This is a genomic window from Gordonia sp. NPDC003950 (assembly GCF_053605205.1).
Map to the genome: position 1 here is coordinate 1 of NZ_JBSGIT010000017.1, position 115,343 is coordinate 115,343.

The 115,343-nt window shown below is 67.6% G+C and carries 88 protein-coding genes and 1 riboswitch (1 of these 89 running past the window's edge); of the genes, 42 read left to right on the forward strand and 46 right to left on the reverse strand.

The window, feature by feature from the left end; all coding sequences use genetic code 11:
- Nucleotides 1-128 precede the first annotated feature (128 nt).
- Entirely contained in the window at nt 129-680 is a 552-nt protein-coding gene (locus tag ACWETB_RS15660) for a YceI family protein (RefSeq protein WP_452212123.1), read from the reverse strand.
- Nucleotides 681-921: 241 nt separating this feature from the next.
- Between ACWETB_RS15660 and ACWETB_RS15665 the strand changes: the two genes are divergently transcribed.
- Nucleotides 922-1,995 (forward strand): DUF6745 domain-containing protein, encoded by a 1,074-nt coding sequence (locus tag ACWETB_RS15665; protein WP_452212125.1) that lies wholly within the window; start codon nt 922-924, stop codon nt 1,993-1,995.
- A 53-nt stretch (nt 1,996-2,048) separates the two neighbouring features.
- Nucleotides 2,049-2,498 (forward strand): hypothetical protein, encoded by a 450-nt coding sequence (locus ACWETB_RS15670; protein ID WP_452212127.1) that lies wholly within the window; start codon nt 2,049-2,051, stop codon nt 2,496-2,498.
- A 23-nt stretch (nt 2,499-2,521) separates the two neighbouring features.
- On the opposite strand, the gene ACWETB_RS15675 is transcribed toward ACWETB_RS15670, so the two are convergent.
- Together ACWETB_RS15675 and ACWETB_RS15680 are read right to left on the reverse strand one after the other, a co-directional pair.
- Entirely contained in the window at nt 2,522-3,475 is a 954-nt protein-coding gene (locus tag ACWETB_RS15675) for an arsenic resistance protein (protein ID WP_452212129.1), read from the reverse strand.
- Between the two features lie 62 nt (nt 3,476-3,537).
- The gene (locus ACWETB_RS15680; RefSeq protein WP_452212131.1) at nt 3,538-3,969 is read right to left on the reverse strand and encodes a PPOX class F420-dependent oxidoreductase; all 432 of its coding nucleotides are present in this window, start codon (nt 3,967-3,969) and stop codon (nt 3,538-3,540) included.
- A 121-nt stretch (nt 3,970-4,090) separates the two neighbouring features.
- Here ACWETB_RS15680 and ACWETB_RS15685 point away from each other — a divergent pair, with 121 nt between their 5' ends.
- Nucleotides 4,091-5,395, forward strand: a complete 1,305-nt coding sequence (locus ACWETB_RS15685; RefSeq protein WP_452212133.1) for a VWA domain-containing protein — start codon at nt 4,091-4,093, stop codon at nt 5,393-5,395.
- Between the two features lie 3 nt (nt 5,396-5,398).
- The gene (locus ACWETB_RS15690; protein WP_452212135.1) at nt 5,399-6,331 is read left to right on the forward strand and encodes an alpha/beta hydrolase; all 933 of its coding nucleotides are present in this window, start codon (nt 5,399-5,401) and stop codon (nt 6,329-6,331) included.
- A gap of 476 nt (nt 6,332-6,807) precedes the next feature.
- Here ACWETB_RS15690 and ACWETB_RS15695 read toward each other — a convergent pair whose 3' ends face one another.
- Nucleotides 6,808-7,713 (reverse strand): hypothetical protein, encoded by a 906-nt coding sequence (locus ACWETB_RS15695; protein ID WP_449744411.1) that lies wholly within the window; start codon nt 7,711-7,713, stop codon nt 6,808-6,810.
- 62 nt (nt 7,714-7,775) lie between these two features.
- Here ACWETB_RS15695 and ACWETB_RS15700 point away from each other — a divergent pair, with 62 nt between their 5' ends.
- Nucleotides 7,776-8,396, forward strand: coding sequence for a LysE family transporter (locus tag ACWETB_RS15700; protein ID WP_452212137.1), 621 nt, complete (start codon nt 7,776-7,778; stop codon nt 8,394-8,396).
- 12 nt (nt 8,397-8,408) lie between these two features.
- Here ACWETB_RS15700 and ACWETB_RS15705 read toward each other — a convergent pair whose 3' ends face one another.
- Nucleotides 8,409-9,173 carry a GNAT family N-acetyltransferase gene (locus ACWETB_RS15705; RefSeq protein ID WP_449744409.1) on the reverse strand — a complete coding sequence of 255 codons (765 nt, stop codon included), beginning with the start codon at nt 9,171-9,173 and terminating at the stop codon, nt 8,409-8,411.
- Between the two features lie 151 nt (nt 9,174-9,324).
- Here ACWETB_RS15705 and ACWETB_RS15710 point away from each other — a divergent pair, with 151 nt between their 5' ends.
- Together ACWETB_RS15710 and katG are read left to right on the forward strand one after the other, a co-directional pair.
- Nucleotides 9,325-9,741, forward strand: a complete 417-nt coding sequence (locus tag ACWETB_RS15710) for a Fur family transcriptional regulator (protein WP_449744442.1) — start codon at nt 9,325-9,327, stop codon at nt 9,739-9,741.
- A gap of 36 nt (nt 9,742-9,777) precedes the next feature.
- The gene (gene katG / locus ACWETB_RS15715) at nt 9,778-12,006 is read left to right on the forward strand and encodes a catalase/peroxidase HPI (protein ID WP_452212139.1); all 2,229 of its coding nucleotides are present in this window, start codon (nt 9,778-9,780) and stop codon (nt 12,004-12,006) included.
- Between the two features lie 101 nt (nt 12,007-12,107).
- Here the strand turns inward: katG and ACWETB_RS15720 are convergent, their stop codons facing one another.
- Nucleotides 12,108-12,599: an FBP domain-containing protein gene (locus ACWETB_RS15720; protein ID WP_452212141.1), complete on the reverse strand. Its 492-nt coding sequence runs from the start codon at nt 12,597-12,599 to the stop codon at nt 12,108-12,110.
- A 251-nt stretch (nt 12,600-12,850) separates the two neighbouring features.
- Here ACWETB_RS15720 and ACWETB_RS15725 point away from each other — a divergent pair, with 251 nt between their 5' ends.
- The 4 genes from ACWETB_RS15725 (at nt 12,851) to upp (ending at nt 16,790) form a co-directional block, all read left to right on the forward strand.
- The gene (locus ACWETB_RS15725) at nt 12,851-13,444 is read left to right on the forward strand and encodes a class I SAM-dependent DNA methyltransferase (RefSeq protein ID WP_452212143.1); all 594 of its coding nucleotides are present in this window, start codon (nt 12,851-12,853) and stop codon (nt 13,442-13,444) included.
- Nucleotides 13,445-13,619: 175 nt separating this feature from the next.
- Entirely contained in the window at nt 13,620-14,879 is a 1,260-nt protein-coding gene (locus ACWETB_RS15730; protein ID WP_452212145.1) for a GTP cyclohydrolase II, read from the forward strand.
- Nucleotides 14,876-16,120, forward strand: coding sequence for a URC4/urg3 family protein (locus tag ACWETB_RS15735; protein WP_452212147.1), 1,245 nt, complete (start codon nt 14,876-14,878; stop codon nt 16,118-16,120). The genes ACWETB_RS15730 and ACWETB_RS15735 overlap by 4 nt, the downstream gene beginning before the upstream one ends.
- A 40-nt stretch (nt 16,121-16,160) precedes the next feature.
- Nucleotides 16,161-16,790, forward strand: a complete 630-nt coding sequence (upp, locus tag ACWETB_RS15740) for a uracil phosphoribosyltransferase (protein WP_449744403.1) — start codon at nt 16,161-16,163, stop codon at nt 16,788-16,790.
- Between the two features lie 31 nt (nt 16,791-16,821).
- On the opposite strand, the gene ACWETB_RS15745 is transcribed toward upp, so the two are convergent.
- On the reverse strand, nt 16,822-17,556 hold the full coding sequence (locus ACWETB_RS15745; RefSeq protein WP_449744402.1) for a glucose 1-dehydrogenase: 735 nt from the start codon (nt 17,554-17,556) through the stop codon (nt 16,822-16,824).
- A 164-nt stretch (nt 17,557-17,720) separates the two neighbouring features.
- On the opposite strand from ACWETB_RS15745, the gene ACWETB_RS15750 reads away from it, so the two are divergent.
- On the forward strand, nt 17,721-18,809 hold the full coding sequence (locus tag ACWETB_RS15750) for an NAD(P)H-dependent amine dehydrogenase family protein (RefSeq protein ID WP_452212150.1): 1,089 nt from the start codon (nt 17,721-17,723) through the stop codon (nt 18,807-18,809).
- Here ACWETB_RS15750 and ACWETB_RS15755 read toward each other — a convergent pair.
- The 3 genes from ACWETB_RS15755 to ACWETB_RS15765 all read right to left on the reverse strand — a co-directional run bounded on the left by ACWETB_RS15755 (nt 18,796) and on the right by ACWETB_RS15765 (nt 20,695).
- Nucleotides 18,796-19,401, reverse strand: coding sequence for a dihydrofolate reductase family protein (locus tag ACWETB_RS15755; protein ID WP_449744400.1), 606 nt, complete (start codon nt 19,399-19,401; stop codon nt 18,796-18,798). The genes ACWETB_RS15750 and ACWETB_RS15755 overlap by 14 nt on opposite strands.
- On the reverse strand, nt 19,398-20,351 hold the full coding sequence (locus ACWETB_RS15760) for a helix-turn-helix domain-containing protein (RefSeq protein WP_452212152.1): 954 nt from the start codon (nt 20,349-20,351) through the stop codon (nt 19,398-19,400). The genes ACWETB_RS15755 and ACWETB_RS15760 overlap by 4 nt, the downstream gene beginning before the upstream one ends.
- A gap of 155 nt (nt 20,352-20,506) precedes the next feature.
- Complete coding sequence (locus ACWETB_RS15765; protein ID WP_449744398.1) at nt 20,507-20,695, reverse strand: hypothetical protein; 189 nt, start codon at nt 20,693-20,695, stop codon at nt 20,507-20,509.
- Between the two features lie 25 nt (nt 20,696-20,720).
- Between ACWETB_RS15765 and ACWETB_RS15770 the strand changes: the two genes are divergently transcribed.
- Nucleotides 20,721-21,548, forward strand: coding sequence for a crotonase/enoyl-CoA hydratase family protein (locus ACWETB_RS15770; protein WP_449744397.1), 828 nt, complete (start codon nt 20,721-20,723; stop codon nt 21,546-21,548).
- A 27-nt stretch (nt 21,549-21,575) separates the two neighbouring features.
- On the opposite strand, the gene ACWETB_RS15775 is transcribed toward ACWETB_RS15770, so the two are convergent.
- Nucleotides 21,576-22,055 (reverse strand): nitroreductase family deazaflavin-dependent oxidoreductase, encoded by a 480-nt coding sequence (locus tag ACWETB_RS15775; protein WP_449744396.1) that lies wholly within the window; start codon nt 22,053-22,055, stop codon nt 21,576-21,578.
- Nucleotides 22,056-22,177: 122 nt separating this feature from the next.
- Here ACWETB_RS15775 and ACWETB_RS15780 point away from each other — a divergent pair, with 122 nt between their 5' ends.
- Nucleotides 22,178-22,699, forward strand: a complete 522-nt coding sequence (locus ACWETB_RS15780; RefSeq protein ID WP_449744395.1) for a hypothetical protein — start codon at nt 22,178-22,180, stop codon at nt 22,697-22,699.
- Between the two features lie 22 nt (nt 22,700-22,721).
- Here ACWETB_RS15780 and ACWETB_RS15785 read toward each other — a convergent pair whose 3' ends face one another.
- Entirely contained in the window at nt 22,722-23,768 is a 1,047-nt protein-coding gene (locus ACWETB_RS15785; protein WP_452212155.1) for a hypothetical protein, read from the reverse strand.
- Entirely contained in the window at nt 23,765-25,756 is a 1,992-nt protein-coding gene (htpG, locus tag ACWETB_RS15790) for a molecular chaperone HtpG (protein ID WP_449744393.1), read from the reverse strand. The genes ACWETB_RS15785 and htpG overlap by 4 nt, the downstream gene beginning before the upstream one ends.
- 154 nt (nt 25,757-25,910) lie before the next feature.
- Here htpG and ACWETB_RS15795 point away from each other — a divergent pair, with 154 nt between their 5' ends.
- Nucleotides 25,911-26,663: a PIG-L family deacetylase gene (locus ACWETB_RS15795; protein ID WP_449744392.1), complete on the forward strand. Its 753-nt coding sequence runs from the start codon at nt 25,911-25,913 to the stop codon at nt 26,661-26,663.
- 93 nt (nt 26,664-26,756) lie between these two features.
- On the opposite strand, the gene recD is transcribed toward ACWETB_RS15795, so the two are convergent.
- The 4 genes from recD to ACWETB_RS15815 are packed head-to-tail and all read right to left on the reverse strand — an operon-like array spanning nt 26,757 to nt 36,031.
- Nucleotides 26,757-28,634, reverse strand: a complete 1,878-nt coding sequence (gene recD, locus ACWETB_RS15800; protein WP_449744391.1) for an exodeoxyribonuclease V subunit alpha — start codon at nt 28,632-28,634, stop codon at nt 26,757-26,759.
- On the reverse strand, nt 28,631-32,098 hold the full coding sequence (locus tag ACWETB_RS15805) for a UvrD-helicase domain-containing protein (RefSeq protein ID WP_452212158.1): 3,468 nt from the start codon (nt 32,096-32,098) through the stop codon (nt 28,631-28,633). Before ACWETB_RS15805 ends, recD begins: the two co-directional genes overlap by 4 nt.
- Nucleotides 32,095-35,520 (reverse strand): exodeoxyribonuclease V subunit gamma, encoded by a 3,426-nt coding sequence (recC, locus tag ACWETB_RS15810; protein ID WP_452212160.1) that lies wholly within the window; start codon nt 35,518-35,520, stop codon nt 32,095-32,097. Before recC ends, ACWETB_RS15805 begins: the two co-directional genes overlap by 4 nt.
- A 13-nt stretch (nt 35,521-35,533) precedes the next feature.
- Nucleotides 35,534-36,031: an acyl-CoA thioesterase gene (locus ACWETB_RS15815; RefSeq protein ID WP_449744388.1), complete on the reverse strand. Its 498-nt coding sequence runs from the start codon at nt 36,029-36,031 to the stop codon at nt 35,534-35,536.
- A 229-nt stretch (nt 36,032-36,260) separates the two neighbouring features.
- Between ACWETB_RS15815 and ACWETB_RS15820 the strand changes: the two genes are divergently transcribed.
- Nucleotides 36,261-36,866, forward strand: a complete 606-nt coding sequence (locus ACWETB_RS15820) for a GNAT family N-acetyltransferase (RefSeq protein ID WP_452212221.1) — start codon at nt 36,261-36,263, stop codon at nt 36,864-36,866.
- Nucleotides 36,867-36,978: 112 nt separating this feature from the next.
- Nucleotides 36,979-38,415: an NAD(P)/FAD-dependent oxidoreductase gene (locus ACWETB_RS15825; RefSeq protein WP_452212162.1), complete on the forward strand. Its 1,437-nt coding sequence runs from the start codon at nt 36,979-36,981 to the stop codon at nt 38,413-38,415.
- A gap of 12 nt (nt 38,416-38,427) precedes the next feature.
- Here ACWETB_RS15825 and ACWETB_RS15830 read toward each other — a convergent pair whose 3' ends face one another.
- The 8 genes from ACWETB_RS15830 to ACWETB_RS15865 all read right to left on the reverse strand — a co-directional run bounded on the left by ACWETB_RS15830 (nt 38,428) and on the right by ACWETB_RS15865 (nt 44,784).
- Nucleotides 38,428-39,141: an urease accessory protein UreD gene (locus tag ACWETB_RS15830; RefSeq protein WP_449744386.1), complete on the reverse strand. Its 714-nt coding sequence runs from the start codon at nt 39,139-39,141 to the stop codon at nt 38,428-38,430.
- Nucleotides 39,141-39,824: an urease accessory protein UreG gene (gene ureG, locus ACWETB_RS15835; RefSeq protein ID WP_449744385.1), complete on the reverse strand. Its 684-nt coding sequence runs from the start codon at nt 39,822-39,824 to the stop codon at nt 39,141-39,143. The genes ACWETB_RS15830 and ureG overlap by 1 nt, the downstream gene beginning before the upstream one ends.
- A gap of 64 nt (nt 39,825-39,888) precedes the next feature.
- A complete protein-coding gene (locus tag ACWETB_RS15840; protein ID WP_449744384.1) occupies nt 39,889-40,557 on the reverse strand; it encodes an urease accessory protein UreF in 669 nt (222 codons plus the stop codon).
- Between the two features lie 9 nt (nt 40,558-40,566).
- Entirely contained in the window at nt 40,567-42,285 is a 1,719-nt protein-coding gene (locus ACWETB_RS15845; protein ID WP_452212165.1) for an urease subunit alpha, read from the reverse strand.
- A gap of 1 nt (nt 42,286) precedes the next feature.
- Nucleotides 42,287-42,616 (reverse strand): urease subunit beta, encoded by a 330-nt coding sequence (locus ACWETB_RS15850; RefSeq protein ID WP_452212167.1) that lies wholly within the window; start codon nt 42,614-42,616, stop codon nt 42,287-42,289.
- Nucleotides 42,617-42,681: 65 nt separating this feature from the next.
- Nucleotides 42,682-42,984, reverse strand: coding sequence for an urease subunit gamma (locus ACWETB_RS15855; protein ID WP_348805879.1), 303 nt, complete (start codon nt 42,982-42,984; stop codon nt 42,682-42,684).
- Nucleotides 42,985-43,105: 121 nt separating this feature from the next.
- The gene (locus ACWETB_RS15860; RefSeq protein WP_452212170.1) at nt 43,106-44,350 is read right to left on the reverse strand and encodes a DUF6986 family protein; all 1,245 of its coding nucleotides are present in this window, start codon (nt 44,348-44,350) and stop codon (nt 43,106-43,108) included.
- On the reverse strand, nt 44,347-44,784 hold the full coding sequence (locus tag ACWETB_RS15865; RefSeq protein WP_449744380.1) for a PaaI family thioesterase: 438 nt from the start codon (nt 44,782-44,784) through the stop codon (nt 44,347-44,349). Before ACWETB_RS15865 ends, ACWETB_RS15860 begins: the two co-directional genes overlap by 4 nt.
- A 324-nt stretch (nt 44,785-45,108) precedes the next feature.
- Here ACWETB_RS15865 and ACWETB_RS15870 point away from each other — a divergent pair, with 324 nt between their 5' ends.
- From ACWETB_RS15870 to ACWETB_RS15910, 9 genes are all read left to right on the forward strand, one after another.
- The gene (locus ACWETB_RS15870) at nt 45,109-45,507 is read left to right on the forward strand and encodes a BlaI/MecI/CopY family transcriptional regulator (protein ID WP_452212172.1); all 399 of its coding nucleotides are present in this window, start codon (nt 45,109-45,111) and stop codon (nt 45,505-45,507) included.
- Nucleotides 45,508-45,574: 67 nt separating this feature from the next.
- On the forward strand, nt 45,575-46,528 hold the full coding sequence (locus ACWETB_RS15875) for a M48 family metalloprotease (RefSeq protein ID WP_452212174.1): 954 nt from the start codon (nt 45,575-45,577) through the stop codon (nt 46,526-46,528).
- Nucleotides 46,529-46,610: 82 nt separating this feature from the next.
- Nucleotides 46,611-48,068 carry an NADP-dependent phosphogluconate dehydrogenase gene (gene gndA, locus ACWETB_RS15880; RefSeq protein ID WP_452212176.1) on the forward strand — a complete coding sequence of 486 codons (1,458 nt, stop codon included), beginning with the start codon at nt 46,611-46,613 and terminating at the stop codon, nt 48,066-48,068.
- Between the two features lie 20 nt (nt 48,069-48,088).
- Nucleotides 48,089-49,522 (forward strand): GMP reductase, encoded by a 1,434-nt coding sequence (gene guaB1 / locus ACWETB_RS15885; RefSeq protein ID WP_449744377.1) that lies wholly within the window; start codon nt 48,089-48,091, stop codon nt 49,520-49,522.
- 7 nt (nt 49,523-49,529) lie between these two features.
- On the forward strand, nt 49,530-50,936 hold the full coding sequence (locus tag ACWETB_RS15890) for a hemolysin family protein (RefSeq protein ID WP_449744376.1): 1,407 nt from the start codon (nt 49,530-49,532) through the stop codon (nt 50,934-50,936).
- Entirely contained in the window at nt 50,933-52,009 is a 1,077-nt protein-coding gene (locus tag ACWETB_RS15895) for a hemolysin family protein (RefSeq protein WP_449744375.1), read from the forward strand. Before ACWETB_RS15890 ends, ACWETB_RS15895 begins: the two co-directional genes overlap by 4 nt.
- 23 nt (nt 52,010-52,032) lie before the next feature.
- Nucleotides 52,033-52,971: a 3-methyladenine DNA glycosylase gene (locus ACWETB_RS15900; protein WP_449744374.1), complete on the forward strand. Its 939-nt coding sequence runs from the start codon at nt 52,033-52,035 to the stop codon at nt 52,969-52,971.
- A gap of 42 nt (nt 52,972-53,013) precedes the next feature.
- Nucleotides 53,014-55,206, forward strand: coding sequence for a malate synthase G (locus tag ACWETB_RS15905; RefSeq protein ID WP_452212179.1), 2,193 nt, complete (start codon nt 53,014-53,016; stop codon nt 55,204-55,206).
- Between the two features lie 70 nt (nt 55,207-55,276).
- On the forward strand, nt 55,277-56,461 hold the full coding sequence (locus tag ACWETB_RS15910; RefSeq protein ID WP_449744372.1) for a hypothetical protein: 1,185 nt from the start codon (nt 55,277-55,279) through the stop codon (nt 56,459-56,461).
- Between the two features lie 2 nt (nt 56,462-56,463).
- On the opposite strand, the gene gcvP is transcribed toward ACWETB_RS15910, so the two are convergent.
- The 8 genes from gcvP to secA2 form a co-directional block, all read right to left on the reverse strand.
- Nucleotides 56,464-59,403 (reverse strand): aminomethyl-transferring glycine dehydrogenase, encoded by a 2,940-nt coding sequence (gene gcvP, locus ACWETB_RS15915; RefSeq protein WP_449744371.1) that lies wholly within the window; start codon nt 59,401-59,403, stop codon nt 56,464-56,466.
- A gap of 183 nt (nt 59,404-59,586) precedes the next feature.
- Nucleotides 59,587-59,690, reverse strand: a riboswitch (glycine riboswitch).
- 98 nt (nt 59,691-59,788) lie between these two features.
- Nucleotides 59,789-60,415, reverse strand: a complete 627-nt coding sequence (locus tag ACWETB_RS15920) for a MerR family transcriptional regulator (protein ID WP_348805893.1) — start codon at nt 60,413-60,415, stop codon at nt 59,789-59,791.
- A gap of 282 nt (nt 60,416-60,697) precedes the next feature.
- A complete protein-coding gene (locus ACWETB_RS15925) occupies nt 60,698-61,198 on the reverse strand; it encodes a bifunctional nuclease family protein (RefSeq protein WP_452212182.1) in 501 nt (166 codons plus the stop codon).
- 84 nt (nt 61,199-61,282) lie between these two features.
- Nucleotides 61,283-61,963, reverse strand: a complete 681-nt coding sequence (ftsR, locus tag ACWETB_RS15930) for a transcriptional regulator FtsR (RefSeq protein ID WP_449744369.1) — start codon at nt 61,961-61,963, stop codon at nt 61,283-61,285.
- Between the two features lie 43 nt (nt 61,964-62,006).
- Nucleotides 62,007-62,456 (reverse strand): glycogen accumulation regulator GarA, encoded by a 450-nt coding sequence (gene garA / locus ACWETB_RS15935; protein WP_348805952.1) that lies wholly within the window; start codon nt 62,454-62,456, stop codon nt 62,007-62,009.
- Between the two features lie 318 nt (nt 62,457-62,774).
- A complete protein-coding gene (gcvH, locus tag ACWETB_RS15940; protein WP_348805896.1) occupies nt 62,775-63,179 on the reverse strand; it encodes a glycine cleavage system protein GcvH in 405 nt (134 codons plus the stop codon).
- Nucleotides 63,180-63,261: 82 nt separating this feature from the next.
- Nucleotides 63,262-63,879, reverse strand: coding sequence for a CDP-alcohol phosphatidyltransferase family protein (locus tag ACWETB_RS15945; RefSeq protein WP_449744440.1), 618 nt, complete (start codon nt 63,877-63,879; stop codon nt 63,262-63,264).
- Between the two features lie 11 nt (nt 63,880-63,890).
- Nucleotides 63,891-66,386, reverse strand: a complete 2,496-nt coding sequence (secA2, locus tag ACWETB_RS15950; RefSeq protein WP_452212185.1) for an accessory Sec system translocase SecA2 — start codon at nt 66,384-66,386, stop codon at nt 63,891-63,893.
- Nucleotides 66,387-66,538: 152 nt separating this feature from the next.
- Between secA2 and ACWETB_RS15955 the strand changes: the two genes are divergently transcribed.
- Nucleotides 66,539-68,038 (forward strand): hypothetical protein, encoded by a 1,500-nt coding sequence (locus ACWETB_RS15955; RefSeq protein WP_449744367.1) that lies wholly within the window; start codon nt 66,539-66,541, stop codon nt 68,036-68,038.
- Nucleotides 68,039-68,047: 9 nt separating this feature from the next.
- Here the strand turns inward: ACWETB_RS15955 and ACWETB_RS15960 are convergent, their stop codons facing one another.
- Nucleotides 68,048-69,205: a hypothetical protein gene (locus ACWETB_RS15960; RefSeq protein WP_449744366.1), complete on the reverse strand. Its 1,158-nt coding sequence runs from the start codon at nt 69,203-69,205 to the stop codon at nt 68,048-68,050.
- Between the two features lie 53 nt (nt 69,206-69,258).
- On the opposite strand from ACWETB_RS15960, the gene ACWETB_RS15965 reads away from it, so the two are divergent.
- From ACWETB_RS15965 to ACWETB_RS15980, 4 genes are all read left to right on the forward strand, one after another.
- Nucleotides 69,259-69,798, forward strand: a complete 540-nt coding sequence (locus ACWETB_RS15965; protein WP_452212187.1) for an META domain-containing protein — start codon at nt 69,259-69,261, stop codon at nt 69,796-69,798.
- 75 nt (nt 69,799-69,873) lie between these two features.
- The gene (locus ACWETB_RS15970) at nt 69,874-70,863 is read left to right on the forward strand and encodes a malate dehydrogenase (protein WP_449744364.1); all 990 of its coding nucleotides are present in this window, start codon (nt 69,874-69,876) and stop codon (nt 70,861-70,863) included.
- 63 nt (nt 70,864-70,926) lie between these two features.
- Nucleotides 70,927-71,754, forward strand: a complete 828-nt coding sequence (gene ppk2 / locus ACWETB_RS15975) for a polyphosphate kinase 2 (protein WP_449744363.1) — start codon at nt 70,927-70,929, stop codon at nt 71,752-71,754.
- 7 nt (nt 71,755-71,761) lie between these two features.
- Nucleotides 71,762-72,061 (forward strand): DUF503 domain-containing protein, encoded by a 300-nt coding sequence (locus ACWETB_RS15980; RefSeq protein ID WP_452212224.1) that lies wholly within the window; start codon nt 71,762-71,764, stop codon nt 72,059-72,061.
- Nucleotides 72,062-72,086: 25 nt separating this feature from the next.
- Here ACWETB_RS15980 and mug read toward each other — a convergent pair whose 3' ends face one another.
- Nucleotides 72,087-72,665, reverse strand: a complete 579-nt coding sequence (gene mug, locus ACWETB_RS15985; protein ID WP_449744362.1) for a G/U mismatch-specific DNA glycosylase — start codon at nt 72,663-72,665, stop codon at nt 72,087-72,089.
- 33 nt (nt 72,666-72,698) lie between these two features.
- Here mug and ACWETB_RS15990 point away from each other — a divergent pair, with 33 nt between their 5' ends.
- The 3 genes from ACWETB_RS15990 (at nt 72,699) to poxB (ending at nt 76,038) form a co-directional block, all read left to right on the forward strand.
- Nucleotides 72,699-73,088, forward strand: a complete 390-nt coding sequence (locus tag ACWETB_RS15990) for a hypothetical protein (RefSeq protein WP_452212190.1) — start codon at nt 72,699-72,701, stop codon at nt 73,086-73,088.
- An 81-nt stretch (nt 73,089-73,169) separates the two neighbouring features.
- Complete coding sequence (locus ACWETB_RS15995; RefSeq protein WP_452212192.1) at nt 73,170-74,294, forward strand: baeRF11 domain-containing protein; 1,125 nt, start codon at nt 73,170-73,172, stop codon at nt 74,292-74,294.
- A gap of 10 nt (nt 74,295-74,304) precedes the next feature.
- Nucleotides 74,305-76,038, forward strand: coding sequence for a ubiquinone-dependent pyruvate dehydrogenase (poxB, locus tag ACWETB_RS16000; RefSeq protein ID WP_452212194.1), 1,734 nt, complete (start codon nt 74,305-74,307; stop codon nt 76,036-76,038).
- 6 nt (nt 76,039-76,044) lie between these two features.
- Here the strand turns inward: poxB and ACWETB_RS16005 are convergent, their stop codons facing one another.
- The 5 genes from ACWETB_RS16005 to ACWETB_RS16025 form a co-directional block, all read right to left on the reverse strand.
- Nucleotides 76,045-77,376, reverse strand: coding sequence for a DUF4185 domain-containing protein (locus tag ACWETB_RS16005; protein WP_452212196.1), 1,332 nt, complete (start codon nt 77,374-77,376; stop codon nt 76,045-76,047).
- A gap of 151 nt (nt 77,377-77,527) precedes the next feature.
- Nucleotides 77,528-78,340 carry a shikimate 5-dehydrogenase gene (locus ACWETB_RS16010; protein ID WP_452212198.1) on the reverse strand — a complete coding sequence of 271 codons (813 nt, stop codon included), beginning with the start codon at nt 78,338-78,340 and terminating at the stop codon, nt 77,528-77,530.
- Nucleotides 78,341-78,643: 303 nt separating this feature from the next.
- A complete protein-coding gene (locus ACWETB_RS16015) occupies nt 78,644-79,063 on the reverse strand; it encodes an NUDIX hydrolase (RefSeq protein WP_449744356.1) in 420 nt (139 codons plus the stop codon).
- 4 nt (nt 79,064-79,067) lie between these two features.
- Complete coding sequence (locus ACWETB_RS16020; protein ID WP_452212226.1) at nt 79,068-81,494, reverse strand: Tex-like N-terminal domain-containing protein; 2,427 nt, start codon at nt 81,492-81,494, stop codon at nt 79,068-79,070.
- Nucleotides 81,495-81,593: 99 nt separating this feature from the next.
- Nucleotides 81,594-82,595 (reverse strand): hypothetical protein, encoded by a 1,002-nt coding sequence (locus tag ACWETB_RS16025; RefSeq protein WP_452212200.1) that lies wholly within the window; start codon nt 82,593-82,595, stop codon nt 81,594-81,596.
- A 110-nt stretch (nt 82,596-82,705) separates the two neighbouring features.
- On the opposite strand from ACWETB_RS16025, the gene ACWETB_RS16030 reads away from it, so the two are divergent.
- The gene (locus tag ACWETB_RS16030) at nt 82,706-84,559 is read left to right on the forward strand and encodes an acyl-CoA thioester hydrolase/BAAT C-terminal domain-containing protein (RefSeq protein ID WP_452212202.1); all 1,854 of its coding nucleotides are present in this window, start codon (nt 82,706-82,708) and stop codon (nt 84,557-84,559) included.
- A gap of 128 nt (nt 84,560-84,687) precedes the next feature.
- Nucleotides 84,688-85,050, forward strand: coding sequence for a hypothetical protein (locus ACWETB_RS16035; protein WP_449744353.1), 363 nt, complete (start codon nt 84,688-84,690; stop codon nt 85,048-85,050).
- A gap of 31 nt (nt 85,051-85,081) precedes the next feature.
- Here the strand turns inward: ACWETB_RS16035 and ACWETB_RS16040 are convergent, their stop codons facing one another.
- The gene (locus tag ACWETB_RS16040) at nt 85,082-86,104 is read right to left on the reverse strand and encodes an LLM class flavin-dependent oxidoreductase (RefSeq protein ID WP_449744352.1); all 1,023 of its coding nucleotides are present in this window, start codon (nt 86,102-86,104) and stop codon (nt 85,082-85,084) included.
- Nucleotides 86,105-86,213: 109 nt separating this feature from the next.
- On the opposite strand from ACWETB_RS16040, the gene ACWETB_RS16045 reads away from it, so the two are divergent.
- Nucleotides 86,214-87,305 (forward strand): threonine aldolase family protein, encoded by a 1,092-nt coding sequence (locus ACWETB_RS16045; RefSeq protein ID WP_452212205.1) that lies wholly within the window; start codon nt 86,214-86,216, stop codon nt 87,303-87,305.
- Here the strand turns inward: ACWETB_RS16045 and ACWETB_RS16050 are convergent.
- On the reverse strand, nt 87,259-87,846 hold the full coding sequence (locus ACWETB_RS16050) for a hypothetical protein (RefSeq protein ID WP_449744350.1): 588 nt from the start codon (nt 87,844-87,846) through the stop codon (nt 87,259-87,261). The genes ACWETB_RS16045 and ACWETB_RS16050 overlap by 47 nt on opposite strands.
- Nucleotides 87,847-88,178: 332 nt before the next feature.
- Between ACWETB_RS16050 and ACWETB_RS16055 the strand changes: the two genes are divergently transcribed.
- Nucleotides 88,179-89,483, forward strand: coding sequence for an MFS transporter (locus ACWETB_RS16055; RefSeq protein WP_452212207.1), 1,305 nt, complete (start codon nt 88,179-88,181; stop codon nt 89,481-89,483).
- On the opposite strand, the gene ACWETB_RS16060 is transcribed toward ACWETB_RS16055, so the two are convergent.
- Together ACWETB_RS16060 and ACWETB_RS16065 are read right to left on the reverse strand one after the other, a co-directional pair.
- Nucleotides 89,480-89,845 (reverse strand): VOC family protein, encoded by a 366-nt coding sequence (locus ACWETB_RS16060; RefSeq protein WP_449744348.1) that lies wholly within the window; start codon nt 89,843-89,845, stop codon nt 89,480-89,482. The two genes, ACWETB_RS16055 and ACWETB_RS16060, sit on opposite strands and share 4 nt — an antisense overlap.
- 93 nt (nt 89,846-89,938) lie before the next feature.
- Nucleotides 89,939-90,361 carry a nitroreductase family deazaflavin-dependent oxidoreductase gene (locus ACWETB_RS16065; protein ID WP_348805918.1) on the reverse strand — a complete coding sequence of 141 codons (423 nt, stop codon included), beginning with the start codon at nt 90,359-90,361 and terminating at the stop codon, nt 89,939-89,941.
- A 147-nt stretch (nt 90,362-90,508) separates the two neighbouring features.
- On the opposite strand from ACWETB_RS16065, the gene ACWETB_RS16070 reads away from it, so the two are divergent.
- Nucleotides 90,509-90,865, forward strand: a complete 357-nt coding sequence (locus ACWETB_RS16070) for a hypothetical protein (protein WP_449744346.1) — start codon at nt 90,509-90,511, stop codon at nt 90,863-90,865.
- Nucleotides 90,866-90,966: 101 nt separating this feature from the next.
- On the opposite strand, the gene ACWETB_RS16075 is transcribed toward ACWETB_RS16070, so the two are convergent.
- Both ACWETB_RS16075 and ACWETB_RS16080 read right to left on the reverse strand, forming a co-directional pair.
- A complete protein-coding gene (locus ACWETB_RS16075; protein WP_452212210.1) occupies nt 90,967-91,887 on the reverse strand; it encodes a hypothetical protein in 921 nt (306 codons plus the stop codon).
- A gap of 82 nt (nt 91,888-91,969) precedes the next feature.
- Nucleotides 91,970-110,308 (reverse strand): amino acid adenylation domain-containing protein, encoded by an 18,339-nt coding sequence (locus ACWETB_RS16080; protein WP_452212212.1) that lies wholly within the window; start codon nt 110,306-110,308, stop codon nt 91,970-91,972.
- A gap of 1,220 nt (nt 110,309-111,528) precedes the next feature.
- Here ACWETB_RS16080 and ACWETB_RS16085 point away from each other — a divergent pair.
- The 3 genes from ACWETB_RS16085 to ppsA form a co-directional block, all read left to right on the forward strand.
- A complete protein-coding gene (locus ACWETB_RS16085) occupies nt 111,529-112,902 on the forward strand; it encodes an NADP-dependent succinic semialdehyde dehydrogenase (RefSeq protein ID WP_452212214.1) in 1,374 nt (457 codons plus the stop codon).
- A gap of 140 nt (nt 112,903-113,042) precedes the next feature.
- On the forward strand, nt 113,043-113,891 hold the full coding sequence (locus ACWETB_RS16090; RefSeq protein ID WP_449744343.1) for a pyruvate, water dikinase regulatory protein: 849 nt from the start codon (nt 113,043-113,045) through the stop codon (nt 113,889-113,891).
- Nucleotides 113,892-113,917: 26 nt separating this feature from the next.
- Nucleotides 113,918-115,343: the 5' portion of a phosphoenolpyruvate synthase gene (gene ppsA / locus ACWETB_RS16095; protein WP_449744342.1), read on the forward strand. Its footprint extends 956 nt past the window's final position; 1,426 of the gene's 2,382 nt are visible here — the first part of the coding sequence; it begins with the start codon at nt 113,918-113,920; its stop codon lies off the right edge, out of view.

Genomic DNA, 115,343 nt, shown 5'->3' on the forward strand with positions numbered 1-115,343 from the left:
CAACGCGCGCGCCTTGACCTCCGGATCGATCTTCTTGGGCATGTGCTCATCCTTCCTGACTCAAAAGGAAGCGGCACGAAACCTAGGGGGATTCAGAAGACTACCGACAACCGACCCGCGGCCTACGCTCAAAGCCCGGTCGCGTGCCGAGCGACGACGACCACCCGGACGTCGTCGGCGACCTTGAGCGCACCCATCATCAGTGCGTACGGCTTCACTCCGAAGTCGGTTTGAGTGATCGTCGTGTCGATACCGAACTCCCAGCCCTCGGCGGACTCGGTCACCGTCACCTCCAGGGGATGTGACCTGTCCCGGCCGAGGATGGTGAGTGCTCCGTCGATGCGATACCCGTTGTCGGTCTTCGCAATCGAGGTGGATCGATAGGAGATCGCCGGATTCTTGTTGGCCTTCAACGACTTCAGCGCATTGGCGCGGGCAACCAGCTTCTCCGGACCGCTCAGCGGGGTCACGCCGCCTTCACCCGAACGCACCTGAAGTGAGTCCACCTCGATATGTGCCGCCAGACTCACCGGTTCGTCGTCGTCCAGGATCGCCGTCGCCGACCACTTCTCCCACTCGATCGTCAGGCGATGTCCGGTCCGCGCCGCGGGACCGGTGACACCGGTGTGCGCGGTCACCGAACCATCGTCGGCGGTGAAATCCCAGGTGCGCTCGCTCATGCCTGCGACTCTAGATCGCGCGGTCGGCAATGTCACTGGTGCCGAATGCCCCTTGCGGCCGTGAAGGATTCCTGCCATCCTTGGTCACCATGACTCACGGAAAGGCGTACTCCGCCTCCATCGCATGAGGCGCGGTACCACTCGGGGAACCACGATTTCCCGAGGTTCGCTCGCCGATTCCCTTCTGACCGATCAATCACACGCGGTCGTGTGCGCCCGCAACCGGTGGCTCCGTATCGGGATGTCCACCGAGCCCTCGGATCGGTCGGCCGCCGAAGACACAGTCGCCGAGCTGTATCACCTCTGCAACCGCCCCCGACCGCACTTCACCTGGACCGACTCCCCGGCATCTGGGGCCGGGATCGTCAGTGGTGCAACAGATCACGCATCGCGGGACATCGCCTCGCTGATCACCGAGACGCGATCACGGATCGACCAGCGCATCCGCCTGCGGATGAATACCGAACCGTACCCCTATCGCCGGGCGCCACAGGCCAGGTTCCTGTCGATCGATATGGCCATCCGGGAAGGTATCGGTGTCGACGACGTGATCCGCGCCGCCCTGCACGACGCACTGCGCACGACGATCTTCGATTCGATCGCACCGGCGATCCGCACCCTCGTGCCCGCACAACCCAACGTCGTCACGTGGTACGGACAGCACGAGGCGCATCGTCTGGCGTGTCATGACGTCTATCGTGCGCTCGGACTGATCGGATTCACCCGCCGTGAACTTCACGTGCTGGACCTGCAGATTCGGATCGCCGAGTCCACAGGCTGGTGGTGGCCGCTCGACGGCGTGTGCGTGATGTCCGAGCGGCCGACCGGGCTGCGTACCGAACCGACCCCGGGCGCCGTTCACGACGAACGCCGTCTCCATGCCGATTCTTCACCGGCTGTCGAATTCGCCGACGGGCAACGTGTTTTCGCGATCCACGGGACGACCGTGCCGCGCTGGGTCCTCGACGATCCATCGCCCGAACGCATCGCGCCCGAACGCAACATTGAGATCCGACGGTGCGCCATCGAACGCATCGGCTGGGACGCCTACCTGGCGTCGGCCCGACTGTCACTGGTCGACGAGACCGATGACCCGGGCAATGCCGGCCACCCACTCCGCCTGTACGCACCACCGCCGGAATGGCGCCGTCGGGATCGAATACTGCTGGCGACCAACGGTTCTGTGGAACGCGACGGCACTCGTCGCTGCTACGGACTCACCGTGCCGCAATGGTTGCCGACAGCCCTCGCCGCCGCCGGATGGACCTATGGCCTCAGCGCCGAGACCTATTCACAGCTCACCCGACGCACCTGACCGACCCTTGATCCGTCACTCCCCCAACCACTCCCGACCACACAGGTGACCTCATGACCGCACCCACACTGACCCAACTCACCGCGCGATCGGGACTCGATGTCCTCGATCATCTCGACCGCGACGTCGCCATCCCGGTGACCGCCGGGATGCAGGCCCAGGGCGACCTGATCGTCATCCCGTTCGACGTCGTCGCCGACGTTGTCGCCGTGCACCGCAAGGCACGGTGGACGACGATCCCGCAGGCCGGGATCGAAGTTCTGCGCAGCGGTTCCGGCGGGAATCCGCACACCCTGGTCGCCGACGATGACCGATGCGAATGGACCACCGGTCACCATGATTCCGATTTCCTCACGCTCGGCGTCCTCGACACTCGCACAACGGCCTATCTGATCCACCCCGAACACGGGGCGAGCGGTATCGCACCGGGCCGATATGTCATCCGGCGGCAACGGGAAGGGGGCGTCGGCACTCGCCCCGGCGGACGATTCGTCGTCGACTGAGCCCGCGGCGATCGGTTCCGCGGTCAGGCGGAAGGCTGCGGTGCCGGCACCAGTCGGGGAACCAACCGCACGAGCACCACCATCCCGATCACCTCGACCAGCGTCTGGGCGACCACAACGACAGCCGCGGTCTGCAGCCCGGTCGGCAGCGCGAGCGCCAACGGAAGCACCACAAGCGAATTGCGGGTCACGCCGGTGAACACCACGGCGCGCCGTGCCGGCACGCCGAACCCGAACCATCGGCCGACACCGACGCCGACGACTGTCATCACGACGATGAAGGCGACGTAGAACGGAATGACCTCGGCCACCGCACCGAGACCGTCGCTCACCGCCGGAATCTGTGAGGCGACCACGACCGCGAGGACCACCATCATCAGCGGCACCATCAATGCCGATGCCCCCGCGGAGAATCGCCGACCCGACCGATGCGCCGACGCCCACCACTGAGTGAGCCACGCCGCGGCGAGCGGGATCACGATGAGAGTGAGAAAGGCCATCAGAAACGGTTGCGCGTCAACCACATCGGCAAGGTCGGCACCCATGAACGCCCACAGGAACACCGGCAACATCACCATCTGCAGCAGGAGCAGCAGCGGCGTGGCCGACAGCAACCGGCGACTGTCACCGCCGGCCAGTCCACTGAACACGATGACGTAGTCGACACACGGACACAGCAGGACCAGCAGGACGCCGACCCGGATGGCCTGATCGGCAGGCAGGAAGTGGTACATCGCCGCGACCACCACCGGGACCACCACGAAGTTGATCACCACCACGGCGAGCAGAAATCGGCCGTCGCGCAGCGCGGTGAGCAGTGCCCGCGCCGGCACCTGGAGGAAGGTGACGTAGAGCAGCGCGGCGAGTGCGGGGCTGATCGCGTGTTCGAGGGTGGGCCCGGCGTCGGGAACGCCGAGTCCGACGATCATCCCCACCGCGATCGCCACCAGATACAACGGCACCTGATGGCGTTCCATCCGGTCCACCACGCCGACTCACCGCTCCCCTCGCATGCCTGGCACGCGCCTCCGACGCCCGATCAGCGCAGCTTGGCGCCGTAGACCCGCGTGATGTGCAAGGTCATCAACACGCGGCGGTCCGACACCATCACGCTGCGATATTCCGCCCAGTCGGGGTGCTCGCCCGCGCCGAGCCGATAGTAGTCGACGAGTGCGTCGACCTCCGGTCCGTCGGGGTCGGCGCCCGGTCCGGTCAAGGTGACCGTTCCCTCGGCGGTCGCCCAGGTGTACCCGTCGAGGCCGGTGAATTCGATCGCCGCCCGGGGATCGCGACGGAGATTCGCGGTCTTGGCGCGTCCCTCGGTCATCGACACCTGGATGATGTCGGCGTCGGCGTCGAAGACGGCCGTCACCGGGGACAATTGCGGCATTCCGTTGGATTTGATGGTGGCGAGAATCGCGAGCCGGGTTTCGGCGATGAGCGTTCGGGGGTCGAAATCGGAGTCAGCCATGTTCATGGCCAACTCTGTCGTCCGTTCGTGCATTCCGAGACGCTGAGCCCAAAACTGTCGGCGGCACCACGTAGGGTTTCTCGAGGGACATCGAAACGGACAATTCGGAGGATGCCGCACCATGGATGCTCGCTCACTCGGGCGCGGAGAGAACACCACAGTGACATCGACATCACTGACCGTCGCGGTCAGCGGGGCGCCGGTCGACATCGTCGCATTTCTGCTCGCAGCCGACCGACGCGTGCGCACCGACGCCGATTTCGTGTTCTTCAACAATCCGCGGAGTCCAGAAGGCGGGGTGGCCCTCACCGGACCGTCGACCCTCGCTATCGACCTGGCGGCGTTGCCTGCCGAGGTGGATCGCATCGCCATCGGTCTGTCGATCGACGCTCCGGCGACGCTGGGTGCCTCGTCGATCACCACCACGATCACCGACGGCGCCGACACCATCAGCGCCCCGGCGCAGGGACTGACCGTCGAGCGGGCCGCCGTCCTCGTCGAGGTGTACCGACGTGGCGCCGGCTGGAAGGTCCGCAGCGAATCGGCCGGCTGGGAGGGCGGATTCGCCGCGCTCGTCCGCGAGCACGGCGTTGACGTCGACGACGAGCCGACCGCGACACCACCGACGGCCCCCGCAAACCCGGGCGTTCCGGCCGCACCGGCCATTCGCATGGTCAAGGGCGAAGAGAAGCTGTCCCTGGAGAAACGTCAGACACTGAACCTGCGAAAAGAGCAGGTACACAAGGTCCTTCTCACCAAGGGTGCCGCCGGCGCCACTGCTCGGGTGATCCTGGTGATCGACAAGACGATGTCGATGCGCAAACTCTACAAGCAGCGCACCGTCCACCGGGTGGTGGAGCGCATGATCCCGGTGGCCACCCAACTCGACAGCGACGGCAATCTGGAGGCCTACCTCTACGGCAGCGGGTACGCACAACTCCCCGACGTCACCGTCGCCGACGCCGACCGCTGGATGGACACCTACGTACACCTGACCGGCCGACACGGACCCCCGCTGGGCCCGGAGATCGACTACGACCGCCAGATCGGTGGCGTCAACGAAGAGCTGCCGATCATGAATGCGGTCCTCGGCGACGTCACCGATCGTCAGCCCGTGTTGGTGCTGTTCTTCACCGATGGCGGATTCCATTCGAAGGTGCCCAGGATCCGGTCGCTCATTCACGACGCCGCCCGCCTGCCGGTGTTCTGGCAGTTCATCGGTCTCGGCCGCAACCGTTTCGGCATCCTCACCGAACTCGACACTCTCACCGGCCGAGTCGTGGACAACGCCGGATTCTTCGCCATCGACGACGTCGACAAGATGAGTGACGCCGAACTGTACGAGCAACTCCTCTCCGAATTCCCGGACTGGTTGCGTGAGGTCGTCCGGCTCGGCATCGTCGACGCTCGATACGGTGCGCGGTAGCCGATGCCCGACGACGCTCCGGGATCACCCACCGACGATCCCGTCCATCCCGACCTGAGACTCGCTGCCCGACTGCTTCCTCGAACGATCGTCACGAACGCCACGATCCGTCCCCTGCAGGCGTTGAGTCGCCGACTCGCCGCGCGAACGCCCGAGGGCGTGGAGATCCATCATCTCGGCGACGGCGTCGCCGTCCGTGTTCATCGTCCCGCCGCCGACGACGTCACCGCAGCGCCATCCGCTGGTGCAATGCTGTGGATGCACGGTGGTGGGTATGTCATCGGTTCGGCGGCCGGGGACGACCAGCGGTGCAGCGACTTCGCTCGGCGCCTCGGCATCGTCGTGGCCGCCGTCGAGTACCGTTTGGCGCCCGGTCATCCATATCCGGTACCTCTGCAGGATTGCCACCTCGCGCTGGAATGGCTTGCGCGACAACCCGACGTCGACCCCGACCGCATCATCCTCGGCGGTGCGAGCGCGGGCGGCGGACTGGCCGCGGCACTGGCCCTGCGATACCGCGACATCGGCGACTTCTCGCCACGCTTCCAGCTGTTGGTCTATCCGATGATCGATGACCGCACCACCGAGGACCCGGCCGGCGACCCATCGCGGCTTCGGGCGTGGAGTCCGAAATCCAATCGGGTGGCGTGGGCGGCCTACCTCGGCGGTGCCGACCCGGTTCTCGTCGCCCCGGCCCGTCGCGACGACCTGCGCGGTCTGCCACCGGCGTGGATCGGCGTCGGCACCCGTGACCTGTTCCACGACGAGGATCTCGCCTACGCGCGCCGCCTGTCCGACGCCGGCGTTCCCGTCACGTTCGACACCGTGCCCGGCGCATTTCACGGATTCGACATCGTCGCACCGAAACTCGGGGTGTCCCGCGAGTTCTTCGGTCGACAGTGCGAGATCCTGGCCGACGTCATCGACTCCTGGTGATGCGCCGGGGAGAATGTGAGTGCCGGGAGTGAGACGTGCTCCCGGCTCTCGGTGGGCTCTGGCGAATTGCACTCCCCCTGTGGGAGGGGTTTTTCGCGTGTCCACCGCCTCTCGACGGTACCCACCGTGTCCAGTGCCGTTCGTGGCACTAGGCGTATCGGAGACCGCTTCTCCACCGCTTTGGGTGTCACGACGGACTGGCCGGTCCCTCGCTACCACGACTCACGCATGAACACCGTCCGGCCTTGCGGGCCGTGCGATGCCCCGATTCCCGTTGCCGGGTCAGGGTTTAGGACACTGTCACATGTCGCCGGGGAAAGACTTTCGCTTGGTATCGCATATCTGAGCTACTGCATGTATCGACGGAGGATGCGCTTTCCCTGCGGCTCCGCCCCTTTGGAGGACGGAATACCGCACAGCGTGATGGCGCAACGGAATTAAGGGCAATGGGAGACATACCCTACGCCGGGGCCCGGTCAGTCTCCGGGCAGGCGGTCGAGCACGTCCCGTGCGGCGGCGACGGCCCGCTCGGCGGAACGGAGTTCGCCGGCCGCCGCCGTGGCGGCGTCGCCGGCGGTGGAGTGCCGTCGCCTGGCGAAGCCCAATTCCTGCTCGGCGCGTGCGAGTTCGGCTCGCAGCCGGTCGGTTTCGTCGGTCAGCGTACCCACCTCGGCGGCGGCGACCGAGACCGCTTCCGCCGCAGCGCTCACCGCCCGCCGGGCGTCGTCGCGAAGGGACTCGGCTTGTCGCAGGTCGGCTTCGGCGTGGCGACGTCGCCTCTCGAGTTCGGCCCTGTCGGAGGATTCGGTGCCGTCGTCGGTGGACTCATCCGCATCAACCCCGGACCGATCTGCCGAATCCTCGGTGGGCGCATCGGGCACGGCGACGATGCCGGCGGGACCGAACCCGCTGTATTCGGCGGCCACCACCAGCCGACCCCGGCCGAGCAGGTGCGCGGTGGCCACGTCGGCGATCGCTGCCCGCAGGGTCTGGGTGATCTCCCGTTCGGTCGCCGGCGACATCCGGGCACCGAGGTCCGCTGCCACCTCGCCGATGCCGGCGGCCGCATCGACGATGACGTGCCGTCGGTGGCCGGCGAGGTCGCGGAGCCGCCCGACCGCACCGCGGCGCTGCGCCTCACGCAGTTCGGTGCCGAGTTCGACGATCGCGTCGATGCCGTCTGGGTGGCGTCGAATCCACTGGTTGAGAATCCAGGCGGACCGGGTGGGACGCCGCAGCGCGGTGATGGTGGCCGCGAGGTCCCGATCGCCGCGCTGCCGAGCCCCTTTCGCATACGCGTTACGCCGCGCGGTGAAGTCCGCCGGTGTGAGCCCGTACAGTTCGTCGGCGATCTCATCGAGATCGGCGGAGGCGTCGGTCATGACTCGATCACACCATGCCCGGCTCACACCGTGCCCGGATCGGACGGCTACTCTGACGCGACGTGTCGTGGTCCACCTGGGTGACGTTGCTGCTCGCCTGCCTTCTCATCAGCTTCACCCCCGGAGCGGGCGCGGTGAACACGATGTCGAACGCCATCGCGGTCGGTCACCGGCGTGCGATCTGGGGAGTCCTCGGCCAACAGGCGGCCCTGATCGTCCAACTCGCCATCGTGGCCGCCGGCCTCGGTCTGATCATCGCCCGCTCCCCGACCGCGTTCGAGGTGATCCGCTACACCGGCGCCGCATATCTGGTGTATCTCGGTGTGCGACAGATCCTTCGGCGACCGTTGGCCACCGCCGATCCCACCGCCGGCGCCCGCACCCAGACGGCTTCGTCGATGTTCGTCCAGGGGCTGTGGGTCAATCTGCTCAACCCGAAGGCCATCGTGTTCTTCCTGGCGTTCATCCCTGGATTCGTCCGACCGGAGACTGGATTCCTGCTGCAGTACCTGATCATCGGCATCACGATCGTCGTCGTCGACATTGGCGTGATGTGGCTGTTCTTCGCCCTCGTCGGACGTGGTTTCGCCCGGGCCACCCGCAGCGAACGTGGTCAGCGCCGCCTCAACATCTTCTTCGGCACCCTGTTCATCGGGGTGGGCATCCTGCTTGCGGTGGCCTGAGCATCATGGGCATCACGCGAGCGGAAGCCACGTCAGCCGCCGCTCGCCGTATTTGACGAAACCCAGGCTCTGCAGGATCGGCGAGGACGTCTGCTCGGCATGGACCAGCGCGAGTCGGGCGCCCAGATCGAGGGCATCGCGGAGCCGCGCGGAGATCAGCGCCCGGTATGCGCCGCGGCCTCGATGCTCGGGCAGGATCGCCGCACCCCAGAACCGGGCGACGTCGCCGCACAAGTGGTAGCCGCCGGTCCCGACGGCAGTCCCGCCCTCCGAGGCGGTGAAGAGCCGGATGCATGGGTCGTCGACGCGGAAGTCCGGCTCGGCCAGAATATGCGGTGGAAAACCCCAGGCGCGTCCGGACACGTCGGCGAACTCGGGGACGTCGTCCGGCGTGGTCACGCGGTGCACGGTGATGTGTTCCGGCACCACCATCGCGGCATCGACGCCATCACCCAGTGTGATCGCGACGATGTCGACCACGGCCACGGTGCGTGCGCCGCGGCGCCGCAGGATGTCCTCGTCGAGGCCGGCGAAGGTCCCCACTCCCACCGTGATGCGTGCCGACGACGCGCCGCGACGGGCCATCACCGTCGCCGCGGAGTCGAGGACGCGCACGGGATTGGTCTCGCGGCCGTGATAGTGCAGCAGCGTCGCCTCACCGTCGAGGACGTAGAACTCGAATGCGCCGTCGCGATGGTACTGCGACCCCTGCGGATGCCATGACGATCGCCATGCCACCGATTCCTCGATCACCTTGTCCGACGTCGCACGCACCATGTCAGCTTGGCACGCGGTGTCAGCTCGGCACGCAGCGCGTCGGCGCATCGCGGCGCGGCCGGAACGTCCGTCTCAGTTTGCGAAAGTCCTGAATCATTCCAGAAAGGGGCGCATACTGATCGCCGTGACCTCACCGTCGGATTTCGCGGGCATGTTACGTTCCGCCGAACTCCGCGTCACCCGCCCCCGGGTGGCGGTACTCGAGGCTGTCCATGCACGACCACATGCCGACACCGAGTCGATCTTCCAGGCCGCACGTGCGGACCTGCCGGACGTCTCACGGCAAGCGGTGTACGACATCCTCGCCGCACTCACCGACGTCGGGCTCGTCCGCCGTATCCAGCCATCGGGTCATGTGGCTCGATACGAGGCGCGCGTCGGTGACAATCACCATCACACGGTGTGCCGCTCCTGCGGCACCATCGGCGATGTGGATTGTGCGGTCGGCGAACGTCCGTGTCTGACGGCGTCCGACGACAATGGTTTCGTTCTCGACGAGGCCGAGGTCATCTACTGGGGGTTGTGCCCCAAATGCGCAGCCTCTTCCAGCCCCGGGTCACGACCGTGATCACAGCCCGGATCACCCCACACCGAAAGGAATGTCGTGTCTGACGAGAACATCGCCTCCCCCCCGATCGGAGAGGCGAACACCGATGCCGGAGAGCCGGCAGGCTGTCCGATGCACATCCGGCCGCCCGTGGAGGGTGGTGGCAACGACCAGTGGTGGCCGGAGAAGCTGAATCTCCGTGTCCTGGCCCATAATCCGGATGTCATCCGGCCCCGCGAACCTGATTTCGACTACGACGCGGCGCTCGCCGGCCTCGATGTCGACGGCCTCGTCGCCGACGTCAAGGCCGTGATGACGGACTCGAAGTCGTGGTGGCCAGCCGACTTCGGGCACTACGGACCGTTCTTCGTCCGAATGTCGTGGCATGCCGCGGGCACCTACCGCGTCGAGGACGGCCGCGGCGGTGCCGGCACCGGTATGCAGCGTTTCGCGCCGCTCAACAGCTGGCCGGACAACGTCAGCCTGGACAAGGCCCGCCGCCTGTTGTGGCCGGTGAAGAAGAAGTACGGCAAGGCTCTGTCGTGGTCGGATCTGCTCGTCCTCGCCGGCAATGTCGCGTTGGAGGACATGGGCTTTCACACCAAGGGCTTCGCCTTCGGGCGGCCCGACGAGTGGGAGGCCGAGGAGGTGTACTGGGGTGCCGAGTCGGTATGGCTGGGTACCAACCTGCGTTACCAGGACGGCAAGCGGGAGCTCGAGAACCCGTTGGGCGCCACCACCATGGGCTTGATCTACGTCAATCCCGAAGGCCCTGAGGGGAACCCGGATTATCTCGCGGCCGCAGCCGATATCCGGGAGACCTTCGGCCGGATGGCCATGAACGATGTGGAGACCGCCGCCCTGATCGTCGGCGGGCACACCTTCGGCAAGACCCACGGCAACGGTGACGCCGACCTGCTGGGCCCCGAGCCCGAGGCCTCGCCGCTCGAGCAGATGGGCCTGGGCTGGAAGAATCCGCAGGGCACCGGGCACGGCAACGACACCATCACCAGTGGTATCGAGGTCACCTGGACCCACACACCGACCAAGTGGGACAACAGCTTCCTGGAGATTCTCTACGGCAACGAATGGGAACTCACCAAGAGCCCGGCCGGCGCCAACCAGTGGAAGCCCAAGGACAACGGGTGGGCCAACACCACCCCGATGGCCCAGGGCGAGGGCAAGACCCACCCGGCGATGCTGACCACCGACCTGACGATGCGCTTCGACCCGGCCTACGGTGAGATCACTCGGCGTTGGCTCGATCATCCGGAGGAGCTGGCCGAGGAGTTCGCCAAGGCGTGGTTCAAGCTCCTGCACCGTGACATGGGTCCGGCCATCCGGTACCGCGGTCCGCTCGCGCCGTCGGAGACCTACCTGTGGCAAGACAACGTTCCCGCTCAGCAGGGCCCGACGATCTCCGATTCCGACGCCGACAGCCTCAAGGCATCAATCCTCGAGTCGGGCTTGAGTGTCGCACAGCTGGTGTCGACGGCGTGGAAGGCGGCCGCGACGTTCCGTGGCAGTGACTACCGTGGCGGCGCCAATGGTGGCCGCATCCGCCTGCAGCCGCAGCTCGGGTGGGAATCCGCCGAACCCGACGAGCTGGCGCAGGTGATCGCCAAGCTCGAGAGTGTGCAGCAAGCCTTCAACGCCGAGAGCGGACCCAAGGTGTCCTTCGCCGATCTGGTGGTACTCGGTGGCGTCGCCGCCATCGAAAAGGCCGCCAAGGATGCGGGATTCGACGTGTCGGTGCCGTTCACGGCCGGGCGGACCGACGCCACCCAGGATCAGACCGACACCGAGTCGTTCGCGTACCTGGAGCCGAAGTACGACGGTTTCCGCAACTACGAGGGCAAGGGCAACGAATTGCCTGCCGAGTTCAATCTGGTCGACAAGGCGAATCTGTTGACCCTGTCGCCGCCGGAGATGACGGTCCTCGTCGGTGGTCTGCGGGTGCTGGGTGCGAACTACCAGGGTTCTGCCCATGGTGTGCTCACCGAGACGCCCGGCACCTTGACGAATGACTTCTTCGTCAACATCTGTGACATGGATGTCGAGTGGAGCAAGGCACCGGCCGACGACGGCACCTACGTCGCCACCGACCGGGAGACGGGTGCACAGAAGTGGACCGGGACCCGCGTCGATCTGGCGTTCGGCGCCAACTCCGATCTCCGTGCCCTCGCCGAGGTGTACGCCGAGGACGACTCCAAGGAGAAGTTCGTCGTCGACTTCATCAAGGCCTGGACCAAGGTGATGGAGCTCGACCGGTTCGATCTGGACTGATCACACCTGCCGTGTGAGGCGGCAGTACGACGGTGGCGCCCCCGGATTCCCGGGGGCGCCCCTGTCGCGTCATGACCCCTGTCGTGGCGCGTGGAGGGCCGTCAGTCAGCCGAGGCCACGCGCGCCACGAAGCGCTGCACGCGCTCACGAAGCCCGTCGATGCGGGCCAGACGCACGCGTTCGGGGTCGTCGCCGGCCATCGCCGAGGACGGCAACCGCCGCACATTGCGTGAACATTCGAAGTTCGCACAGATCAGGGTGCCGACGGTGTCTCCCTTGCGGCCCGCCGGACCCGCGCGGCGGGCACTGAACAACACCACCTCGTTGGGCAGCGAGATGTCCTCGCACAGTGCGCACTGCGGCCTGGTGCGTGGGGGTATCGCTCCGGCGCGCAGCATGAGACCGACGGGAGGTTCGTCACGGTGGATGACGAGATAGCCGACGGTCGGCGACTTGGGATCCCGCCACCCGAGGTAGTCGAGTTCTGCCCAACCGATCTCGTCGAAGTCGGGCGGAAGATGCAGGGACTTGCGTTCCCGGACCGAGGCGTTGACAAGTGCGGTACGAATGTCGGATTCGGACAATGAGTGCATGAGTAAAGCAGCTCCTGGTGATCGTCGGGAGTGAGGTGGGGACGCCCGATGGGCGTGACTCAGGCCGCGGACGTCGTCTGGTGACGTCCGCGTTCCGAAGACGAGAGCTATCTGCGGCCGGCGCGCACGCCGGCAACCCCCTCACGGCGCAGTGCGCCGGCACCCGATGAAGCGATCACCCAACCAGTCTGGACTCGGTGCGCGCAACGGTCAACGTGGTTTCCGCCGGCGCCCGGGAGCACACTGGAGCGATGACACGTTGGGATGCGACGTCGGCACCGCGCGGCCGGGACTACGACCAGCGGTGGGAGCAACTGGCGGCATCCGGGGACAACATCCACGGGGAGGCCGATCTCGTCGAATCACTACTCAAGGATGTCGGCGGCACCCGGGTCCTCGACGCGGGCTGCGGGACCGGGCGGGTGGGCATCGAACTGCATCGACGTGGATACGTCGTCGTCGGTGTCGACGCCGACGACGGCATGCTCGCCACGGCCCGGGATACGTGTGCCGACATCGACTGGATGACAGCCGATCTCGCCGAACTCGCCGATCACGTGACCGCCCGGTTCGACGTCGTCGTCCTCGCCGGGAACGTGATGATCTTTCTCACCCCCGGTTCCGAAGCGCGGGTACTCGCGCAATGTGCGGCGCGACTGCGGCCCGGCGGCCTGCTGGTGGCCGGATTCTCGGTGAGGCCGGAACGACTGTCGTTGTCCGACTACGACAGTCACGCCGAGACAGCGGGCCTCACGGCAGTCGACCGATATGCCACCTGGGATGGGGATCGGTTCACCGGAGGCGATTACGCGGTGTCGGTGCATCGACGAGGCAGCCAACAATGAGCGCCACCGCGAGCACACCGCACGTGCTTCGCCGGGCAGGCGCCCGGATCCGTGACTATGCTGGCGGTTTCCTCGACACCGGTGAGACCGGTATCGACGGATCCACCACAGCGGGATCCACCAGAACGTCGATCGTCTCCGGTGAAGGACCGGGACGACGCGGAGAGGACGGGCAATGGCGACCACAGCGAGCGGGCGGCCCCCCGGCCATATCCGCCTGACCTCCCACAGCGGCGGAGCGGCCGCACCATCGATCACCTGGGGTGCACCGACCGCCGGGGCACGTGGGCCGGTCATCGCGACCACCACCGATCGCGCCCACCGCAACGTCGTGGGAACCCACAGCGGCTCCTACAGCGTGTACCGCGCGCTGGCCGTCGCCGCCGGTGCGTTGTCGCGCGAGCACCGCGCCGATCTCACCAATACCTCACCGACCGACATCGTCGGACCGCATCCGCAGTGGTCGGATCCGAAAACGATCGTCAGCATCGACCCGTGGGGCGCGACGATCGCCGAGTCATTCCCGGAGTTGTTGGCCCGCGGATACGATATCCGCCCGACCATCGCCATCACCAAGGCGCACGTCATCCTCCCGGAGATCGCCGAGGCCATCGCGTCGGGGCGGTTGCATCCCGACGGCGAGGTCCTCTTGCCGACCGGTGCCGCCCTGGTGACCAAGGCTGCCGTCGAACCGGTGTGGTGGCTGCCGGGCGTGGCCGAGCGGTTCGGCTGCACCGAGACCGAGTTGCGGCGGGTGCTGTTCGAGGAGACCGGCGGCATGTATCCGGAATTGGTGACACGTTCGGATCTCGAGGTGTTCCTGCCCCCGATCGGCGGCCAGACGGTCTACATCTTCGGTGACCCGACGAAGCTGTCGGATCCCGGTACCGAGCTCACCGCCCGGGTCCACGACGAATGCAACGGCTCCGACGTGTTCGGGTCCGACATCTGCACCTGCCGCCCCTACCTCACCCACGCGATCGAGGAATGCATCCAGGGGGTGCAACGCGGCGGAGTGGGCCTGGTCGCCTATTCGCCCAAGGAGGGCCGCGCGCTCGGCGAGGTCACCAAATTCCTCGTCTACAACGCCCGCAAACGTCAGGAGGGTGGCGACACCGCCGACCAGTACTTCGCACGTACCGAGTGCGTCGCCGGCGTGCAGGACATGCGATTCCAGGAACTCATGCCCGACGTGCTGCATTGGCTGGGTATCACCAAGATCGACCGCCTGGTGTCGATGAGCAACATGAAGTACGACGCGATCACCGGTTCCGGGATCAGTGTCGGTGAGCGCGTCGACATCCCGATGGAACTCATCCCGGCCGACGCCCGAGTGGAGATCGACGCCAAGATGGCGGCCGGCTACTTCACCAGGGGTGCGGTGCCGTCCACCGACGATCTACGTCAGGTCAAGGGCCGGGGGCTCTCCGGATGACCGCCGGCACCCGGGTCGCCGGTTCGCCCGACACCGCGAACGCCGTCGCGACGCTGCGGTCGACTGCGGAGATCCGCAGTCGCGCAACGGCATTGCTGGATCGGTCGCGCTCCGGCGCCTCGTCGTGGTTCCGCGTCGACGACGACCGCATCGGCGACGCGGTGGCACTGGTCGCCGAGGTCACCCGCGCCCGCTATCCCGACCTCGCGATCCCGTATCACAGCCGATGGCGGCATTTCGAGGTCGGCGGCGTGGATCGGGTCGCCGACCTCGACGTCCGACTCGGTGAGGTCGGCGCCGCCGAACGGGCCCGCACCCAGATCGACCTCGCCGTCGTCAGCGTTCTGCTCGACGCCGGCGCGGGCGCAGAGTGGTACTTCGACGAACCCGGCACCGGGCAGCGGGTGCGTCGATCCGAGGGCCTCGCGGTGGCCAGTGTGCACGCCTTCGCCGGCGGCCTGTTCTCCTCGGATCCCGATGTCCCGCTTCGGGTCGACGCCGCGGGTCTGCGGTCCATCGACGAGGCCGCACTCGCCGCCGCGTTCGGCGTCGGTCCCACCACACCGCTCGTCGGCCTGTCCGGCCGCCTGGCGGTTCTGCATCGGCTCGCCGACGCCCTCGACGCCCGGCCCGACGTCTTCTCCTCCCGGCGGCCGGGTGACCTCTACGATCGCCTGACCGCCGCGGGGGGTGCGGTCGACGCGCACGACATCTTGTCGCTGCTGCTCGACACGCTGTCGCCGATCTGGCCGTCGGACAACCGGATCGGCGAGGTCGCGCTGGGCGATTGTTGGCACCACACCGCGGTTGGTGGTGCGGGCGGCACCGCCGGGTGGATGCCGTTTCACAAACTGTCGCAATGGCTGACCTATTCACTGCTCGAACCCTTCGAGTGGGCCGGCATCGACGTCGGGGATCTGGGCGCGCTGACCGCACTGCCCGAGTACCGCAACGGTGGTCTGCTCCTCGACACCGCGGTGCTCGTTCCCGTGCCCGACGACGCACTGACGGCCCGGTGGCATGTCGACGACGAGTTCATCGTCGAGTGGCGGGCCCTGACCGTCGCACTACTCGACGAGATCGCCATCCTGGTCGCGGATCGACTCGGCATGACAGCGGCCGAGTTGCCGCTGGCCTGCGTTCTGGAGGGCGGGACCTGGGCGGCCGGACGCGAAACCGCTCGCACGCTCCGAGACGGATTGCCGCCGTTGGACATCGCCAGCGACGGCACGGTCTTCTGACCGACGGCTTCACATCAACTGATCGCGTGAGGAGACCTCCATGAACGACGTGCACGTCATCGATCATCCACTGGTGCAACACAAACTCACCCTGATGCGCCAGAAACAGACCTCCACCAATGACTTTCGGCGTCTCCTGGACGAGATCTCGACGCTGATGACCTACGACGTCCTCGCCGACATCCCGATGCAGGAGGTCAAGGTCGAGACGCCGATGGAGATCACCACCGGCATGGTGATCGACGGCAAGAAGCTGGTGTTCGCCGCGATTCTGCGCGGCGGCACGTCGATGGCCGACGGCATGCTGACCGTGGTCCCGGGCGCGCGCATCGGACACATCGGTCTCTACCGCGATCCCAAGACCCACATCCCGGTCGAGTACTACTTCAAGATGCCCAAGGAACTCGACGAACGCGACGTCGTGGTGGTCGATCCGCTTCTGGCGACCGGGCATTCGGCCGTGGCCGCCGTCGACCGGCTCAAGGAGTACCGTCCCCGATCGATCCGGTTCGTGTGCGTGCTGACCTGCCCGGAGGGCATCGCGACGCTACAGGGCGCACACCCCGAGGTGCCGATATTCACCGCGGGCATCGACCGGGAACTCGACGACCGCGGGTACATCCTGCCGGGTATCGGCGATGCCGGCGACCGGATCTACGGCACCGAGTGACGGTTGCGGCGCCGCGGCAACGGCGCCGGATCTACTTGTGCGGCACGTCCGCTGACAGCCCGCCGTCCATGACGAATTCGGCGCCGGTGGCGTAGGACGATTCGTCGCTGGCCAGGAACACCACGAAGGTCGAGACCTCCGACGAGTCGGCCGCCCGTCCCATCGGTACCTTCACCATGTCCTCGGGCAGGCCCTCGGTCATCGGTGTGCGAATCAGACCGGGATGGATGGAGTTGACGCGCACGTTGTGCGGCGCCAGTTCCAAGGCGGCCGACTTCGCGAGTCCGCGTACACCCCACTTGGACGCGACATAGCCGTGCGCCCAAGGACTTCCGCGTAACCCCTCCACCGACGACACGTTGATGATCGACCCGCCGCCGGCGGCGATCATCGGATCGGCGACCGACTGGATACCCAGGAACGTTCCGGTGAGATTGACGTCGATGATCTGTTTCCACTTGTCGAGGCGGAACTTCTGGATCGTCGAGCCATTGACGATGCCGGCGTTGTTGACGAGCACGTCGACCTTGCCGAAGTCGTCGGTCGCGGCGGCCACCGCCGCCTGCCAGTCCTCCGGCGAGGTCACGTCGAGGTGTACGTAGCGCGCGGCGTCACCGATGTCCTCGGCGAGCACCTTGCCCTCGTCGTCGAGAATGTCGCCGATGACGACCTTGCCACCCTCGGCGACCAGCGCCCGTGCATGCGCGGCGCCCATACCTCGGGCACCGCCTGTGATGATTGCGACCTTGCCGTCCACACGTCCCATGGCGAGCAACCATACAGGCGAAACGCGAAAATGAGAACACGTTCTACCGAGCATGGTCTACTGATATGGACAGGAGTCCGGACAGATGTTCACCCCGGACAATGTTCACCACGGACAGATGTTCACCACAGATAGATGTTCACCACGAGGGAAGCGATGGCAGAGTGACCGAACAAGCAGCAGCGATCCGTGTGGGCCTGGTCGGGACCGGAAACGCCGGCCGTCTGGCCCTCGCCCAGCTGATCGACGACCCGCGATTCGAGCTGGTCGGGGTCTGCGTGCACAACCCCGACAAGATCGGGCGCGATGCCGGCGCCCTCGCCGGGACGAGCGCCGTCACCGGTGTCAGCGCCGTCGGCGATCTCGACACGCTGATCGCCGCGAAGCCCGACTGCATCGTTTACACCGCCATGGGTGACACCCGGCCGATCGAGGCGTTCAACGACGTGCTGCGCATCCTCGCCGCGGGCATCGACGTCGTCGGCACCGCGCCGGTGACCCTGCAGTATCCGTGGGGCGCCATGCCGGACAAGACCATCGACAAGATCGTGGCGGTCGCCACCGAACACGACGCGAGCGTGTTCATCTCCGGCGTCGATCCCGGATTCGCCAGCGACCTCATCCCCCTCGCGTTCGCCGGAACGTGTCAGCGGATCGAGCAGATCCGGTGCATGGAGATCGCCGACTACGCCACCTATGACGGCGCCGAGGTCATGTTCGACGTGATGGGATTCGCCAAACCCCTCGACGAGACCCCGATGCTGTTCCTGCCCGGTGTACTCGCTCTGGCCTGGGGGACCACCATTCACGAGCTCGCCGCCGCGTCCGGGATCGTGATCGACGAGATCATCGAGCGGTACGAGAGTGAGCCCGCACCAGAGGAATTCGAGATCGCCGCGGGAACGGTGCCCAAGGGGACCCGCGCGGCGGTGCGCTTTGAGATCATCGGCATGGTCGACGGACGTCCGGTGATCGTCGTCGAACATGTGACCAGACTTCGCGGAGATCTGCGACCGGATTGGGCGCAGCCCGCCCAGGACGGGGGCTGCTACCGCGTCGAGATCACCGGCGAACCGTCCTATCGCGTCGACATCTGCCCGACCAGCCGCAAGGGCGATCACAATCACGCCGCGATCGTCGCCGGCGTCGGCCGGGTGGTGAACGCGATCCCGGCGCTTGTCGCCGGGCCGGCCGGACTACGGACCACACTCGACCTGCCGCTGATCGCCGGTCCGGCACTCACTCCGGGCTGACATCCCCCGGAGCCGTCATCCCCGAGCCGTCGTCCCCCGAGCCCACGCCGGAACGCCGCGGACCCACGACATCGTAACGGGCGCAGACGAATGCGGAGTTGCGCTCGACCGATTTCAGGGTGAGATCGTAGGGCGCTGTGAACAGCGGTCGGCCGCCGCCCAACGTGACCGGCGCGATCGACACCAGGATCTCGTCGAGCATGCCCGCGTCGGCGAACTGTGCGGCGAGATCTCCCCCACCGACCACCCACACGTCCCGATCGCCTGCGGCGGAGACGATCTCGGTGCGCAACTCCCTCGGGTCGCCGGCGACCACCCGGATCGTGTCCGACACGGCAACGACGTCGCCGTGGGTGAACAGGAAGGTCGGCACCGAGTACGGCCACGGCCTGCCGTCGGTCACCTCGTGATCGAGGAGCCACCGATACGTGGTGGCGCCCATGACCAGTGCACCGACGCCGGTGATGAAGTCGGTGTGATTCATCGGTCCGGACTCGTCGATGGGTTGGTTCAGCAGCCAGTCGAGATTGTCGTCGTCATCGGCCAGGAAGCCGTCGAGGGTGATGGCCGTGTAGTAGCGGAAAGCGGTCATCGGAATCCTCCGGATTGGTTGCGGTGCCACATGATCGGGTCTGGGTCGAGCGAGGGTACGGTGACGTCGACACCGACCTCACGCAGCAGCATGCGGGCGAGAATGCGCCGGTGGGCGGCGAACGTGAGGACATGGGCGACGATCTGGGACAGTTCGAAGGATTCCGGTGGCTCACACAGGGCGTCGATGACGCTGTCCGACCACGCGGCCCGCTGGTCGATGTCCCGCGTCAGCGCGATCCAGTGCGCGGATACCTCGTGATGCAGTGCGGTGAGTTCGGCGAGATCATCGGAGACCGCCTCGGGTGCCCGACCACCCTCGATGCACGCCAGCCATGGACGTTTGTCGGTCACCAGATGGGAGAGCACATGGGCGATCGAGTCGTCGTCGCCCTGCCATTGCAGAATTCGGTTGCCGGGCAGAATGATTCGACGATAGGTCGCGTCGTCGAGTGCTGCTGCCGCCGCCAGGAGCGTCGTGGTGTCGTCGATGTCGTGACGGATCATCATCGCCAGGATGTCGCCCGCCCCGGTCTCGTCGTTATGGCCGGTCCCGCGCCCGGCGGCGACGTAAAGCACCGTCGGCGAGTGGAAGTGGATGCCGTTGGGTGCGGGTAGCCAGTGCCCCCGATCCCGCCGCGCCGGAGCGCTACTCGGTGGATGACCGAAGGCACGGGCGAACGCGCGGCTGAATCCCTCCACCGATTCGTACCCGGAATCGAAGGCCACGTCGGTGACCCGCCGACCGTGGTGCAGATACCACGCGGCGCGTTCGAGCATCACCCGCCGCCGCATGGCCAGGGGCGCCTCACCGGAATACCTGCTCACCTGCCGGCCGAAGTGAAACGCCGACGAATGTGCATGCTCGGCCATCGTTGCCAGGGTGTCGTTGTCGTCGTCGAGTACTGCATCCAGCAACTCGCGGATGCGGTCGTGGCCCGGGCCCGTCATCGTCGACTGCGCATCGTCGTCATGAGAGCAAGTATCCGCGGCGTCGGCACGGATGTGCTTGACCGTTCTTGCCTCCTCGACCCGGGTACGGGACCGACGGCGTCAGCCGTCACCGAGTGCCTTGCGCAGTCGTTCGGCCGCGCCGGCCGCCCGCGTCAGCGCGGCAGGACGAGAATGCCCTCGGCCTCGGCGGTGAGGCCGCCGGCGGTCTCGATGTGGCCCGTCACGATCGATGTGACGCCCGCGACGCGATCGAGTCGCGCTTGCGCACGCACCGCACCCAGCGGCGTCCCCCGGCGGTACTGGATGGTCAGCCACTCACCGTCTGGTTCAGGAGGCCCCAAGTGACCACCGAGTAACCTCCTAGCCATGAGTGAGGACATCTGGAAGGCCTTCGAGGTCTCCGTCAACGACCACGTCGCCGAAGTCACCCTGATCGGTCCGGGCAAGGGCAATGCGATGGGACCTGATTTCTGGCAGGAATTGCCCGAGTTGTTCGCCGGCCTCGACGCCGACGACGCCGTGCGCGCGGTGATCCTGCGCGGGGCGGGCAAGCATTTCTCCTACGGCCTGGACCTCGCGGCCATGGCCGGCGACCTCGGACCGGCTCTCGCCGACGGCGCGAAGGCCAAGGCCCGCACCGAGTTTCACGGAGTCATCACGCGGATGCAGGCGGCGATCACCGCCGTTGCGGACTGCCGTAAGCCGGTCATCTGCGCCATCTCCGGATGGTGTATCGGCGGCGGAGTCGACCTCATCTCGGCCGCCGACATCCGGTATGCGAGCGCGGAGGCGAAATTCAGCGTGCGCGAGGTCCGGGTGGCGATGGTGGCCGACGTCGGCAGCCTGGCCCGCCTCCCCGGGATCATCGGCGACGGGCACCTGCGTGAGTTGGCGTTGACCGGCAAGGACATCGACGCCGCCCGCGCCGAGAAGATCGGGCTCGTCAACGACGTGTACCCGACTCCCGAGGAGGCCCTCGACGCCGCCCGCGCGACGGCCCGCGAGATCGCCGACAACCCGCCGCTGGTGGTCTCGGGCATCAAGGAGGTCCTCGATCACGGTCGCACCGCCGATCAGGCCGACAGCCTGCGATTCGTCGCCGCGTGGAACGCCGCATTCCTGCCGAGCAACGACCTCACCGAGGCCATCACCGCCGTCTTCGAGAAGCGCAAACCGAACTTCAGCGGGTCCTGAGCCGACGCTCGGACGGCACGCCGTCGGTCACCCGGGTTCGATCGGGGTCAGCTCGAACACCGGGATCAGCCGGTCGGTGCGTACCTCGTACAGGTCGAAGTTGGGCCAGACCCCACGCAGATCCTGCCAAGCATCCGCGCGGGCCTGCTCGTGCAGTTCGCGCACCCGTACCGGCACCGTCGCTCCGTGGTCGAGGATCGCGGCGGTGTCGGTCGCACGCAGGTTGTACACCCACTGCGGCGTCGTCGCACCGCCGAAGTAGGAGCCCGCGATCAGCCATGAGCCGTCGGCGCGAGGCACCGCCAGCAGCCGGGTCCGGCGCACGACGCCGCTGCGGCGACCCGCGACCACGAGCGTGGTGTTGGGCAGTCCGGCGATGTCGAGCAGACCGTAGCGTTCGCCGGTGACCTTTCGAAGAGCGTTGTCGCACTTGACGATCTGCGGGAGGTACCGCGGCATCCACGGGACCGACCCGATCCGTACCGCCGCGGGGGTGAGTATGCCCATCACCCGAGTCTGTCATGGCGACCGGCCATCATCACCGAACGGCGCCGCCGGTGTCAACGTCGCCGTCCACAGGTGTGGATCGGGCCGGCCACTCGACCCGAGATCGGGCGCACGATCAGACCATGACACACAACGCCTCTCACATCCCCGATCCGACGACCGATGCATTGCCGGACGCGCTACCCGACGCCGACCCGATCCCACCGATCGACACCGCCGACCTTCCCTTTCATGACGCCGACGAACTGCGTCAACGCTGGCGCGCGCTCATGGGACCGCTGGGATTCGGTGAGCCGATGTTGTGGCTCCTGTTCGTCGAACGTGACAGCCACCTGATCAAGGCCATCAACAAGCTTCCACTGCCGACCACGCCGGACCCTGAGTTGATCGATCTGCTCATGCACCGGTTCGGCGAAACGCTGGAGAACACCATCGGAATGTCGGTGGCGTGCCTGCTGAGTCGCCCGGGCGCGGACGGCATCACGCCCCGCGATCGGGGTTGGGCGATCCTGCTTACCGAATGCGCTGCACGCCACGGTGTTCGGTTGCAGCCTCTGTTCCGCGCCAACGACATCAACGTGGTCGGACTCGAGGTGCACCATCGCTCGACCGCAGACCACCGACCACTCAACGAGGCGTCCTGATCGAGATCACGGCTCCGACTTGTCACCCGTCCGACGGCGTGTAGGTGGGCGCCGGCGTGTCACTCATGTCCACCGTGCCCTCCATCGGCTGTTCCACCGTCGCCCGGACCGGGCGGTCACCGTAGGTCGGCGTGAAGGTGACCTGCCACGTGACGCTGCCGAAGACCGACACCCGGGTCGGGTCGGCCTGGCCCACGTCGACAACGAGATCGTCGAGGTCGTCTTGTGCCGTCCACTGCACGGAACCGGGCCGGGCATCCCGGTAGAGCCGCTGAACGCAGCCGGGCCGGTCCGTCGACGCGTCGGCCTGGGTCGATGCAGCGCACCCGTCGAGGTGGCCGCGCACCGCGGCATCGACGGCTCGCCGTCCCGACTCGCTCAGCGCGGCGACGAGATCCGGGGTCGGCGTGGCCGCAGAGCCGCCGGGCACGTCGGCGGCGTCGGTGGCGGTACCGTCGGGGGCCGCCACCGCCAGATACGGATTGGTGCTACCCCACAGGAGGCGTCCCGGGAACACGTACGCGCTGGCGCGACCGGCCACCGTGATGCCGAACAGGGTGAGCCCGGGGATAGGGCTCGCGGCGACCGAGACGGACCGAACCCCGTCGGTGACCAACCACCGTCGGTGATCCCGGGTGAGCGTGTAGGTGGTGCTCACCGCATGATCACCGATGCGGAACGCCGCACCGACGACCGCCCGGTCGCCGGTCGGTGCGGACGTTTCGGCGGTGCTGTCGGTGGCCTCAGTGATGCCGGTGGTGCCGGTGTCGGTGATCCGCACGTCACCGATCGGGGCCGCCTCGTGCTGACGGGCCAGCGCGTCGTCGGTGAGGAACGCCATCGACGGCACAGCCACGATGAGTCGTCGGGCCGTAGAGCCGTCGGCGCGGGCGAGGGCGTCGAGGAAGGCCCGCACCGTGTCTTCCGCCGTCGTCGGTTGCTCCGGGGCCGTCGTCGGCACCCGCACGATGAGCACCGCCACGAGCGCGACGGCCGCCGCCACCACCGCGGCGCCCCCGGCGATCCATCGCCACCGGGGTGCGCGCCGGGTGGTCGGCGGCAGACTCACCCCTGCGGTGTCGCCAGTGCGTCGGTCAGCTGGGTGGCCAGCAGCCGCGCGAACGCCGCCGGGTCGTCGAGTTCGCCGCCCTCGGCGATCAGTGCCATGCCGTAGACCAGGCGTGCGGTCGGGATGAGCGCCGAATGATCCTCCGACGCCCCGAATGCGGTGTTCAAACCGGTCACCAGCGGGTGATCGGCATTGAGTTCCAGAGCGCGCTTGGTCTTGGGGACCTCCTGGCCGGAGGCGCGGTAGAGCTTCTCCAGCTGCGGCGACATCGAGAAGTCGTCACCCACCAGGCAGGCGGCGGATTCGGTGAGGCGCTTGGACAGCCGAGCCTCGGTGATGTCGTCGGACAGGGCCTCACCCAGCCACGTCAGCAGCGGTGCGAACTCCGCGGACTTCGTCTCGTCGGCGGCGTCGTCGGATTCCGTCTCGCCGTCGATGGCGTCGAGATCCACCGCGCCCTTGGCCACCGATTGGAAACTCTTGCCCTCGAATTCCAGGCCCGATCCGACCCACATCTCGTCGACCGGATCGTCGAGGACGAGAACCTCGATCCCCTTGGCGCGGAACGCCTCCAGGTGTGGTGAGCTCTCGATCTGCTGGCGCGATTCGCCGGTCATGTAATAGATCGACTTCTGGTTCTCCGGCATCCGTCCGACGTAGTCGGCCAGCGAGGTCAGGTCGTCGTCGCTGTGGGTGGAGGCGAAGACCGAGGCCTTGAGGATGGCGTCGCGATTGTCGAAATCGTTGACGAGACCTTCCTTGAACACACGCCCGAAGGTGGTCCAGAAGGTCTGGTAGTCCTCGGCGCGCGCGGCCCGCATCTCGCTGACGGTCGAGATGATCTTCTTGGTGAGGCGACGGCGGATGGCGCGGATCTGTCGGTCCTGCTGCAGGATCTCGCGAGAGACGTTGAGCGACAGGTCCGCCGCGTCGACGACACCCTTGACGAACCGCAGGTATTCCGGCATCAGTTCGTCGCAGTCGTCCATGATGAACACCCGCTTGACGTAGAGCTGGATGCCCACGTTGCGTTCCCGCATGAACAGATCGAACGGAGCCTGAGTCGGAATGAACAGCAGCGCTTGGTATTCGAAGGTGCCCTCGGCCTTGAGGGTGATGATCTCCAACGGCTTGTCCCAGCCGTGGGAGACGTGCCGGTAGAACTCCTCGTACTCCTCGTCGGACACCTCGTCACGCGAGCGTGCCCACAGGGCCTTCATCGAGTTGATGGTCTCGGCCTCGACGGTGGTGACCGTTGTCGGTTCGCCACCCTCCTCGGCGGCCGGTGTCGTGGTGGTCTTCTCCACGTCCATCCGAATCGGCCAGCCGATGAAGTCCGAGTATTTCTTCACCAGCGAACGCAAGGTCGCCGCGTCGGTGTAGTCGTGCAGGTGATTCTCGGTGTCGACGGGCTTGAGCGTCAGGGTGACCGAACTGCCCTGCGGCGCGTCGTCGACGTCACCGATGGTGTAGGTGCCGTCGCCGGTGGATTCCCAGCGCGTTCCGGTCTCTTCGCCCGCCTTACGGGTGACCAGGACGACGGAGTCGGCCACCATGAACGTCGAGTAGAAGCCGATACCGAACTGACCGATGAGTTCCTCGGTGGTGGCCGCGTCGCCGGCCTTGCCCGCCTCGGCGAGCTTCTTGCGCAGTTCGGCGGTGCCCGACTTGGCGACGGTGCCGATGAGTTCGATGACCTCCTCGCGCGACATGCCGATGCCGTTGTCGCGCACGGTCAGCGTGCGAGGGGTTCCGTCGGCGTCATCGCCGCCGCCCTGCGCGTCCAGGGTGATGTGCAGATCCGATGTGTCGACATCGAGATCCTTGTTCAGCAAGGACTCCAGGCGCAGCTTGTCCAACGCATCGGACGCGTTGGAGATCAGCTCGCGCAGGAAGCTGTCCTTGTTCGAATAGATCGAATGGACCATCAGGTCCAGCAGTTGCCGGGTCTCGGCCTGGAATTCCCGGACTTCGGATTCAGTACTCAACGACGACCTCCACGTGACAGCTGATCGAACAACGAAGAATCTTAGCGAGCACCGGAACAAGTACCCTGAACAGGGTGTGACGATTCCGGCACGGATCGCCCACACCGCCCGACCCCGACACCCGAGACGGAACCCATGGGAGGCCGCGCCGCCGATGAAGCTCCCCCGCGTGATGTGCGTTCACGCCCACCCCGACGACGAGTCCCTGTGGACCGGTGGCACGATCGCCCGGCACGTCGACCTCGGTGGCGAGATATCGGTGGTGACCACCACCTGGGCACGCGGGACCTCACGGCACGCCGAGCTGTGTCTGGCGCTGCAGGAACTGGGTGTGACCTCCGAGCCGATCATGATGGGTTACGCCGACGACGGGGTGCCCGAGTCCGCACCGGGGCGTGAGCGATTCTGCGACGGCAGGTTCGACCGCCAGGTCAAGGAACTCGTCCGGCACATCCGGCGCATCAAGCCGGACATCGTCATCACCTACGACGCAGCGGGGATCTACGGGCACCGCGATCACGTGCATGCCAACCGGCTCGCCTGCGCCGCGGCCGACGCCGCCGCGGTACCCATGCTGCACCGCAGCACCGGACCGCCATGGCGGGTCAAATCGCTGTATCTGGCGACCGTCCCCATCTGGATGGTCGAGGCCGTCGCCGACGACCTGTTCCCGACCATGTCGAAGTACGCGCTGCCCGGTACCCAGCCCGGGATGATCGACCTCGAACTCGACGTGTCGAAGTGGGTGGATCGTAAGGCGGCGGCCATTCGTGCACACCGCTCCGAGGTCGAGCGCAGCTACATGATCTCCCATCTCATGAATCTGCCCCCGGAGAAGCGGGACCCGTTGCTCGGTACCGAGAACTACATCCGGCGCGATCTCGTGCGTGGCGGTGTCGACCTGTAGGACCCCCTGGAGGACCACTGACGGCGCCCGGCGCTGTCAACGAGGCGCGAACTCACGTCTCCGGCTCGGTGGTCGGCGTCGGTTCGGGGCCGCTCACGGTTCGGGGTCGATCATGGGACGAATGGCCGAACGCAAGCCACTGGCGCGGTGCACCCGCCGGTCGACGGCCGCCCGCAGCATCTCGGGCGTTCCCACGATCCGCACCGTCGACTGTGCTCGAGTGATGGCTGTGTACAACAACTCTCGGGTGAGCAGCGGGGAGTCGGCGGGTGGCAACACCACGGTCACGGCGCCGAACTGGCTGCCCTGACTGCGGTGAATCGTCATCGCGTACGCCCACATCGTCTCGGCGAGCCGATGCGGCGCGACCATCACCGGCTCGCTGAACTCGCTGCGCCGGAAGGCGACGGCGTCGCCCTCCGCGCGGTGGATCATCACCCCGCAGTCACCGTTGAACACCTTGTTCTGCCGGTCGTTGGCGGTGACCAGAATCGGCACGCCGGGAATCGGGCGGGTGCGGTCGGCCACGAGATGGGCGTGTCCGGCGGCTTCCGCGAGCCACTCGACGATCCGTCGGGTCCATCCCTCCACTCCCCACTGACCATCCCGGTGCGCGCACAGCACGCGGTGGGTGTCGAGGGCGTCGAGTGCGGCGGACGCGTCACCGCTCGTCGCGGCCGACCGCAGCGCCCGCCCCCAGGCGACGACCGCGGCGCGGATTCCCGGATCCTCGGGTTCGACGAGGACGACGTCGTCGATGGCATCGTCGGCGACCAGTTCGAGGACGTGGTCGGCGTCGCCGACATTGACCGCCGCAGCCACGTCGGCGATGCCGCCGCGATTGCGGAAATTGTCGGTGAGGGCGACGATTCCGTCGGCCAGTCTGGGAAGTTCGGCATCGGCCAGGCCTGCGGTGGCCACCAGATCCGCGAGCGCGGCGTCGATGGGCACCCCTGCTGGTTCGCGTTCCACGAGGTCGGCGAGGACGGCTCCGGCCTCCACCGACGCGAGCTGGTGCGGGTCGCCGACGAGAATCAGACGGGCGGTCGGCCGTACCGCCTCCAACAGGTGACTCATCGCGGTGACCGACAGCATCGAGGTCTCGTCGACGACGACCACGTCGTGCGGCAGCCGGTTGGTACGTCCGTACCTCGGAACCGAACCCGGTCGCCACCCCAACAGTCCGTGGACGGTGACCGCATGGACCGCCGGCTCCGCGGTGGTGTCATTCCCCCGCATGCCGTCCAACGACGCCTGCAATTGGGCGACCGCCCGGCCGGTGGGAGCGCATACCGCAATCTGCAGGCGTGACCCGCCGAGCCGATCGAGTACGGCGAGGATCCGCGCGACCGTATAGGTCTTGCCCGTGCCGGGACCGCCGGTCAGGACCGAGGTCCATCGTGATGCCGCGATCGCCGCAGCGAGTCGTTGCCGGGGTGAGGCGGTGGGGCTCGTGGTGAACGCGTCGTCGACGGCGGCCACGATGTCCGAGATTCCCACCTCGGGAGCGTCATCGGCACGCTCGGCGAGCGTGGTACGAATGATCTCCTCCTGCTCGAAGTAGCGACCGAGATACAGCAATGGGCCGTCATCGGAGTCGACCAGCACCAGCGGACGCAGGGGTCCCGACTCCGATCCCACGATCAGCGGGCAGGTACGCAGTGCGTCCACCATCTCGTCGACCGTGGGCAGTGTCATCCGGTCGGCCGTGGAATCCTCGCCGTCGGAGTCGACGGGGGTGGCGCCGACCGGGTCGAGGTCGACCAGCGCCAGACATGTCGAACCCTGCCGGACCGCGCGGACCGCGAAGGCGGCCGCGAGTTGCGCCACCTCGGAGACGGATTCGCCACACAGGTCGACGAGGCGGGAGACGACGTGCACGTCGGCGGCGTCGAGAAATCCGGCGACGTTGGCACGTCCGAGGATTCCCTGGGCGGCCAGAACCCGTTGTGGCCCCGTGGATATCGTCACGACTCCACTCCTCTCGCCCGGTCCCCGGCGCTCCGTGCGCCTCGCGTGTCGCACCCCGACCCCGACAACAGATCCGACAGCGAAATGATCAGTTCGGTGGGGACGTTCCACTCGAAGACCCCGCACCCCAACGGGGTGTCGGGTCCGATCATGCCGCGCACGAAGTGATACTGGACCGGACCCAGATGCTCGGCCGGATGGTATCCCGGCAGTCGCCATCGCAGATACCGGTGCAGCGCAACCGAATACAGCAAGGCCTGCAGCGGGTAGTGGGAACGGATCATCTCACCGGCCATCGCCGGAGTCGAGAAATCGGTTGCGTGCAGGTCGCCGGGACGCAGCCGGTTGGTCTTGTAGTCGACGATCACGAAGCGCCCCTGCGGTGTTCGGAGCACCGAATCGATGCTTCCGGTGAGGAAGCCGCGGAGCGTTCTGGCGGGCAGTGCGCCGAGAATGTCGGCGTAGTCGCGCAGTTGGTCGTCGTCGGGCAACATCCGTGCCATCAGCCCGGCGATCTCGGAGAGTGCCGCCGCCCCGTCGGCGTCGCCCAGTGGAAGCTCGAAGTCGAGTTCGGCCAGCCGATCACGCGGTGGGATGCTCCACAGGTCGCCGAAACCCAACGGTGTCGTCAGCACCGCGTCGAGGGCGGTGGTCAGTGATTCGGCGTCCACCGACAGCGCGTACCGCGCCGCCGACCGGGAACAGAGGTCGCGCACATGGGTGTGGCGATCCGGCGCCGCGGTGTCGACGTATTCGAGGACTTCGTGTACGAACGTCCCGAACGCCGCACCGAAGGGCATGCCGTTCATCAGGGACATGCCGGCTTCGTCTGCCGCCCCGCCGGTCTCGGTATCGACCACCTCGGCGACATCACCGGGAACCGCAGGCTCGTCGACGGTCACCTCGGCCTCGGGTTCGCTTCCGGCATCGGGGGTTTCGGCGGCCGGTCCGTGCGCGGCGCCGGCGATGATGGCCGAATACGAGGTGCGCTGCCAGGAGGTGTCGATCTTCCCGCCGAAGATCGCCGCCGACAATTCCGCCGGTTCGGCACCGTCGGTTCCCGACTCCCAGCGACCCGGGTCCGCGCCGACCGCGCGTTCGACGCTGATCGACGAGGTGCCGGCACCCAGCTGGGTCAGCCGGGCCGCGCATTCCGCCGGATCGGGGACCGGCACCGTCTCCGGGATGTCGGTGCCCACAGCGAGATATCCCGGCGTACGGCCGAATACGAGGCGATGCAGTGCCGAATGCGATGTCCCCTGCGACGGTGCCCACCACATCACGACCTGCGACGCGGCCCGGGTGAGCGCGACATACAGTTTCCGCAGGTCCTCCCCCGATTCCTCGGACATGCTGCGGCGCAATCGTTCCGATCGTCCGGTGGTGTCGGGTCCACCGACGTCGAGAAACCGCGTCTGGTTCTCATCGTGGAAACGGAACGTCTTCGGAGACGGTACCCGTGCGCCATCCCAGCCGAACGGAACGTACACGATGGGGAACGCGAGTCCCTTGCTGGCATGCACCGTCATGATCTGCACGACGTGGGTGTCGCGGTCCAGGCGCCGCGTCTGCTCGTCCGATCGCCGCCACCGCGACACGTCCTTGATGCGGTCGGCCAGCCATTCCTGCACCGACGACAGACCACAATCGTTCTCCACCACATGCCTGTTGCACACCGTGGCCACCTGCATCAGGTCGGTCAACGCACGCTCACCGTCGGCGGTGGCGAGCACCCTGGCCGCCACTCGCCGGTCACCGAGCACCCGCTGCACCAGTGCGGCGAAACCACCGATGTCGAATACCTTTGCCAGATCCGATAATTGGGCCGCCAACTCGGTCCGTGCGTCGTCGCTCGCATCGGCGAGGTCATCGGGTGTCCAGCCGATCAGCGGGGTCATCGCGGCCAGCGCCACCCGGTCGGTCCGCGACGGCGACTCGATCGCCCGGATCAGCCACAACCAGTGCCGCGCACTCATCGTGGAGAAGACGCTGGTCCCGGTGCCGACCACCGATCCGACGCCGTGACCGGCCAAGGCGCGCTGCAGTGGCTCGATCGTCTTGTTGGCCACCACCAGGATCGCGATGTCGCCCGGGTGCACCGGCCGGGTGTGCCCGTCGACGGTGAGTTCGGTGCCCGACGAGAGCAGTCGGGTGATATCGGCCGCGACATCGCCGATCACGGCATCACGAATCGCGCTCACCGGCGCGAATCCGCTGCGGCCGCGCACCGGGAAGTCGTCGACGTCGAACCAGCGCACCCGCAGCGGGGTCGCCCCCGGCCCGCGCAGGCGACTGCCGGGATGTGCCGATTCCACCGGATACACGGTGATCTGCGAACTGCCCAGGTTGGCACCGCCGTACACCCGATACAGCGCGGTGACGAGGTCACCGTCGGTACGCCAGTTGTTCTCGAGGGCGCGACGCTCGTCGGCCACCGCGACCGCATCGAGGTAGCTGAGCACCTCGGCGCCGCGAAAGGCGTAGATCGACTGTTTGGGGTCCCCGACCAGCACCAACGGCTTCTGCCTGTGGAAGCAGCGCCGGAGGATCTCCCATTGGAAGGGGTCGGTGTCCTGGAACTCGTCGACGAGGACCAGACCGAATGCATCGCGGATGCGGGCGCATGCGTCGTCGCCCACATGGGTGTCGGTGACGATGGAATACAGGATCATCTGGAGGTCGTCGTAGGTGCGCACCCGCGCGAGGAGTTTACGCTCGTTGACGATCTCGCGGACCCGGCTGCAGAAGCGGACGCGGCGGGCCGCGATGCGGTCATCGGCGTCGGCGTTCTCCCCCGCCGGATCCGACGGTGCCAGTGCCACACCGGGATTGCGGACGGCGTCCTTCGCGATGACGATGGCGTCGTCGAGGCCGAAGACCGGTTCTTCCGCGTCGCGGACGAACCCCTGGAAGTACAGATCGCGGGCGGCGTCCTCGACGAGATCGTCGACGTCCTCGACGATCTCGTAGATCAGTTCCCGCTCACCGAGGAATCCGAGGGCCTCGAGCATGCGATTGCAGAAGGTGTGCGTCGTGGCGATGGTGGAGGCGTCGAAATCCGACAGTGCCCGGGTGAGTCGGTCACGGCGGGACGCGACGTCGGCCGGATCGCCGGTCAGCAGCATCCGCAGCAGAGGGTCGGTGCCGGGGTCGGCCTCGGTGTCGGTGGTGGCCGCCGGACTCAGCGCCTCGGCGAGACGCCACAATCGGCTGCGCATCCGCTCCCGCAATTCCGCTGTCGCCGAACGACTGAACGTGACGAGGAGCAGTTCGTCGATGGCCACCCCCTCGGCGATGTGACGGGCGGCGATGTCGACGATCGCGTAGGTCTTGCCGGTGCCGGCGCTGGCCTCCACGACCGTGGTGCCGTCGCCGACGCCCTCGACGATGTCGAAGGCGAGCGGGGCCCGCGTCCCTGCCTCGGCCGCTGCCGTGTCCATGAACTCTTCGGCGTGCGATGTCATCGGATCACCTCGTGGGCCAGCAGCGGTTCCCAGATCCGGGTGGCCAGCGCGCCGAACATCGGCTCGCCGGGCACCAGACCGATCGCCGACCACCGCGGATCGTCGGGAATGGGCACCTCGGTGAGCGCGTCGAATCCCACCGCGGTGGTGACGTCGTCACCGTAGGCGAATCGGATGTACGGATCGGCCTGCGCGCCAAAGCGATAGTCGAACTTCGCTGCCGCCGCGCGGCGCGCGATCTCCGCCGAGCTGCCCCGCACACACTTCTCGGCGTATGCCAGACCGGGATCGAGTGGGACGGGCAACGGTACGCACAATCCGAGGCGATAGATCGCGATCAGGTCGGCGAGTACCGCGGTCGGATCGTCGGGGACCCGCAGGCTCACCGCCGTCACGTGGGATGACCTGCGGTCGGCCCGTCCGATGACGACCGCCGTGTGGATTCTCTCCCCACTCGGCGCGGACTGCTGCTGCGCTTCCGCCGTCGCGAGCAGCCGTACCCACGCGGCGAGGCGTTGCTTCGCCCGGATCTTCGAGTAGGTCGCCTCGATGATGGTCTCGCCGTAGACATCCGGCACACTGCCGTGCAGCCGGCCGCCGTCGGGCAGATCGAGCACCACGTCGCGGGAGCCGCCCGACCCGGTGCGGAGCCCGGCCGCCACCCGATGCACGTTACCCACCTGCCGTGAGATGCGGATCAGTTCGCGGCGCCCGAACTCGATGGGCGGCAGACTCCCCCGGCGCATCTCGGCCATCTGGGCGGTGCGCAGGTCCACGCCCGCGAGTGTCTGACGCAGCAGTCGGTCGCCGATGGCCCATTCATCGAGGCCGGCGACGGCCACGTCGAGCCGGTCGGAGTCCTCGGCGTCGTCGTCCGGAAGCCGGGCACCGAGACGCTGCCGGATGAACCCCTCGATCGGATTGCCGAAAAAGGCGGTGAGCGAACCGAGTTCGATGTCGGCGGACACCGATTCCGAGTCGGCGGGCATGGTGATGTCGGCGACCCGTGCGGGGGCGTGATGGTCACCGCCGACCGCCCGCGCCCCGGCGAGCAGGGCGGTGTCATAGCCGAATGGTCCCTCGACGCCTTCGAACGCACCGGGCGTGAAGTTGCGGGCGTCGAAACCGTGCAGCGGATGTCGGCAGATCACCGCGTCGGGTTCGGTGCCGGTCAATGCCGCGACGACCTCGGTGAGTTCGCTGACCACCACCGCCGGCGGTACCCGGGTACCGCGCACCGGGTCGGCTCCGGTGTAGAAGACGAGAAGGTGTTCGTGCGCGGCGTTGACGGCGTCGAGAAACAGTTGCCGATCCTCGTCGCGGGGTTGCCGTTCACCGAGCATCGGCACCCGGCCGAGGACGTCGTCGCCGTCGATCCGCAACGCGCGCGGAAACGCATCGGTGTCGATGCCGAGCAGCACGACGACCCGATGAGGCACCGTCCGCATCGGTACCAGGGTGCACACCGTCAACTCACCGGTACGGAAGTTCGCGCGCGTCGGCCGTCCCGCGATCATCGTCGCCACGAGATCCCGCACATCCGACAGCCGCAGCACCCGCGAGGAGGTGTCGGATTCCGGATCGGCACCGTCACCCAGGGATTCGGTGAGCGCCCGGGTTGCCGCCGCGGTCTGCCACTCGTCGCCGGGAACGGTTGCCGTGAGGGTGGCGACGATGTCGAGGAGCGCCGCCGCCCACGTGGCGGCCGGCGCGCTTTCGGCCATGCGGGCGAGTAGGTCCCCGAGCCGGTCGACGAACTCCGCGAGCCGTCCCACGAGATCGATCTGGGTACTCTCCAGCCCCTCCATCGGGAGGGCGGTGCCCAGCCACAGTCCCTCGCCCGCGCCGGCGACCACACCCAGGGCGATGCGGTCCAGGCCCACGTCGAAGGTGCCCTGCGCCAATCCGGCCAACCCGAATCGGGCGCGCTGGGTGTTGTCGATCCCCCATCGGATACCTGTGCGGGACAACCATTCCCGTACCCATTCCAGGTCGTCGTCGGTCATCTCGAAACGTTGGGACACCGGCTCGAGGGCGAGTAGGTCGGCGACGTCGCCGGCGCTCACCCGGCCGGCGGCGAGTTCGACGACACGGGCGACGACGTCGAGGATCGGATTGACGTGGCGCAGTCCGCGGTCGGCCAGCCGGACGCGTAGGGCGGATGCGGGGTGGTCGAGCCCGGGCTGGCCGAAGACGCCGCGAATCAGCGGCGCGAAGGTCTCGACGTCGGGACACATGATGATGACGTCGCGCGGCTGCAGGGAGGCGTCGGCATCGAACAGGTGCAGGAGCCGGTCACGCAGCGCCTCCACCTGGCGTTCGGGCCCGTGGCAGGCATGCACTTCGACGGAGCTGTCCGGGGTCAGGATGCCCGGCCGGTCACGCGGATCGGTGTCGTCGCGAATGCCCTCCTGTACCGCAGCCAGCACCGAGGTGGGCGAGGCCGTCGGCTCGGCAGGCGCGTGGTGGATGTCGGCGTCGAGATCGTCCATGATGCGCAGCTGCAGTTCCTGCACGTCGCGGGACAGTCCGGACAGCAGGGGGTTTCGCAGTGCGGGCGGCGTCCATGAGGCGCGGCGCCGGTCGGTCGGTGCCGGTTGCGACGCGATCGCCGCCCAGAGCGCGGGTCCGGGATGCGGGATGAACAGATGCACGTCGCGGTGGGCCGCGAGGGACGCGGCGACCCGCCGGAAGGATTCGGTCACCCGCGTCGGTCCGAACACCGACAGCCGCTCGGGCAGGTCGGTCGTGGTCGCGTCGGCGGCCAGGCGCTCGCACACCGCGTCGAGCGCTTCGACCGGATGGGCGGCACCGATCCGCGACCGCACCTCACGCCAGAACCGGGGTTGCCAGGTCATGTCGTCGGGCAACCGCTGTCCCGAGCCGTCGGTGTCGTCACCCGACGCCCAGCCGGTGAGCATTGCCGGACGGTGACGCGCGTACCGCTCGAAGAGGTCGGCGATGTGACGGGCCGTCGCATACCGGCGGCCCACCCGCGGGTCGTCGGCCCGGGCGTCGGGCCCCAGGCCGACGTGGCGTGCGAGGACACGAAGATCCGGATCGGTGATCAGATCGTCGAGGACGTCGAGAACCGGCCACACCAGCGAGCCCGGCTGCCAGAGGTCGGTGGCGGCGGATTTCGCTGCCGACGTCGTCACCTGCTCGATGACGACGTCGGTGAGGGCAGCCGGTGAGGAGAAGTCGATGTTGGCAGCGATGCCGTCGGCAGTGCTTCGGCCGGCGCCGTCGGCGCCGGAGACGCCCAGTCGCGTGGCCAGTCGTTGCGACAGCCACCGCTCCACGCCACGCGCCGGGACCGCCACCACCTCGGTGCGCATGGGGTCGGCCAGTGGGGTGGTCAGCACCTGCCCCAGCGCATCGGCGAGGACGTCGGTGCGTTCGGCGCGGTGCAGGGTCAGCATCGAGGGACCCGGATCAGGCCTGGGGCCGCAGCGCCGGCAGGTCCCCGCGGTGAGCCTCGAGAACGGCCCGCGCCGCGGGCAGGATGGGGGTGGGTGCTCCGGTCTCCCGATCGATCGCGACCATCGTCGTCCGGGCCAACGCGACCAGCGTCCCGTCGGCCGCGGCCATCGTCGCACCGATCGTGTACGACGACGTCCCCAGTCGCGTGATGGCCAGGCGCACGCGCACCGGATCGACGCTGTAGAGCAGCGGCGCGCGGAACTCGATGTCCTGGCGTGCCACCAGTAGCGGCACCCGGTCGACACCGGCCGGGAACCACCGGGAGAAGGTCCGCACACGAGCCTCCTCGAGCAGGCGGGCGAATTGAACGTTGTTGACATGAGCGTTGATATCCATGTCGCCCCAACGCAATTGGAGGTCGATATCCACCGGGCCGACATCAGACTGGTCGGTCTCGGGGGCACGGCTTTCGCCGGAGACGGCGGCGGTGACGGACTGTTCTGGAGCCACGAACGGCAAGCCTATCGGTTCGGTCCGACAGCACTGCGGCCCACACACCAGCCCACATACCGGCCCACACACCGCACACCGATCCGACGGCCCCGACACGCGGGCGACAATCCGCGACGGACACCAGGGTCAGTCCGTACACTCGAGATCCACCAGAGCACCCGCCGCTCCGCATCACAGCCGGGGTTCTGACAGGTGAGTGCAGTTGGGTCGAGGCATTGGGGGCCGGGTGATCGTCGAGACATCGCGGATGCTGTTGCGTCCGGTCGATCGTCGCGACGTCGATCACCTCGTCCGGCTCGACAGCGACCCCGAGGTGATGCGTTTCGTGACCGGCGGAACCGCCACGCCCCGATCGACCATCGAAGGCTTCGTGGTTCCGCGCGCCGAAGCCGAGTTGCAGACCGGGCGCGGCGGAATCTGGACGGCGACCGATCGACGGTACGGGGTGTTCCTCGGCTGGGTGTCGCTGCGCGCTCCGCGGCATTCGGTGCAGCCCGAACTCGAACTCAGCTACCGTCTGCGACGCGAGTATTGGGGTCGCGGCCTGGCCACCGAGGCCGCCCGCGTCGTCACCGATGTCGCCTTCGCCGAGTTCGACGCGCAACGCCTGTTCGCGAGCACCACCGCGACACACGCCTCGTCGCGGCGTGTGATGGAGAAACTCGGCATGCGGATGTGCGCGCGCGACATCTGCGCCGATCCCGCAGCCTCCGATCCCGCAGCCTCTGATCCCACCGGCGCCGGCGAACCGGAGGTCGAATACGAAATGCTGCGGCGGCACTGGGAGATCACCGGCGCGCGGTACGGCGCCGCGACCGACCTCACCGCGTGAGCGGACACGGCTCAACGCCTTCGCAGCCTCACCGAGACCGATCGTCGCGCGGGGACTACCGTAGAGATGCGTTGCACACGCACGCCCACAATCGAGAAGGAGACGTTCTCGGATGAGCAGCCCCACCCCTTCGGCGCGTCCACAAGTCGTCATCATCGGCTCCGGTTTCGGCGGTCTTTTCGCCGCTCAGCGACTGAACAAGGTCGATGTCGACGTCACGCTCATCGCCAAGACGACGCACCACCTGTTCCAGCCGATGCTGTACCAGGTCGCGACCGGTATCGTCGCCGAAGGCGAGATCGCACCGGCCACCCGGGTGGTACTGCGTAAGCAGAAGAACACCAAGGTGCTCATGGGTGATGTCTTCGAGATCAACCTCGAGGCGCAGACCGTGACGTCACGTCTGCTCGAGCGCGTCACGGTGACCCCGTACGACAAGCTCATCATCGCCGCCGGCGCCGACCAGTCGTATTTCGGCAACGATCACTTCGCCGAATACGCGCCCGGCATGAAGACCATCGACCACGCCCTCGAATTGCGCGGCCGCATCCTCGGGGCCTTCGAGCAGGCCGAACTGTCCGACGACCCGGCCGAGCGGGCCAAGCTGCTGACCTTCGTGGTGGTCGGCGCGGGCCCTACCGGTGTCGAACTCGCCGGGCAGATCGCGGAGATGAGTGACAAGACCCTCAAGGGGGCCTTCCGCAACATCGATCCGACCGAGGCCCGCGTCATCCTGCTCGACGCCGCCCCCGCGGTGCTCCCGCCGTTCGGTCCGAAACTCGGCGGCAAGGCGGCGGCCCGGCTGGAGAAGATGGGCGTCGAGATCCAGCTGAACGCGATGGTCGTCGACCTCGATTACGACGGTCTGACCGTCAAGGAGAAGGACGGCACCACCCGCCGCATCGAATCCCAGTGCAAGGTGTGGTCGGCGGGTGTACAGGCCAGCCCGCTGGGCAAGCAACTGGCCGAGCAGTCCGGTGTGGAACTCGACCGCGCCGGCCGGGTCAAGGTGGGCCCCGACCTGTCCATCCCCGGCAACCCCGATGTGTTCGTCGTCGGCGACATGATGGCCGTCGACGGCGTGCCCGGTGTCGCCCAGGGTGCCATCCAGGGCGGGCGGTATGCCGCCGACGCGATCAAGGCGGAGCTCAAGGGACAGACGCCGGATCAGCGCAAGCCGTTCAGCTATTTCGACAAGGGATCGATGGCGACGATCTCCCGTTTCAGCGCGGTCATGCAGGTGCCGATCCCGGGCACCAAGAAGAAGTTCGAGACCGAGGGTTACTTCGCGTGGCTCGGCTGGCTGGCGCTGCACCTGGTGTACCTGGTCGGTTTCCGCAACCGGCTCAACACGATCGTCAACTGGTTCTTCGCGTTCTCCACCCGCGGTCGTACCCAGCTCGCCGTCACCGAGCAGCAGGTCTACGCGCGGACCGCGATCGGGCAGTTGTCGGAACTGGAGAAGAAATCGATCCCCGAGGTGGAGGCCGAATCGGTGGGCGCCGACGACCCCGCCCCGGGCGGCGACAAGACCGCCGACGCCAGCTGACCCCGGTCGGCCTCAGCTGATCGCGAGCGCTGCGACGTCAAGGATGTCGCAGCGCTCGCGCGCTAGTGCGAGGGTGCTTGCCAGGGACGTGGTGAGGGTCCCGGCGTCATCGGCCAACGCCAGTCGCGCCGCGAAGTGCGCGGCATCGACCGCATCCGGAGAAGTGTCCGGTCGCCGGAACACGCTGGTCAGTGCGTGGCATCCGGCTGCGGCTGCGGTGGAGCCGGCGCCCAGCGCCACCCCGTGTCGAAGGACCGGCCTGCCGTCGACGTCGACGTTCAGCGTGCCGCGCCACCTGCCGCGCTCGTCATCGGGATGCCGATGGGCAGAGCGACCGATCTGGATGTGCTCGTGCACGTCGACGATCGCGTCGCCGGCGGCGATGATGTCGATACGCGAACGATGATCGGCACCACCGGCGATCACCGTCGGTTGCGGATCGAGGCGCAGCCGCGCTCCCGCGCCCACCTCGATGTGCCAATGCGACGTCGAATCGGCCCGATCGGCGGCCGGCAACGCGATGGTCGCCGCCACCGAACCCAGATCCAGCGACGCACCGTCGGCCACCCGCACGACGATCTCGATGTGATCACCACCCAGCGGGGTCGCGGCCGCCCCTACCAGGTGTGCGGCATGGCGGCCGGTTTGCCGCACCGCGAATGCGCCGGAGCAGCGTGTCCGCAACGACCGCGCCGGGTCGGCGATGATCTCGACGTCGGTGCGCACTATCCGGTGACCGGGACCGCGAGTTGGGCACGCACCCAGGCCAACACGTCGGTGGCCGCGGGGTCGTCGGTGAGCGAGATCATCGCGGTGGGGCGGCCTTCGCGGACCTCGTCGGCGTCTCGTCGCATCACCCCGAGGTCGGCGCCCACCCGCGAGGCGAGGTCGGTCTTGTTGATCACCAACAGGTCCGAATAGGTCACGCCGGGCCCACCCTTGCGGGGGACCTTGTCGCCGCCTGCGACGTCGATGACGAAGATCTGCACGTCGATCAAGCCGGTGGAGAAAGTGGCGGTGAGATTGTCGCCGCCGGACTCGACGAGGATCAGATCCAGCGGCGGGTTGGCCGCCACCAGATCGTCGATGGCGTCGAGGTTGGCGGTGATGTCGTCACGGATCGCGGTGTGCGGGCAGCCGCCGGTCTGCACGGCGGTGATGCGTTCGTCGGGCAGCACGGCGTTGCGCCGCAGGAAGTCGGCGTCCTCGGTGGTGTAGATGTCGTTGGTGAGGACGGCCAGCGACAGTTCGTCGCGCAGTTGCCGGCACAACGCGGCCACCAGGGCGGTCTTCCCGGAGCCGACCGGGCCACCGATCCCGATGCGCAGCGCCTCGCCGGGTTCGCGGTGGCGCCGCGGCCGGTCGTGGGTGTGGTCGTGCGGTTCACCGTCGATCAGATGCGGGGGCATGGGAGGTTCCTCTCCGGACGTGATGTGGGACAACGTTTTTCAGGACGAAAATCCTGAATGGGGGTCATGACATGAACAGCGGCATGCCGCGACGCTCATGGCGTTCGGCGAAAACGTCGAGGATCGGATCCGACAGGTCGGCCAGTCCGATCGCGGCCTGCGCGGCGATGTTCTCGCAGTCGGCACCGAGGTCGGCAATCATCAGTGCGACATCGGCGGGGTCGAGGGCCAACAACCGTTGCCCGGCGGTCGCCGCGCCACTGACGGTGGTGTAGACGAGTACCAGCGCGGTGTGGAACCCGGAGAGACCCGATGCGGCTCCCACCGAACCGCTGATGACCGGTAGATGTGTCGTCGGGGTGTGCTCGCCCCAGTCGAGGTTCGGCCACATCCGCCGGGCCAACCGCGCCATCCCCCGGCCCTGCGCGAGCGACGCCTTGCGGGCGGCCGCCGACGGTGTGCGGGCGTCGGTCTCACCCTGTGCGGCACGCACATCCAACGCACCGTCGGCGACGGCGGCCGCGATCGACGCCGACACCAGACCGGTGGTGACCAGCCGACGATGCAGGAATGCGGCGAGATCGTCGACGCCCCGGATGAAGCCGTCGGCGATGGCCTGTTCCACCCCGCCCGAGTGCACATGTCCGCCCACCGGCAGCCGGGAATCGGCCAGTGTGAGCATCATCGCCAGCGGCGACGACGCGCCGCGCGCGGGGGGATCGATCTGCGTCATCGGTGTCCCTCAGAACAGGAAATATCGTTGGGCCATCGGCAGTTCGGCGACCGGTTGCGCCTCCCACACCTCACCGTCGACGCGGACGGTGAAGGTGTCGGGGTCGACCTCGATGGTGGGCATCGCCGAGTTACCCGGCATGTCGGCCTTACCGATCGACCGGGTGTTCTTCACCGGCGCCAGGCGACGGCGGATCCCGACACGGTCGGCGAGATCGTCGTCCACGCCGGGGGCGACGAAGCTGATCGACGTGTCGGCGGCCACCGGAGGCGCCGCACCTAACATGGGGCGTGGCAACACCGGCTGCGGTGTCGGGATGGAGGCGTTGGCGTCACCCATCTGCGCCCAGGCGATGGCGCCGCCCTTGATCACCAGATCGGGTTTGATGCCGAAGAAGGCCGGGTCCCACAGCACCAGATCGGCGAGTTTGCCGATCTCGACCGAGCCGATCTCGTCGTCGAATCCGTGTGCCACCGCGGGGCAGATCGTGTACTTGGCGACGTAGCGCTGCGCGCGGTGGTTGTCGGCGCGCCCGTCGCCGTCGAGGGATCCGCGTTTGCGTTTCATCACGTGGGCGGTCTGCCAGGTGCGCAGCACCACCTCGCCGATGCGGCCCATCGCCTGGGCATCGGAGCCGATCATCGAGATCGCCCCGAGGTCGTGCAGCAGGTCCTCGGCGGCGATCGTCGACGGCCGGATCCTGCTCTCGGCGAACGCAAGGTCTTCGGGCACGGTCGGGTTCAGGTGATGGCACACCATCAGCATGTCGAGGTGCTCGTCGAGGGTGTTGACGGTGTGCGGGCGGGTCGGGTTGGTGGAGCTCGGCAGCACGTTCGGTGCCGACGCCACGGTGATGATGTCGGGCGCATGCCCGCCACCGGCACCTTCGGTGTGATACGCGTGAATGCTGCGCCCGGCGATGGCACCCAGGGTGGATTCGACGAATCCCGCCTCGTTGAGGGTGTCGGAGTGCAGCGCCACCTGGACGCCGGTCTCGTCGGCCACCCGCAGACAGGCGTCAATCGCCGCCGGGGTGCTCCCCCAGTCCTCGTGCAGCTTGAATCCCGATGCGCCGGCCCGGATCTGCTCGCGCATCGCCTCGGCACTGACGGTGTTGCCCTTGCCGAGCAGGGCGATGTTGAGCGGCCAGTGGTCGGTGGCCGCGAGAATCGAGGCCAGGTGCCAGGCGCCGGGGGTGACCGTGGTGGCCTTGGAACCCTCCGCCGGTCCGGTGCCGCCACCGATCAGGGTGGTGATGCCGTTGCCGAGGGCCTCGTCCATGATCTGCGGGCAGATGAAGTGGACGTGGCAGTCGATGCCGCCGGCGGTGACGATCTTGCCGTTGCCCGCGATGATCTCGGTCGAGGCGCCGATCACCAGGTCGGGATGCACCCCGTCCATCGTGTCGGGGTTACCGGCCTTACCCATCGCGACGATGCGGCCATCGCGAATTCCCAGGTCCGCCTTGATGATTCCCCAATGATCGAGGATCACCACACCGGTGATGACGGTGTCTGGCGCGCCCTGCGCGCGGGTCGCGCGGCTCTGTCCCATCGATTCCCGGATGACCTTGCCGCCACCGAAGACGGCTTCGTCGCCGGCGAGTCCGGGGCCACCGCTACGGTCCTCGGTGACCTCGATCAACAGATCGGTGTCGGCCAGCCGGATCAGGTCGCCGGTGGTCGGGCCAAACAGTTGCGCGTACCGGTCGCGTCCCAGAATCGCCATGTCAGTCGACCTTTCCGGGTGCGTCGAGGGAAATCCCGTACACCTCACGGGTCCCGCCGAGCGGCACCAGCGTCACCGTCATCTCGATGCCCGGCTCGAATCGGACCGCGGTGCCCGCCGGGATGTCGAGTCGCCGACCGCGCGCCCGCTCCCGATCGAAGGCCAGCGCGGCATTGGCCTGCGGGAAATGCACGTGGCTGCCCACCTGGACCGGACGGTCACCCTCGTTGATGACCGACAGCACCACCGCGTCGGCGCCCTCGTTGAGTTCGATGGTTCCCTCGGCGGCGGTCACCTCGCCGGGTATGACCGCAGATCTGTTCTCCGACATCGCTTTCCTGTCCTGGGCTTTCTGTCCTGGGAGGGATGGTTCGGCAAAGAGCGAGGAGCCGCGGCTCAGCCGATGGGATGGTGCACGGTGACGAGTTTGGTGCCATCCGGGAAGGTCGCCTCGACCTGGACGTCGTGCAGCATCTCCGGGATGCCGTCCATGACGTCGTCGCGGCCGAGGACCTCGCGTCCGCTCGACATGAGCTCGGCGACCGATCGGCCGTCGCGGGCACCCTCGAGAACGTGATCGGTGATGATCGCCACCGCTTCGGGATGATTGAGCTTGAGCCCGCGACCCTGCCGGCGGCGGGCGAGTTCGGCGGCGTAGGAGATGAGCAGACGTTCCTGCTCATGTGGCGACAGTCGCACCGGTCCCTCTCTATCGTCTCGTCCTCTGGCGTCTCCCCGCGGTGACCCGACATCATCGGGGATCGCCGGTCTCGCCATCCTGCCACGGCCGAAGGCCGATGGCGCGGCAAGTGAACGCCGCTCAGTCGGACCGGAGTGCTCCCCCACCGGCGGCCAGGTCGTCGAGTCGGTCTTTCGTACACAGCGGGGCGATCGCCGCGACCTCGTCGACCGCGAACGCGCGCGCCGCCAGTCCCCGTCGGATGACCAGGGCCAACGACATCGCGGTGGCGGGTTCGTCGACGACATCACCCGATCGCCGCTCGAAGTACGCCTGCAGGCGGGTCGCCGCCGCGGGCATCGCCGAGCGGAAGAACCCGGTCACCGCCAGCCACCGCGTCACCAGATGCCCCGGATGCATATCCCAGCCCTGGTAGAAGCCCCGCTCGAGGGATCGGGTGACCAACCGGTGATGGCGACGCAACGCGGCATCGATCTGCTCGGGCGAGCCGGTCGGCATCACCTGCGTCGAGCCGTCGCTGACCCACACCCCGGTCTGCGCGGCGGCCACCTGCATGACCGCCTTCGCGTGATCGGCCACCGGATGTTCCAGCGACTGCTGAGCCGAGACGATTCCACATGCCGCGCTGTAATCGTAAGTGCCGTAATGTAATCCGACGACACGCGGCGCACCTCGATGGATCGCCTCGGCGACGGTGGCACGTCCGTCCGGACCGAGGATCGCCTGCGGGATCTCGACCTGCAACTCCACCTTCAGCGCCCCCTGCGCCAGGCCGTGGGCGCGTTCGAAGCCGGCGCACATCACCGACACCGCGTCGACCTGCCGGACGTCGCGCAGCTTCGGGATGGTGATGACGAAACCCGGGGGCACACCGCCGGCACCGTCGAGCACCCGTTCCAGGCTTCGGATTCCGCGTCCGCGTTCGGCGGCGCCGAGCCCCTTGGCACGCACGCCCGCGATACGCGGCGCGTACGGCCGCCGGTGCACCCAATCGGCCAGGATCGTTCCGGCCCGGGTGGCGTCGGCGTCCTCGGCGGCGTCGCTGCGCCACCCGTATCCGTCCTCGAGATCGATGCGCAGGTCCTCGATCGGGTTCTCGATCAGACGCGCATGGGCGATGGCGCGGACATCCTCGGTGGCCAGGTCGGCCACGGCGGGCGAGGACTCGAGACGCCCGGCGGCCGCAGCCCACCTCTCCGGCGTGTCGACGTCGACGTCGGCGGCGCTGACATAGACGGTGTGGGCGGGCTGGATCTCGTCACGGTCACCGGGGAACAGGCGCGCCAGGTCGGCGTCGACCGGCGTCAGGATCTCCTCGATGGCGGCGCGGGCCGAGGCGTCGAGGCCGTTCGATGTGTCGCTCACCCGGCGGCCGCACCGTCGGGGATCTCGATGTTCTGCAGCCGGACCTGACTGCGGGCCAGCAGTCGATCGGCGTCGTCGAACATCTCGACCGCCCACAGTTGCTGGCGTCGGCCGCGATGGATGGGTGCCGACCGCGCCGTCACCGTGCCTTCGCTGATCGACCGCAGGAAATCGGTGTTGTTGTTGACGCCGACCGCGGTACCGCCGATGCCCGACTCCTGCAGCCACACGTATGCACTCATGCTCGCGACGCTTTCGGCGACCGCACAGTAGACACCGCCGTGCACGATGCCGAAGGGCTGATGATGTCGCGGATCGAGCGAGAGGGTGGCCACCAGGCCGTCGGGTCCGACGCTCTCGATCACGGTTCCCAGCACCCCGTCGAGGCCGCGGGATCCGGCCGCCTTCACGTAATCCTCGTTGTTCACGGTCATCGGACAAGAGTGTCATGAGCCGCGTGGGGGCGCCTCCCGCCGGGTGAGTGACACGGGCCCAGGGAACCGATAGGCCCCACATCTCGTTCGAGATGTGGGGCCTACCGTGGCGTGGACCGGGGGTCTCTGCAGCCCCCAGGACTCTCGCGCGGTCCAACGTGTACTTAATGTAGGCTAGCCTTACCAACGGTGTCAAGCGGTTGGGGAATATCCGAGGGAAGCACCACGTCAACAACCACTGGAGACCACACCGTCGGCGCGCCGGGCACGCCGATGACCTGGGCAGAGAAGCCGGATGCGGCATCGAGGAGAATCGGCAGTAAAATGCGAAAGGTGAATGGCTTGGGAGACCTGGAGCGGGCGGTCATGGACACGCTGTGGGCAACTCCCACCCCTCAGACCGTGCGCCAGGTTCATGCCACCCTGTCGGAGAGCCGGTCGTTGGCCTACACGACGGTGATGACCGTCCTGCAGCGCCTCGCCAAGAAGAATCTGGTCACCCAGATCCGTGAGGACCGCGCCCACAAGTACGTCCCGACCCATCCCCGCGAGGATCTCGTGGCGTCGCTGATGGTGGATGCCCTCAGCGAGGCCGACGCCCCCGGATCACGCCACGCCGCACTGGTGTCGTTCGTGGGTCGCGTCGGGGCCGACGAAGCCGCCGCCCTGCGCTCGGCGCTCGATGAACTCGAAGCCGCCCGCAACCCGGAGATCACACGCTAGATTTCTTTCGGGGCGCTCAGCACCCCACCGCACCGCCCGCACAGCCCAACCGCGAGGACAGCCATCGATGACCGCCCTGCTCTTCGGCATCATGACGTTGCTGTTGGTCGGTCCTGTGCCGGAGTGGTTGTCGCGGGCGGCGTGGCCGATCCGGGCGCCCCGTGCGGCGATGACGCTGTGGCAGGCCATCGCCCTGGCCGCGGTGCTCTCGGCATTCAGTTGTGGTCTGGCGATCGCGGCGAATCTCCTGGCCCCCGGTCCGGATGGCGCCCCCACCACGCACCCGGTTCATGAGATCGAACGACTCGGCCTCCCCCTGTGGTTGCTCTACGTCGGTGTCTTCGCGCTGACGCTGCTCATCGGCGCCCGGTTGTTCTTCACGACCATCCGGGTGGGGCTGCGCACCCGCGCCCGCCGGTCCACCCACCGGCAGCTGATCGACATCCTCGACCGCTGCGATCGCTCCGATCACACGCATCCGCTTTTCGCGCGTGACATCCGGATGCTCGATGTCCAGGAGCCGCTCGCCTACTGCCTCCCGGGCCTGCGCCAGCGCGTCGTCCTCAGCGAGGGCGTCGTCGCCCGCCTGACCCGCGACGAACTCGTCGCCGTCATCGCACATGAACGTGCGCACCTGCGCGCCCGCCACGATCTGGTCCTCGAGGCCTTCATCGCACTACACGAGGCGTTCCCCCGGTTCGTCCGCAGCAGTTCCGCCCTCGACGCCGTCAAACTCCTCGTCGAGGCACTCGCCGACGATCAGGCGGTCCGCGCCACCACTCCCACGACCCTCGGCCGCGCGTTGGTGGCCTGCGCCGACGCGGTCGCTCCCCGCGGTGCGATGGCCGTCGGCGGACCGACCACGCTGGCCCGGGTGCACCGGCTGCGGCATGGGCGGCCCACCCCGCTCATCGTCATCGCCGCCTATGCCGGCGCCGCGGCGATTCTGGTGATCCCGACGCTCGCCGTCGCCATTCCGTGGCTCACCGAGATCAGCCGGCTGCTCATCGCGCACCGCTGATCCGACGGTCATCCGCTTCCCCGCGTCGACCCGCGACCACGCGCGCACACCACCATCCGAACCGACACCATAGGGTGGAGACATGACAAACGCCGCCTCGACCTCCCCGACCGCCAAGGCCCAGATCGGTGTCACCGGCCTGGCCGTGATGGGCTCCAACATCGCCCGCAATTTCGCGCACAAGGGCTACACGGTTGCCCTGCACAACCGCAGCATCGCCAAGACCGACGCGCTGTTGACCGAACACGGCAGCGAGGGCTCGTTCATCCGGTCGGAGACGATCGCCGAATTCGTCGATGCGCTCGAGAAGCCGCGCCGGGTACTCATCATGGTCAAGGCCGGTGACCCCACCGACGCCGTCATCAACGAACTCGCCGACGCCATGGAACCCGGCGACATCATCATCGACGGCGGCAACTCGCTCTACACCGACACCATCCGCCGCGAGAAGGCGATGGCCGACCGTGGGCTGCACTTCGTCGGGGCCGGCATCTCCGGCGGCGAGGAGGGCGCACTCAACGGTCCGTCGATCATGCCGGGCGGCCCGGCCGAATCCTACAAATCCCTCGGGCCACTCCTCGAGTCGATCTCCGCGCACGTCGACGGCGAGCCGTGCTGCACGCACATCGGGCCCGACGGCAGCGGTCACTTCGTCAAGATGGTCCACAACGGTATCGAGTACGCCGACATGCAGTTGATCGGTGAGGCCTACGACCTCATGCGGCGCGTGCTGGATCTGCCGGTGGCCGACATCGCCGACGTGTTCGCCCAGTGGAACACCGGCGATCTCGAGAGCTACCTGATCGAGATCACCGCCCAGGTGCTCGCACAGACCGACGCCGACACCGGCAAGCCCCTCGTCGACGTCATCGTCGACGAGGCCGGCCAGAAGGGCACCGGGCGGTGGACCGTGAAGTCCGCCCTGGACCTCGGCATTCCGACGACGGGTATCGCCGAGGCGGTCTTCGCCCGCGCACTGTCGAGCTCGTCGGGCCAGCGCAAGCAGGCCCAGGGCCTCGCCGGTGGCACCGCGGGCGCCGCACCCGCCGACAAGGACGCGTTCGTCGACGACATCCGGGCCGCCCTGTACGCCTCCAAGGTGGTTGCCTACGCGCAGGGATTCGACCAGATCTCCGCGGGCAGCAAGGAATACGACTGGAACGTCGATCGCGGATCGCTGGCCACGATCTGGCGTGGTGGCTGCATCATCCGCGCGAAGTTCCTCAACCGCATTCGTGACGCCTACGCCGACAACCCCGACCTGCCCAGCCTGCTCCTCGACCCGTACTTCCGCGACGCCGTCGAATCCGGGGTCGATGCGTGGCGTCGCGTGGTGTCCACCGCCGCCCTGATGGGAGTCCCGGTGCCGGCCTTCGCGTCCTCGCTGTCCTACTACGACGGCCTGCGCAGCGAACGCCTCCCCGCCGCCCTCACCCAGGGTCTGCGCGACTACTTCGGTGCGCACACCTACCAGCGGATCGACAAGCCGGGCACCTTCCACACCCTGTGGGGCGGCGACCGCACCGAGGTCGAGCAGTAGGTCTGCCCGAAAGCCCCGACGTGCGATTCCTGGACGGTCATCAACGGACCCACGACCTGACCTACAACGACGTGTTCGTCGTCCCGAACCGTTCGGACGTCACGTCCCGGTTCGACGTCGACCTGTCGACGCGGGACGGTTCCGGCGCCACCGTGCCGATCATCTCGGCGAATATGACGGCGGTGACCGGTAAGCGGATGGCCGAGACACTCGCACGTCGGGGCGGACTCGCCGTGCTGCCCCAGGATCTGCCGACCGCGGCGGCCGCCGAGTCCATCGCGTTCGTCAAGTCCCGTGACCTCGTGGCCGACACCCCGGTGGTGCTCACCACCGAGGACTCGGTGTCCGACGCGCTGGCACTACTGCACAAACGCGCCCACGGCGCGGCCGTCGTCGTCCGCGACAAGGTGCCGGTCGGCGTGGTCACCGAATCCGGATGCGCCGATGTGGACCGGTTCGCGCGGGTCCGCGACGTCCTCGATCCGCTCGTCGTCACCGTCCCGATCCACACACCGCCCCGCGAGATCTTCGATGCGCTCACCGACGTCCACCAATCGTTGGCGGTGCTCACCCACACCGACGGCACCCTGGCCGGGGTCCTCACCGCGGTCGGTGCGCTGCGGCACGGGGTGTACCGACCCAACCTCGATGCCGCCGGCAAGCTCCGGATCGCCGCGGCCGTCGGAATCAACGGCGACGTCGCCGCCAAGGCCAAGGGACTCGTCGCGGCCGGTGCCGACCTCCTGGTCATCGACACCGCCCACGGGCATCAGGAGCGGATGATCTCGGCTCTCGAATCTGTCGCCGCGGCCGACCTCGGGGTACCCATCGTCGCCGGGAACGTGGTCACCGCGGAGGGCACCGTCGACCTGATCGAGGCGGGCGCGACGATCGTGAAGGTCGGGGTCGGTCCCGGTGCGATGTGCACCACCCGGATGATGACCGGCGTCGGCCGCCCGCAGTTCTCCGCGGTGGCCGACTGTGCCGACGCAGCCCGCGCGCGTGGTGCCCATGTCTGGGCCGACGGCGGTGTCCGCCATCCCCGGGATGTGGCGCTGGCCCTGGCCGCCGGGGCGTCGAACGTGATGATCGGCTCATGGTTCGCCGGCACCTACGAGGCCCCCGGCGATCTCCACCACGACGCCCGGGGCGCCTTCAAGGTCAGCTTCGGCATGGCCTCCAAACGCGCGGTGGCCGCCCGCTCGAGTTCGGACAACGCCTACGACCGAGCCCGCAAGAGTCTGTTCGAGGAGGGCATCTCCTCCTCGCGGATCCCCCTCGATCCGGAACGGCCCAGCGTCGAGGATCTCGTCGACCACATCTGTGCCGGGGTGCGCAGCACCGCGACCTACGCCGGTGCCCGCAGCATCGCCGAACTCCACGAACGGGTGGTGCTCGGCGTGCAGTCCCCCGCCGGTTTCGCCGAGGGCCGGCCGCTTCCGGGCGGGTGGTGATCGGCGGGTGCAGATCGTTCTCTACATCGCCGGACTGGTGGGGTTCGTCGCCCTCACCCTCGGCACCGCGCTGTTCGTGGCGGCCGAGTTCTCACTGACCGCCCTGGAACGGTCGGCCATCGATTCCGACGTCGACAAGCGCGGCGATCGGCGGTCGAGGATGGTGCAGCGTGCCCATCGCACGCTCTCCTTCCAATTGTCCGGGGCGCAACTGGGCATCACGATCACCACCCTGGTGACCGGTTACATCGCCGAACCGGTACTCGCCCAGCTGTTCACCCCCGCGCTGCAGGCCGCCGGTCTCGGCGCCGGATGGTCGACGGGAATCGCCCTGGCGCTGTCGCTGATCATCGCGACGTCGCTGTCGATGGTGCTCGGTGAACTGGTACCGAAGAATCTGGCCATCGCTCATCCGCTGTCGGTGGCACGTTTCACTGCCGGTCCGATGACCGGGTTCTCCGCGATCTTCCGGCCGATGATCACCGGACTCAACGGCGCCGCGAACTGGCTGGTCCGGCGTCTAGGGATCGAACCCGCCGAGGAACTGCGGTCGGGGCGGTCACCGCAGGAATTGGCGTCATTGGTCCGCAACTCGGCGCGCCAGGGTGCCATCGATCAGGACACCGCGACGCTCGTCGACCGATCGCTGCGGTTCGGCGACCTGACCGCGGAGGATCTGATGACGCCGCGGGTCACCGTCGAATGCCTCGAACGCACCGACACCGTGCGTGACCTCATCATCGCGTGTGCCCGCACCGGCCATTCCCGATTCCCCATCGTCGACGACGGCAGTCTCGACGAACTCATCGGTGTCGTGCACATCAAACAGGCCTTCACCATAGCGCCCGACGAGCAGACCACCACCTCGCTCGCGTCGATCGCGCGAGCGGTGACACGCGTACCGGTCAGCCTCGACGGTGACGCGCTGATGGAACAGATCAGGGCCGACGGGATGGAACTCGGTGTCGTCATCGACGAATACGGCGGTGCGGCGGGAATCGTCACCACCGAGGACCTCATCGAAGAGATCCTGGGCGATGTCACCGACGAACACGACTTCGAGCATCCCGATGTCGCCGCCGACGGCGACGGCTTCCTGTGCGCGGGCCTGCTGCGCACCGACGAACTGTTCGATGCCACCGGATACCGGGCGCCCGAGGGCTCGTTCGACACCCTGGGCGGCCTGGTGATGTTCGTCCTGGGACGCATCCCCGAGGTCGGCGACAGCGTCGAACTCCCCGCGCGGACACCGTCGACCGACGACGAGGAGGACACCGACGGCGACGAGTCCGATCCGGATTCGCAGACGAGATGGCGTGCCACCGTCACGCAGATGGATGGCCGCCGGGTCGACGTCGTCGCGCTGCAACCGCTGTCCGACGACGAACCGACGACCACGGAGGAGACGCGGTGAACGACATCTGGGCGATCATCCTCGCCGTCGCACTGCTCGCCGGGAACGCCTTCTTCGTCGGTGCGGAGTTCTCCCTCATCTCCGCGCGGCGCGACCGCCTCGAGGCCCTCGCCGACGAGGGCAAGTCGCGGGCTCGCACGGTCATCCGCGCCGGCGAACACCTGTCGCTGATGTTGGCCGCCGCACAGTTGGGCATCACGATCTGTTCGATCCTGCTCGGCCGCGTCGCCGAACCCGCGGTGGCCCACCTCGTCGAGGGACCGCTGCACCTCGCACACGTCCCCGAGTCCCTGCTGCATCCGATCGCCTTCGCCGTCGCACTGGCGCTCGTGGTGGTCCTGCACATCCTGCTCGGCGAGATGGTGCCCAAGAACATCGCACTGGCCGGCCCCGAGACGTCGGCGATGCTCCTGGTGCCGATTCATCTGCGCTTCATCACGATCGCCCGCCCGCTGGTCGCGTTCTACAACTGGCTGGCCAACATCACCCTGCGGGCGCTGCGGGTGGAACCCAAGGACGAACTGGATTCGACGGTGTCGCCGGTCGAACTGGCGCAGATGCTCGGCGAGTCCCGGGAGGAGGGGCTGATCGACGCCGAGGAGCACGCGCGTCTGAACCGTGCGCTGCGTTCGGTGACGCGCAGTGTCTCCGAGGTGCTGATACCGCTGGACCGGATGCGCAGCGTCGACGTCGAACGCGATCCGGTGACCGGCGGTACCGGTCCCCGTCTCGGCTCGGTGGAACGGGCCGTCAGCGACACCGGTTTCTCCCGGTTCCCGGTGCGCAGTATCGACGGAACCTACACCGGATACCTGCATCTGAAGGACGTCCTCGACGACATTCTCGACGACAGCGTCGGACCCGACACGATCATCGGCATCGACAAGATCCGCCCGCTACCGGTGATCGCGGCCGACGCCCCGATCGACGAGGCGACAGCGACGCTTCGTCGCACGAGTTCGCATCTGGGTGCCGTCGTCGACGACAGCGGCCGCACCATCGGGATCGTCGCCCTGGCCGATCTGGTCGAGGAGTTTGTCGGCACGGTCCGCGACGAAACGCATCGGGTGTGACCCGGTATGACCCGGATCCCGTCATGACCCTCACCGCGGTGAACACGGTTCTCACCGCGCCGGAATGGCAGGCACGGCGGGAGGCACACGAACGTCGCGTCGAGGAGATCATCGGCGACTACCTGCGCGCCCGGCGACGGGGCCGCAAACATCCCGTCCTCGACTTCCTGTTCACCTATTACTCGTCGCGCCCGTCCCACGTCACGCGGTGGCATCCCGGCTTCGGGGTCACGCTGCAGATCGACGGCACCCACACCGACAAGGACCGCGCCCGCGAGTATCTGGGGCTGCGGGGCTATCACCGGGTACCCGACGGAGTCACCGTCGATCCGGCGTATCTGCGGCAACGCGCGCGGGCCGTCGAGTCGGCGGACACACTCCTGGCCCGCACCGCCGCCCGCCCCGCCCGGCTGGGCTGCTTCGGCCTGCACGAGTGGGCGATGGTCTACCGCACCGACGACACCCGCCACCCCTACCCGCTACGGCTGGGCGCCGTCGGCACCGACGCCGTCGTCGAATCGATGCCGTTGCGCTGCACCCACTTCGACGCGTTCCGGTTCTTCACCGACGCCGCCCGACCCCGCAACGAGAACTCGCTGACACCGTCGGATCGCCTGGAGCGGGACCAGCCCGGCTGCCTGCACGCGACGATGGATCTATACCGCACCTGCTTCACGTTGGCACCGTTGCTCGACGCGCGTCTGACCTTGTCGGCGTTCGAAATCGCCCGCGACGCACGCGAACTCGATATGCGCGCCAGCCCCTACGATCTGAGCGCACTCGGCTATGAAGCGGTGCCGATCGAGACCCCGGCGGGCCGGGCCGCCTACGTCCGGGAGCAGACGGGGATCGCCGCGCGGGGCGCCGCTCTGCGGGCCGACATCGGTGCCGCGCTCGGACAACTGCGGTCGGTCATCGCCGCAGGCCAACGCCGTGCCGGAGGCGAGGTTCCCGGCGAGTAACATGGAAGGCCGCAAGCGCGAACCCCGAGCAGAAAGGCTCACATGTCGGACCGCATCATCGTCGACGGCCTGCAGGTCGACCCCGTTCTCTACGACTTCATCACCAATGAGGCGCTGCCGGGCACCGGTGTAGACAAGGACGCGTTCTGGTCGGGTGCGGCATCGGTGATCGCCGATCTCGCCCCGCGCAACGCCGAACTCCTCGCGATCCGCGACACCCTGCAGGCGAAGATCGACGACTGGCACCGTGATCACAAGGGCGCCGACTTCAGCGATCCGGCGGTCTTCGGTGAGTACAAGGATTTCCTGACCGAGATCGGTTACCTCGTCCCGATCCCCGACGATTTCCAGATCGGGACCGCCAATGTCGACCGGGAGATCGCCGAGACCGCGGGCCCGCAGCTCGTCGTGCCGGTCCTCAACGCACGCTTCGCCCTCAACGCCTCCAACGCCCGGTGGGGTTCGCTGTATGACGCGCTGTATGGCACCGACGTCATCTCCGAGGCCGACGGCGCCGAGAAGGGCAAGGGCTACAACAAGGTTCGCGGCGACAAGGTGATCGCCTACGCCAAGGACTTCCTCGACAAGGCGGTCCCGCTCGAGCAGTGCAGCTACACCGACGTCACGAAGTTCGCGGTGACCGACTCCGGTGTCACGGTGACCCTGGCCGACGGCACCACGTCCACCCTCGCCGACCCGTCCGCCTTCGCCGGATACCGCGGCGAGGCCGACGCGCCGACGTCGATCCTGCTGCGCCACAACGGCCTGTACCTAGACATCGAGGTCGACCCGACCTCCCCGATCGGCCAGACCGACCCGGCCGGCATCAAGGATGTCGTGATGGAGTCGGCGATCACCACGATCATGGACTTCGAGGATTCGGTCGCCGCCGTCGACGCCGACGACAAGGTCCTCGGCTACCGCAACTGGCTCGGCCTCAACAAGGGCGACCTCGCCGAAGAGGTCACCAAGGGCGGCAAGACCTTCACCCGTGTACTCAACGGCAACCGCGAGTACACCGCACCCGACGGCACCGGCTTCGATCTGCACGGCCGTTCGCTGCTGTTCGTGCGCAACGTCGGTCACCTGATGACCAACCCGGCCATCCTCGACGCCGACGGCAACGAAATCCCCGAGGGCATCCAGGATGCGCTGTTCACCTCGCTGATCGGGATGCACGGACTGTCCGGCGGCGAGAGCGGCCTACAGAACTCGCGGACCGGGTCGATCTACATCGTCAAGCCCAAGATGCACGGCCCCGACGAGGTGGCGTTCACCTCGGAGCTGTTCGGCCGCGTGGAGAAGGTGCTCGGCCTGCCGGAGAACACCCTCAAGGTCGGCATCATGGACGAGGAGCGTCGCACCAGCGTCAACCTCAAGGCCGCGATCAAGTCCGCCGAGAACCGGGTGGTGTTCATCAACACCGGCTTCCTCGATCGCACCGGCGACGAGATCCACACCTCCATGGAGGCGGGTGCGATGATCCGCAAGGGCGAGATGAAAAAGCAGAAGTGGATGCTCGCCTACGAGGACTCCAATGTCGACATCGGTCTGCACGCCGGTCTGCAGCATAAGGCGCAGATCGGCAAGGGTATGTGGGCGATGACCGACCTGATGGCCGACATGGTCGAGCAGAAGATCGGTCAGCCGCAGGCCGGCGCGACCACCGCGTGGGTGCCCTCACCCACCGGCGCAACACTGCACGCGATGCACTATCACCTCGTCGACGTGTTCGAGCGCCAGGACGAGATCGCCAAGCGTGACCCGGCCTCGGTCGACGACATCCTGACCATCCCGCTGGCCCCGAAGACCGATTGGTCCGAGGCCGAGAAGCGCGAGGAACTCGACAACAACTGCCAGTCCATCCTGGGCTACGTGGTGCGGTGGATCGATCAGGGCGTCGGCTGCTCCAAGGTGCCCGACATCCATGACATCGCCCTGATGGAAGACCGTGCGACGCTGCGGATCTCGAGCCAGCTGCTAGCCAACTGGCTGCGCCACGGCATCGTCAGCGAGGACGACGTCGTTGCCGCGCTCAAGCGGATGGCGCCGGTGGTCGATCGTCAGAACGAGGGTGATGCGACCTATTCGCCGTTGTCCCCGGATTTCGACACCAACATCGCCTGGCAGGCCGCCAAGGAGCTGATCCTCGAGGGCGCCAAGCAGCCCAGCGGGTACACCGAGCCGATCCTGCATCGCCGTCGCCGCGAGTACAAGGCAGCAGCGCAGGCATGAGCCGATGATCTCTCATCGGGCGGTGACCTCCACCGCCCGATGAGAGATCCTTCTATGGGAGGACCACCCGGTGGCACACCATCGCGTCGCCGATGACCGCAACAGGCTTCGGCATCGTGGGGTCGGCCGCGGCCTGGTCCTGACCCTGTTGTCGGTGGTGTTGGTGGCCGCCTGCGTCGTCGTCTGGTTCCAGATCGCCGATCACGTCGACCGTGAGGGCGACGCTGCCGCCGCCACGTGCGTGGACGGCAAGGCGACGGTGACCATCGCCGCGGACCCGGACATCGCTCCGGGACTCATCTCGCTCGCCGAGGTCTACACGCGCACGAATCCGGTGGTGCGCGATCACTGTGTGACCATCGCGATCCGCCCCAGCGACGCGAAGGTCGCCCTGACGTCACTGACCGGCTCCTGGGATGTCGCGTCGATGGGCGATCACCCCGCCGCCTGGATCCCGCAGTCGTCGGTGTGGGCGGCCGAACTCGTCATCGCCAAACCCGACCTCGTCGACGGCACCCCCGACTCGCTGGTGACCTCGCCGGTCGTCCTCGCCACCGCACCGCAACTCGGCGCGAAGGCCGACCAACTGGACTGGGGCCGGCTGCCCACCCTGGCCACACGCGACGACAGCCTCGACGACCTCGGTCTACGCGGCTGGGGATCGTTGCGGATGGCGATGCCGCGGGAGGCACAGTCGGATCCGTCGGCGCTGGCCGCGCAGGCGGTCGCCGCGCGGGTGAGCCGAACGACGGGACCCCTGACGGCCGCCGACGCGTCCACCGAGCGCGTGTCCTCCAGCATCCGCGCGCTCACCGGGTCTGCGCCGCGATCCCCGGACGGCACGCCGGTCGGTGCGGCCACCGCGATCGCCGAGGCCGCCGATCCCGCCACCGCCGACATCCACGCGGTGCCGATCACCGAACAACGCCTGTATCAACTCACCAAGGACGACTCGACACCCCGGCTGAGCGAGGTCATCCCGCTCGGCCCCACCCCGATCGCCGATTTTCCGGTCATCCGGCTCAAAGGGGACCGGGTCCCCGAGTTCGCCTCGGCCGCGGTGTCGGAGTTCGTGACGTTCGTCGAGGACCCCGACCATCTGCGCGCCCTGACCGCGCTCGGATTCCGTGGTGACGCACCGATGCCACCCAAGACGGCGACCGTCACCTTCCCGATGACCAACGATCCGATGCCCGGTCCGGAGGACCAGGCGATCGTCGACATCAATCGCCTGGTCTACGGGCCACTCACCTGAGGTCAGTCGGCAAAGGCCTCCACCGACGGGCAACTGCACACCAGGTTGCGGTCGCCGAACACGCCGTCGATGCGGCGCACCGCCGGCCACACCTTGGCTCGTGCCCCCACCGACGGAAGCCCTTGCGGATAGACCGCCAGCTCCCGGGAGTACGGGTGATCCCACTGTCCGACAAGACATTCCGCGGTGTGCGGCGCACCCCGTAGCGGGTTGTCGTCGACCGGCCAGACACCCGCGGCCACCTGATCGATCTCGCCGCGGATCGCGATCATGGCCTCACAGAACGCGTCGATCTCGTCGAGGTTCTCACTTTCGGTGGGCTCCACCATCAGCGTCCCGGCCACCGGGAAACTCATGGTCGGCGCGTGGAATCCGTAGTCGGCGAGGCGTTTCGCGACGTCGTCGACGGTGACACCGGTGGCCTTGGTCAACCCCCGCAGATCGAGGATGCACTCGTGTGCCACCCATCCACCGACGCTGCCGGTGTCCCCGGACCCGGCTTCGTGCCCGGTGTAGAGCACTGGGTAGTGATCGGCGAGACGGCGCGCGATGTAGTTGGCCGAGGCGATCGCGGTCAGGGTGGCGCGGCGCAGTCCGGCCGCCCCCATCATGGCGATGTAGGCGTAGGTGATCGGCAGGATCGACGCCGAACCGTAGGGCGCGGCCGAGATCGTCGGACCGCCGGGCAGCTCGGGTGCCAACGGGTGGCCGGGCAGGAACGCGGCGAGATGCCGGCGCACCGCCACCGGGCCGACACCCGGACCGCCCCCGCCGTGCGGGATGCAGAAGGTCTTGTGCAGGTTCAGATGGCTGACGTCCCCGCCGAACCGACCCGGACGCGCAACCCCCACCAGGGCATTCAGGTTGGCACCGTCGACGTACACCTGCCCGCCGGCGTCGTGCACCGCGGCGCAGATCTCGGCGATGTCGTGCTCGAACACGCCGTGCGTCGACGGGTAGGTGATCATGATCGCGGCCAGACGCTCACCGTGCTTGTCGATTTTCGCGCGCAGGTCGTCGACGTCGACGTCGCCGTTGGTCCGGCAGGCCACCACCACGACCCGCATCCCGGCCATCACCGCGGATGCCGCGTTGGTGCCGTGCGCGCTCGACGGGATCAGGCAGACGTCGCGGTCGAGGTCACCGCGGCTGCGGTGATAGCCGCGGATGGCCAGCAGTCCCGCGTACTCACCCTGCGATCCGGCATTGGGCTGCAGGCTGACCCGGTCGTACCCGGTGATGGCGACCAACCAGGACTCCAGGGTCGCGATCAGTTCGCGGATGCCCTCGCCGTCCTCGACGGGAGCAAAAGGATGCAGACCGGCAAAGCCCGGCCACGTGATGGGTTCCATCTCGGCCGTCGCGTTGAGCTTCATTGTGCACGACCCCAGCGGAATCATGCTGCGATCGAGCGCAATGTCCTTGTCCGACAACGCCCGCAAGTAGCGCAGCATCGACGTCTCGGTGCGATGCCGATTGAACGCCGGGTGGGTCAGATACTCACTGGTGCGTACTTCGACGGGTTGCGCGAAACTCCGCGGCGCGACGTTGCCGGCATCGAATGCACCGAGGACCGCGGTGACATCGGCGTCGGTGGTGGTCTCATCACAGGCGATCCGGAGCCGATCGTCGTCCACCTGCCACAGATTGACTCCCGCGCGATGTGCCGCGGCAACGATACGGCCGGCACGGCCCGGTGCCCGGACCTCGACGGTGTCGAAGAAGTCGGCGTGTTCGACCGCAAATCCGGCCGCGGTCAGGCTGTTGGCGATGAGGGCGGCACGCTCATGGACGCGGCGGGCGATCGCCCGCAGGCCGCTCGGTCCGTGGTAGGCGGCGTACATCGCCGCGACGACCGCCAGCAGCACCTGCGCGGTGCAGATGTTGCTCGTGGCCTTCTCGCGTCGGATGTGTTGTTCCCGGGTCTGCAACGACAGGCGGTAGGCGAGATTGTCGTCGGCGTCCTTGGACACCCCGACCAACCGGCCCGGCAGTTGGCGGGTGTACGCCGAGCGCACGGCAAGGTAACCGGCGTGCGGACCACCGAAGCCCATCGGCACACCGAATCGTTGCGTGGTCCCGAAGGCGACATCGGCGTCCTGTTCACCGGGCGGCGTGATGAGCGTGAGGGCCAGCAGATCGGCGCCGACGGCCACCAGTGCGCCGGCCTCGTGGGCGGCCGCGATGATCGGGGCGATATCGCGGATCCGGCCCGACGCGCCGGGCACCTGGAGGATGACGCCGAAGTAGTCGCCGTCGGGCAGGCCGTGCCCGGGCAGATCCGGGTGCAACGACGCCTCGACGACCTCGATGCCCAGCGGCTCGGCGCGGGTGTCGATGAGCGCACGGGTCTGCGGGAACAGATCGCCATCGACGACGAGCCGCGACGACTTCGACTTGCCGGCCCGCCGCAGCAGGGTCATGGCCTCGGCCGCTGCGGTGGCCTCGTCGAGCATCGATGCATTCGCGACCTCCAGTCCGGTGAGGTCGGCGACCATCGTCTGGAAGTTCAGCAGCGCCTCGAGCCGGCCCTGGCTGATCTCCGGCTGATACGGGGTGTAAGCGGTGTACCAGGCCGGGTTCTCGATCACGTTGCGCAGAATGACCGGGGGCGTGTGGGTGTCGTAGTACCCGAGACCGATCATCGAGCGACGCACGGTGTTGCGGGCGGCGAGTGAGGTGAGTTCGGCGAGGATCTCGGGCTCGGTCCGGGGTGCGGGCAGCGCGTCGAGTCCGTTGTCGCAGAGGCCGTTCTCGTCAATCGGATCGGCGATCACCGACGGGACGACGCGCGCGCCGAGTTCGTCGAGTGAGGACACGCCGAGGGCCGACAGGATGCGGGCGGTCTCGGCGTCGTCGGGGCCGACGTGACGGTCGACGAACGCAGGATGATCTGCTGCGGCAGGGGTCACGGGATGGGCAGAACCGGCGGGACGGGTCATGACGGGAGGCGACCTCTCGGGGGATCCGGCGTGCGCCGGATCGGCTGGGTCCTCCCCCTCTGTCATGCCCCCCGACCGGGGGGTCGGGCAGCGCCTGAGAGATTCGGTCCGTCGCGGCGTCACCGACGCGTGGGCCTTTCACCGTGGGCGGACGGGACAACCCGTCACTTTCCAGAGACGCCGTCTTTCATCACGGTCCGGGTGCCTGAGAGTTTGACGAGGAGGTGTTGCTCCTTCGGCGGCCGCCGCTACCCCTGGGTCCGGCGACGCTCTCCCGTGATGCAGCGACGCGCACACAGTGTACCTTCTGGCGACCTCACCAGCAGTCACCGTCGGCCCGCCGCCCGGTGACCGACCGGCGGGATTCACCCGCCCGCGTGAGGTGCTATCCGGTGCGGCGGGCGCGGCTCTTGCGACGCGCGGCGAGTTCGTCCTCCGGCGCGGTCTCGGTGACGCCGCCGTCGGCGCGCTCACCGGGGAAGTCGGAGATCGTCCCGGTCAGCTCCCGCATCGCACCGCTGACCGCGATGCCGAAGACTCCCTGGCCGCCCTGCAGGAGGTCGACGACCTCCTCGGCCGACGTGCATTCGTAGACGGTGGTGCCGTCGGAGAACAGGGTGATCCGGGCGAGATCCTCGACGCCGCGTTGCCGGAGGTGATCGACGGCGACGCGGATGTTCTGCAGCGAGATGCCGGTGTCGAGGAGTCGTTTGACAATCTTGAGGACGAGGACGTCCTTGAACGAGTAGAGCCGCTGACTTCCCGATCCGGCGGCGCCGCGAATCGACGGCACCACCAGCGAGGTCCGGGCCCAGTAGTCGAGCTGGCGATAGGTGATGCCGGCGATCTGGCATGCACTCGGGCCACGGTAGCCGACCAATTCGTCCGGAACGGTGTCGTTGGGGAAGAGTCCGGGCGCGATGTCCTCGAGGCTTCCCTGAGTCGCCTGCGCTGGGCGTGTCACGTCGCCGGTGCCGGTCGTCGGGTCGCTGTCCAACGGCTGATCGCCCACTGCAGACTCCTCGCCTGGGTATGAACCGGTGGTCGGACGTCGCTCGTCGACCACCTTCGGTGGTCTACCTTACGCGCCCGGGGACCGGTCGATGTCGTTCTCGTCGCCGGTGTCCGGCGACGTTCTCGATAGCGACGGTATGCCGGGGCCGGACCCCGAATCAACGCGACGCGCCCGGGGACCTCGACCTCTACTCGAGATGGAGGCGGACGGAGATCAGACGGTTGCCGTTCCGTGACGTGTCGCTACGCGACAGTCATGGGTTTCTCCGGCCAGGCGAGGCTAGGCACCGCCGCTGGCCTTGAAGTCATCCGGCGAAACGTTGTCGAGGAATTCTTTGAACTTCTCGACTTCGTCCTCCTTCTCGTCGGGAGCCTCATCGGACTCCTCGTCCGGAATCAGCAGTCCCGCCTCGGCCAGGACCTCTTCGTCGGCGATGATCGGCACCTCGGCGCGCATCGCGACCGCGATCGAGTCCGATGGCCGCGCCGAGACACGCATGTCGTTGGCGAACACCATCTCCGCGTAGAACGTGCCCTCCTGCATGTCGACGATGCGCACCTCGACCAGCGTCTGCCCGAAATCCTCGATGAGGTTGACGATCAGGTCGTGCGTCAGCGGACGCGGGGGTTCGATCCCCTTCTGCTGCAAGGCAATAGAGGCTGCTTCACTTTGCCCGATCCAGATGGGCAGGTAGCGGGCACCGTCGACCTCGCGAAGCAGGAGAACCGGCTGGCTCTGCGGCGGCTCGACCCGGATACCCACCACGCGCATCTCGCTCATTACCTGACACCTCCACGCCTCGACGTCGGACCTTCATGGTTGGACTCGACGCTACACCGCGGCACGCCGCGGCGACGGTTGTAGTCAGTCGAGCACGTCGCGAACCGCTGCCTTCACCAACTGGGTGTGCAGCGTCACCGACAACGCGGCGATCTCGCGGATCAATTCCTCGGCCCGGTCACGCGCACCGGTCCCCTTGCCCTTGGCGATCGGGTTCGCGATCTGGGCGACGAGACCGGCCTCCCGATCGGCGGACACCTTGAAGGCGCGCAGGTGCCGGGCCTCCACCCCGTAACTCGCCAGGGCGGCCGCCGCCTCGACCAGACGCACCGCGTCCTCGTCGAAGAACCCCGCCGGACCGGCGGTGAGCAGACCGTTGCGCTGCAACTCCGTGACGAACGCGGCGTCGACACCGGTCCGGTCGATCAGCACCTCGCGTGAGACCCGGCCGCCCCGAGCGCCGAAATCGGTGGCCGGCGCGACCGACGACCGTGCGGACGACAACAACCGGGGACCGCCACCCCCACCATCACCGTTGTCGATCGCCTCGAGTTGTTCCTTGATGACCTTGAGCGGCAGGTACCGATCACGTTGCGCGGTCAGCACGAATCGCAGTCGTTCACAGTCGGAGGTGGTGAATCGCCGATACCCCGACGGTGCACGCTCCGGGCTGATCAACCCTTCCGATTCCAGGAATCGGATCTTGGATATCGTGACGTCGGGGAAGTCCTCGCGCAGCAACGCCAGAACCGTGCCGATCGACATCGGTCCGTCGCCGCGCTGTCCCGCAGAGGATGCCGGCACGTGTCTAGGAAGCCGATCCCTCGCGCGGGCCGCTGAGGAACACCAGCCGGAACTTGCCGATCTGGACCTCGTCACCGTTGCTCAACGTCGCGGTGTCGACCGGTTCCCGGTTCACGTAGGTGCCGTTGAGGCTGCCCACGTCGACCACCTGGAATTCCCCGTCGCCGCGCCGGAATTCGGCATGCCGACGACTGACGGTCACATCGTCGAGAAAGATGTCGCTGTCGGGATGCCGGCCCGCGGACGTGGTCGGCTGATCGAGCAGGAACCGCGAACCCGCGTTGGGTCCGCGCTTGACGACAAGCAGCGCCGTGCCGGGCTGCAGACGCTCCACCCCGGTGTCGGCGGGCTCACTCGAGGTTGCGGCCGCGTCGAGTTCATTGATGAACTCCTCGCGGAAGACCGATGTGGTCTCCACGGGCGCCTCGAAGCCGTTGTCGTTATCGCTCACTATCTCTCCTTCGTCGTCCGCAATGCTGTCACTTGTCGATCACGACGCCCTCGGCGCGCTCGGTAACCGATCACCGGATCACCCGGCCACGGAAACCGCGCGATTTCTCACCGATCTCGGCGTCGCCGGTCGAAATCCAACGTAGTCGAACCCAAGTAGTTGAATACGACGTATTCACAGGCCTCGGCCGCACGGGGCGACTCGACCCCAACCGCCCGAGAAAGGACACCGGTTGATCATAGCCGCCCGGGCAGGGCCGATACGCGGGTTGGGGGCCGTTTCCCGTTCCCTTCTCCGCGCATGCGGCCCACCCGGAACCGATCAGCCCTCGATGACCTGCCGATATCCGTCGGCATCGAGGAGATCGGCGAGTTGGGCATCGAGCGCGCCGGCGTCATCGACCGAGATCTCGACGAGCCACCCCGAGTCGTACGGCTCTGAGTTCACCAGATCGGGAGTCGACTCGAGCTCCTCGTTGACCGCGGCGATCGTCCCGTTGAGTGGACCGAAGATATCCGACACACTTTTGGTCGACTCGACCTCGGCGAAGGACTCCCCGTTCTCGACCTCCGAACCCACCTCGGGCAGCTGCACGAACACCACGTCCCCGAGCGCGTCCTGGGCGTAGTCGGTGATGCCGATGCGCACCGTCGTCGGTGCCACCTTGCGCACCCATTCGTGTTCGGGGGTGTAGGTCAACTCGGCCGGCACATTGGTATCGGTCACCGGTGCCCCTTTCGTGTCAGTCGGGAACTTCATGTCAGTCGGGAACTTCAAGTCAGGCGGGTACTTCGGGTCAGTCGAGACTCTAGCCCGTCGCATCGGGATGCACGTGGCGCAGGGACGGCATCGTCCGCATCACCATGATGGTCTGCACCCAATACAGGACGAAGGACCACACATACATTCCGACGCCCCAGATCAGAAAGGCCCAGCCGATCGGGTAGCAGATGGTGCCGATCACCGAATCCAGTTGTCCGGCAAGCAACCACGGGAACGCACTCATCAACGCGAAGGTGGCCGCCTTGCCCACGTAGAGAACCGGGAGCGCCACCAGTCCCCGTGATCGGAGCAGCGGCGCGGTCGCGAACAACAGCACATCACGCGCGATGATGACGCCGATCAGCCACCACGGCACGAAGTCGCGCAGCCCGAAGCAGATCGGGATCACGACAACGTACAGACGGTCGGCGGCCGGATCCAGCAACTCCCCGATCCGCGACGACTGCCCGAGCAGTCGGGCCAGTTTCCCGTCGAGCCAGTCGGAGAAGCCGGAGACCATCAGGATCACGAAGGCCCAGCCGTCTGCCTTGACCACCAGCAACACCCACACGAACACCGGGATCAGCGCGAGCCGGAGCACGCTGAGCGCATTGGGGACGGTGAAGAACCCGGCGTCGGTGGCCGGTGCCGAGTCGTCGCCCATTCCCCCGGAGGTCACCGGAAGATGCCGATGATTCCCTGCAGCGTCTTGGCACCACCGGAGGCGAAGAGGTTGTCGTGCACCATGTAGGTCCACGTCATCGTCGACCGATGAAGATCGGAGGCGCCGAGGTCGACGCCGTCGGCGGTGATGACGGCATCGCGGAAGGTGGTGCGGGACTTCTCGATCGCACGCTCCGGCAGTTCCCCGAACTCTTCGAGGATGAGCCGGTGGAATTCGTCGAGCGGGCTCTCCCGACCGATGGCCCGCAGGTGGATACTGGCCCGCACGTCGGAGACGAAGGCCAGATGATCGGCCCACTCGCGGTCGAGGTGATAGAGCATGATCTCGCGCGCGGCCTGTTCGAGGACCTTCTCGTCGATCGGTTCGACCGGGGCCCAGTCGGTGCCCTCGGTGTCAGCGGGGGGCTCGCCATCCGCGGATGTCGTCGCCTCACTCTTCGCCGCCTCGGTCTTCGCCGACTCGCCCTTCGCCGTCGCAGCCGCCGCGTCATCGTCGGTGGCGGCGTCCTCGGTGCTCACCGCGACCTCGGTCGACTCACTCTCGGTCTTCTTCTCGGCGGTACCGGTCAGGACCGCATATCGCTCGGGTTCGAGATCTCGCAGTTCCTTCACCGCCGTGTCGGTGGTCAAGATCTCCATGCGCCGCTTCACCACAATCTCGCGCTGCTGGTTGACCAGCTTGTTGTAGCGCCAGGTGTTGGCATGCAGTTCGAGCATCACGCCCTCGGCGACGCGTTGCGCCTGTTCGATCAGGTCGATGCCCTTGGCCCCCATGAAGCCGTCCTCGGACTGTGACACCGGATCCCGCTTGAAGGAGAGGTTGCGGGTGACGACGGGATCCTCGAGGCTGCTGAAGAACACCGAGGTCCCCGGGTCACCCTGCCGTCCCGCGCGCCCACGCAACTGGTTGTCGAGTCGTTCGGTGTCGTGGCGTCCGGTACCCACCACGCACAGGCCGCCCAGTTCGACGATCTCCTCGCGTGCATCCTCGTCGTCGCTGGAACCGCCGAGCCGGATGTCGGTGCCGCGTCCGGCCATCTGCGTCGACACGGTCACCGCATCGCGGGCGCCGGCCTCGGCGATGATCTTGGCCTCCTCCGCGTCGTTCTTCGCGTTGAGGACCACGCACGACACCCCGGCCTTGTCGAGGAAGTAGGCGAGTTCCTCGGACTCGGCGACGTCATGGGTACCGATGAGCACCGGCTGACCGGTCTCGTGGACCTCCTTGACGTAGGCGACGACGGCCTCGACCTTGTTGGCCTTGGTGTCGTAGACGCGGTCGGGCAGATCCTCGCGCACGTTGGGGGTGTTGGGCGGGATCTGGGAGACGCGCAGATCGTAGAACTGCCGGAACTGCTCGCCCGCGGCGATGGCGGTACCGGTCATGCCGCAGACCTTCGGGTAGCGCCCGATGAGTGCCTGCACCGTGATGGTGTCGATCACCTCGCCGGAATCGGTCTGTGCCAGACCTTCTTTGACCTCCACCGCCGCCTGCATGCCGTCGGGCCACCGCTGCAACTGGGCGACCCGGCCGCGGGAGGCGTTGATCAGGTGGACGCCGCCGTCGCGCACGATGTAGTGGACGTCGCGCTCGAGCAGGTAATGCGCATGCATCGCGACATTGACGTGGACGAGGGTGGTGCCGACGTGTTCCTCGTCGTAGAGATTGATCCCGCCGAGTTCCTCCTCGACGAAGACCGCACCCTCGTCGGTCAGCGACACATTGCGGCCATCGACGTCGACCTCGTAGTGCTTGTTCTTCATCCGTGCCACCACGTCGTGGATGGCGGCGTCGGGGACCTCGACGTCGGTGGAGCCGGCCAGCACGAGCGGGATCAGCGCCTCGTCGACGAGCACCGAGTCGGCCTCATCGATGATCGCGACGTCGGGGATCGGCGACACCAACTGATCGGCGGACACGACGAGCTGATCACGCAGCACGTCGAAGCCGATCTCGTTGACCGAACCGTAGACGACGTCGCCGTCATAAGCGCGCTTGCGCTCGTCCCGGGACGAGTTCTCCGACACCGCGTTCACCACGATGCCGAATGCATCGAACAGCGGACCCATCCACTCGGCGTCGCGGGTGGCGAGGTAGTCGTTCACGGAGATGACATGGACGCGATGCCCCTCGAGCACGTAGCCCACGGCCGCGATCGCACCCGCAAGGGTCTTGCCCTCACCGGTGGCCATCTCGATGACGTCACCCTCGAGGAGTCTCAGGGCGCCCTGCAGCTGCACGTCGAAGGGACGCATGTCGAGGGTTCGGTCGGCGGCCTCGCGCGCCAGTGCGAGGAACTTTGCCCGGTCGCCGGCGTCGGACCCGATGTCGAGTTTCTCACCCTCGGAACGGAAGTCGGCACTGTCGAGTTCGGCGGCCCACTCGGTGTGGGCATCGGCATCCTTGAGCAGGCCGAGCGACTTGGACTGATTGCGTGAACTCTGGGCTCCCAGCAAACGCCACATGCTGTTGGTCAGCTTTCCCACCGAGCATCTCTCCTGCCACTTGATCTCGAGAAAGAATCGCCGTCCACGGTACGCGGCACCCCTACGGCGGCGAGAGGCGCCGTATCATCTTCGACACCGGTATCCGTCCGGGACCCTTCTCGACCGCCATGCCGCGACCTGCGAGGACTGCGATGAACCGGATCACGGTGCGTGTCATCCGATCGGCGGTCGCCGGTGCGATCCTCGCCATGGGCATCGGTCTGGGTGCGTTCAACCCGTGGTGGGCCGCTCTCGTCGTCGGCGTTCCCCTCGTGATCGCCGGGGTGGCCCTCATCCCGCGCGCCACCCGGACATCCGAACTGCCACTGTTCCGACGAGGCGTCACCGAGAACGCCGTACCCATCGAGGTCTCGGCACTGACCCGCAGCACCCTCGCCGCCGGCGACGACCAGCCCACGCTGGTGACCGCACACATCACGCCGCGCCACGACACCGCATACGACGCCCGCTGGATCTCGGCGATGTCGCGCGCGCATTTCGACGCGGTCGCCGCCGATCCGACGACGACGCTGCCACCCGAGCAGTTGCCGCCCCGCAGCGGCACGTCCCAGGGTTTCGCGTCCTCACCCGGCGCCCGCGCCCTCCTCTACCCGGCGGTGGCCGCGACCGTCGGCGCCGCGGTGCTGTTCGGCATCCCGACCGCGGTCTGGGATGTCGACGCCCCGATCGGATCACCGGGATCGCTGTTGCGCCTCGGCGACGAGACAACCCTGGATCAGCGCCGCGACCGGTTGCTGTCGGCCGTCGCCGCGTCCGGTCCGACGGCGTCGACCAACATCTTGTCGCTGACCTTCGCCGACGGCTCGGATCGGGCCGAGATCTACGACCCGGGCACCGGTGAATCCGTCGGGCTGTGGGTCGACGGAGACACGGTGCGGCAGAGCCGTTCGACCACGACCCTGCGCAGCGGCAGCACCTTCGACGCGACCGAGGTCGCCGCGACGAACATGACCGCGATCGCCGGTGAAATGGAGCGTCGCACCGAGGCGTTCGCCGGCTCGGTGGACTTCGCCGATCTGCGGGTGGCCCGACCGAGACCCGACGACGGCGTGCTGCTCACCGGGACGTTCGAGAATCCCGAGCAGATCACCGATGACCACGTCATCGAGGCCACGCCGCAGGGCAACGTCGCGTCGTATTTCGAGCCGGGCGACTTCACCGCCGCGTTTTCGGTGTTGCGTGCCGCCCTCGCCGATGCCGGGATCCCGACGGATGGGCCGGTGTTCACGAGGTGGGAGATCCGCGGGATCGCCGACAACACCCCGATCATGTACGCCGGACAGATTCAGAACAGCGGCGGTGCGCTGGCCGAGTTCGCCACCGGCACCACCGACGGGCAGGTGTCGGTGGTGCCCGGTCGATTCCCCGAATTGACCACGCGCCCTTCAGATTACCGACCTCCGGGGTTCGCGATCGACAACGTGACCGCGGCGGCCTTCGACTCCGTGCGGCGCCAGGCCATGGTCCGTGGCCGGGTCGAACCGGTCGACCGCAACGCCCTCGACATCCAGGCCACCACCGACTTCCGCTCCGACGGGGTGCCGGTGATCCAGGTCGCGATCGGCGATTCCGACGGATCCGAGGGCACCTACACCCTCGGCGGCGGGTTCCTCCACGCCGGATATCACTGACGCCGGGTATCACCGACCGTGCGACGCCGGCGGCTCCGTCGTCGCCACACCCGCCGTCGCATCGAGTTCGGCGACGGCGGCCTGCGGCGGGTGCAGGCTCCCACGATCGATCAGGTCGCCGACGATGGTGCGGACGCGGGTGTAGGCATCCTCCGCGTCCTCGGTGTTCTCGCCCTGGGCGTGCCGGTACAGGCGCAGCGCGGTGGTCATGTCGTCCTGGTCGGCGGCCTGCAGATACCGCGTCCCGATGCGCCGGCCGTCGCGTTCACAGGTGACCCAGGAGCGACGCAGGCTTTCCACCGCCCGCTGGTAGGCACCCGCGCGGTCGCGTGACCCCGGATACCGTTCGGTGCGCAGCGCATCCGCGTTCTCCAGCGCGAGCTGGAAGTTCTGCACCTGATCCAGGGTGACGTCGGTGACGGCGGGATAGGCGAGCATCATCGCGGGGTCGGTCTCATAATTCCCGTAGGCACGGAGCACGTCGTCGTGTCGCCGGGTGGTCTCCTCCCACAGTCGCCGGGCCGCGTCCTCGCTCCCGGCGTCGACGATCCGTGGCCCGGAGATCACCTCAGAATCCGACAGGCTCACCTGCGAGGCCGATTCGGCCGGCGTGCGGCCCCCGTCGCCCATCCGCGACGGGGTTCCGGGTGCCGCCACCCGGAGACGTTCGACGGCGCGGGCGGCCGCCGGGTCACTGTCGGCGACCACCACACTCCACCGCTCGATATCCTCGTGGCCGTCTTCGTCGGCGCCGAAGCCTGTCGTGGATGCCCGGGTGGTGAAGACCATTGTCAGGTAACGCATTCCACCGATCACCAGGGTGCGGCCACCGATCTCGGTGCGAGTGGCCACCGGCCCGAGCGTCGCCGACACCAGCTGCGACAGTCCACGGCTGGTGACACCGTGCTCCTCGGTTCCGAAGTACACGCTGTCAGCGTCGACGCTGAGCAGTACCGCGCCGCGGGGCAGCATCCGACTCAGCGCGGTCGCGGCCAGCGACACCACCACCAGACCCGCGGTCACCCCCGCCGTCACGAGGCCCGGCGCACCGAGAGCGGGCATCATCACCAATGCCACCAGACCCGCGACGAGCGAGGCCGCGGCACCGTAGGAGCAGACCTGATGCAGCCCGCGGGTGTACTCGGTTCGAGCGGTCACCGACACCATCCTCGCCACCTCCCACCGTGTTCGAGCGTCGTCACTGGACTACCGTGTGTGCCGTGAGCACCGAGGACCCGAGCGCGCCCATCGATCGGACTCCACCCACCCTAAATTCGGACACGTCGCAGCGAAACCCCGGGCTCGGTGCACGTGTGGTCGGCGCGACGCTGACGATGGCGGCGATCCTGGGCGTCACGGTGGTGGCGGTGTCGGTCGCCATCGCCGTGGGTCCGGATGCCGGCGAGGAACCGGCGGTACCGACACCCCCACCGGCCGGCTCGTCCTACAGCTCGGTGTCGGTGACCGGGAAGCCGATTCCCGGCGGTGGCCCGTTGACCGTCGCGTTCCCCGACACCGGTCGGATCGCGCTCGGCGCCGGATGCAACCGCCACATCGGTGCCGTCGACTTCGGCCCGGATTCGGTGACCATCGGTCAACTCGCGTCGACGCTCATGGCCTGCCCACCGCCCCGAGACGCCGCCGACGCCTGGCTCTCGGACTTCGCCCGCGGCCCGCTGACCTGGCGGCGTGACGAGACCACGCTGACGCTGTCCGGCCCCGACTCCGCCGTGGTCCTCACCGAGGCACCACCCACCTGAACCGACCGCCACGCCGAACCGACCGAACACCGACAACCCGCTGGCCATCACTTTCCACCAGAGAAGGACTTCATCATGGCTGAACTCTCCCCCGCCGTCGTCACCGTCACCGGCGCGGCCGGCAGCATCGGATACGCCTCACTGTTCCGGATCGCCGCCGGCGCGATGCTCGGACATGACCGCCCCGTCCGGCTGCGTCTGCTCGAACTCCCGCATGCCGTCACCGCGGCCGAGGGCACCGCGATGGAACTCGAGGACGGCGCCTTCCCGTTGTTGCAGTCGATCGACATCTTCGACAACGCGCGATCGGCCTTCGACGGCGCACAGTTCGGGCTGCTCATCGGCGCGAGGCCACGCTCGAAGGGCATGGAGCGCGCCGATCTCCTGGCCGCCAACTCGGCGATCTTTGCCGAGCAGGGCAAGGTGATCAATGAGGTTGCGGCACAAGACATCCGCATCATCGTCGTCGGCAATCCGGCGAACACCAACGCCGCCGTCGCCGCGGCGCACGCTCCGGATGTCCCCGCGGAACGGTTCACCGCCCTGACCCGACTGGACCACAATCGCGCCATCGCCCAACTCGCTCGGCACACCGGTGCGCCGGTGCGTGAGATCAGCCGGGTCTCGATCTGGGGCAATCACTCCGCCACCCAGTACCCCGACATCTTCCACGCGCAGGTGGGTGACGTGTCGGGCACACAGGTCGCCGAGGACGAACGGTGGCTGGTTGACGAGTTCATTCCGACCGTCGCCAAACGCGGCACGGCCATCATCGAGGCTCGGGGCGCGTCGTCGGCGGCCTCGGCCGCCAACGCCACCATCGATCACGTTCACGACTGGGTTCTGGGAACGCCTGACGACGATTGGACATCGGCCGCGCTACCGTCCACGGGCGCCTACGGCATCCCGGAGGGCATCGTGAGTTCGGTTCCGGTGCGGGCGGTCGACGGTCGGTGGGAAGTGGTGGACGGGTTGGCGATCAACGACTTCTCGCGTGCCCGGATCGACGCGTCGGTGGCCGAGTTGCAGTCCGAACTCGACGCGGTGGCCGCGCTGTCGTCGTAACCGGGACGGCGCGTCGCGGCGTCGCCCACCCACAGAACCCGCGCGCGGCTTATCCTGTCCCGCATGGCAAAGAAGGAGAAGTCGGGCAAGGCGAAGATCTCCAACAAGGTCTATGAGGCCGAGTTGTTCCGCCTGCAGACCGAGTTGGTGAAGCTCCAGGAATGGGTCCGCGAGTCCGGCTCGCGCGTGGTGGTCATCTTCGAGGGCCGCGACGCGGCCGGCAAGGGCGGCACCATCAAGCGCATCACCGAGTATCTGAGTCCCCGCGTCGCGCGGGTGGCGGCCCTGCCCGCGCCCACCGACCGGGAACGGGGACAGTGGTACTACCAGCGATACGTGGCCCATCTGCCTGCCCCCGGTGAGATCGTCCTGTTCGACCGGTCCTGGTACAACCGTGCCGGTGTGGAGAAGGTGATGGGGTTCTGCACCCCGGAGGAGCACACCCGATTCCTGCGCCAGACACCGATCTTCGAGCAGATGCTCATCGACGACGGAATCCTGTTGCGCAAGTACTGGTTCTCGGTATCCGACGAGGAGCAACTGCGCCGATTCCGCGGCCGCATGAACGACCCGGTACGGCAGTGGAAGCTGAGCCCGATGGATCTCGAATCGGTCTACCGATGGGAGGACTACTCGCGCGCCAAGGACGAGATGATGGTCCACACCGACACGTCGATGAGCCCTTGGTACGTGGTCGAGTCCGATGTCAAGAAGCACGCGCGACTGAACATGATGTCGCATCTGCTCTCGACCATCGACTATCACGAGGTTCCGCTTCCCAAGGTGTCGCTACCCAAGAAACCGATCGAGACCGGCAACTATCACCGGCCGCCGCGATCGCTGTCGAAGTACGTGCCCAACCATGTCTCCACTCTGATGGGCGATGTCTGAGCCGAGGATGTGGATCGGGTTCGCGGAGTTCGACTATCTCCTCGGCGACGTCGGCTCCCTCAAGCACAAACGGTCGGTGATCCGACCCATCATCGCCGAGATCCGGCAGCGCTTCTCGGTGTCGGTCGCCGAGGTGGATCATCGAGATATCCATCGCCGCACGGTGATCGGCGTGTCGGTGGTGTCCGGCGACCGCGCGCACGCGGTGGAGGTCCTCGATGCAGTGGAGCGCTATGCGGCCGCGCGACCCGACGTGCAGTTGCTCTCGGCGCGCGTCCGGGTGATCGGCTCCGACGACGTCGGGTAACCCGCCGAATGCTGCCGCGTGCGGTTCAGTCCGACGAGCGCTCGAGGATTCCGGCCTCGACGGCGACCTCCCGGTACGCCTGCGCCAGCGAGTCGACGGTCTCGTGGGCGTTGAGTCCACTCGGATTGGGCACCGCCCAGACCGCAGCTCCGTCCCAGTCCGACGGTTGTCTGCCGAGTTGCGCGTGCCGGTCGCCGAACGCGTCGCGGTAGGCGGTGATCCCGGCGACGGCCACCACGCGTGGCCGGACCCGGCGCACCCGATCCCGCAGCGCCGCACCGCCGCTGCGGAGTTCGGCGCGCGTCAACTCCGCGGCGGTGGCGGTCGCCCGCGCCACGACATTGGTGATGCCGATACCGCGGGCGAGCAACTGCGCGGCGTCGTCGGGGCGCATACCGTCGGATGCGTCGATGACGTGGTCGACGATCCCCGCCCGGGCCAGTGCCGGGAAGAAGCGATTACCGGGCCGGGCGAAATGCGCACCGGTCGCCGCACTCCAGAGCCCGGGGTTGATGCCCACGAACAGCAACCGGCACCCCGGACCGATCAGGTCGTCGATCTCGACACCTCGGTAGGCGAGCAGTTCGGATCTGGTGTAGCCCACACACCGACGGTAGCCGGGTGCTTGGATGACAGCATGGTCGCCGACCCAGATGCGGTTCGCCGGGTGCTCGTCGTGGACGCCGCCAATGTGGTGGGTTCGGTACCCGACGGCTGGTGGCGCGATCGGCGCGGTGCCACCGAGCGTCTGCGCGACGCACTGGAACCGGTGGCCGTGACCGGACTCGCAGGACTGGCGGGCCCGCTCCACGTCGTGCTGGTGGCCGAGGGCCGCGCACGAGGCATCCACTCGACCGAGGACGTGGAGGTGGTCGATGCGTCGGGATCCGGTGACGACGCCATCGTCGACGTGGTGCGTGGCCATCCCGGCGCGGCGGTCACCGTAGTCACCGCGGATCGCGAATTACGCACGCGAGTAGCACAATTGGGAGCTTCGGTCATCGGTCCCTCGGCGGTGCCCCGCTGAGATCGGACACACCGGCCCGCGGCGGATGTCTACAGTGGGAAGCACGCCACACACGGACGACCGACGAAGGACGGACACGACATGGCCCGATACGAACTCCCCACCCTCGACACGCTGCGCGAACTCGCCACGGACCGAGACCATGCGATCACCATCTACGCGGAGACATCGCCGGCGCCCGATGGTCGTGAGGGCAGTTATCTGACGGCGAAGAGTGCGTTCGATCGCGCGGTCCGGACGCTGCGCGACGACGGAATCCGCCATGCCACCGAAGAATCTCTGCGCGACCAGTGGGAGAAGGTGCGCACCGACGAGGCGTGGTCACGGCTATCCCGGTCGGTGGCGATCTTCCTCACGCCCGACACGTGGGAGTTGTTCGTCCTGCCCAATCATCTCGAGAACCAGATGCAGGTGGGGTCGCGCTTCGATCTCGGTCAGCTGGTCCGCGCGGTGGTGTCGCCGCAGTCGGCGTATGCGCTGACGCTCTCGGCCAATGGGTGGAACCTGTGGGAGGCCACCGCCACCACCGTGGCCACCGAGATGGAGCTGACCGGCGACTACGGTGCCGACGCCGCCGACGCCACTCATCGCGCCACGATTCGCGACCGTGGACACGTGCGTCGGCTGGTCGGCGACGAGGGCAAGAAGGTGCTGCTCGATCAGTACGCCCGGCGGGTTGTCGACGCCGTGAAAACCGAACTCGCCCACCGAGATCCCGAACGCACCCAGCCGCTGTTCCTCTTCGCGACCGACCCGTTGCTCGATCTGTATCGCAACGCCGAGAGCACGCGGAAGGTAATCGCCGTTCCCGGTGCACCCGACGAACTCCGCGCCGATCAGGTCGACGCGGCGATCCGGGCGCAGCTACCCGATCTCAACGCGGCCACCAACAATGCACTGCTCGAACGGATCTCGGACGGCACGTCGGCTGGTCTGGTGGCCACCGACCTCGACGACATCAGCCGGGCCGCGGCGAGCGGTGCCGTTGCCACCCTCGTCTACGATTTCACCGTCGACGTGCTCGGTAGCGTCGATCCCACCACCGGCTCCCTCACGCGTGACGAGAGTGGATACGACGTGCTGTCCTCGATCGTGATCACCGTCCTCGATCGCGGGGGCGAGGTCGTCGCGGTCCGCGACGCGGAGATCTCCAACTCCCTGTGGAACGGCGTCGCCGTCGCCGCACTCCGTTATCCGCTCTCCTGAGAGGAATCCGATGGCTTCCACCGTCGCTGACAATCTGGTCGAGACCATCAAGGCCTCCGGGGTGACCCGGGTCTACGGAATCCCCGGCGACTCGCTCAACGGTTTCACCGACGCGCTGCGCCGTGACGGCTCGATCGACTGGGTCCACGTCCGACACGAGGAGGCGGCCGCGTTCGCGGCCTCCGCCGATGCCGCACTCACCGGTGAGCTCGCGGTCTGCGCCGGAAGTTGCGGACCGGGCAATCTCCACCTGATCAACGGACTCTACGACGCGCACCGGTCGCGGGTGCCGGTGCTCGCGATCGCCGCGCACATCCCGGCACCGGAGATCGGCAGCGGCTACTTCCAGGAAACCCACCCGGAGCGCCTGTTCGCCGAATGCAGTTCGTTCTGTGAGATGGTGTCGACGCCCGAGCAGATGCCGCGACTGCTCGACATCGCGTTGCGCACGGCCATCGAGACCCGCGGTGTCGCGGTATTGATCGTGCCCGGCGAGATCTTTCTGGCCAAGGCGTCAGGACGCCGGTCCGGTGCCCCGATCCGCGCCATTCCCACCGTGGTCACCCCACCCGAAAACGAATTGCGCAGGGTCGCAGGACTTCTCGACCAGTCCGAGCGGGTGACGATCCTCGCCGGCGCCGGAGTGGCGGGGGCACACACCGCTCTGCTGGATTTTGCCCGGACCCTGCAGGCACCGATCGTGCATGCGTTGCGCGGCAAGGAGTTCGTCGAGTACGACAATCCCTTCGACGTCGGGATGACCGGGTTGCTCGGCTTCTCCTCGGGGTATCGGGCGATCGAGCGATGCGACACCCTGGTGATGCTGGGCACCGACTTCCCCTATCAGCAGTTCTATCCGTCCGAGGCGACCATCATCCAGCTTGATGTGCGGGGTGAGCAGATCGGCCGACGGACCCCCGTCGACGTCGCACTGGTCGGCACCGTCGCCGACACGCTGCCCGCGTTGACGCCCCTGTTGAGCGGCGCCCGATCATCCGACCATCTGCAGGCGGCACGCGATCACTACCGCAAAACCCGTGCGGCACTGGACGACCTGGCCGTCGACGACGGCAAGACGCCGATCCACCCGCAGTATCTGACCAGGTTGCTCAGCCGCCACGCAGCCGACGACGCGGTGTTCATCCCCGACGTCGGGTCACCGGTCGTCTGGGCGGCCCGGTACGTGCAGATGAACGGTTCCCGTCGGCTGATCGGTTCGTTCACGCATGGTTCGATGGCCAACGCCCTCTCGCAGGCCATCGGTGCCCAGGCCGCGTTCCCGGGGCGGCAGGTGATCGCGCTCGCCGGCGACGGCGGCCTGACCATGCTGTTGGGCGAGTTGATCACCCTGACCCAGAACCGATTGCCGGTGAAGGTCGTGGTCTTCGACAACTCGTCACTGAACTTCGTAGAGGTCGAGATGAAGGCGGCCGGATTCGTCAACTACGGAACCGATTTGGTGAACCCGGATTTCGCCGCGATGGCGACATCGATGGGGATCTTCGGAAGACGGGTCGAGCAACCCGGCGATCTCGAGGCCGCCGTCGAGGAGTTCCTCACCCACGACGGGCCGGCCGTGCTGAACGTGGCCACCGCCCGTCAGGAACTGTCGATTCCGCCGACTGTGACCGCGGCCCAGGCGAAGGGATTCACCCTCTACGCCATCCGTACCGTGCTGTCCGGCCGGGGCGACGAACTCGTCGACCTCGCCGAGACCAACCTGTTCCGACGCCTGTTCGACTGACGACCGCTACTTCGGCACCTTCGACAGGTCGCTCCGGACCAGCATGACGTTGTAGTCACTCCACCGGGAAGCGTTGAAGTACAGGTCTTTTCCGCTGCCGGTGAGCGCGGGCGATTGGGGCAGCATCATGGGCCCGTACAGCACCACCGCGCCCGGCTCCACCAGGGTGAACGCCGAACTCCACGGCCCCTCGGGCTTGTCGGCGGTGCGAATCCGAATGCCGTTGTCCCCGTCGAGCATGATGTATTTGTTCAGATAGGGACTCCACGACACCGAGGCCTCGGTGACCGGCGAAGGTACGATCTGCGACGTGCCTTCGGGGATTTCGCTGATCGTGTCCACCCATCCGTCGCCAGTGCCCGTCCAGTACTGATATTTGTCCAGGTCGAGAATATCGTTGGGATGGAACCGCGCCAGGAACGCGGCGCCGAAACGTCCGTTGGGCGTGCCCAATTGGTACACCCACTCGCTGTCGGCTCCGTGACCTCGGAAGTATGCGTTCTGCTGGAACTTGCCGTTGTTGGTATCCAATGGCCGCCAGCCTTCTGGCAACTCGAAGTCGACCGGCGCGTTGATGAGGATGGTTTTTGTGTCGGTGGTCCACGTCTGCCCGTTGTCATCGGAGTAGGCGATGGCCGAGAAGTTGGTGACCCAGTTCCCGGCCGAGCCCCACGACCGCACCGACATGTAGTTCATGTACTGCCGGAAACCGGGGCCGTCAGGTTTCGGCAGCGAGATGGCTGCGGTGGGGATCGTGGTCACCTCGACGCCCTGAAAACCGACTGCCGAGATCAGCTGCTGGGCGTAGGTGGGCCGGTCGGCGGTCACCACACTTCCCGACGTCGTGGAGTTCGGGTCCGCGGCGGGCACGGTGATCCCGTCGGCCAGGTTCGTGTCGTTGGTCCGCAGCAGCACGTTGTGTCGCCACTGCTGACCTGTAGCCGAGCAGTCGCCGAAGGTGTCTCCGAAGGCCATCAGGGTCTGTCCGTCGCCGTTATCCCAGCTGACGCCGAGATCGGTGCCCGAGATCGTGAAGCGGCTGAATGTCAGATTGGGACTGCGGGGGCCGGTGACCCACGCGACGGTGCGTGAGACATCGGTGCGGTAGTACGGCAACGCACCCTGCGGACCGGTGCTGGGATTCGACGAGCTCCCCGACCCCAGGCCCAGTGAACCCAGGTCCAGCGATCCGCTGGAGCCACTCGACCCGGAGGACCCGTTGCCACACGGAGACGCAGCGGCGGTCCCGGTAGCCAGCAGTGACGCGCCGACCATGGTGGCCGAGACAGCCAACGCACACGCCACCACCCGAGTGGGCCCGATTCGCCGTCGAGTCATCCGGTGTCGTCTCCCAGCCCCGACACAGCGGTAGACCGTGACGGAAGTGATTGATGTTACTGATGTGACATCAGATCAGATGGAGAGCACCGACCTCGGTCAACTCGATCACGATTCCGTCTCAGCTTGGAATCACCTGTGACGGCGCTGATCACTCGGCCCGCGAGAACTCCGACGCCCGGGCCACCTGTTCGGCCGTCAACGCGACCCCGGTGTACTTCTCGAACTGTGCCGCCGCCTGCAACGCGATCACCTCGGCGCCCGTGATCACCTCCTTGCCTGCCGCGCGTGCCGCCGCGATCAGCGGCGTCTCGGACGGGAATGCCACCACGTCGAAGACGACCCGCGCTGCCTCGATGACGTCGCCGTCGAAGGCCTGGACCTGCGCGTCGGCACCCTGCATACCCAGCGGCGTCACGTTGACGACAATGTCGGCTCCGGCGACAGGTGCGGGGATGAACCGGTAGCCGTACTTGTCCGCGAGGGCGCCGCCCGCGACCTCGTTGCGAGCCGCGACGGCGACGTCGGCGAATCCGGCGTTGCGGAATGCTCCGGTCACCGCCTTGGCCATGCCACCGGAACCCTGCACCAGAACCGTTGCGTCGGAATCGAGTTCGTGCTCGACAATGAGGGCGGCAATCGCCTCCACATCGGTGTTCGACGCGGATAGGCGCCCGTCGTCGTTGACGATCGTGTTGACCGACTCGATGACCGATGCCGATTCCGCGATGTCGTCGACGAGCGGGATCACGGCCTCCTTGAACGGCATCGACACCGAACACCCGCGGATGCCCAACGCGCGAACGCCGGTGATCGCGCCGGCGATGTCGTCGGTGGTGAACGCCTTGTAGATGTAGTTCAGCCCCAGCTCGTCGTACAGGTAGTTGTGGAACCGGGTGCCGATGTTGGACGGCCGCCCGGCCAGGGAGATGCACAGCGTCATGTCTTTGTTCAGGATTGGCACCGACTCAGGCTAGCCCAGGAGCACCGGCAGAGGTCGTGTCCCCGGGCCGGGCTTGTCCGCCGGGCCGTGGGCGCGGGGTGGGTTCAGGAGGTGTCGAGACCGTCGTGGAGTATGGCGGCGAGGACACTCGACAAGCCCGGCCCGCGGACACGGCCCTCCGTGTCGACGGAGCTCAACGCGGCGGCCAACGCCCTGGGACGGCTCGACCAGCGGGATGGGCGATCGAACGGCGGGATGGGCGATCGAACGGCGGGCGAGCGCCAACGCGGGCTATCGCCAGCCGGCTTCCCGCCCGTCGGCGGGTCAGCGCGACCGGAGCAGCGGGATCACGTGGTCGCGCAGCAGCGGTGCGAGCGGTTTCTCGCGGTCGATGGGATCGATGGCCAGCCAACGTACTTCGGCGATCTCGGCGCCCGGCTCGGCGTGGGGCATCGCCGGATGGGAAAAGAGGCTCGCGCGCACCTCGTAGCCTGCCTCGTTGGCAGCGGCAGCGGTGAACTCGCCGAGTGCGGTGAGTTCCTCGGCGTCGAGCCAGACCCCGATCTCCTCACCGCACTCGCGGACGGCGGCCTGCCGAGGCGTCTCGCCGGGCTCCGGTTTGCCGCCGGGCAGCATGAACAACGCACTACCCGACTTGCGCACCGTCAGCAACGCACCCGCGGCGTCACGGAGCACCACGGCACTGACGACGATGACCCGCTCGGCGGCCGGATCGACGGGCATCAGATCAACGGCCGAAGCCGGCGTCGCGCAATGCCTGTGCCATCGAACCGTTCGGTGCGGACTCGCGCCGACGATCGTTACCGCCCTGTCCCCCACGTCCGGACTTGCTGCGCCCGTTGCCGTTCCGCTGTTCGCGCCGATTCTGCTGTGCCCCACCGGCACCCTTGTCGCGGGCCTGCGGACCGCCTCCGCGACGTGCCTCGCCCTTACCGCCGGCGGACCGCGCATCGTCGTTGAGCCGCAGACTGAGCCCGATCCGTTGCCGCTCGACATCGACGTCGACGACCTTGACACGCACTACCTGACCCGACTTCACCACCTCATGCGGATCCGAGACAAATCGGTCGGCCATCGCGGAGACGTGCACGAGCCCATCCTGATGCACCCCCACATCCACAAAGGCACCGAAGGCGGCGACATTGGTGACGACGCCCTCGAGCACCATCCCGGGCCTGAGATCGGCGACCTTCTCAACGCCGTCGGCGAACGCGGCGGTGGTGAAGGCGGGACGCGGATCACGACCGGGCTTCTCGAGTTCGGCGAGGATGTCGGTCACCGTCGGCACGCCGAAGCGATCGTCGGCGAACTCGACCGGACGCAGGCCACGCAGCGTCCGCTCGTTTCCGATGAGCTCGGTGAGCGTCACCCCGGAGCGGTCGAGGATGCGGCGCACCACGGGGTATGCCTCGGGATGGACACCCGAGGTGTCCAGCGGGTCGTCTCCACCGCGGATCCGCAGGAACCCCGCGCATTGTTCGAATGCCTTGGGGCCCAGCCGCGGAACGTCCAGGAGGGCTTTGCGGTTGCGAAACGCGCCGACGCTGTCCCGGTGGGCGACGATGGCCTCAGCGAGAGTGGTGGTCACCCCCGAGACTCGCGACAGCAGCGGAACCGACGCGGTGTTGAGGTCGACACCGACGGCATTCACCGCGTCCTCGACCACCGCGTCGAGGCTGCGGGCGAGGGTTCCCGGAGTGATGTCGTGCTGATACTGGCCGACGCCGATCGATTTGGGCTCGATCTTGACCAACTCGGCCAGGGGATCCTGGAGTCGCCGGGCGATCGACACCGCTCCGCGGAGTGACACGTCGAGCGCCGGCAATTCGCGGGAGGCGTATTCTGAGGCCGAATAGACCGATGCACCGGCCTCACTGACCATCGCCTTGGTGGGCGCAGCCGCGCCGGAGCGTTTGATGTCGGCGATGAGTTCGGTTGCCAGAGCATCGGTTTCGCGGGATGCGGTGCCATTGCCGATGGCGATCAGATCGACACCGTGGCGCGCCACGAGTGCCCCGAGTGTCGCCTTGGCCTGATCCCATTGCTTTTGCGGCTGATGCGGATAGATAGCGCAGGTGTCGAGGACCTTTCCCGTCGAATCGACCACGGCGACCTTGACTCCCGTACGGAACCCAGGATCGAGGCCCAGAGTGGCGCGCTCGCCGGCCGGCGCGGCCAGCAACAGGTCCTTGAGGTTGGTGGCGAAGACCGCGACCGCGGCCTCTTCGGCACGCTGCCGCAGACGCACCCGTGCGTCGACGGCGGTGGACACCATCAGTTTGGTCCGCCAGGCCCACCGCACCGTCTGCGTCAGCCAGGGAGTTCCCGCACCGGGGTGCGAGGTGTCCACACCCAGGGTCGCGGCGACCATCGCCTGGTAGGCATCGTCCTCGCCGCCATCGAAATCGAGCGAGAGCACCTCTTCCTTCTCACCGCGCAACACCGCCAGCACACGATGCGACGGCATCGTGTCCAGCGGCTCGGAGAAGTCGAAATAGTCCCGAAACTTTTGTCCCGCAGGCGACGTGGCTGCCTGCTCGGATCGCGGCGTGGTGCGCAACGCCCCTTCGGCCCAGAACTTCTCGCGTACCGCGCCCACCAACTCGGCGTCCTCGGACGCCCGCTCGATCACGATGTGACGAGCGCCCTCGAGTGCGGCCGCCGCATCGGCGACATCGTCGGACAGGAACGCGGTCGCAGCCTCCTCCGGGACGAGCGCGGGATCGGCGAGCAGCCGGTCGGCCAGCGGTTCCAGACCCGCCTCGCGAGCGATCTGGGCCTTGGTGCGCCGCTTGGGTTTGTACGGGAGATAGATGTCCTCGACGCGGGACTTGGTGTCGGCGGCCACCAGTGCGGCGCGGAGCGCGTCGGTGAGTTTGCCCTGTTCCTCGATCGACGACAGAACGGCGGCCCGTCGCTCGTCGAGTTCGCGGAGATACCGCAGCCGCTCGTCGAGGGTGCGCAATTGTGCGTCATCGAGGCTTCCGGTCACCTCCTTGCGGTAGCGCGCGATGAACGGGACCGTCGACCCGTCATCGAGCAACCGCACGGCCGCGGCCACCTGATTTTCGCCGACCGCCAATTCCTCGGCCAGACGCGCGTTGACTGTTTTCACTCCGGGTACTACTGGTGCGCTCGAACTCACCCGCAGCACCCTACCGAAGACCACCGACAGGCTCGGCGCCCGGCGAGGTGTGTCGGGTCCTCGGCGTCCCCGCCAGGGACTCGACATCCGCGCCGGGGACTCGAGGTCTCACAGACCGTCGCCGCGCAGCGCCGCCTGGAACTCCGGAGAGGAGTAGAAGGGGGCGAACTGACGCCGCAGCAGAGGTTCGAGCATGCCCCGCTCGTCGAGGCGGGTCAGAACCACCGGCCCGAACCGCAGTCCCTCCTCGATCAGATCTGCCCGACCGATCCCCAGGTCGGCCAGCAGGTCGGTGAGAGCGACCGTGCCGTATTTGTCGAAGACGTGGTCGATGCCCTCGTCGAGCAGGGGTCGGAAATAGTCGGTGTCACGGAACGACTTCCAGAATTCGAAGGCCACCACCACCAGGTCTTCGACGTCGCCGGGTTCCAGCACGTCACGGAAACGGCCGATCACCTCGGCGGAGCGCTCCCGCCAGAGCTCCCGCGCCGCGGCACCGAGGACGTCGTCCCCGTCGCGTTCGACCATCATCGCCAGACGACGCATACCGATCCGGGCCACCCGCTCCACGCCGGATTCGAGCACCGGAACCGCCGGTGCGGCCACTCGGGTGACCGCACGGATCAGCGCCGCACGCACCCCGCCGGTCTCGCCGTCTGCCCGTCGTTCCTCGATCGCGGCATCGAGGGTCTGCGTCACGAGCTCCACGCAGGCGTCCATTGCGGCCGGACTCTCGATGACCTGGGTGGCCAAACGCCGGACAAGACCGGTGTCGGTGATCGCGGCGACCAACGCGTCGAATTCGGCGGGGTCGGCGATGTCGGCGAGTCGGTACTCGTCATTGGCCCGGTGCCGGTAGATGCGTCCGCCGATCTCGCCGACCAGCTCCGGGATGGAACCCTCCACCGGCATCTGCACCGTGTACTTGTGCGCGACGAGTTTGATGAGCTCACGGGTGACCACATCGTCGAGAGTCAGTGTCGCCGCGTCGTCGAGGAACGCGTCGACGGCCTCCACCACCAGGCTGCCGTACTCGGCGGGCGTCAGCAATTGGCGTCGGGTGAAGGCGATCTGGGCGTCGAGAAGTCGTTGCGCCACGTCATCGCTCATGGGGATCAGGGTGTCACATCCGTCGATCTGCCGTGATTGACCCACGCTCCACAACGCGCGCGGCATACCATTTCCACGCAGGGTCGGCATCGATCACGGAGGTGTTCGGAGTGGGTTTTCTGATCGGCTTCTCCCCCTGGATTGTCTACTGGATCCTGGTGGGCAACATGCCGTTCCGGGGAGCGGTGCTCATCGCCCTGGGACTCTCGGCACTTGCCGTGGTGATCAACCGGGCGCTCCGTCGCCCGTGGCATTCCCTCGAGGTGGGCGCGGTCGCGGTGTTCGTCGTGCTCTCGGCATTGTCGTTCTCGGTCAGCGACGCCTTCCTGGAACGCTGGCTGCAGCCACTCGGAAATGCCGGGATCTTTCTGGTCGCCCTGGTCGGTCTGCTTGTCCGACGACCATTCGTCCGCGAGTACGCAACCGCATCGGTCGATGCGGCGACCGCGGCCACCGACGGATTCCGAGTCATCACCACCGCCATGACCTGGATGTGGACCGCGGTGTTCGGCCTGATGACCGTGGCCTCGCTCATCCCGCCGATCGTGCAGGGCGACGCCACCATTCGCGACGGCGGCTCGACTCTGTCGATCATCTGTTACTGGGTCCTCCCCTTCACGCTGATGGGGATCGCCGGCACCGCGTCCGGTGTGTTCCCGGCCTGGTTCGACAAGAAATCGGCACAGATGGCACGCCGGGACGCGTCGCTGGCACCGGGAAGCCCGGTGCCTCAGCCACCGGCGCAGGCGGCATCCATCGACCCGCGGCTCGGGGTGGATGTCCCCCTGGACTCCCGCCACGACGAACCATTGACCATCACTCTCGAATCCACCGGTGAGACGGTTGATGTCACCACGACCGCCACCGACCTGTATGGCGGGCTGTGGCGCTGGTCCACACGCGCGGACGGTTCGGCCCAGGTCACGAATGTCCCGATCTGGGCGATGGAGTTCGACGGACCCGCCGATCACGCCGACCTGTTCATCCCGCCGACCGAACCGTGGCTCGTTCGGGTGGAAGCCAGGGCCGGAGATCGCCGCACCGCGCTCACCTGCCGACGACACCCGGTCGCAGCCGGCGTCGAGGTCACCGACGTCCTGGTCGACGGGCGGCCGGGCCTGCTTGCAACACCCGCGTCCGCGATCGGACCGGCGGTGGTGTGTTTCGGCGGCTCGGAGGGTGGGGTGGACTCACAGCGTGCGATGATCGGCGCCCTGGCGTCGCGCGGTCACACCGCACTCGCGTACGGATGGCTCGATGACGACCCCGAGGCCGCTCCGGTCAGCGAGATCCCGCTGGAACGATTCGCCTCGGCGATCGCCTGGCTGTGCGCTCGCAGTGGTTCATCGGTGGCCGCGGTGGGCCTGTCCCGGGGAGCAGAAGGACTGACTGCGACGCTCTCCCATCGAGCGGATCTCGGTGTGTCCCACGTGATCCTGCTCAGTCCCAGCAGTGTCATCTGGCAGGCCATCGGCCCCGACGGGGAAATACCCGGCACGTCGTCGTGGACCCTCGACGCCTGGCCATCTCCCTTTGCCGCGCTGCCCACCGGCGCACTGATGCCACAACTGGTGGGCAATGCGTGGCGATTGTCGCGCGACATCGGCGCGGGGCGGCCAACCGTGCTGCGACTGCACCCCGCCTACGACGAGGGGCTGCGCAGAAGCATCGCCCCCGAGGCCCAGCTGGCATCCGAGCGGATCACCTGCCCCATACTGTGCATCAGCGGCTCCGACGATGCGCTCTGGCCGTCCGAACGCATGGCCGATGCCCTCCTCGGCCGACGAAATACATCCTCGGACAAACACATCCGATATGAGGGCGCCGGCCACTTCCTCCGCCCGGGACTGTTCCCGACGACCGTGCAACTGGCCGGCGGGATCGACTTGGGCGGGCGTGCGGCAGAGCACGCTTCGGCATGCCTTGCCCTCACCGACGACATCGTCACATTCATTGCCGGATGACGGGTTCGGTGACCGAGTGACCGAGTGACCGTCGGTGCGACACGGCGTGTAACAGCACCATCGTCAGCGCGATGAAGAAGGGGAACGACCAAGAGCACGAGTCACCACCACTCGAGAGGATCGTCACGATGTCTTTTACCCTTCGGCGCCTCGGCCTCGGCCTCGCCACCACAGCGATCACCCTGACCGCCGTCTGCGGCGGAGCCTCGATCGCACACGCCGCACCGCTCGAGGGCTTCACCTACACACCGTGCAGCCAGAAGTTCCGCACGCCGGTGGACCTCACGAAACCGGAACGGCCGATCTATCTCAGCCCCTACGGCACCGCCGGGATCTACTGCTTCACCATCTCGGGCAACCGGTCGGTGACCTACCTACAGCGCGGACCGTTGGGCGATTGGCACTACATGTATCCGTTCGCGCCGAACGCGTACTACATGCAGCTCATCGCCAGCTACCCGCCGTCGACGACGAAGCCGTTGCCGCGCTGACCAATTCGCATCGGACCGCGATACCCGGAGATCAACTCGTCGGCGTCCAGCCCAGCGCCGGCCCCAATCGCTGCGCCATGTCGGAGATGATCTGCGCGTAGTCCGCGGCGGCGAAGCTGAAGGGCAGGGCGAACGCCACCTCGTCGGCGCGCCGAAAACCGGCGTGCGCGTGCAGGATCTGCGCGATCTCTTCGCTGGGCCCGACGATGTCGGCGGCGAACATCATGCCGCGCGGTCCCTGTGGGGTGAGTGTGCGTTCGAATCGTGATGCGGCGTAGGCCCGGTACCGCTCGATCTGGCCGGGTGTCGCGGAGTCGGTGGGGATCACGACGAGCCCCTGCGAGACGCGCGCCGCGGCGGGATTCGGATGATGGGCGAGATAGGCATCGATGTGCTCGGCCTGGATCGTCGCGAAATCCCGCGACTCGGTACCCTCGATCGACACCACCGACGACGTCAGATAGTTCAGTCCCTGCCGCCCGGTCCAGATCGCCGAATCCCGACCACCGCCGTACCAGACCCGATCGGCGAGTCCCGGCGAGTGAGGCTGGACGCGGCGGGAGAACGATTCGATTCCGACGACCCCTTCGAAGGCGCTGACCGGCTCCCCGCGCAGGCACGTCAGCAACCGCAGCACACGATCCTTGGAGAAGTCCTCGATGTCGAAGGTATCGGGGTACAGCGACGCCTTGACGTCGTCGTATCGCATCGGGGTTCCCACGGACACACCCGGATTGACGCGTCCACCGGACAGGAGGTCGACGGTGGCGAGATCCTCGGCCAACCGCAGCGGGTTCTCCCAGCCGAGTGGGGTGACGGCGGTACCCAATTCGATGCGACGGGTCCGCACGGCCGCGGCCGCCATCATCGCCACCGGCGAGGATATCCCGTACTGCAGATGCCGGTGTCGTAACCACACGCTGTCGAATCCGAGGTCCTCTGCGCGTTCGATCACCGACAGCGTCTCGAGATGACCCTCGCGGGGACGGTCGGGATCGAACGATCCGATGGTGAGGAAGCCGAGCTTGCGCAACGGACGGTCCGGGGTGGGCATGAAAAACGGGTTCCTCTCGTACCGGCGCGGCGTCGTCCCCAACAGTCTGCACCATCGATACGACTCAGTTGCGCCGTCGCCGATTGCGTGGTGTGAGAGTCTGTTTCGCATGACCCCGACATCGAACGACGCCGGTCGGCACACGTTCGCCGGCGACAATCACGCCGGCGTCCATCCCGACGTGCTCGCCGCCATCACGCGGGCCAACCCCGGACACCAACCCGCCTACGGTGGTGACCTCCACACCGCGGCGTTGCGCGCGACGATTCGCGAGGTCTTCGGTCCCCGAGCCGAGGTGTTGCCGGCCTTCAACGGCACCGGCGCAAATGTGGTCGCCCTCACCGCTGCCACACCCCGGTGGGGAGCGGTCATCACCACCGACACCGCTCACATCGCGACATCCGAAGGTGGTGCGCCCGAACAGATCTCCGGGATCAAACTGCTGACGGCCGCGACCGCCGACGGAAAACTCACTCCCGATCAGATCATCGAGAAGGTCGCCGCCCGGGGAGATCCGCAGCGCGCGCAGCCGTCTGCGGTGAGCATCACCCAGGTCACCGAGCTCGGCACGGTGTACTCCGTCGACGAGATCGCCGCGATCTGCGAGACCGCACACCGCCTCGGTCTGCCAGTGCACCTCGACGGGTCCCGATTGTGGAACGCCGCGGCCGCGCTCGAGGAGTCCTTCCGTGCGTTCACGACCGATGTCGGGGTGGATGTACTCAGCCTGGGCGCAACCAAGAACGGTGCGCTCGGCGCCGAGGCGGTGGTCGTCATCGACCCCGATCGCATCGCGGGTATCGAGTATGTCCGAAAGGCCGCCGCGCAGTTGCCGAGCAAGATGCGGTTCCTATCGGCGCAACTCGAGGCCATGTTCACCGACGATCTCGGGCTGCGCAACGCTCGCCATGCCAATGCCATGACCCGGCGGCTGCGTACCCATCTCGAGGCCGCCACCGCAGACGGCGCACTGCCCGGTTTCGGTTTCGCCCAGGACAGCCCGGCCAACGCGATCTTCGCCACGCTCCCCGTGGACATCGCCGACGCCATCCGCGGCGACGTCTACTTCCACGACTGGGCACGCGAGCGGGGTGAGGTGCGCTGGATGACATCGTGGGACACCACTCCCTCGGACGTCGATGGGTTCGCCGAGATCATCCGGCAGCAATTCGCATCCGGGTCGCCGGTTCGGCGGGACTGATCGAGTACGCCAGTCCCATTCGGCGCAAGGCGACTCCGGCCACGAACCGGCGGGTCCGGCCGATCATGTGGTTGATGTCGGCGAGAGTCCACCCCGGCGCATACCGCAGGATCGGATCGCGGTCGGTCACCGGTTCGAGAAGCGCGATGTCGGCGGCGACCCCGGCCACCTGCCCTGCGTCCAGGACCGTCGTCCGTCGCCGGCACACCGCATCACGGGTCCCGGCACCGGGCGCAACCAGCGCCGAGGCCGGGCGCGGCGCGGCGTCACGTCCCGATCCGCGCCACAGCAGGGCGCTGAGCACGAACCACCGGTCATCGAGGCACAACATGTCGACATTGCGCATCTCGGGAACCATCGTCCAGACGATGGGCCGGGCGCGGGCACCGATACCCGAGGCAAACGAACCCGAACCGACGGCCACCGGTACCAGACCCCAGGCATCGGCGAGAGGATCGGCGGGGATGACCGAGATCGGGTCACGGCGCGCGGCCTCGACGGCGTCCGCGCGCACCGGATAGGCGTAGTAGCGACTTGTCATGTCGCACATGGTTGCTGCCGCCGGTCCGTGATCGGCGCCCCTCGGTGCGATATGTGGACACATCCACCGATATCCACAGCCGGGCTGTTTCTCCTCGGCAGGCATCGTCGGTGCGGGATCCCGGTGCGGGATCCCGGTGCGGCATGCCACAGAGTGATCCTGGCCACTACGAGGACCATCAGGGGCCACCTTCACGCCCACAAGTGTTGCGGGACAACCACTCGCGTCTCCGAGCACCCGGCCGGGACGCGATCGTGATCGCACCCGCGTCCGCGTAGCATCGCGGGGCGAGTCCGCCCGCCCATCCCTGCTCGTCGTGCCCGAAAGGTGTCATGTCTGCTGTGTCCGCCCAGTCAGCGATGCGGAACCCCTCGGTGCGGCACCACCAACCGGGCCTCGCGGTGGGCGCGACGTGGGCGGTGGGTGCACTGGCCTATCTCGTCGCCATCACCAATCGCACCTCGATGTCGGCTCTGGGAATCGATACCGCCCACCACTTCTCGATCGACCCGGCGACACTGTCGCTATTCGCGGTGATCCAGCTCGGCGTGTACGGCGTCGCGCAGATCCCGGTGGGCATGGCGTTGGATCGGTACGGGTCGCGGGCGGTGCTGACCGTCGGTGTCGGGCTGATGGCGGTGTCGCAGGTGGTGCTGGCGGCGGCACCGAGCGTGTGGATCGCCATTGCGGCACGCGTGCTCCTCGGCGCGGGCGACGCCGCGGTCTTCCCCTGCGTGCTGCGCATCATCGGGATTCGCTTCCCGCGACGGAGCGCGCCACTGATGGTGCAGATCACCGCGGTCATCGGGCAGTTGGGTCAGGTCGTCAGCATCATCCCCTTCGCCCATCTCGTACACGCCAAGGGCTGGCAGTCAGGCTTCTTGCTCCTGGCCGCGACGGCGGTGTTGGTGGCGGTCCTGTCGGCGGTGTTCGTCAGCGACGGTCGACGGCCCACCACCACCGGCGTATCAGGTTCGGCGGTCGGCGCCCGGCTACGCGCGTCGATCACCGAGCCCGGCACCCGGCTGGCGTTCTGGACACATTTCGTCACCCCGTTCTCCGCCAATACCTTCGGGGTCCTGTGGGGCTTTCCCTTTCTGGTGGCGGGCGAGGGCGTTCCCGAGTCGACCGCACGGACGGTCCTGGTCACTTCGGTGTTGGTGGGTGTGGTCGCCGGCCCCGTCCTCGGCCTGATCTCCGCCCGATTCCCCGCTCGGCGTGTTCACCTCGTGGTCGGGCTCGTCGCCGGTCAGGTGCTGGCGTGGGGCGCGGTTCTGCTCTACCCGGGCACGGCACCGCACTGGGTGCTTTATCTGCTCGCGATGGCGATCGGCGCGGGCGGTCCGGCGTCGATCGTCGCCTTCGACTTCGCCCGTGAATACAATCCGACCGACCGGCTGAGCACGGCCACCGGCATCGTCAACGCCGGCGGGTTCCTGGCCAGTGTGATCGCGATCCTGTTGATCGGTCTGACGCTGAACCTCACGTCGGATTCGCCGGGCGTCTACGGTCCGGCATCGTTCCGGGTGGCAATGCTGTGGCAGATCCCGCTGTGGCTCGTGGGCACGACGATGGTGTGTCGGGAGTACCGACGTACTCGCGCGGCGAGGAGTCCGAGTCGAGTGCCGGGCGACTAATCCGACGGGTCGTGCGCCGGCGAGACGCAGAACTGATTGCCGTCCGGGTCGGCGAGTGTCACCCACGCGAAATCGCCGATCGCGTGCTCGGCGATCCTCGTGGCGCCCGCGCCGACAAGGGAATCGACCTCGGCGTCGACATCGGTGGTGGTGAGATCGAGATGGATGCGGTTCTTGCCGGGCGTCGGATCGTCGACCTTCTGAAAACCCAGAACCGGTGCGCCCGGCGCCACCCCGGACACCATGACGAAGAAACCGTCGTTCTCGGCGATGACGGTGCCGCCGATGCGTTCCGACCACCACCGCGCGAGCGGGATCGGATCGGTGGTGTCGACGGTGATCATGCCCAGGGTCAGAGTCATGAGACCCATTGTGGATGGGTGGCTCGGGGGTGCCCGGAGCGGGCCCGCCGTCATCGCACAACGCGCCACTCCACGACGATCACTCCACGACGGTCACTCCACGACAAAGACGGGTATCAGGCGATCGGTCTTGGTCTGGTACTCCGCGTACGGCGGATACGCCGCCACGGCCAACGTCCACCAGTGCTCACGTTCGTCGCCGTCGATCTCGCGCGCCGTCATCTCCCGCACGGTGTCGCCGTCCTGGACGGTGACCTCCGGGTGCGCCTTGAGGTTGTGGTACCAGGAGGGATGGCTCGGCGCGCCGCCCTTGGACGCGACCATCGCGTAGCGGCCGTTCTCCTCCACCCGCATCAGCGGGACGTACCGCTTCTTACCCGACTTGGCCCCGGTGGTGGTGAACAGCACGATGGGCCGGTCCAGCACCTGCACACCGTCGGTGGTCCCCTGCTCGAGAATCGTCGCGGTCTGGGTGCGGACCCACTCGGTGGGGCTGAGTTCTGGTTGTTCAGTCATACCGGGACACAACACCGGTCAGCCGCCCCTATTCCGGCCGCCGTGTCGCGGCTCGACCGACGGCCCGGCGAATGCGACATTCCTCACGTCGGTAGACGCACACATCGGGCTTGACTTCTTAGGTTAGGCTAAGGCAATCTTCGCGATATGTCGAAGAAGATGATCATCACCATTGCCGCCGGCGCCGGAGCCGTTGCCGCCATGGCCGCCGGAGCCGGGCATTCTTCCGCCGCGGTCGCCGAGGGAACCTACAACTACTGCGTGCAGACCCAGTACGGCTCCTCGGTGGAAGAACGCTGCAACGAATACCGGGTGGAAGGCGACAAGCTCATCGGGCCCGCCAACACCCCGCTCACCCTCATCAGCACACCCAACGGCGCGTATGCCGACATCGAGCCGGTCAGCCGGGTGACCTTCATCAAGACCGCCGATGGATACAAAGCGATCAATTCCGTGCTCGGCGTTCCCATTGCGACGTCGACCTTCAATCCCGTCACCGACTGATCACACCCGACTGATCACACCCGACTGATCACACCCGACTGATCACACCCGACAACGCACGAGGCGCCGACCGCCTCGTGCGTTGTCATCTCCGCGTCACCTCACCTCAGGGCGGGAAGCGACAGGGGCAGCGGAACCGACGGATGCGACACCGGCTGCGCCGATGCGGCCGCGCTCGGTGCCGGTGTGGTGACCACGACCTGCCCGGACACGTCGTGACGCGGCGTCGAGGTGGGTGTGTCGAGGGGTACCTCCCAGCCACGTTGGTATCCCGTTGCCGCACCGACGATTGCGCCGGTCGTCACCGCCGGGATCTCCACCAGCGATGCCACGAGGGCGGTACCGACGAGCGGACCCACCACGAGACCCGTTGGCAGGAACGGTATCCCGAAGACGAGGCCGACCGTTCCGCCGACTACCGCACCGACGGTCGCGGCGACCGGCGCGGCCACCACACCACCGACCACGGCGTCGCCGACCATGTGTTCGGCGACCGTGTCCGCACGTTCCGGCCCGACTCCGTTGCTCTGCAGGACGTCGGAAATCCCCTGTACCACTTCCCCTGACGTGGCGGTGACCTCGGCCGCCAGCGCCGGCGAAACCGCTCGTGGACGATGCAGCCGGAGGTGGCCCACCTCGACCGTGTCCGTATCCGCCGCCGGTGTCGACGTGGATGCGGGCACCGCCATTCCGAAGAGACGCGTCTCGGCCGATGTAGAGGGTGACCCCGGCACGACCTGCGATACGCCTACCACGCCACCTGCCGCGGTCCACGGCACCATCCCCGACACGGCGTCTGCGGCCTCGAGCGCGTTCCGAACGACCGGATGGACCGGTGTCGCGTCGCCGCCGATCGGGACCGCGAGCGGAGTCGTCCGGGTCGTGGCCGCGGACGTCGGTGCGTCGGCGAGCACCGGAGCCGCGGCCAGCACCGTGGCCGTCATCGCGGCACCCAGAAGCGTGGCGACCGGAAGATGAGATTGAGGACGGCGGTGCGAGGTCGGGCCGGCGGATTCGCTCATGGGGTACCTCCCTGGTGATCGGGAGACGAGAGCTACTGCACAACAGGAGTTTTCGATACGACGATGCCGTCCGGCCATGTGATCAACCCATCTGTTTGTTGAGGACCGCGGCGATTGCCGCGATCGAGCTGGTGTCCGTCATCGCCAGGTGGTCGACGTCGATGTCGACATTGGCGATCGTCCCGTGAACGTGTGCACGCCACCCGAGATGCCCCGTGGCGTCCGGACGTCGATCCCGCGTCGCGGTGAAGTACCGCACATCGGCGTCCACGACCGGCGGCTGCCAGTCACCCGCGGCCCGGATCATCAGGTTGTAGGCATCGGTGAGCCGTTCGATCGTCGCGGCGTCGATACCCAGGCCGTCCCCGAGGTGGTCGGCGATCGCCGCGGCCGCCTCCGCCGCGGTGGAGTCCGGGTCGACGAAATCTATGCCGAGTACCGGGCCGAGGTTGGCGATCAACTCTCCGGCGGTGACGGTGGTCGCCGACGAGGCATCGATTCCATCCGCTTCGGCGTCGAGCAGTGCCAGCAGGGCGACGTCCTGTCCGTCGGCGCGCAGCTCGGCGGCGACGGCGTGTGCGATGACGCCGCCCAGCGACCAGCCGAGCAGGTGGTAGGGACCCTGGGGCTGTACGGTCCGGATCTCCGCGGCGTACCGCCGAGCGATCTCGAACATCGTTGTCGGACCAGGGTTCTCCCCTCCGATCTGCGGTGCCTGCAGACCGTAGATCGGACGATCGGCACCGAGATGCTGTTCGAGGCCGTGATAGCACCAGGCCAGACCGGAGGCGGGGTGCACACAGAACAGGGGTTCCCGTTCACCGGTCGTGCGGATCGGCAAGAGGACCTCGAGGCCGAGCGCGAGGGGCTCGGTGGCGTCGATTCCCTCCCGCATCCCGGTCTCGATCCGCTTGGCGAGGTCGGCCGGATTCGGGTCGGAGAGCATCCACCGGACCGGGATGTCCACGTGCAGTTCACTGGCGAGCTGATTGACGACCTGCACCGATCGCAGCGAATTGCCACCCAGCGAGTAGAAGTCGTCGTCGGCACCCACCCGCGACAGGCCGAGGACCTCCTCGAAGGTGTGCGCGATCTCGCCTTCGAGCCAGGAGGACGGTTCGCGGAACTCCTCGGCGGCAACAAGCGCCGGCAACGGCAACCGCGCGCGGTCCAGTTTTCCCGACGCGGTGAGCGGCACCGTGTCCAGGACCATCACCATGGTGGGAATCATGTAGCCGGGCAGGGAGGTTGCCGCGAACACCGTCACCTCGGTGGTATCGACCACGGCCCCGGCCGCCGGAACGAGATAGACGACGAGGTACTCGACGGCGTCGGTGGCCCGCACCGCGGCCACCGCCCGCGCGACGCTCTGGTGACCGGCGAACACCGATTCGATCTCACCGAGCTCGATCCGGAGACCACGCAGCTTCACCTGGAAATCGTTGCGGCCGAGATACTCCAACTCTCCGCCCGCGTTCCGGCGGGCCAGGTCGCCGGTGCGGTACATCCGCTCACCGGTGACGAACGGATCGGGGACAAAGCGTTCGGCGGTGAGACCGAACCGCCCGTGGTATCCGCGGGCCACCTGAACTCCCGCCAGGTACAGATCGCCGGCAACGCCTGACGGAACGGGACGCAACCGCGAATCCAGCACGTAGGCACGGGCATTCCACACCGGTGTTCCGATCGGGACGGCCCCGGCTTCGGCGGGCCGCACCTGATGGGCGGTGGCGTGGACGGTGAACTCCGTCGGACCGTAGAGGTTGTGCAGCGCGACGTGCGGCAGCACCCGCCGTGCCGCGCTCACCACATCCGGGCCGAATGCCTCGCCGGCGACCAACAGTGCCCGCAAGGAATCGAGCGACCCGGCGGGGGCCGTCGCGGTGAACAACGCGAGCATCGACGGTACGAAGGAGGTGATCGTGACCTCTTGCGCGGCAATTGTTTCGGCGAGATAGACAGGATCGGTGTGCCCGTCGGGCCGGGCGATCACGAGCCGGGCACCCACAGCGAGGGTGGCGAACAGTTCCCACACCGAGACGTCGAAGGTGGCCGGCGTCTTCTGCAGCACCACATCGGTGTCGTCCAGGCCGTAGGCCTGCGCGATCCACCGGATTTGATTCACCACCGAACGATGGGATACGGCAACACCTTTCGGCCTGCCTGTGGAACCGGAGGTGAACAGCACGTATGCGATGTCGTCGGGACGTAGCGGTGCGATCCGTTCGTCGTCGGTGATCGGTGCGTCGTCGAACCCGCTCAGGTCGATGGTCTGCAGCGAACTCAGCACCACCACCGGTTCGGCACACTCGAGCATGTAGTCGATGCGTTCGGCCGGGTGATCGGGATCGACGGGAACGTATCCGCCACCCGCCGCGTGGACGGCATACATCGCGGTCAGTTGGTCGACGGAACGCCGCATCCGCAGCGCCACCAGGGAGTCCGGTCCGACCCCCTCGGCGATCAGCCATCGCGCCAGCCGGTTGACCCGGGCGGCGAACTCGCCGTAGGTGCAGGTGACCGCGTCGACGGTGACCGCGGGCGCATCCGCGTGCTCACGTACCGAACGGGCGAATGTCGACGCCAGGGTCTCGTCCCGGTCGATCGGGTGGGTCGTCGAGCCCCACTGCGCCGCGATCTCCTCCCGCTCGGCGGCGTCGAGCAGGTCGATGTCGTGCACGGCCTGCGTGGTGTCGTCGACCAACGCCGACATCAGCCGGATGAGGCGTTCGACGAAGGTGGTGACGGTCGCCGCGTCGAACAGATCGGTGGCGTAGGTGACCCCACCGGTGATGCCGGCCGGCGCGCCCGCGTCGTCGTAGGTGTCCGACACGGTCACCTGCATGTCGAACAGTGAGACGTCGCTCTCGGACTCCACCGCCGACACCGACAGGTCTGGCAGTGCGATATCGGTGGCGGCCAGGTTCTGGAATACCAGCATGACCTGGAACAGCGGATTGTAGGAATGCGAGCGCACCGGGTTGAGTTCCTCCACCAGGCGCTCGAAGGGTACGTCTGCGTGGCCGAACGCGGCCAGATCCGTATCCCGCACGTGCTCGATCAACTCGCGCAACGACATCCCGCCCCGCAAGCGGGTGCGCAGCACCAGCGTGTTGACGAACATCCCGATCAAATCATCCAGTTCGGGAGCACCTCGTCCGGCATACGGCGTTCCGATGGCGACGTCGTCAGTGGCGGCGAGCCGGCCCAACAGCGCCGTCAGCGCGGCGTGGACGACCATGAACAGCGTCGTGTTGTGTTCGCGGGCAACACGCTGCAGCCCGGCGTGCAGGTGGGCGTCGATCGTCAGGGGGATGGTCGCTCCCGCATAGGATTGCGCGGTCGGGCGCGGGCGATCGGTCGGCAGTTCCAGCAGTGCCGGGCTGCCGCTCAATTGCTGTGTCCAGTAGTCGATCTGCGCGCGGAGAAGGGAGTTGGGATCGTCGGCGGAGCCGAGCACCTCGCGCTGCCAGATGGTGTAGTCGGCATACTGCACCTCCAGCGGAACCCAGCCCGGTGCGTCTCCGAGCATCCGGGCCGAGTAGGCGGTCATCATGTCTCCCGCGAGCGGCGCCAGCGATGAACCGTCACCGCAGATGTGATGCAGCACCACGGCCAGCACCCACTCGTCGCCACCGAGCGCGTACAGGTGAATACGTGCGGGTGCCTCGCAGGTCACCTCGAACGGGGTCCGCACCAGATCCGAAATCGATTGGGCAAGATCATCTTCGGCGATGTCGGTGATGACCATCGACGAGCGACGGGCGGCGACCGGGAGGATCACCTGCGTCGGTGCACCCGCCTCGAACGGGTACACCGTCCGGAGGATCTCATGCCGGGCGACGACGTCGTCGATCGCCAACTGCAGGGCGGCGACGTCCAACTCCCCCGACAGACGCACGACGATCGGGATGCTGTAGGCCGGCGAATCCGGCTCGAAGCGGTTGAGGACCCACATCCGTTGCTGTGCATACGACAGCGGGATGTGTTCGGGCCGCTGCTGTGCGCGCAACGCCACCCGGCCGGTGCCGGTGTGCGATTCGGCGCGTGCGGCCAACCGCTCGACCGTGGATGCCTCGAAGATCATCGACACCGGGACGTTGGTGTCCAGTGCCGCACCGATCCGCGCCACCACCCGGGTGGCGATGAGGCTGTTCCCGCCGAGATCGAAGAAATCGTCGTCGGCGCCGACGTTGCGTTCGATGCCGAGGACGTCGGCGAACACACCCGCCACGATCTCCTCCACCGGCGTCGACGGGGCGCGAAACGCCCGCGTGGTGATCATCGGTGCGGGCAGCGCCGTGCGGTCGAGTTTGCCGCTCGGGGTCAGCGGAACCTCGTCGATGACCATCACCGCGGCCGGAACCATATACGACGGCAACGCCTCGGCGAGCAGGGCACGCAGCTTCTCCCCCGAGATCACCGCGTCGGCGGCGGGCACCACATACGACACCAGACGGAGCCCGATGGCCTCGTCGCGATGTGGCAGCGTGACGGCGAATCCGACGTCGGATCGTGCACCCAGGGCCGCATCGATCTCACCCAGTTCCACTCGGAAGCCGTTGATCTTGACCTGGAAGTCGTTGCGTCCCAAGAACTCCAGCGTTCCGTCTGCGCCCCAGCGGACCACGTCACCGGTCCGATACAGCCGTTGCCCGGCTTTCCCAAAGGGATGGGCGACGAACCGGGACGCGGAAATCCCGGGCCTGTTCAGGTATCCGCGGGCAAGCGCCGGACCCGCCACGTAGAGTTCCCCGGCGACCCCGGCCGGCACCGGTTGCATCCGCGAATCCAGCACCAGCGCCTGCATTCCCGGCATTGGGTGGCCGATCGTCGACCGTTGCCCGGCGCGCACGGGCTGCGACGCCGTCGCGACGATCGTGGTCTCGGTCGGACCGTAGAGGACCCGGAATTCCCGGGTGTGGGCCGGGTCGGAACCGACCCACCGACGGACCAGGTCGGTGGGTACCTCGTCCCCACCGGACAGCACCACCTGCAGGTCGTCGAGTCCGATGTCGTCCACCGAGGCCAGCGCGGCGGGGGTGACGAAGGCGTGCGTGATCCGCTGTTCGCGGAGGAAGTCGGCGAGTTCGTCGCCACCGCGGACCCCGGTCGGTGCCACCACCAGCGCCGATGCCGCGCTCACCGCCAGCAGGATCTCCAGCAGGGAGGCGTCGAATGACGGTGACGCGAAATGCAATACCCGTGAGGTGGGACCGTCGACCGGATCGACGTGTAGTCCGGCGAGATAGTCGGCGATACCAGCGTGGGTGACGGCGACTCCCTTGGGCACACCGGTCGACCCGGAGGTGAACACCACCCAGGCGGTGTTGGTGATCCGCAGCGGATGGGTCCGCTCGTCCGCGGTGATCGGCGTGTCGGCCGATGCGGCGATCTGCGCGGCGGCGACGGCCGTGTCGATGACCACCCAGTCCACCTCGTCGGGCAGCGCGGGTCGCGCCGCCAGCGTCGTGATGCCCAGTGCCGCTCCCGAATCCGCGACCATCTGATCGATGCGCGCGGTCGGGTAGTGCGGATCCACCGGCACATACGCCGCACCGGATTTGACCACCGCCCACCAGGCGACCAGCGACTCCACCGACCGTTCGATCGACACCACGACGCGCCGTTCGGGACCGGCACCCGACGCCATCAGCCTGCGTGCCAGACGATTCGACCGGCGGTCGAGGTCGGTATAGGTGAGTTCGGTCGATCCGGAGATCACGGCGGGTCCTTCGGGGTTGCGGCGCACGGCCGCGGCGAACACGTCGGTCAGCAGCACCGGCGACCCGGCGGCGCCGGAACCCACCCGGGACAGCAGATGTGCCCGTTCGTCGGCGCCGAGCCACTCGATGGCACCGAGGGGTCGGGCCGCGTCGTCGGCGACGGCCTCGAGAACACGGGTCAACCGATGGACGACGTCGATGACGGTCGAATCATCGAACAGGTCGCGAGCGAACATCATGACGCCCGAAACGCCCTGCGCCGCACCGTCCTGGCCGTACTCGTCGGCGATCACCAGTTGCAGGTCGAACTGGCACATCCCGGTATCGGCCTGTGCGCGTGACACGGTGACCCCGGGCAGTTCCACCCGGACATCGGAGAGATTCTGGAAGGCCAGCGCCACCTGGAACAGAGGGTGATGCGCCGTCGAGCGCTTCGGATTGACCTCCTCCACGATCCGTTCGAAGGGCACATCGGCGTGCTCGAATGCGGCGAGGTCGGTCTCGCGCACCCGATCGAGGAGTTCGGTGAAGGGCTCGGTAGCCACGACGGCGGTGCGCAGTGCCAGGGTGTTGACGAACATACCGACCAGGTCGTCGAGGCCGGGTTCGCCGCGCCCGGCGACCGGGGTGCCGATCACCACGTCGTCGGCGCCACCGAGACGTCCGAGAACTGCCGTCAGCGCCGCATGCATCACCATGAAGAGCGACGCCCCGCGCGAGCGCGCCAACGCCAGCAACTTCCCGTGCAGGTCTGCACCGATCTGCACCGGCACCCGACCGCCGGACAACGATGCGACCGCGGGACGGGGCCGATCCGTCGGCAGGTCCAGCAGGTCGGGCGCGTCGGTCAGCGTCGACGTCCAGAAGCCCAGCTGCGCGTGCATCAGCGACTGCGGGTCGTCGGCGGCGCCGAGGACCTGCCGTTGCCACAATGCGTAGTCGGCGTATTGAACTGTCAGTGGCTCCCACATGGGTTCACGACCGGCCAGTCGCGATGCGTACGCCGACATGACATCCCGTGACAGCGGTCCCATCGACTGACCGTCACCGGCGATGTGATGAACCACGAGTACCAGCAGGTACTCCCCGGCCTCGCCGTCGCGCTCATCGTCGAGTTCGAGCACACCCACCCGGATCGGCACCCGCGAGGTGACGTCGAAACCGGCGCGCACGAGGCCGCCGGCGACCTGCCCGACCTCCGACGCCGACACGTGCCGGACATCCACGTTCAGCGCCACGTCATCGAGCACCACCTGCCGTGGTTGTCCGTCGGTCTCAGGGTAGATGGTCCGCAGCACCTCATGGCGGCCGATGACGTCGGCGAGCGCCGATTCCAGGGCGCAACGGTCCAGGCGGCCGGACAGCCGCAGCATCACCGGGATGTTGTAGGCCGGGGAGTCCGGTTCCAGCCGGTTGAGGAACCACATCCGTTGCTGCGCCAGCGACAGCGGGATGATGTCCGGCCGCACCGTCGGGGTCAGCGGCAGGCGGCCGCCACCGGTCAGCGAGGTCGCCGCCGCCGCCAGGGCCGCCGGAGTCGGCGCCTCGAAGACCAGGCGTACCGGTATCCGGACACCGAGGGCGGCGCCCACGCGCGCGGCGACCAGCGACGCGCTCAGCGAGTCGCCTCCGAGTCCGAAGAAGTCGTCGTCCACACCGACCTGATCGACCTTCAGGACCTCTTCGTAGGCCCTGACGACCCTTCCTTCGACCCACGTCGACGGCGCCCGGTAGCCGGATGCCTCGAACACCGGCTTCGGCAGCCGGGTGCGATCGAGCTTTCCGGTCGGGGTCAGAGGGATCTCGTCGAGAACGATCACCGCGGCCGGCACCATGTAGACGGGTAACGAATCCGCCAGGGCCGTGCGGAGTTCGACACCGGACACGGTGGTGCCGGGATCGGCCACGACGTACGACACCAGGATCGGCGGACGGCCGTCGTGTTCGGCGCCGATGGTGACCGCATAGGCGACGTTCGCCCGGTTGCCCAGGAGTGCATCGATCTCACCCAGCTCCACCCGGGTACCACGCACCTTAACCTGGAAGTCGTTGCGTCCCAAGAATTCCAGCTGCTTGTGCACGTTCCGGCGCACCAGGTCTCCGGTGCGATACATCCGCCGACCGGGTTCGCCGAAGGGGCAGGCCACAAAGCGCGACCCCGTCGTCGCCGGCTTGCCGATGTATCCGTCGGCCAGGCCCGCCCCGACGAGGTAGAGCTCACCCGCGACATCGTCGGGGACCGGGCGCAGCCAGGTGTCGAGGATCGCGACGCCGACCGCTCCGGCCGGTGTGCCGATCGTGATCGGTGCGGTGGGTTCGAGTGGTTCGCTTGCCGTCGCCCAGATGGTGCCCTCGGTGGGCCCGTACAGGTTGACCATGCTGCGTTCGGGTGCCCACCGATCGACCAATTCGGGTCCGACGGCTTCGCCCGCTGTCGCCAGCACCGCGAGTCCCTCGAGACCGTCGGAGGGCACCGTCGCCAGCGCCGAGGGGGTCAGGACGGCATGCGAGACCTGCTCACCGCGCATCAGTGCCGCGAGTTCCGGGCCGCCGTAGACGTCGGGCGGGGACACCACCAGACGCCCGCCGGAACCGTGCGCCATCAGCAGTTCGAACAGTGATGCGTCGAAGCTCGGCGAGGCCACCTGCAGGACGGTCGACGCGGGCTCGACGCCCAGCGTCCGGCGCTGCGCGGCGATCAGGGGCGCCAGCCCCCGATGACTCACACGCACACCCTTGGGCGTGCCGGTGGACCCGGAGGTGTAGATGACGTACGCGGCGTCATCGACCCCGATCGATGTCGCACGCTCGCCGGCGGTGATCGTTGCGGCACTCTCGGATTCGATGTCGCGGGTCAGGTCGGGGCCGTCGACGATGAGCCAATCCACGATGCCCGGCAGCACCGACCGGGAACCGGCGGTTGCCAGTCCCAGGCTCGCGTTCGAGTCGGCGAGCAGGAATCCGATGCGTTCGGCCGGAAGACTCGGGTCCACCGGCAGGAAGGCGACGCCGGCCTTGGCCGCCGCCCATATCGCCACCACGGCGTCGAGGGATCGCGGAAGCGCGCAGGCCAGCACCCCGTGCGGATCCGCGATGCGCCGGAGCAGGATGCGGGCCAGTCGGTTGGAGCGTTCGTCGAGCCAGCGGTAGGACACCGATGCGCTGCCGCAGGTGACCGCGACCGCGTCGGGCTCACGGTGCGCGGTGCGCTCGAGGATGTCGCACAGCGTGCTCGATCCCGACCGCGCGATTGCGCCCGCCGGCCACGCGACCTCCGCGCCGCCGGCCGGGATCTCGGCCAGTCGGGTCGCGGGCGCCTCGGCGATGCGGATGAGTCCGCCGACGAATCGATCGAGAATGTCGTGGGCCCGCTCGGTGTCGAAGACGTCGTGCCGGAACCGCAGGGTGATCGACAGTCCGGTCCCGCTCCCCTCGCCGTCAAGGGTCGGTGCGACCACCAGGCTCAGCGGATACGGAGTGGCGTCGACGCCGCTGATCGCCTCCACCCGCAGTCCGGCCGCCTCGACGAGTTGCGCCAGTGCCGCCTCATGCAGGGGGAACGACTGGAAGGCGAGCGCGGTGTCGAACAATTCCGGGACGCCGACACTGCGGTGGATCTCCGGCAGTCCCACGAAGTGATGATCGAGCATCATCGCCTGATGCTCGTGGACGCGGATCAGCAACTCCCGCAACGACAGTCCCGGGTCGAGTGGCACCCGCACCGGCACCGTGTTGAGGAACATCCCGAGCGTCTGATCGACGTGCGGCAGCTCCGGTGGGCGACCCGACACGGCCGAACCGAAGATCACATCGTCCTCACCGGTCAGGGCTTTCAGGTTCAGTGCCCACGCGGCGGCCAAGGCGGCGCCGACGGTGACGGCGGCGTCGGCCGCGACCGTTCGGAGGCGGGTGAACTGGGCGACGGAGATCTCCGCGCGCACCTCCCCTGCGGTGCCCGCCGCCCGGCCAACCCGGCGATCGCTGACGAGGGTGGGTGCGTCGATGTCGGAGTACGCCTGCGCCCAGGCCGAGGTGGCGGCGTCGATGTCCTGTTCGCTCAGCCAGCGCAGGTAGTCACGGTAGGACGACGCCGAGCGGGCCCCGTCGATGCGTTCCGGGGCCCCGTAGTACTCGAGGAGTTCACCCATCAGTAGCGGCATCGACCATCCGTCCAGGATCACGTGGTGATTGGTGATCAACAGGCGGAAGGCGCCGGAACCCACCCGCAGCAAGGTGAATCGGATCAGCGACGGCGCCGACAGATCGAATCCGGCGGCGGTGTCCGCGGCGGCGAGGGCGTCGGCGGCGAGGTCCGGGTGGGCGTCGGGGTCGTCGGTGAGGTCGACCTCCCGGAACCGGACCTCGGCGTCGCCGACCACGATCTGGCACGTGCCGGTGGACGTCTCGACGAATGCGGCCCGGAGGATGTCGTGGCGGTCGACGAGCGCCTGGGCCGCGCGGCGCAGCCGGTCCCCGTCGATCTCGCCGGTGAAGGCGATGGTCGATTGCACCGTGTAGTCGTCCGGGTGGCCATCGGGACGGGTGTCGAGGCCGTCGGTGTCCAACAAGCCGGTGTCGAACAAGCCGGTGTCGAACGTCGAATGGAAATGGATGCCCGATTGCATCGGCGAGAGCGACCACACATCCGAGAGGGACGGATACCGGCGGAGAAGCATGTCGATGTCGGCGTGGGTGAGGTCGACGAGCGGGAAATCCGAGGGACGGAATCCGCGTTCCGGAACGACCCGCCGCGACGGCGGCGAGTAGGGCGGTAACGACGGCTCCGCGGCGCTGTCGTCGGATGCCAGCGCGGCCAGCGCGGCGACCGTCTTGGCCTCGAAGACGTTGCGGGGGGTGATCGACAGTCCCGCGGACTTCGCGAGTGCCACCAGTTGCATCGACACGATGCTGTCGCCACCCAACGCGAAGAAGTTGCTGTCGGCGGAGACGGTGTCGAGGTGGAGAACCTCGGCGAAGAGCGCGGCCATCACCTCTTCTGTCGGTGTCTCCGGTGCCCGGCCGTCGGTGTCGGCGCGGAATTCACGCTCACGCAGCGCCTGGCGGTCGATCTTTCCGGTGCGCGTCAACGGCATCGTGTCCAGTTCGACGATGGCCGTCGGGTTCATGTAGTGCGCCAGGGTGGCCGCGAGGTCGTCATGGAGTGCCGCGATGTCGAGCGGGTGACCGTCGGCGGCGACGACGTAGGACACCAGAATCGGGTGGCCGGCCGGCCCGGGCCGGGCGACGGTGGCGACCTGTGCCACCGCCGGGTGCGCCGCGAGGTGGGCGTCGACATCGCCCGGTTCGATCCGCAGCCCGTGGATCTTGACCTGTTGATCGTTGCGGCCCAGGTACTCCAGCCGGAGCCCGTCGTCGCAGCGCTGCCACCGGACGGAATCTCCTGTGCGATAAAGCCTTTCCGCAGTGGTCGAGTTCGGGTCGGCGACGAATCGGGATGCGGTGGTGCCGGACCGGTCGAAGTAGCCGCGGGCCAGCCCGGGTCCGCCGAGGTAGAGCTCACCGGTGACGCCGATCGGTACCGGGCGCAACCAGGCGTCGAGGACCAGGGCGGACAGGCCGCGGATCGGGCGTCCGATGGTCACCGGCTCCCCCGGCCGCAGCTCGTCGGCACCGGTCGCCCAGATCGTGCATTCGGTGGGACCGTAATGGTTCATCAGTCGACGCCCCGGCGCCCACCGGCCCACCAGGTCGGCGCCGGTGGCCTCACCGACGACTGCGACGGTGGCCAGTGACGGCACCTGGGAGGGATCCATGGTGTTCAGCGCCGACGGGGTGATGATCGCGTGGGTGACCCGGTGCATCCGGACGAGTTCCTCGAGCTCGGAACCGCCGTAGACGTGCGGCGGTGCCACCACGAGGCAGGCCCCATCGGCGTGGGCGAGCAGCACCTCCGACACGCACGCGTCGAAGCCGGGTGAGGCGACCTGCAGGACCACCGAGCCGGGACCGGCGGCGAAGGATTCCGACTGTGCGGCAACCAGATCGGCCAGTCCTCGGTGCGTCACATGGACGGCCTTGGGCCGACCGGTCGAACCGGAGGTGTAGATCAGGTATGCCGCATTGTCCGGGCGCAGACCGTTGTCGACGGAGTCGACGGGATCGACGGGGTCGACGGAGCAGACGGGTTCGCGGGCGGTCGCGGCATCATCGAGCAGGAGCCAGTCGACGGCGTCCGGCAACCGCTCGGCGACGGCGTCGACGGTGACCCCGAGCGGGCAGGACGAGTCGGCGAGGAGTTCGGCGAGCCGTTCGGCGGGATTGTCCGGGTCGAGCGCGACGAAGGCGGCTCCGGTCTTGGCGACCGCCCACATTCCGACGACGAGTTCGGGCGACCGGGGTACCGCCAGGGCGACGAACGACTCGGGTCGGGCGCCGCGGCGGAGGAGTTCGGCGGCCACCCGGTCCGAGCGGTGATCGAGTTCGCGGTAGGTCATCTCGTGCTCACCCGCGCGCATCGCGACCGCGTCGGGATGGCGCCGGGCACTGTCGCGGAGGATGTCGCGCAACATCCGATCGGCGACCGGCGCGGGACCACGCACCGACAGCAGCTCCGAACGTTCAGAGTCCTGGCAGGCGGCGAGCTGGGCGACGGCGCGCCCGGGATCGCCGACCACCTGGCGCAGCACCATGACGAACCGGTCGAGCAGTGCGGCGGCCGACCGGTCGTCGAGGCGGTCGGTGGCAAAACGCAGGGTCAGCCCGAACGTGCTCGGCTCGTCGGCGACCGACGGTCCGGCGCCGGCCGGACGCGGCGGCGTGACCTGCAGGCTGACCGGGTAGGGGGTGGCGTCGTGGGCGACGAGATCGACCCAGGACAGGCCGGCGTCGGCCAGTGTCGCCTCGAGGCCGGCCCGATCGAGCGGGTAGGACTCGAGGACCGTGACCGTGTCGAACATGTCGGCAATGCCGGTCGCCCGTTGGAGTTCGGCCAGCCCGACGTCACGGTGATGGAGGGTGGCGGCCTGCTCGGCCTGGGTCCGGGCCAGCAGGTCGGCAACGCTCTCGTCGGGTTCGAGCCGGATTCGGACCGGCACGGTGTTGATGAACAGTCCGATCATCCGCTCGATCCCCGGGATGTGCGGGGGCCGATCGGAGACCGTGTTGCCGAAGACCACGTCACGGCGGCCGGTCATGATCGTGAGCAGCACGGCCCACACCACCTGAATCGACGTGTTTGCGGTGACCCCGAGGGCGCGCCCGAGTCGCAGGACCGAGTCGGAGGTCGCGAGATCGAGATCGAGTGTGACCTCGCCGGTCTGGGCCCCGGCCGCGCGGTCGGGCTTGCCGGTCAACAGGGTCGGACCGTCGATCCCGGCGAGGACCTGCCGCCATCCGTCGACGGCCGCCTCGTGGTCGCGCGTGTGCAGCCAGTGCAGGTACTCGCGGTAGGACTGGGGGGCCGGCAGGTCCGGCGCCTGACCGTCGCCGGCGTGTCCGTCACCGATGTAGAGCATGAGCAACTCACCGATGAGCACCGGCGCCGACCACCCGTCGAGCACGATGTGGTGATTGGTGATGACCAGCGTGAACTCGTCGTCGTCGACCCGGATCAGATGAAAACGCACCAGCGGCGGACGGGCCAGGTCGAACGGGGCGGCCGATTCCGCGGTCAGTCGCCGCACCTCGCGTGTGCGAGCCGACGAGTCGGTGTCGGCGGTGTCGGCGGTGTCGGCGAAGCCGGTCACGTCGGAGAAGGTCCAGTCCACCGTCGCGTCGCGGAGAAGGATCTGCCGGGGTCCAGAACCCGACTCGACGAAGGCCACGCGGAGGCTGTCGTGCCGGTCGATGATCGTCTGGGCGGCACGCCGCATGCGCTCGGGGTCGAGTGATCCACTGAGAGTCAGCTCGGCCTGCACGGTGTAGCCGTCGGCGGCCTCGTCGTAGAGCGTGTGGAACATCAACCCGGACTGCAGCGCCGTCAACGGCCACACGTCGGTCATCGACGGGTGCTCCTGCGTCCACCGATCGATGTCGTCCTGTGTCGTCGCGACCAGTGCGAAGTCCGACGGGGTGTGACCGCCGGCGCCTTCGGAGTGCACATGCCCGGCCAACGCGGTCAGGGCCTGTACCCACAGCCCGGCCAGTTCGTCCACGTCGGCGCGATCCAGTGCGAGCGAGGCGAATTCCCATGTCGCGGCCAGTTCCGGACCGTCGGGGCCGGGTTCGGCGATCGCATTGATGTCCAGCAGTGCCGACAGCGTCATCTGCGGGTCGTCGGTGCCGCGCAGCGAGGCGAACTCGGCGGCCGGCGCCCACGGTCCCGAATACTCGTGGGAGCCGGCCCGGCCGAGATAGTTCATGCTGATCGCCGGCTCCGCGAGGGCCCCGAGGGCGGCGCGTCCGCGTGGATCGAGGTAGCGCACCAGGCCGTAGCCGATGCCGTTGTCCGGCACCGCTCGCAGTTGCTCCTTGATCCGCTTGATCGCGTGACCGGCGGCGGGGCCGCCGGTGAACGCGTCGTCGATGTCGACGTCGTGGAGGTCGAGTCGCACCGGGAATCGTGAGGTGAACCACCCGACCGTCTCGGTCAGGTCGGCACCGGGTAGGACCCCCTCCTCGCGGCCGTGGCCTTCCAGCGAGATCAGTTCGGCGTCGCGGGCCATGCCGCGGCGCCGGCGCCACCGGGCCAACGCCAGTGCCAGCGCCGCGAGCAGGGAATCGTTGGCGCCGCCGTGGAATCGTGCGGGGACGGTGGTGAGGACCGCGTCGGTGACCTCCGTCGGGACGCGGACCTCGATCGTTCCGGCGGTGGCACGCACATCGGTCGCGGCGTCGAGCGGACGCGTACCGAGATGGTGGCCGGGATGATCGAGGACCTCGGTCCAGTGCTCGAGTTCGGCGTCGGTCCGGGCCGGTGCCTGTTCGACGAGACCGTGCGCCCACCGCCGGAACGAGGTGGTCGCGGGACCCGGTCGCGCGTGACCACCCTCGCTGATCTGTTGCCACGAGCGGGCCAGGTCGGTGAGGATGATCCGCCACGACACCCCGTCGACGGCGAGATGGTGGATCACCATCCACATCAGATCCGGTGCGGTGCCCCGACGATCCTGCATCCAGACGAATCGCACCAGTCGTCCTGCGCGCGGGTCCAATTCGTCGGCGGCCGCCTGCAGGTGCGCGTCGATCTCGGCGGCGTCGCGCCGTTGCAGCCACACGTGGCGCAGGACCGCATCGGGATCGACCGCGGTGCGCTCGCGGACCTCGACCTGACCGTCGAGCGGTTGCTCACCGCACAGGACGCCGCGCAGGATGTCGTGGCGGTCCAGCAGGGCACCGAGCGCGGCCACCAGCGTGGCGCGTTCGATGTGGTCGGGCAGTTCCACCAGCGCCGACTGGGTGAATCGGTCGATGTGTCCGCGGTCGAACATGGCGTGCATGATCGGCGACAGCGGGAGCGTTCCGATACCGCCTCCGGGGAATTCGGGGAGCATTGCGCCCTGGCCGACGTCGGTGGCCACCGCGGCCAACGCCGCGACCGTCTTGCTCTCGAACACGTCCTGCGTCGAGAAGGCGAGCCCGACGAGTTTGGCCCGCGCAACGAGCTGGATGGACAGGATGCTGTCGCCGCCGAGGACGAAGAAGCTGTCCTCCGCACTCACCTGCGCGACTCCGAGGACCTCGGAGAACAGTTGGGCCAGTTGGCATTCCCGCGGCGTCGCGGGCGACCTTCCGGCTCCGGTGGATTCGAATACCGGTGCGGGCAGGCCACGCCGGTCGATCTTGCCGAACGCGTTGACCGGTAGCGCGTCCAGGGACGTGATCACCGTCGGCACCATATGCGGCGGCAGGCAGGCGCGTGCGTACCGGCCGAGTTCGACGGGGTCGATGTTGCGACCGGCGACCGGCGCCACGTAGGAGGCCAGGACGGTCGCGCCGGCATTGTTCTCCACCGGCACCGTGATCGACTGGTCGACGTCGTCGTGGCCGACGAGGGCCGCGTCGATCTCGCCGGGTTCGATCCGATAGCCACGGATCTTTAGCTGGAAGTCGGTGCGGCCCAACAGTTCCAGGGCCTTGGTCGACCCTTCTCCGACCCACCGTGCCAGGTCCCCGGTTCGGTACATCCGCTCCCCCGGCCCACCGTGTGGGTGGGCCACGAATCGACCGGCGGTCTGGGCCGGCAGGTTCGCGTAGCCGCGGGCCAGCCCGGGTCCGGCGAGATACAGTTCACCGGCCGTGCCCGCGGGCACCGGCTGCAGGGTCGGGTCCAGGATCATCATCGACATGCCACGAATCGGGCCGCCGGCGGTGAGGGCCGCCGCGGGATCGATCCTCGCCCCGGCCGCGGTGATGGTGGCCTCGGTGGGTCCGTACTCGTTGATCATCGACGCCGTCCGCGTCCACCGTTGCACCACATGCGGTGGGCAGGCGTCGCCCCCGACGACGACGGTACGCAGATCGGTCAGCGGCTCGGGATCGACGGTGGCCAGCATGGTCGGCGTCAACGTGAGGTGGCTGACGCGTTCGTCGGCGAGCAGTTCGGTGAGCCGCTCGCCACCGATCACCGCCGGTGGCACGATCACCAACGTCGATCCGGTCGCGAAGCAGGTCAGGAGCTGTTCCATTGAGGCGTCGAAACTCGGTGACAGCGCGTAGGACACCCGCGAGCCCGCTCCCAGGTGCTGCGCGGCGGTGCGGTCGGCGATGAGATTCGCCAGGCCACCGTGGGTGACCTGAACGCCCTTCGGCACACCCGTCGAGCCGGAGGTGTAGGTCATGTACGCGATGTTGGTGGGGCGCACCGGTCGGATTCGGTCGTCGTCGCCGATCGCGCCGCCATCGATCGCGTCGTCGACGCCCAGTGCCGGGTGGGCGTCGTCGACGATGACCGGAACCACCGGGGAATCCGCGAGAGTGTCGCGGTGATCGTCGATGGTGATCACCACGTCGGCGCCGCTGTCGGCAAGGATGTGCTCGATGCGTGCGCGCGGATAGTCCGGGTCGATCTGCACGATCGCGGCCCCCGACTTCGCGGCCGCCCAGGCGGCCGCCACCGACGCCACCGAACGCCGGAGGAGGATGGCGACCGCCGTGTCTGGACCACAACCCAATCCGATGAGTCGGCGCGCGAGCCGCGACGTCGCGGTGTCCAGTTCCCGATAGCTCAGGGTTCGGCCCTGGGCGGAGATCGCCACGGCGTCGGCATGGCGGTGGGCGCCCTCGGCGAGGATGTCGGGCAGCAGACGCGGCGGGAGCGGAGAATCGCCACGAACCGACAGCATCTCGGCGCGTTCCTCCTCGGCGAGCAGCGGAAGCCGCCCGACCGGACAGTCGGGCGCACCGGCGAGAAATTCGTGCAGGAAGCCAACGAAGCGCTGATGGTGGCCGGCGAGTTCGGCGTCGGTGTAGATATTCGGATTGCCCTGAAAGTCGATGTGCGTACTACTCTTTCCCGCACCAGGGTAGATGTTGACGAACAGATCAGACGTCGGGCCCGAGGTCAGCACATGCAGACGCCCGGTGACCTCACCGAGCACCACCTCGTTGTCGATCATCATCAGGTTCACCGCGGGTCCGAAGGACGCCGCCTGATCCCGGGTGAGGCCCATGTCGGCGAAGATGTCCTCTTGGCGATAACGTTGCCGACGCAGAGCGCTCATTAACTCGCTTCCTACGGCCGCGGTCACCTCGGCGCGTGTGCGTCCGGCGACACCCACGCGCAGCGGCACCACGTTGGCCACCATTCCGCCGGATCGGCGCAGGACCGCGGAGTGCCGGGCCGAAACCGGGAGGCTCAGGAGCACCTCGGGGCTACCGGTCATCCGGGCGAGGTAGGCGGCGAACGCGGCGACGATCACCGGGGTCACCCCACCGGCACCCTCGCGTGCCGCCGTTGCGAGCAGCTGTGCGGTGCCATCGGGTAGCGGAGTACTGACCAGCGCCGGATGCAGTGTCGGCTTGCCGAGCCGTCCTGCCAGGCTCACGACCGGTGGGGCATCCGCGAGGTGTTCGCTCCAGTACTTCCGATCGTTGTCGTGGCGCGACGAACCGGGATAGGAGATGTCCTGCGCGATGATGTCGACAAAATCGCTTGCGGTGCAACGCGGAGCCTCCTCGCCGCGGATATCCGCGTTGTAGAGCTCGGTGATCCGGCGCAGCATGGTGACGGCGGCGAACCCGTCGAGGGCGATGTGGTGGGCGCGGACGTACCACAGATAACGATCGGCTCCGACCTGGAATACAACGCTGGTCATGAGAGCGTCGGTGAGCAGGTCGAGCGGACTCGAGTAGTCCAGCCGCATCAACTCGTGTGCCGTCGCGACGGGATCGTCTTCGGCGCGCAGATCGACGGTACTCACCGGAGCGCCGTGCGTCTCGTCCACATACTGACGCGGTTCACCGTCGACCTCGATCAGACGCAGGTTCCCGGAACCGAACTCGAGTCCGGTGGTGCGACACGCGTCCTCGAGTCGGTCGGTATCCAGTACACCGTCGATCTCGACGTACTGGGCCACCGAGATCGGCAGATCACCCGAGACATGCTGGGCAAACCACATGCCGCGCTGTGCCGCAGAGAGCGGCAGGGTCTCGGCCGGCGGGTTGACCGGGGCACCCCCGGGTGGGACAACCGCCGATGTGACCGGGCTGGGATGGCCGAATCGATCTGACGCGTTCGGCGCCTGCGATTGCAGCCGCCGAGGCGGATTCACGAAGTCCTCTTCAGAGAGGGCCATGTGATCTCCAGGCAGATTTCCACACCTCCGAGGTGCCGGCCGGCGCCCGCGGAGTTGATGGAGTTGATTTCGACCGCACATCGTCCACGTCCCTCCGCGTCGTGATGCGAGAAGGGTCGAAGGGGTGAATATGTGGTCTTCTTGTTGTTTGGGTCAGTCGCGTTTTCGATTCGTCACCACGGTCGCGTCAGCATTCCTCCATCACCGACCACCGCCCGCCCGAGCGTCGTGATTGGCGACTTTTTGGCAATTCCTCGACAGAAATGGACGATACCCTCAGCAAACTGTAAGAAACCAGCGATTTCGGATAAAACATCGTCGCCGCACACCAGAAGACTCTTCGTTGAGGCCGTAATATATTGCTATGCACCACTTTTGGACTCATACGAGCCCCCACAGAGAGGTAGTGCGAACACACTACGTCCATGTCCTTCGTTTGATTCGGAGCGATTTCTCCGCCTGGCGACGGCACAGAGTCTCAGGAAATCCTTCGCTAATGCGATCGTTCGGAATCCTTACGACGGAACACGTTCGCGCCCGAGCGTCAGAATTGACCGGACCCGTCCAGCACCCGGCCTTGCTTACAATATTTGCGGCGCTATCCCGAAACTTTGCATGGTGCCAATATCATTAGGCTGCCGTGCTAATCATTTCAAATCGCGTCCATTCGGCACCCGGAGAGAACCCTGTTCGATGACGTGATCTGCAGGACCGCAGACGTTTTCACGCCTGTGGTTGCGCTGCAGGCGGTTTCATTCATCGCCGTCGACGATCACGCCATCGGCGGCATGGACCAGATAGTCGATCGGGACGACGTATCCGATCCCGACATCAAAGGGGTTCCACACCCCATTCCTGAAGAGCCGTCACCGTCAGCTCCGCGGCCTCGATCCGAGTGCGTGGACAGACTCGCCACCAGGGTGGCTCGTGCCGCGCAATCGGCGCCCCTCACCCCAACTGTCCCCCGTGCGGTGCCGGTGACGCCGAGAAGACCGAGTGGATGATGGGCACGGCCGTACTCGCCGGCCGAGATGGTCCCGGAGCCGATCAGTCGCTCGAATTCGACACGGTCGCCGTGGTCGGCCGCTTGCCAAAGCACGCCGGACGATCAGCCACCTGTGGATGAGTCCTCGGCACTCCCGAACCGCTGGTCATGAGCGTGGAGATCACCGAGTGGTAGTGGTGGTGAGGAACCATCCACGCGCGGAAGGACCGGCACCATGGCCATCGCCACCATCAACCCGACCACCGGAGAGACCGTCCGGGAGTTCGAGTCGCTGACCCCGACGAAGGTCGACGCCGCCCTCGACCGCGCCGCGTGGCGGTTCGCCGACTACCGCACCACGTCCTTCGACCAGCGGGCCACCTGGCTCCGGGCCACCGCCGACCTCCTCGAGTCCGAGGCCGACGATGTCGCGACGATGATGACCACCGAGATGGGTAAGACCCTCGCCGCGGCCAAGGCGGAGACACTCAAATGCGCCAAGGCCTTTCGGTATGTCGCCCATCACGGGGCGGCGATGCTCGCCGACGAGGTCGCCGACGCCGGGGCCGTCGGCGCCTCTCGCGCGTTCATGCGCTACCAGCCACTGGGCGTCATCCTCGCGGTGATGCCCTGGAACTTCCCACTGTGGCAGGCGGTCCGATTCGTCGCTCCCGCGTTGATGGCCGGCAATGTCGGCATCCTCAAGCACGCATCCAACGTGCCGCAGTCGGCGCTGTACCTCGACGACGTGCTGCGCCGCGCCGGTTTCCCGGAAGGCTGCTTCCAGACCCTGCTGGTCGGGTCGGACATGGTCGAGTCGATCCTGCGCGATCCGCGCGTGGCCGCCGCAACCCTCACCGGAAGCGAGCCCGCCGGGCGTGCGGTGGCCGCGATCGCCGGCGATGAGGTCAAGCACACGGTGCTCGAACTCGGCGGCAGTGACCCGTTCATCGTCATGCCGAGCGCCGACATCGCCGCGGCCGCGCGCACCGCGGTCACCGCACGTGTGCAGAACAACGGCCAATCCTGCATCGCAGCAAAACGTTTCATCGTTCATACCGATGTCTACGACGAGTTCGTCGAGCGCTTCGTCGACGGATTCGGCGCCCTCGTCGTCGGCGATCCCACCGACGCGGCGACCGATGTCGGCCCGCTGGCCACCGAACAGGGCCGTACCGACCTCGAAGAGTTGGTCGACGACGCGGTCACCCGGGGCGCCTCGGTGCTGATCGGCGGGCGGCGCGTCGAACGTGCGGGCTGGTTCTATCAGCCCACCATTCTGGCCGACATCACCGCCGAGATGGACATCTACTCCGCTGAGGCCTTCGGGCCGGTCGCCGCCGTCTACCGGGTCGACGACATCGATGCGGCGATCACCATCGCCAACGACACCACCTTCGGCCTCGGCGGCAACGCCTGGACCACCGACACCGCCGAGCAGAACCGTTTCATCGACGACATCGTGTCCGGTCAGGTGTTCATCAACGGGATGACGACCTCCTACCCCGAACTCGGCTTCGGCGGTGTCAAACGGTCCGGGTACGGCCGAGAACTGACCGCCCACGGGATCCGCGAATTCTGCAACATCAAAACGGTCTGGATCGGCTGACGTACGGCGTGGCGCACGCCGGGGCCGCGTCGCTCGCCGCCGAGGCGAATGCCCGAAAAACGGACCCGCCCGTCGACCCGACGGACAGATGAACGATGATGGATACCCACAGTGACGTCGGGTGGCGGGAAAACGATCTGTTGAGTGAGACACAGACCCAGGACATCAGCCGTGCGATCCCGGTGTTCTTCCTCTCCGATAGCACCGGAATCAGCGCCGAGACCATGGGCAATGCCCTGTTGCTCCACTTTCCCGACCACCGGTTTGAACGGACCCTCATCCCGTTCATCACCACGCCCGACGATGCCCGCGAGGTGGTGGCGCAGATCGACACCACCATGGACGGCGGCGTCACACCGCTGGTGTTCGTGACGGCCGCACTCGACGATGTCCGTCAGGAACTCCACAAGTCCCGTGCGCCGCTGATCGACTTCTTCGACATGCACATGCTGGAGGTCGAGCGCATCCTCGGCGTCCGGGGTGCCCGGACTCCGGCACGGCTCCACGGGGTCGGCGACGTCAAGCGCTATAACGCGCGGATGCAGGCGGTGGAGTACGCGATCGAACACGACGACGGCCAGAGCGTCCGATCCCTGGACAAGGCCGACGTGATCCTGGTGGCCCCGTCGCGCTGCGGCAAGACGCCGACGACCATGTACCTCGCCCTGCAGCACGGGTTGCGTGTCGCCAACTATCCCCTCGTCGAGGAGGATCTGGCGAGTACCGATCTGCCCCGCCCGATCCGGCACCTGCAGGATCGCTGCTTCGGGATCATCACCAGCGCCGCCCGTCTGCACGCGGTCCGGACGGAGCGTCGCCCGGACTCGACATATGCCTCACTCCGGCAGTGCGCCTACGAGCTGCGTCGTGCCGAGGAGCTCTACCGCATGCATCACCTGCCGGTCATCGACTCGTCGGCGAAGTCCGTCGAGGAGATGTCCACGCTCATCCTGCAAGTACTCGCCCGCCGACCCCGAGTCCTGCACTGACTCGATCCCGCACTGAGGAGCAACACATGACCGACAACATCCGATGGTTCGCCGACCTCGGCCTTGCCGACCTCGAGCAGGTGGGCGGGAAGAATGCCTCGCTGGGTGAGATGGTGCGCAACCTGACCGACGTCGGCGTCCGGGTCCCCAACGGATTCGCCACCACCGCCGACGCCTACCGGCGCTTCCTGAATCAGCCGGGCGCCGACGGCCTCAGCCTGGCCAAGCGGATCAGTGCACGACTGGCCGACCTCGACACCGACGATGTGCAGGCGCTCGCGGAGGCCGGACGTGAGATCCGGGCCGCGGTCATGGATCAGCCGTTCCCCGAGGACCTCGACGCCGACGTCCGGACGGCGTTCGCGGAACTGTCCGGCGGCTCGGACGAGGCGTCGTTCGCCGTGCGCTCGAGTGCGACCGCCGAGGACCTGCCGGATGCCTCCTTCGCCGGGCAACAAGAGACCTTCCTCAACGTGCGCGGGATCGACGCCATCGTGCAGGCGATCAGGGAGGTCTTCGCCTCGCTGTACAACGATCGCGCCATCGCCTACCGGGTGCACCACGAGTTCGACCACGACGCCGTCGCCCTCTCCGCCGGAGTGCAACAGATGGTCCGCTCCGACATCGGCGCGTCCGGCGTCATGTTCACCATCGACACCGAGTCGGGCTTCGCCGACGCGGTCTTCGTGACCTCCTCCTACGGCCTCGGTGAAGCGGTCGTCCAGGGTGCGGTGAATCCCGACGAGTTCTACGTCTACAAGCCGGCCCTGCGTGCCGGTCGTCCGGCGATCCTCAAGCGTGGCATCGGCTCCAAGGCCACCAAGATGGTCTACACCGACGACCGCGCGGTCGGGCGGACGACCGAGTTCGTCGATGTCGATCCGGCGCAGCGAAAGCTGCTCAGCCTCAACGACAGTGAGGTCCAGGCCCTCGCCCGTCAGGCCCTGCTGATCGAGGAACACTACGGGCGGCCGATGGACATCGAGTGGGGCAAGGACGGCGTCGACGGCGAGCTGTACATCCTCCAGGCCCGTCCCGAGACCGTGCAGTCGCGCGCGGCGGTCACCGGCCAACAGCGGTATCGCCTCAACGAGACCGGACCGCTCCTCGTCGAGGGCCGCGCGATCGGCGCCCGCATCGGCTCCGGCGCTGTTCGCATCCTGGACTCGGTGGATCAGATGCATGAGTTCCAGGCCGGCGAGGTCCTCGTCGCGGACATGACCGATCCCGACTGGGAGCCGATCATGAAGCGCGCCAGCGCCATCGTGACCAATCGCGGTGGCCGTACCTGCCACGCGGCGATCATCGCCCGCGAACTGGGTATCCCCGCGGTCGTCGGCACGGGTGGTGCCACGAGGTCACTCGCGGCGGGCCGCGAGGTCACCGTCTCCTGCGCCGAGGGCGACGCCGGCTATGTCTACGACGGCTTGCTCGACTTCGACGTCACCGAGT

Bases quoted from the DNA above. Each gene is read 5' to 3' on its own strand.
- ACWETB_RS15660 (WP_452212123.1), bottom strand. From the start codon at position 680: ATGAGCGAGCGCACCTGGGATTTCACCGCCGACGATGGTTCGGTGACC.
- ACWETB_RS15665 (WP_452212125.1), top strand. From the start codon at position 922: ATGTCCACCGAGCCCTCGGATCGGTCGGCCGCCGAAGACACAGTCGCC.
- ACWETB_RS15670 (WP_452212127.1), top strand. From the start codon at position 2,049: ATGACCGCACCCACACTGACCCAACTCACCGCGCGATCGGGACTCGAT.
- ACWETB_RS15675 (WP_452212129.1), bottom strand. From the start codon at position 3,475: ATGGAACGCCATCAGGTGCCGTTGTATCTGGTGGCGATCGCGGTGGGG.
- ACWETB_RS15680 (WP_452212131.1), bottom strand. From the start codon at position 3,969: ATGGCTGACTCCGATTTCGACCCCCGAACGCTCATCGCCGAAACCCGG.
- ACWETB_RS15685 (WP_452212133.1), top strand. From the start codon at position 4,091: ATGGATGCTCGCTCACTCGGGCGCGGAGAGAACACCACAGTGACATCG.
- ACWETB_RS15690 (WP_452212135.1), top strand. From the start codon at position 5,399: ATGCCCGACGACGCTCCGGGATCACCCACCGACGATCCCGTCCATCCC.
- ACWETB_RS15695 (WP_449744411.1), bottom strand. From the start codon at position 7,713: ATGACCGACGCCTCCGCCGATCTCGATGAGATCGCCGACGAACTGTAC.
- ACWETB_RS15705 (WP_449744409.1), bottom strand. From the start codon at position 9,173: ATGGTGCGTGCGACGTCGGACAAGGTGATCGAGGAATCGGTGGCATGG.
- ACWETB_RS15710 (WP_449744442.1), top strand. From the start codon at position 9,325: ATGTTACGTTCCGCCGAACTCCGCGTCACCCGCCCCCGGGTGGCGGTA.
- ACWETB_RS15720 (WP_452212141.1), bottom strand. From the start codon at position 12,599: ATGCACTCATTGTCCGAATCCGACATTCGTACCGCACTTGTCAACGCC.
- ACWETB_RS15725 (WP_452212143.1), top strand. From the start codon at position 12,851: ATGACACGTTGGGATGCGACGTCGGCACCGCGCGGCCGGGACTACGAC.
- ACWETB_RS15730 (WP_452212145.1), top strand. From the start codon at position 13,620: ATGGCGACCACAGCGAGCGGGCGGCCCCCCGGCCATATCCGCCTGACC.
- ACWETB_RS15735 (WP_452212147.1), top strand. From the start codon at position 14,876: ATGACCGCCGGCACCCGGGTCGCCGGTTCGCCCGACACCGCGAACGCC.
- upp (WP_449744403.1), top strand. From the start codon at position 16,161: ATGAACGACGTGCACGTCATCGATCATCCACTGGTGCAACACAAACTC.
- ACWETB_RS15745 (WP_449744402.1), bottom strand. From the start codon at position 17,556: ATGGGACGTGTGGACGGCAAGGTCGCAATCATCACAGGCGGTGCCCGA.
- ACWETB_RS15755 (WP_449744400.1), bottom strand. From the start codon at position 19,401: ATGACCGCTTTCCGCTACTACACGGCCATCACCCTCGACGGCTTCCTG.
- ACWETB_RS15760 (WP_452212152.1), bottom strand. From the start codon at position 20,351: ATGACGGGCCCGGGCCACGACCGCATCCGCGAGTTGCTGGATGCAGTA.
- ACWETB_RS15770 (WP_449744397.1), top strand. From the start codon at position 20,721: ATGAGTGAGGACATCTGGAAGGCCTTCGAGGTCTCCGTCAACGACCAC.
- ACWETB_RS15775 (WP_449744396.1), bottom strand. From the start codon at position 22,055: ATGGGCATACTCACCCCCGCGGCGGTACGGATCGGGTCGGTCCCGTGG.
- ACWETB_RS15780 (WP_449744395.1), top strand. From the start codon at position 22,178: ATGACACACAACGCCTCTCACATCCCCGATCCGACGACCGATGCATTG.
- ACWETB_RS15795 (WP_449744392.1), top strand. From the start codon at position 25,911: ATGAAGCTCCCCCGCGTGATGTGCGTTCACGCCCACCCCGACGACGAG.
- ACWETB_RS15805 (WP_452212158.1), bottom strand. From the start codon at position 32,098: ATGACATCGCACGCCGAAGAGTTCATGGACACGGCAGCGGCCGAGGCA.
- recC (WP_452212160.1), bottom strand. From the start codon at position 35,520: ATGCTGACCCTGCACCGCGCCGAACGCACCGACGTCCTCGCCGATGCG.
- ACWETB_RS15825 (WP_452212162.1), top strand. From the start codon at position 36,979: ATGAGCAGCCCCACCCCTTCGGCGCGTCCACAAGTCGTCATCATCGGC.
- ureG (WP_449744385.1), bottom strand. From the start codon at position 39,824: ATGCCCCCGCATCTGATCGACGGTGAACCGCACGACCACACCCACGAC.
- ACWETB_RS15840 (WP_449744384.1), bottom strand. From the start codon at position 40,557: ATGACGCAGATCGATCCCCCCGCGCGCGGCGCGTCGTCGCCGCTGGCG.
- ACWETB_RS15845 (WP_452212165.1), bottom strand. From the start codon at position 42,285: ATGGCGATTCTGGGACGCGACCGGTACGCGCAACTGTTTGGCCCGACC.
- ACWETB_RS15850 (WP_452212167.1), bottom strand. From the start codon at position 42,616: ATGTCGGAGAACAGATCTGCGGTCATACCCGGCGAGGTGACCGCCGCC.
- ACWETB_RS15865 (WP_449744380.1), bottom strand. From the start codon at position 44,784: ATGACCGTGAACAACGAGGATTACGTGAAGGCGGCCGGATCCCGCGGC.
- ACWETB_RS15870 (WP_452212172.1), top strand. From the start codon at position 45,109: ATGCGAAAGGTGAATGGCTTGGGAGACCTGGAGCGGGCGGTCATGGAC.
- ACWETB_RS15875 (WP_452212174.1), top strand. From the start codon at position 45,575: ATGACCGCCCTGCTCTTCGGCATCATGACGTTGCTGTTGGTCGGTCCT.
- gndA (WP_452212176.1), top strand. From the start codon at position 46,611: ATGACAAACGCCGCCTCGACCTCCCCGACCGCCAAGGCCCAGATCGGT.
- ACWETB_RS15900 (WP_449744374.1), top strand. From the start codon at position 52,033: ATGACCCTCACCGCGGTGAACACGGTTCTCACCGCGCCGGAATGGCAG.
- ACWETB_RS15905 (WP_452212179.1), top strand. From the start codon at position 53,014: ATGTCGGACCGCATCATCGTCGACGGCCTGCAGGTCGACCCCGTTCTC.
- gcvP (WP_449744371.1), bottom strand. From the start codon at position 59,403: ATGACCCGTCCCGCCGGTTCTGCCCATCCCGTGACCCCTGCCGCAGCA.
- ACWETB_RS15925 (WP_452212182.1), bottom strand. From the start codon at position 61,198: ATGAGCGAGATGCGCGTGGTGGGTATCCGGGTCGAGCCGCCGCAGAGC.
- ftsR (WP_449744369.1), bottom strand. From the start codon at position 61,963: ATGTCGATCGGCACGGTTCTGGCGTTGCTGCGCGAGGACTTCCCCGAC.
- ACWETB_RS15945 (WP_449744440.1), bottom strand. From the start codon at position 63,879: ATGGGCGACGACTCGGCACCGGCCACCGACGCCGGGTTCTTCACCGTC.
- ACWETB_RS15955 (WP_449744367.1), top strand. From the start codon at position 66,539: ATGAACCGGATCACGGTGCGTGTCATCCGATCGGCGGTCGCCGGTGCG.
- ACWETB_RS15960 (WP_449744366.1), bottom strand. From the start codon at position 69,205: ATGGTGTCGGTGACCGCTCGAACCGAGTACACCCGCGGGCTGCATCAG.
- ACWETB_RS15970 (WP_449744364.1), top strand. From the start codon at position 69,874: ATGGCTGAACTCTCCCCCGCCGTCGTCACCGTCACCGGCGCGGCCGGC.
- ppk2 (WP_449744363.1), top strand. From the start codon at position 70,927: ATGGCAAAGAAGGAGAAGTCGGGCAAGGCGAAGATCTCCAACAAGGTC.
- ACWETB_RS15980 (WP_452212224.1), top strand. From the start codon at position 71,762: ATGTGGATCGGGTTCGCGGAGTTCGACTATCTCCTCGGCGACGTCGGC.
- ACWETB_RS15990 (WP_452212190.1), top strand. From the start codon at position 72,699: ATGGTCGCCGACCCAGATGCGGTTCGCCGGGTGCTCGTCGTGGACGCC.
- ACWETB_RS15995 (WP_452212192.1), top strand. From the start codon at position 73,170: ATGGCCCGATACGAACTCCCCACCCTCGACACGCTGCGCGAACTCGCC.
- poxB (WP_452212194.1), top strand. From the start codon at position 74,305: ATGGCTTCCACCGTCGCTGACAATCTGGTCGAGACCATCAAGGCCTCC.
- ACWETB_RS16005 (WP_452212196.1), bottom strand. From the start codon at position 77,376: ATGACTCGACGGCGAATCGGGCCCACTCGGGTGGTGGCGTGTGCGTTG.
- ACWETB_RS16015 (WP_449744356.1), bottom strand. From the start codon at position 79,063: ATGCCCGTCGATCCGGCCGCCGAGCGGGTCATCGTCGTCAGTGCCGTG.
- ACWETB_RS16025 (WP_452212200.1), bottom strand. From the start codon at position 82,595: ATGAGCGATGACGTGGCGCAACGACTTCTCGACGCCCAGATCGCCTTC.
- ACWETB_RS16035 (WP_449744353.1), top strand. From the start codon at position 84,688: ATGTCTTTTACCCTTCGGCGCCTCGGCCTCGGCCTCGCCACCACAGCG.
- ACWETB_RS16040 (WP_449744352.1), bottom strand. From the start codon at position 86,104: ATGCCCACCCCGGACCGTCCGTTGCGCAAGCTCGGCTTCCTCACCATC.
- ACWETB_RS16045 (WP_452212205.1), top strand. From the start codon at position 86,214: ATGACCCCGACATCGAACGACGCCGGTCGGCACACGTTCGCCGGCGAC.
- ACWETB_RS16050 (WP_449744350.1), bottom strand. From the start codon at position 87,846: ATGACAAGTCGCTACTACGCCTATCCGGTGCGCGCGGACGCCGTCGAG.
- ACWETB_RS16055 (WP_452212207.1), top strand. From the start codon at position 88,179: ATGTCTGCTGTGTCCGCCCAGTCAGCGATGCGGAACCCCTCGGTGCGG.
- ACWETB_RS16060 (WP_449744348.1), bottom strand. From the start codon at position 89,845: ATGACTCTGACCCTGGGCATGATCACCGTCGACACCACCGATCCGATC.
- ACWETB_RS16065 (WP_348805918.1), bottom strand. From the start codon at position 90,361: ATGACTGAACAACCAGAACTCAGCCCCACCGAGTGGGTCCGCACCCAG.
- ACWETB_RS16070 (WP_449744346.1), top strand. From the start codon at position 90,509: ATGTCGAAGAAGATGATCATCACCATTGCCGCCGGCGCCGGAGCCGTT.
- ACWETB_RS16075 (WP_452212210.1), bottom strand. From the start codon at position 91,887: ATGAGCGAATCCGCCGGCCCGACCTCGCACCGCCGTCCTCAATCTCAT.
- ACWETB_RS16080 (WP_452212212.1), bottom strand. From the start codon at position 110,308: ATGGCCCTCTCTGAAGAGGACTTCGTGAATCCGCCTCGGCGGCTGCAA.
- ACWETB_RS16085 (WP_452212214.1), top strand. From the start codon at position 111,529: ATGGCCATCGCCACCATCAACCCGACCACCGGAGAGACCGTCCGGGAG.